The sequence below is a fragment of the Streptomyces sp. CB01635 genome, assembly GCF_002803065.1.
Lineage (GTDB): Bacteria > Actinomycetota > Actinomycetes > Streptomycetales > Streptomycetaceae > Streptomyces.
In genome coordinates, this window is the sequence record NZ_NNBL01000012.1 from 113,836 (window position 1) to 219,892 (window position 106,057).

General features: G+C 70.5%; 96 protein-coding genes, 4 tRNA genes and 1 pseudogene (1 of these 101 cut by a window edge). 56 read left to right on the forward strand and 45 right to left on the reverse strand.

The features are described from left to right. On the forward strand, positions 1-625 hold the 3' portion of the coding sequence (locus CG723_RS26940; RefSeq protein WP_100596084.1) for a DUF1259 domain-containing protein. Its footprint begins 374 nt before the window's first position; the window shows 625 of its 999 coding nt (coding positions 375-999); its start codon lies off the left edge, out of view; the stop codon is at positions 623-625. Between the two features lie 357 nt (positions 626-982). Here CG723_RS26940 and CG723_RS26945 read toward each other — a convergent pair whose 3' ends face one another. Further along, positions 983-1,555, reverse strand: a complete 573-nt coding sequence (locus CG723_RS26945; protein ID WP_100596085.1) for a TetR/AcrR family transcriptional regulator — start codon at positions 1,553-1,555, stop codon at positions 983-985. A gap of 124 nt (positions 1,556-1,679) precedes the next feature. On the opposite strand from CG723_RS26945, the gene CG723_RS26950 reads away from it, so the two are divergent. Next, the gene (locus CG723_RS26950) at positions 1,680-2,699 is read left to right on the forward strand and encodes a hypothetical protein (protein WP_100596086.1); all 1,020 of its coding nucleotides are present in this window, start codon (positions 1,680-1,682) and stop codon (positions 2,697-2,699) included. A gap of 450 nt (positions 2,700-3,149) precedes the next feature. Here the strand turns inward: CG723_RS26950 and CG723_RS26955 are convergent, their stop codons facing one another. The 5 genes from CG723_RS26955 to CG723_RS26975 all read right to left on the reverse strand — a co-directional run bounded on the left by CG723_RS26955 (position 3,150) and on the right by CG723_RS26975 (position 7,667). Further along, a complete protein-coding gene (locus tag CG723_RS26955; RefSeq protein ID WP_100596087.1) occupies positions 3,150-3,359 on the reverse strand; it encodes a hypothetical protein in 210 nt (69 codons plus the stop codon). Between the two features lie 241 nt (positions 3,360-3,600). Continuing rightward, positions 3,601-3,673, reverse strand: a tRNA-Arg gene (locus CG723_RS26960). Between the two features lie 251 nt (positions 3,674-3,924). Next, positions 3,925-6,153, reverse strand: a complete 2,229-nt coding sequence (locus CG723_RS26965) for a xanthine dehydrogenase family protein molybdopterin-binding subunit (protein WP_100596088.1) — start codon at positions 6,151-6,153, stop codon at positions 3,925-3,927. 9 nt (positions 6,154-6,162) lie between these two features. After that, on the reverse strand, positions 6,163-7,146 hold the full coding sequence (locus CG723_RS26970) for an FAD binding domain-containing protein (protein ID WP_100596089.1): 984 nt from the start codon (positions 7,144-7,146) through the stop codon (positions 6,163-6,165). Beyond that, entirely contained in the window at positions 7,143-7,667 is a 525-nt protein-coding gene (locus tag CG723_RS26975; RefSeq protein WP_100596090.1) for a 2Fe-2S iron-sulfur cluster-binding protein, read from the reverse strand. The genes CG723_RS26970 and CG723_RS26975 overlap by 4 nt, the downstream gene beginning before the upstream one ends. A 409-nt stretch (positions 7,668-8,076) precedes the next feature. On the opposite strand from CG723_RS26975, the gene CG723_RS26980 reads away from it, so the two are divergent. Next, positions 8,077-9,795: a class I adenylate-forming enzyme family protein gene (locus tag CG723_RS26980; protein ID WP_100596091.1), complete on the forward strand. Its 1,719-nt coding sequence runs from the start codon at positions 8,077-8,079 to the stop codon at positions 9,793-9,795. Positions 9,796-9,801: 6 nt separating this feature from the next. On the opposite strand, the gene CG723_RS26985 is transcribed toward CG723_RS26980, so the two are convergent. Next, positions 9,802-11,079 carry a M6 family metalloprotease domain-containing protein gene (locus CG723_RS26985; protein ID WP_100596183.1) on the reverse strand — a complete coding sequence of 426 codons (1,278 nt, stop codon included), beginning with the start codon at positions 11,077-11,079 and terminating at the stop codon, positions 9,802-9,804. 264 nt (positions 11,080-11,343) lie between these two features. Between CG723_RS26985 and CG723_RS26990 the strand changes: the two genes are divergently transcribed. Together CG723_RS26990 and CG723_RS26995 are read left to right on the forward strand one after the other, a co-directional pair. Continuing rightward, entirely contained in the window at positions 11,344-12,015 is a 672-nt protein-coding gene (locus CG723_RS26990) for a TetR/AcrR family transcriptional regulator (protein ID WP_100596092.1), read from the forward strand. Between the two features lie 153 nt (positions 12,016-12,168). Then, on the forward strand, positions 12,169-13,653 hold the full coding sequence (locus tag CG723_RS26995) for an MFS transporter (RefSeq protein WP_100596093.1): 1,485 nt from the start codon (positions 12,169-12,171) through the stop codon (positions 13,651-13,653). A 31-nt stretch (positions 13,654-13,684) separates the two neighbouring features. Here CG723_RS26995 and CG723_RS27000 read toward each other — a convergent pair whose 3' ends face one another. Next, positions 13,685-14,197: a MarR family winged helix-turn-helix transcriptional regulator gene (locus tag CG723_RS27000; RefSeq protein ID WP_199841909.1), complete on the reverse strand. Its 513-nt coding sequence runs from the start codon at positions 14,195-14,197 to the stop codon at positions 13,685-13,687. A gap of 107 nt (positions 14,198-14,304) precedes the next feature. Here CG723_RS27000 and CG723_RS27005 point away from each other — a divergent pair, with 107 nt between their 5' ends. Continuing rightward, complete coding sequence (locus CG723_RS27005) at positions 14,305-15,072, forward strand: dioxygenase family protein (protein ID WP_199841910.1); 768 nt, start codon at positions 14,305-14,307, stop codon at positions 15,070-15,072. An 11-nt stretch (positions 15,073-15,083) separates the two neighbouring features. On the opposite strand, the gene CG723_RS27010 is transcribed toward CG723_RS27005, so the two are convergent. Next, complete coding sequence (locus CG723_RS27010) at positions 15,084-15,659, reverse strand: GNAT family N-acetyltransferase (RefSeq protein ID WP_100596186.1); 576 nt, start codon at positions 15,657-15,659, stop codon at positions 15,084-15,086. A gap of 154 nt (positions 15,660-15,813) precedes the next feature. On the opposite strand from CG723_RS27010, the gene CG723_RS27015 reads away from it, so the two are divergent. Continuing rightward, positions 15,814-16,818 (forward strand): sigma-70 family RNA polymerase sigma factor, encoded by a 1,005-nt coding sequence (locus CG723_RS27015; protein ID WP_100596094.1) that lies wholly within the window; start codon positions 15,814-15,816, stop codon positions 16,816-16,818. A 41-nt stretch (positions 16,819-16,859) separates the two neighbouring features. On the opposite strand, the gene CG723_RS27020 is transcribed toward CG723_RS27015, so the two are convergent. Next, a complete protein-coding gene (locus tag CG723_RS27020) occupies positions 16,860-17,855 on the reverse strand; it encodes a helix-turn-helix transcriptional regulator (RefSeq protein WP_100596095.1) in 996 nt (331 codons plus the stop codon). 153 nt (positions 17,856-18,008) lie between these two features. Between CG723_RS27020 and CG723_RS27025 the strand changes: the two genes are divergently transcribed. Then, complete coding sequence (locus tag CG723_RS27025) at positions 18,009-19,511, forward strand: MFS transporter (protein ID WP_100596096.1); 1,503 nt, start codon at positions 18,009-18,011, stop codon at positions 19,509-19,511. A 64-nt stretch (positions 19,512-19,575) separates the two neighbouring features. Here CG723_RS27025 and CG723_RS27030 read toward each other — a convergent pair whose 3' ends face one another. Beyond that, complete coding sequence (locus tag CG723_RS27030) at positions 19,576-20,835, reverse strand: ABC transporter substrate-binding protein (RefSeq protein ID WP_234374536.1); 1,260 nt, start codon at positions 20,833-20,835, stop codon at positions 19,576-19,578. Between the two features lie 72 nt (positions 20,836-20,907). Between CG723_RS27030 and CG723_RS27035 the strand changes: the two genes are divergently transcribed. The 3 genes from CG723_RS27035 (at position 20,908) to CG723_RS27045 (ending at position 23,731) form a co-directional block, all read left to right on the forward strand. After that, the gene (locus CG723_RS27035; protein WP_100596098.1) at positions 20,908-21,651 is read left to right on the forward strand and encodes a TetR family transcriptional regulator; all 744 of its coding nucleotides are present in this window, start codon (positions 20,908-20,910) and stop codon (positions 21,649-21,651) included. Between the two features lie 64 nt (positions 21,652-21,715). Further along, positions 21,716-22,480: a glucose 1-dehydrogenase gene (locus CG723_RS27040; protein ID WP_100596099.1), complete on the forward strand. Its 765-nt coding sequence runs from the start codon at positions 21,716-21,718 to the stop codon at positions 22,478-22,480. A 1,017-nt stretch (positions 22,481-23,497) separates the two neighbouring features. After that, positions 23,498-23,731, forward strand: a complete 234-nt coding sequence (locus CG723_RS27045) for a hypothetical protein (protein ID WP_100596100.1) — start codon at positions 23,498-23,500, stop codon at positions 23,729-23,731. Positions 23,732-23,755: 24 nt separating this feature from the next. Here CG723_RS27045 and CG723_RS27050 read toward each other — a convergent pair whose 3' ends face one another. From CG723_RS27050 to CG723_RS27060, 3 genes are all read right to left on the reverse strand, one after another. Beyond that, positions 23,756-24,526 (reverse strand): DUF6227 family protein, encoded by a 771-nt coding sequence (locus CG723_RS27050; RefSeq protein WP_100596101.1) that lies wholly within the window; start codon positions 24,524-24,526, stop codon positions 23,756-23,758. Positions 24,527-24,725: 199 nt separating this feature from the next. Next, on the reverse strand, positions 24,726-26,009 hold the full coding sequence (locus tag CG723_RS27055) for a L,D-transpeptidase (RefSeq protein ID WP_100596102.1): 1,284 nt from the start codon (positions 26,007-26,009) through the stop codon (positions 24,726-24,728). A gap of 174 nt (positions 26,010-26,183) precedes the next feature. Beyond that, a complete protein-coding gene (locus tag CG723_RS27060; protein ID WP_100596103.1) occupies positions 26,184-27,281 on the reverse strand; it encodes a P1 family peptidase in 1,098 nt (365 codons plus the stop codon). Between the two features lie 160 nt (positions 27,282-27,441). On the opposite strand from CG723_RS27060, the gene CG723_RS27065 reads away from it, so the two are divergent. After that, on the forward strand, positions 27,442-27,834 hold the full coding sequence (locus CG723_RS27065; RefSeq protein WP_442802592.1) for a hypothetical protein: 393 nt from the start codon (positions 27,442-27,444) through the stop codon (positions 27,832-27,834). Positions 27,835-27,883: 49 nt separating this feature from the next. Next, the gene (locus tag CG723_RS27070) at positions 27,884-28,066 is read left to right on the forward strand and encodes a hypothetical protein (protein WP_100596104.1); all 183 of its coding nucleotides are present in this window, start codon (positions 27,884-27,886) and stop codon (positions 28,064-28,066) included. 7 nt (positions 28,067-28,073) lie between these two features. Here CG723_RS27070 and mscL read toward each other — a convergent pair whose 3' ends face one another. The 6 genes from mscL to CG723_RS27100 form a co-directional block, all read right to left on the reverse strand. Further along, positions 28,074-28,532, reverse strand: a complete 459-nt coding sequence (gene mscL / locus CG723_RS27075; RefSeq protein ID WP_100596105.1) for a large conductance mechanosensitive channel protein MscL — start codon at positions 28,530-28,532, stop codon at positions 28,074-28,076. A gap of 150 nt (positions 28,533-28,682) precedes the next feature. Continuing rightward, the gene (locus tag CG723_RS27080; protein ID WP_100596106.1) at positions 28,683-29,267 is read right to left on the reverse strand and encodes an RcpC/CpaB family pilus assembly protein; all 585 of its coding nucleotides are present in this window, start codon (positions 29,265-29,267) and stop codon (positions 28,683-28,685) included. A 181-nt stretch (positions 29,268-29,448) separates the two neighbouring features. Beyond that, positions 29,449-30,324 (reverse strand): S-methyl-5'-thioadenosine phosphorylase, encoded by an 876-nt coding sequence (locus tag CG723_RS27085; RefSeq protein ID WP_100596107.1) that lies wholly within the window; start codon positions 30,322-30,324, stop codon positions 29,449-29,451. A 93-nt stretch (positions 30,325-30,417) separates the two neighbouring features. Continuing rightward, the gene (locus CG723_RS27090; RefSeq protein WP_100596108.1) at positions 30,418-30,747 is read right to left on the reverse strand and encodes an FmdB family zinc ribbon protein; all 330 of its coding nucleotides are present in this window, start codon (positions 30,745-30,747) and stop codon (positions 30,418-30,420) included. A gap of 67 nt (positions 30,748-30,814) precedes the next feature. Next, positions 30,815-32,101, reverse strand: a complete 1,287-nt coding sequence (locus CG723_RS27095; protein ID WP_100596109.1) for an MFS transporter — start codon at positions 32,099-32,101, stop codon at positions 30,815-30,817. Positions 32,102-32,438: 337 nt separating this feature from the next. Next, on the reverse strand, positions 32,439-33,959 hold the full coding sequence (locus CG723_RS27100; RefSeq protein WP_199841912.1) for a potassium/proton antiporter: 1,521 nt from the start codon (positions 33,957-33,959) through the stop codon (positions 32,439-32,441). A gap of 268 nt (positions 33,960-34,227) precedes the next feature. Here CG723_RS27100 and CG723_RS27105 point away from each other — a divergent pair, with 268 nt between their 5' ends. Beyond that, complete coding sequence (locus tag CG723_RS27105; protein WP_100596111.1) at positions 34,228-37,041, forward strand: penicillin acylase family protein; 2,814 nt, start codon at positions 34,228-34,230, stop codon at positions 37,039-37,041. Positions 37,042-37,139: 98 nt separating this feature from the next. Here CG723_RS27105 and CG723_RS27110 read toward each other — a convergent pair whose 3' ends face one another. Further along, positions 37,140-37,742, reverse strand: coding sequence for a 5-formyltetrahydrofolate cyclo-ligase (locus tag CG723_RS27110; RefSeq protein ID WP_100596112.1), 603 nt, complete (start codon positions 37,740-37,742; stop codon positions 37,140-37,142). 84 nt (positions 37,743-37,826) lie between these two features. Between CG723_RS27110 and galU the strand changes: the two genes are divergently transcribed. The 7 genes from galU to CG723_RS27145 all read left to right on the forward strand — a co-directional run bounded on the left by galU (position 37,827) and on the right by CG723_RS27145 (position 43,558). Continuing rightward, a complete protein-coding gene (gene galU, locus CG723_RS27115; protein WP_100596113.1) occupies positions 37,827-38,729 on the forward strand; it encodes a UTP--glucose-1-phosphate uridylyltransferase GalU in 903 nt (300 codons plus the stop codon). Positions 38,730-38,733: 4 nt separating this feature from the next. Then, positions 38,734-40,083 (forward strand): molybdotransferase-like divisome protein Glp, encoded by a 1,350-nt coding sequence (gene glp / locus CG723_RS27120; RefSeq protein WP_100596114.1) that lies wholly within the window; start codon positions 38,734-38,736, stop codon positions 40,081-40,083. An 83-nt stretch (positions 40,084-40,166) separates the two neighbouring features. Then, positions 40,167-40,661, forward strand: coding sequence for a cyclic pyranopterin monophosphate synthase MoaC (gene moaC, locus CG723_RS27125; protein WP_100596115.1), 495 nt, complete (start codon positions 40,167-40,169; stop codon positions 40,659-40,661). After that, the gene (locus tag CG723_RS27130) at positions 40,658-41,158 is read left to right on the forward strand and encodes a MogA/MoaB family molybdenum cofactor biosynthesis protein (protein ID WP_100596116.1); all 501 of its coding nucleotides are present in this window, start codon (positions 40,658-40,660) and stop codon (positions 41,156-41,158) included. The genes moaC and CG723_RS27130 overlap by 4 nt, the downstream gene beginning before the upstream one ends. Beyond that, positions 41,155-41,817, forward strand: a complete 663-nt coding sequence (locus CG723_RS27135) for a GNAT family N-acetyltransferase (RefSeq protein ID WP_100596117.1) — start codon at positions 41,155-41,157, stop codon at positions 41,815-41,817. Before CG723_RS27130 ends, CG723_RS27135 begins: the two co-directional genes overlap by 4 nt. A 171-nt stretch (positions 41,818-41,988) precedes the next feature. Then, positions 41,989-43,398, forward strand: a complete 1,410-nt coding sequence (gene sepX / locus CG723_RS27140; protein WP_100596118.1) for a divisome protein SepX/GlpR — start codon at positions 41,989-41,991, stop codon at positions 43,396-43,398. Between the two features lie 86 nt (positions 43,399-43,484). Next, positions 43,485-43,558: transfer RNA gene (locus tag CG723_RS27145), tRNA-Ala, on the forward strand. A gap of 95 nt (positions 43,559-43,653) precedes the next feature. Here the strand turns inward: CG723_RS27145 and CG723_RS27150 are convergent. Continuing rightward, on the reverse strand, positions 43,654-44,151 hold the full coding sequence (locus CG723_RS27150) for a GNAT family N-acetyltransferase (protein ID WP_100596119.1): 498 nt from the start codon (positions 44,149-44,151) through the stop codon (positions 43,654-43,656). A gap of 47 nt (positions 44,152-44,198) precedes the next feature. Here CG723_RS27150 and CG723_RS27155 point away from each other — a divergent pair, with 47 nt between their 5' ends. Both CG723_RS27155 and CG723_RS27160 read left to right on the forward strand, forming a co-directional pair. After that, on the forward strand, positions 44,199-45,020 hold the full coding sequence (locus CG723_RS27155; RefSeq protein ID WP_100596120.1) for an exodeoxyribonuclease III: 822 nt from the start codon (positions 44,199-44,201) through the stop codon (positions 45,018-45,020). 164 nt (positions 45,021-45,184) lie between these two features. Then, positions 45,185-46,195, forward strand: a complete 1,011-nt coding sequence (locus CG723_RS27160) for a DUF6528 family protein (RefSeq protein WP_100596121.1) — start codon at positions 45,185-45,187, stop codon at positions 46,193-46,195. A 12-nt stretch (positions 46,196-46,207) separates the two neighbouring features. Here the strand turns inward: CG723_RS27160 and CG723_RS27165 are convergent, their stop codons facing one another. After that, on the reverse strand, positions 46,208-46,834 hold the full coding sequence (locus CG723_RS27165) for a MerR family transcriptional regulator (protein WP_100596187.1): 627 nt from the start codon (positions 46,832-46,834) through the stop codon (positions 46,208-46,210). A 209-nt stretch (positions 46,835-47,043) separates the two neighbouring features. Here CG723_RS27165 and CG723_RS27170 point away from each other — a divergent pair, with 209 nt between their 5' ends. The 4 genes from CG723_RS27170 (at position 47,044) to CG723_RS27185 (ending at position 50,759) form a co-directional block, all read left to right on the forward strand. Next, entirely contained in the window at positions 47,044-48,597 is a 1,554-nt protein-coding gene (locus CG723_RS27170) for a flavin-containing monooxygenase (protein WP_100596122.1), read from the forward strand. Next, positions 48,594-49,547 (forward strand): alpha/beta fold hydrolase, encoded by a 954-nt coding sequence (locus CG723_RS27175; protein ID WP_100596123.1) that lies wholly within the window; start codon positions 48,594-48,596, stop codon positions 49,545-49,547. Before CG723_RS27170 ends, CG723_RS27175 begins: the two co-directional genes overlap by 4 nt. Next, positions 49,544-50,419 carry an SDR family oxidoreductase gene (locus tag CG723_RS27180; protein WP_100596124.1) on the forward strand — a complete coding sequence of 292 codons (876 nt, stop codon included), beginning with the start codon at positions 49,544-49,546 and terminating at the stop codon, positions 50,417-50,419. The genes CG723_RS27175 and CG723_RS27180 overlap by 4 nt, the downstream gene beginning before the upstream one ends. A 133-nt stretch (positions 50,420-50,552) precedes the next feature. After that, entirely contained in the window at positions 50,553-50,759 is a 207-nt protein-coding gene (locus tag CG723_RS27185; protein ID WP_100596125.1) for a hypothetical protein, read from the forward strand. Between the two features lie 138 nt (positions 50,760-50,897). On the opposite strand, the gene CG723_RS27190 is transcribed toward CG723_RS27185, so the two are convergent. After that, entirely contained in the window at positions 50,898-54,167 is a 3,270-nt protein-coding gene (locus tag CG723_RS27190) for a S41 family peptidase (protein WP_100596126.1), read from the reverse strand. A 175-nt stretch (positions 54,168-54,342) separates the two neighbouring features. Between CG723_RS27190 and CG723_RS27195 the strand changes: the two genes are divergently transcribed. Next, positions 54,343-54,933 carry a TetR/AcrR family transcriptional regulator gene (locus CG723_RS27195; protein ID WP_100596127.1) on the forward strand — a complete coding sequence of 197 codons (591 nt, stop codon included), beginning with the start codon at positions 54,343-54,345 and terminating at the stop codon, positions 54,931-54,933. Between the two features lie 105 nt (positions 54,934-55,038). Continuing rightward, positions 55,039-57,246, forward strand: coding sequence for an MMPL family transporter (locus CG723_RS27200; RefSeq protein WP_100596128.1), 2,208 nt, complete (start codon positions 55,039-55,041; stop codon positions 57,244-57,246). A 36-nt stretch (positions 57,247-57,282) separates the two neighbouring features. Here CG723_RS27200 and CG723_RS27205 read toward each other — a convergent pair whose 3' ends face one another. Next, complete coding sequence (locus CG723_RS27205) at positions 57,283-57,612, reverse strand: SsgA family sporulation/cell division regulator (RefSeq protein WP_100596129.1); 330 nt, start codon at positions 57,610-57,612, stop codon at positions 57,283-57,285. 192 nt (positions 57,613-57,804) lie between these two features. On the opposite strand from CG723_RS27205, the gene CG723_RS27210 reads away from it, so the two are divergent. Genes CG723_RS27210 through CG723_RS27230 form a run of 5 tightly spaced genes read left to right on the forward strand, consistent with a single transcriptional unit; the run spans position 57,805 to position 62,422 of the window. Beyond that, positions 57,805-58,854, forward strand: a complete 1,050-nt coding sequence (locus tag CG723_RS27210; RefSeq protein WP_100596130.1) for an energy-coupling factor ABC transporter permease — start codon at positions 57,805-57,807, stop codon at positions 58,852-58,854. A gap of 1 nt (position 58,855) precedes the next feature. Further along, a complete protein-coding gene (cbiQ, locus tag CG723_RS27215; protein WP_100596131.1) occupies positions 58,856-59,617 on the forward strand; it encodes a cobalt ECF transporter T component CbiQ in 762 nt (253 codons plus the stop codon). Further along, positions 59,605-60,396: an energy-coupling factor ABC transporter ATP-binding protein gene (locus CG723_RS27220; RefSeq protein ID WP_100596132.1), complete on the forward strand. Its 792-nt coding sequence runs from the start codon at positions 59,605-59,607 to the stop codon at positions 60,394-60,396. The genes cbiQ and CG723_RS27220 overlap by 13 nt, the downstream gene beginning before the upstream one ends. A 51-nt stretch (positions 60,397-60,447) precedes the next feature. After that, entirely contained in the window at positions 60,448-61,608 is a 1,161-nt protein-coding gene (locus tag CG723_RS27225; protein ID WP_100596188.1) for a serine hydrolase domain-containing protein, read from the forward strand. A gap of 40 nt (positions 61,609-61,648) precedes the next feature. Continuing rightward, positions 61,649-62,422 (forward strand): SDR family NAD(P)-dependent oxidoreductase, encoded by a 774-nt coding sequence (locus tag CG723_RS27230; RefSeq protein ID WP_100596133.1) that lies wholly within the window; start codon positions 61,649-61,651, stop codon positions 62,420-62,422. Between the two features lie 8 nt (positions 62,423-62,430). Here CG723_RS27230 and CG723_RS27235 read toward each other — a convergent pair whose 3' ends face one another. The 5 genes from CG723_RS27235 to CG723_RS27255 form a co-directional block, all read right to left on the reverse strand. Further along, a complete protein-coding gene (locus CG723_RS27235) occupies positions 62,431-63,285 on the reverse strand; it encodes a DMT family transporter (RefSeq protein WP_100596134.1) in 855 nt (284 codons plus the stop codon). Continuing rightward, positions 63,282-63,788, reverse strand: a complete 507-nt coding sequence (locus tag CG723_RS27240; protein WP_100596135.1) for a YbaK/EbsC family protein — start codon at positions 63,786-63,788, stop codon at positions 63,282-63,284. The genes CG723_RS27235 and CG723_RS27240 overlap by 4 nt, the downstream gene beginning before the upstream one ends. Before the next feature lie 68 nt (positions 63,789-63,856). After that, entirely contained in the window at positions 63,857-65,521 is a 1,665-nt protein-coding gene (locus CG723_RS27245; protein WP_100596136.1) for a penicillin-binding transpeptidase domain-containing protein, read from the reverse strand. A gap of 92 nt (positions 65,522-65,613) precedes the next feature. After that, a complete protein-coding gene (locus CG723_RS27250) occupies positions 65,614-67,251 on the reverse strand; it encodes a penicillin-binding transpeptidase domain-containing protein (protein WP_100596137.1) in 1,638 nt (545 codons plus the stop codon). A 130-nt stretch (positions 67,252-67,381) separates the two neighbouring features. Further along, the gene (locus tag CG723_RS27255) at positions 67,382-69,145 is read right to left on the reverse strand and encodes a dolichyl-phosphate-mannose--protein mannosyltransferase (RefSeq protein ID WP_234374538.1); all 1,764 of its coding nucleotides are present in this window, start codon (positions 69,143-69,145) and stop codon (positions 67,382-67,384) included. Between the two features lie 86 nt (positions 69,146-69,231). On the opposite strand from CG723_RS27255, the gene rsmI reads away from it, so the two are divergent. The 12 genes from rsmI to CG723_RS27315 all read left to right on the forward strand — a co-directional run bounded on the left by rsmI (position 69,232) and on the right by CG723_RS27315 (position 82,343). After that, on the forward strand, positions 69,232-70,128 hold the full coding sequence (gene rsmI, locus CG723_RS27260) for a 16S rRNA (cytidine(1402)-2'-O)-methyltransferase (protein ID WP_100596189.1): 897 nt from the start codon (positions 69,232-69,234) through the stop codon (positions 70,126-70,128). A gap of 194 nt (positions 70,129-70,322) precedes the next feature. Further along, on the forward strand, positions 70,323-70,760 hold the full coding sequence (locus CG723_RS27265; RefSeq protein WP_100596139.1) for a hypothetical protein: 438 nt from the start codon (positions 70,323-70,325) through the stop codon (positions 70,758-70,760). A 64-nt stretch (positions 70,761-70,824) separates the two neighbouring features. After that, entirely contained in the window at positions 70,825-71,706 is an 882-nt protein-coding gene (locus tag CG723_RS27270; RefSeq protein WP_100596140.1) for a TatD family hydrolase, read from the forward strand. A gap of 134 nt (positions 71,707-71,840) precedes the next feature. Further along, entirely contained in the window at positions 71,841-73,169 is a 1,329-nt protein-coding gene (locus CG723_RS27275) for a ubiquitin-like domain-containing protein (protein WP_324904765.1), read from the forward strand. Positions 73,170-73,221: 52 nt separating this feature from the next. Next, positions 73,222-74,085 carry a 16S rRNA (adenine(1518)-N(6)/adenine(1519)-N(6))-dimethyltransferase RsmA gene (rsmA, locus tag CG723_RS27280; RefSeq protein WP_100596141.1) on the forward strand — a complete coding sequence of 288 codons (864 nt, stop codon included), beginning with the start codon at positions 73,222-73,224 and terminating at the stop codon, positions 74,083-74,085. Further along, positions 74,082-74,981, forward strand: coding sequence for a 4-(cytidine 5'-diphospho)-2-C-methyl-D-erythritol kinase (locus CG723_RS27285; RefSeq protein ID WP_100596142.1), 900 nt, complete (start codon positions 74,082-74,084; stop codon positions 74,979-74,981). Before rsmA ends, CG723_RS27285 begins: the two co-directional genes overlap by 4 nt. Before the next feature lie 78 nt (positions 74,982-75,059). After that, positions 75,060-75,317, forward strand: a complete 258-nt coding sequence (locus CG723_RS46420; protein WP_159032553.1) for a hypothetical protein — start codon at positions 75,060-75,062, stop codon at positions 75,315-75,317. 199 nt (positions 75,318-75,516) lie between these two features. Then, positions 75,517-77,337, forward strand: coding sequence for an ABC-F family ATP-binding cassette domain-containing protein (locus CG723_RS27295; RefSeq protein ID WP_100596144.1), 1,821 nt, complete (start codon positions 75,517-75,519; stop codon positions 77,335-77,337). 180 nt (positions 77,338-77,517) lie between these two features. Beyond that, entirely contained in the window at positions 77,518-79,296 is a 1,779-nt protein-coding gene (locus CG723_RS27300; protein ID WP_100596145.1) for an outer membrane protein assembly factor BamB family protein, read from the forward strand. 73 nt (positions 79,297-79,369) lie between these two features. Beyond that, positions 79,370-81,268 (forward strand): outer membrane protein assembly factor BamB family protein, encoded by a 1,899-nt coding sequence (locus CG723_RS27305; protein WP_100596146.1) that lies wholly within the window; start codon positions 79,370-79,372, stop codon positions 81,266-81,268. A gap of 247 nt (positions 81,269-81,515) precedes the next feature. Beyond that, positions 81,516-82,220 (forward strand): helix-turn-helix transcriptional regulator, encoded by a 705-nt coding sequence (locus CG723_RS27310; RefSeq protein WP_100596147.1) that lies wholly within the window; start codon positions 81,516-81,518, stop codon positions 82,218-82,220. A 50-nt stretch (positions 82,221-82,270) separates the two neighbouring features. After that, positions 82,271-82,343 (forward strand) — tRNA-Gly (locus CG723_RS27315). Between the two features lie 283 nt (positions 82,344-82,626). Here CG723_RS27315 and CG723_RS27325 read toward each other — a convergent pair. Then, a complete protein-coding gene (locus tag CG723_RS27325; RefSeq protein ID WP_100596148.1) occupies positions 82,627-82,908 on the reverse strand; it encodes a hypothetical protein in 282 nt (93 codons plus the stop codon). 18 nt (positions 82,909-82,926) lie between these two features. Next, on the reverse strand, positions 82,927-84,609 hold the full coding sequence (locus CG723_RS27330; protein WP_100596149.1) for a sodium:solute symporter family protein: 1,683 nt from the start codon (positions 84,607-84,609) through the stop codon (positions 82,927-82,929). Between the two features lie 211 nt (positions 84,610-84,820). On the opposite strand from CG723_RS27330, the gene galT reads away from it, so the two are divergent. Genes galT through galK form a run of 3 tightly spaced genes read left to right on the forward strand, consistent with a single transcriptional unit; the run spans position 84,821 to position 88,020 of the window. After that, the gene (gene galT / locus CG723_RS27335; RefSeq protein WP_100596150.1) at positions 84,821-85,882 is read left to right on the forward strand and encodes a galactose-1-phosphate uridylyltransferase; all 1,062 of its coding nucleotides are present in this window, start codon (positions 84,821-84,823) and stop codon (positions 85,880-85,882) included. Then, positions 85,879-86,844, forward strand: a complete 966-nt coding sequence (gene galE / locus CG723_RS27340; RefSeq protein WP_100596151.1) for a UDP-glucose 4-epimerase GalE — start codon at positions 85,879-85,881, stop codon at positions 86,842-86,844. The genes galT and galE overlap by 4 nt, the downstream gene beginning before the upstream one ends. Before the next feature lie 3 nt (positions 86,845-86,847). Further along, the gene (galK, locus tag CG723_RS27345) at positions 86,848-88,020 is read left to right on the forward strand and encodes a galactokinase (RefSeq protein ID WP_100596152.1); all 1,173 of its coding nucleotides are present in this window, start codon (positions 86,848-86,850) and stop codon (positions 88,018-88,020) included. A gap of 88 nt (positions 88,021-88,108) precedes the next feature. Here galK and CG723_RS27350 read toward each other — a convergent pair whose 3' ends face one another. Continuing rightward, positions 88,109-88,564 (reverse strand): GNAT family N-acetyltransferase, encoded by a 456-nt coding sequence (locus CG723_RS27350; protein WP_100596191.1) that lies wholly within the window; start codon positions 88,562-88,564, stop codon positions 88,109-88,111. Between the two features lie 267 nt (positions 88,565-88,831). Here CG723_RS27350 and CG723_RS27355 point away from each other — a divergent pair, with 267 nt between their 5' ends. Beyond that, positions 88,832-89,581, forward strand: a complete 750-nt coding sequence (locus tag CG723_RS27355) for a LuxR C-terminal-related transcriptional regulator (RefSeq protein ID WP_100596153.1) — start codon at positions 88,832-88,834, stop codon at positions 89,579-89,581. A 41-nt stretch (positions 89,582-89,622) separates the two neighbouring features. On the opposite strand, the gene CG723_RS27360 is transcribed toward CG723_RS27355, so the two are convergent. Beyond that, complete coding sequence (locus CG723_RS27360) at positions 89,623-90,120, reverse strand: MarR family winged helix-turn-helix transcriptional regulator (RefSeq protein WP_100596154.1); 498 nt, start codon at positions 90,118-90,120, stop codon at positions 89,623-89,625. A gap of 89 nt (positions 90,121-90,209) precedes the next feature. Between CG723_RS27360 and CG723_RS27365 the strand changes: the two genes are divergently transcribed. Continuing rightward, positions 90,210-91,001, forward strand: a complete 792-nt coding sequence (locus CG723_RS27365; protein ID WP_100596192.1) for a trans-aconitate 2-methyltransferase — start codon at positions 90,210-90,212, stop codon at positions 90,999-91,001. Then, on the forward strand, positions 91,001-91,405 hold the full coding sequence (locus CG723_RS27370; protein WP_100596155.1) for a VOC family protein: 405 nt from the start codon (positions 91,001-91,003) through the stop codon (positions 91,403-91,405). The genes CG723_RS27365 and CG723_RS27370 overlap by 1 nt, the downstream gene beginning before the upstream one ends. Here the strand turns inward: CG723_RS27370 and CG723_RS27375 are convergent. Together CG723_RS27375 and CG723_RS27380 are read right to left on the reverse strand one after the other, a co-directional pair. After that, positions 91,402-92,085 (reverse strand): TetR/AcrR family transcriptional regulator, encoded by a 684-nt coding sequence (locus tag CG723_RS27375; protein WP_100596156.1) that lies wholly within the window; start codon positions 92,083-92,085, stop codon positions 91,402-91,404. The genes CG723_RS27370 and CG723_RS27375 overlap by 4 nt on opposite strands. Then, positions 92,082-93,077: an acyl-CoA desaturase gene (locus CG723_RS27380; RefSeq protein WP_100596157.1), complete on the reverse strand. Its 996-nt coding sequence runs from the start codon at positions 93,075-93,077 to the stop codon at positions 92,082-92,084. The genes CG723_RS27375 and CG723_RS27380 overlap by 4 nt, the downstream gene beginning before the upstream one ends. A gap of 273 nt (positions 93,078-93,350) precedes the next feature. On the opposite strand from CG723_RS27380, the gene ppc reads away from it, so the two are divergent. Further along, a complete protein-coding gene (gene ppc, locus CG723_RS27385; protein WP_100596158.1) occupies positions 93,351-96,089 on the forward strand; it encodes a phosphoenolpyruvate carboxylase in 2,739 nt (912 codons plus the stop codon). Positions 96,090-96,115: 26 nt separating this feature from the next. Here the strand turns inward: ppc and CG723_RS27390 are convergent, their stop codons facing one another. The 7 genes from CG723_RS27390 to CG723_RS27420 all read right to left on the reverse strand — a co-directional run bounded on the left by CG723_RS27390 (position 96,116) and on the right by CG723_RS27420 (position 101,364). Continuing rightward, on the reverse strand, positions 96,116-96,571 hold the full coding sequence (locus CG723_RS27390; RefSeq protein WP_100596159.1) for a hypothetical protein: 456 nt from the start codon (positions 96,569-96,571) through the stop codon (positions 96,116-96,118). Between the two features lie 106 nt (positions 96,572-96,677). Then, positions 96,678-97,274 carry an aminoacyl-tRNA hydrolase gene (gene pth / locus CG723_RS27395; protein WP_100596160.1) on the reverse strand — a complete coding sequence of 199 codons (597 nt, stop codon included), beginning with the start codon at positions 97,272-97,274 and terminating at the stop codon, positions 96,678-96,680. A 100-nt stretch (positions 97,275-97,374) separates the two neighbouring features. Continuing rightward, positions 97,375-97,959: a 50S ribosomal protein L25/general stress protein Ctc gene (locus CG723_RS27400; protein ID WP_100596161.1), complete on the reverse strand. Its 585-nt coding sequence runs from the start codon at positions 97,957-97,959 to the stop codon at positions 97,375-97,377. Between the two features lie 189 nt (positions 97,960-98,148). Next, complete coding sequence (locus tag CG723_RS27405; protein ID WP_100596162.1) at positions 98,149-99,126, reverse strand: ribose-phosphate diphosphokinase; 978 nt, start codon at positions 99,124-99,126, stop codon at positions 98,149-98,151. A 119-nt stretch (positions 99,127-99,245) separates the two neighbouring features. Then, the gene (gene glmU / locus CG723_RS27410; RefSeq protein ID WP_100596163.1) at positions 99,246-100,700 is read right to left on the reverse strand and encodes a bifunctional UDP-N-acetylglucosamine diphosphorylase/glucosamine-1-phosphate N-acetyltransferase GlmU; all 1,455 of its coding nucleotides are present in this window, start codon (positions 100,698-100,700) and stop codon (positions 99,246-99,248) included. 118 nt (positions 100,701-100,818) lie between these two features. Then, positions 100,819-100,890 (reverse strand) — tRNA-Gln (locus tag CG723_RS27415). A gap of 27 nt (positions 100,891-100,917) precedes the next feature. Continuing rightward, positions 100,918-101,364, reverse strand: coding sequence for a hypothetical protein (locus CG723_RS27420; protein WP_100596164.1), 447 nt, complete (start codon positions 101,362-101,364; stop codon positions 100,918-100,920). Between the two features lie 167 nt (positions 101,365-101,531). Here CG723_RS27420 and CG723_RS27425 point away from each other — a divergent pair, with 167 nt between their 5' ends. Continuing rightward, positions 101,532-102,836: a sensor histidine kinase gene (locus CG723_RS27425; protein WP_100596165.1), complete on the forward strand. Its 1,305-nt coding sequence runs from the start codon at positions 101,532-101,534 to the stop codon at positions 102,834-102,836. A 28-nt stretch (positions 102,837-102,864) separates the two neighbouring features. Here the strand turns inward: CG723_RS27425 and CG723_RS27430 are convergent, their stop codons facing one another. Then, positions 102,865-103,350 carry an SUKH-3 domain-containing protein gene (locus CG723_RS27430; protein WP_100596166.1) on the reverse strand — a complete coding sequence of 162 codons (486 nt, stop codon included), beginning with the start codon at positions 103,348-103,350 and terminating at the stop codon, positions 102,865-102,867. A gap of 64 nt (positions 103,351-103,414) precedes the next feature. Beyond that, the gene (locus tag CG723_RS27435; protein WP_100596167.1) at positions 103,415-103,987 is read right to left on the reverse strand and encodes a YwqJ-related putative deaminase; all 573 of its coding nucleotides are present in this window, start codon (positions 103,985-103,987) and stop codon (positions 103,415-103,417) included. Positions 103,988-104,208: 221 nt separating this feature from the next. On the opposite strand from CG723_RS27435, the gene CG723_RS27440 reads away from it, so the two are divergent. Then, on the forward strand, positions 104,209-105,234 hold the full coding sequence (locus CG723_RS27440; RefSeq protein WP_100596168.1) for an SMI1/KNR4 family protein: 1,026 nt from the start codon (positions 104,209-104,211) through the stop codon (positions 105,232-105,234). A 7-nt stretch (positions 105,235-105,241) separates the two neighbouring features. Further along, a pseudogene (locus CG723_RS27445) lies at positions 105,242-106,057 on the forward strand (SUKH-4 family immunity protein); the annotation flags it as partial.

The following is a 106,057-nucleotide window of genomic DNA, read 5'->3' on the forward strand; positions in this document are numbered from 1 at the left end:
CGAGCGTGAACTGCAGGGTTTCTGTGACGTCCTGCAACAGCGGGGAATCATGCTGACCGCCATCCACAAGCATCTGCTGGCACATGATCCGGATGTCTGGTGGGTTCACCTGCATGCTCACGGCCGCGATCCGGTCGCCGTTGCGCGCGGTGTACGCGCGGCATTGAACCGCACCAGCACCCCGCCTGCCGAACCCGTCACCCTCTCGCCGCCCGTCGACCTGGACACTGCCTCGATCGATGCCGCCATGGGCGTCAAGGGGGCAGTCAGCGGCGAGATCTACACGTGCACCTATATCCGCCGTGAGACCATCGCCGACGGCAATTTGGCCCTGCCTCCAGGACTGGGCGCCACCACCTCCGTCAACTTTCAGCCGCTCGGCGGCGGAAAGGCCGCGGTCAGCGGCGATCTGGTCATGATCGCCAAGGAGGTCCAGCCCGTCCTCGTGGCCCTGCGGCGCGGCGGGGTCGAACTCGTCGAGGTGCATCACCACCACCTCAACGACAACCCTCACCTGTTCTTTGTCCACTACTGGGCTGTCGGCGATGCCGTCAGGCTCACCGAGGCCATTCGCCGGGCCGTGGACGTCACCAACGTCGTACCGATGGCTGGAGTCGCCGGCTAGGAGCGCGTCCCAGTAACAGGAGTGTCCAGCCAACCTTGCGCAGTCCCCCCACTGCGGCCCTTCGCCCGCCTTCCACGAGACGTCGATACAGATGCAGCCGGCCGCGCTCAAGGCGGACTCGTAGACGTAGTGGCACGCGTGTGGCACGGCCGTGATCACGGCAAAGGGCCAGTTCGAGGGGATCAAGCCCCTGAACTGGCCCTCTGTGTTGTGCCCCCCGCAGGATTCGAACCTGCGACACCCGCTTCAAGGAGTTCGGTCCGAGCGCGGTCCAGCTGCTGCCGGGGACTGATGCGATGCCCGGACACAGACGCTGGTGTACGCCCCGTCCGGTGTCGTTGATGTCCGCAGCGGACGTCAGACACGTGCTTGCGGGGCGGGTGACAGTGCGGTGCGGGCGGCGGAGAGGACCTGCTCGGACAGCGGGGAGTCCTTGGTGGCACGGGCCAGGAGAAGGGCGCCGAGCATGGTGCACAGCCGGGCGATGCCGTCCTCGTCGTCGGTGGCGAGCCACTGGGTGAAGTCCTGTACCCCTTCGGTGTAGGCGCGGTGCGCTCCGCGGTCGCCACTGGTCCGGGCCATGTCGGTGGCGAGCGCGGCGACGGGGCAGCCCGAGGCGGGGTTGTCCCGGTGCCGGACGGACAGGTATCCGTCGATCAGGGCCTGCTGGGCCTCGACGCGGTGCCCCTCGTGCTCCTCGAGCGTGGTGGCGTGGCGCTCGGCCAGTTCGCCGACCGCGTGGACGACCGCCTCGTCGATCAGAGCCTCCTTGGAGGCGAACTGCTTGTAGAAGCCGCCGTGCGTCAGGCCGGCCGCCTTCATCAGATCCGCGACGCTCACGCCCGTGCCCTGCTCGCGGAACAGCTGCGAGGCCTGCTCCACGACCCGCTGGCGGTTCGCCTGTGCCTGTGCATGTGAGACGCGACCCATAGGGCACCTCCTTTTTGGATGTCGGAAGACATCTATCGTACGCTGCTATTTAGATCATCCACATAATCTATTTTGGGCGCCCCTCCCCTCATCCAAGGGCGCGCCCCTTCACAGGAGACATTTCATGGCCACTCGCCTCGGCCCGGCCGCCGAAGCCGACCTGACCACCACCGCCTCCTCCTCGACCGCGCCACCGGTCCGGCTCTGGCTCCAGCCGGCCGTGATCGCCCTGGTCGTCGTGGCGGCCTTCGTCGGCTGCTACGTCGGTCTGCAGCGCAACCCGCAGCCGCACCGGGTGCCGGTGGCTGTCGCCGGGCAGGAGCTTTCGGGCGAGATACGCCAGGTCCTCGGTGACAGCGTCGATGTCCATCCTGTCGCCGACGCCGCCACGGGACGCGCTGAGCTGGAGCGTCGCGATGTCGTGGCCGCGGTCAGCGGCCGCGCGGACTCCGACCGGCTGCGCCTGGAGGTCGGCGGGGCCAACGGGCAGTCGACGACGACGGCCGTCAAGAGCCTGATCGGCGCCTATGCCCACGGGTCGAGCCAGCGCCTGACCACGGTGGACGTCGTCCCGTTCGCCCGTTTCGACTCCCGTGGACTGGCCGGGTTCTACATGGCGTTCGGCGTCACGCTGGCCGGCTTCGTCCTCGCCCAGAACGCCCTCGGGCTCGCGAACCGTCTGCACCTGCGCCACCGGTTCTGGCTGCTGTCCGGCGTCTCCGTGGCCATCGGCATCGTCGCCACCGTCATCGCCGGACCCATCCTCGGGGCGGTGCCCGCGCCGGTGGTTCCGCTGGCCTTCGGCTTGACCCTGCTGGCCGCGGCAGCCGCGTTCACCACCAAGCTGCTGGGCACCTACCTCGGCCCGGTCGGCGTGCCGGTCGCCACCCTGTTGCTGCTCACGGTCGGCAACTCCACCAGCGGAGCCACCATCGGCCCGGACCTCCTGCCCTCCGCCGCTCGCGCCGTCTCCGCCCTGCTGCCGCCGGGCGCGGCCGTCCGCGCCGTGACCGACCTGAGCTACTTCCACGGCGCGCAGGCGGTGCAGCCATTGGCCACCCTCGCGCTGTGGGCGGTGATCGCCGCGGTCCTGGTGAGCCTGCGCCCCCACCTGAGGCGACGGCCCGCTCGGGTGACCACCTGACCCGCGGTCAGGGTGAAGGCCGTGTCGCAGACATACCACTGCGGGCCCGCAGGGTCCTTCTCGAACGCCGAAAGGCCGGCCCGGGAGAAACCCCGGAGAAACCCCTCCTGAGCCGGCCATCGTCGCTGTGCCCCCGGCAGGATTCGAACCTGCGACACCCGCTTCGAGGAGTTCGACCATCTGGACGGCTCGCCTGCCTGCCGAGCCGACGGCAAGGCGCGGTACGTGCTCCGGGAAGCGGCCGAGCCCCCCTGCAGTGTGCAGACGTCGCCGTCAGAAACTGCCGTCACCACAGCTTGTGGAGGGCCTACGGGCCGGCAGGAGGGCAGGCCCGAGTTGTGCCGTCTCGCCGGAGGTCGAGCAGTGCGCGCTCGTCACGCTCTGCGCAGGGAGCCCCGGCGGATCTGTGATGGCAGGGCCGCCATGCCCTGTCCATCCGGTCCGGCGCGCTCAGGTAATGCTTTCCGAGTGCCCGTCGGGGAAGCTGCACGTGGGGCCGCGGTAGGGGCCGCCCTGGTTGACCGTTCCGCCCTGGGCCGTGCACTGGTCGGCCGAGATGGCCGGATACGTCGCTGCCTGAGCGGTGGCGACGCCGACGGCGCTCGCGCCGGCGAGGGTTGCTGTGGCGAGGGCGAGGCCTAGCAGTCGTCGCATACGCATGGCTTTCTCCTCTCGAGCATCCCTGGTGCGGTGCTTCGGGATGACCGGGCTCATGTCAGGGACGCCCTATTACTCAGAATGGGTGACGGCGAGCAGACCTGCGAGTCGTGGCCGGGGAGCTGGAGCCCCTGGTAGTCGGCCGCCCCAGCGCGGACGTGAAGGCGAGAAATACGTACTGCCCCCCGGGATGATCCCGGGGGGAGCCTCGCAATATGATCCGTGACCTGCACGAACCTGTCTGTGCCCCCGGCAGGATTCGAACCTGCGACACCCGCTTTAGGAGAGCGGTGCTCTATCCCCTGAGCTACGAAGGCGGGGATCTGTCGGAAAACGACCCTGAAAGTCTGCCGAGGTGGGCGGACTGCTCAGGCGTGCTTGGCGACAGGTCGCGGTGGCAGCCCGTGAGGGCGCAGCCACCGCGATCAGTGTAGCGGGTGGTGCCTGATCCGAGGGCGGAGAGATGTGCGTACCGGCTCAGGCTGCGAGCGCGTGGGTGATCTTGGCTCGGGTGACGGAGTTGCTCAGCCAGGCGCAGTCGATGTGGATCAGCAGGGGACTCACGGATTCAGGCATCCATCAGTGGCAGACCGGGCAGCACCTTCTCGATGGTGATGGGGAAGTCGCGCACACGCACGCCGGTGGCGTTGAACACCGCGTTCGCGATCGACGCACCGGCCCCGCAGATGCCCAGCTCGCCGACGCCCTTCGCGCCCAGGACATTGGCCTTGTCGTCGTACCCGTCAAGGACGACCGCGTCGACGTCGGGGACGTCGGCGTGCACCGGCACCAGGTATTGCGCGAAGTCCCGGTTGACGAAGGCGCCGGATCGCAGGTCGACCACGGCCTCCTCTTCGAGGGCCGCGCCGGCTCCCCAGATCATGCCGCCGATCAGCTGCGAGCGAGCCGTCTTCGCGTTGAGCACGCGGCCCACCGAGAACACGCCGAGCATCCGCCGCAGACGGATCTCGGCGGTGTCCGCGTCGACCCCCACTTCAGCGAAATGGGCCCCGTAGGTGTTGATCGAGTAGTCCGTGTAGTTCGGATCATCGCCCATGAAGCGGGTACCGCCCTCCGCCTCGAACCCTTCCGGACGGTTGCGTGCGACGATCTCGCTCAGCGCCTCGGACGCGCCGCCGATGGCCACGTTGCCGTCGGAGAACACGGCGTCCGCCGGGTCCAGGCCGTGCAGCGGAGAGCGGGTGTCGCCGCGCGCCGCGGCCAGGAGCTGCTCGCGCAGGGTCATACACGCCCCATGCACCGCATTGCACGAGCTGGCGGCGCCCCACGAGCCGCCGGACCCCCAACTGGTGGGAAAGTCGGAACGCCCGAGCTCGATCCGCACCCGATCGGGCGGCAGTCCGAGACCCTCGGCCGCGACCTGGGTCAGGACGGTGTACGTGCCCGTGCCGAGGTCGGTCATGTCTGTCTGGACGACGGCGGTGCCGTCGGCCTCCAACCGCACGCGCACCGCTGTCGGCCCTTGGAAGTGCCCGCGGATGGCGGCCGACATGCCGTAGCCGACCAGCCAGCGCCCGTCGCGCACGCTCGCCGGGGTGGCGGGGCGGTGCTCCCAGCCGAACCGGCGCGCGCCTTCGCGCAGGCACTCGACCAGGTGCCGGTCGCTGTACGGCACGTCTCGCTCGGGATCGACGGTGGGCTCGTTGAGGATCCGCAGCTCGACCGGGTTCATCCCGAGCGCATGGGCCAGCTCGTCCATCGCCGACTCGACCGCCAGCATGCCCGGCGCTTCGCCCGGTGCGCGTACGTCCGTCCCGGGCGGCAGATCGAGCGGCGCAAGCCGGTGGCTGGTCAACCGGTGGGGCGCGGCGTAGAGGCTGCGGGTCGTGGCGGCGGTCTGCTCGGCGTACTCCACGTCGGGGTTGGTGTGCATGGTGACGTCATGGGCGATCGCGGTCAGCCGTCCGTCCCGCTCCGCGCCCAGTCGAACCCGCTGGCTGGTTGTGGGGCGGTTGCCGACGAGCTGGAAGATCTGCTGCCTGGTCATCGCGGCCTTGACCGGTCGGCGCAACTCGCGAGCGGCGAGCGCCGCCAGGATCGTCTCGGAATGGATGCCCAGCTTGGAGCCGAATCCCCCGCCGACGAAGGGGGTGACGATGTGGACCCGCTCCGGGTCGAGCCGAAGCGTGGCGGCGACGGAGGCCCGCGCCGCGTCGACGATCTGGCAGCTGACGTAGACGACCAGGTCCTCGTCGCGCGGTTCCGCCAGACACGCGTGCGGTTCCATCGGCATCGAGAGCTCGTACGGCGTCGTGTACTCCTGGTCGAGCTTGACCGCCGCGCTGTCGAAACCGGCATCGAAATCGCCGACCGCAGTGTCGGTCGGGAGACCGGCGTTGACCACTTTCGGGATGTACACCTCGTCTTCCTGCTCGGCGAAGTTGAAACGTCCGTGTGCGTCGGCGTATTCGACTTCGACCAGACCGGCGGCCGCTCGGGCCTGTTCGAGGGCCGTGGCGACGACGAATGCCACCGGCTCGCCGTAATAGTGGATGTCGGGGCCGGTCAGCACCGGCTGGGCGCGCCAGTATTCGAACGGAATGGACTCGTCACGGATGCCCTGCGCGGGGGCATTGTGATAGGTCATCACCATCTTTACGCCGGGTGCGCGTTCGGCGCTCTCGGTGTCGATCCGGGTGATGCGGCCTTTGCCGATCGTCGCGCCGACGATGAACCCGTAGAGAGGTTGGCCGGCCCCCCACTGCTCGTAGGCGTAGGTGGCCTGGCCGGCGACCTTCAACGGGCCGTCGACGCGGTTCAGAGCTTGTCCGATCATCTCGTCTCCTCAGCTCGCCCGGGCCGCTTGCGCCAGCGTGCGGCACAGCGTGCGCCTGGCCAGCTCGATCTTGAAGTCGTTGTGCCCCTGCCCCACGGCGTCGCGCATCGCGGCCTCGGCGGCGGTGCGATAGGTGGCCATCGTGGCGGGACGGCCGGTCAACGCGGCCTCCGCCTCGACGGACCGCCAGGGCTTGTGCGCCACACCGCCGAAAGCCACCCGCGCCTCATTGATCGCTCCCTGATCGGTCGAGACGACAGCCGCCACGGAGACCAGCGCGAACTCGTACGACGCCCGGTCCCGCACCTTGCGGTAGATCTGCCGGCCCGCCGGGGGCGGGGGCAGGAGCGCGCTCGTGATCATCTCGCCAGGACGCAGCACGGTCTCGATGTGCGGCGTTTGGCCCGGCAGCCGGTAGAAGTCTGCGATGCCGACGCGGCGTACCGACCCGTCGGCGTCGAGCAGCTCGATCTCCGCCTCCAGCACGGTCATCGCGACGGCCATGTCGGAGGGGTGGGTGGCGATGCAGGAGTCGCCGGCGCCGAGGACGGCGTGAATCCGGTTGAACCCGCCGATCGCCGAGCATCCGGAACCGGGATCCCGTTTGTTGCAGCCCGCAGCCGTGTCGTAGAAGTAGGGGCAGCGAGTGCGCTGCAGCAGATTTCCCCCGGTGGACGCCTTGTTGCGCAGCTGGCCCGAGGCGCCGGCCACCAGTGCCTCCGACAGCACCGGGTAGCGGGTACGCACTCGGGAATCGGCGGCCACATCGGAATTCGCCGCCTGGGCCCCGATACGCAGTCCGCCGTCCGGGAGCTCCTCGATATCCCGCAACGGAAGCCGACTGATGTCGACCAGATGGCTGGGCTTCTCGATGTCGAGCTTCATCAGGTCGAGCAGATTGGTGCCGCCGCTGATGAACTTCGCGCCGGCCCTGGACACCGCTGCGACGGCGGCCTGTGCGTCCGTCGCTCGCTCGTACGTGAAGGATCTCATTCCGGGTCTCCCACAGCGATGCCACGGATGGCCGCGACGATGTTCGGATAGGCGGCGCACCGACAGATGTTGCCGCTCATCCGCTCGCGGATCTCCTCATCGGTCAACGCGATCCGCGTCGAGGCCACGTCAGCGGTGGCGTGGCTGGGCCAGCCCGCCTCCACCTCGGCGATCATGCCGACGGCCGAACAGATCTGGCCGGGAGTGCAGTAGCCGCATTGGAAGCCGTCACGCTCGACGAAGGCACGTTGCATGGGGTGCAGGGCATCGGGATCGCCCAGGCCTTCGATCGTCACGATCTCGTCGTCGTCATGCATCACGGCGAGCGTCAAACAGGAGTTGACGCGTCGGCCGTTGATCAACACCGTGCAGGCGCCGCACTGCCCGTGATCACACCCCTTCTTGGTCCCGCTCAGGCGCAGGTGCTCGCGCAGCGCGTCGAGCAGCGAGGTCCGTGGATCCACCTCGAGCCGTCGCACCTGATCGTTGACGTTCAACTCGATCGCCGAGAGCTGGGCCATCTCGCCCTGGCTCCGCCCTGCGGCGCCCGTATCCGAATCACTCACCACAGCCCGCCTTCCTCGCTGAGTGCGGGTGTCACCCTGGATATGCGTCGCCGCTGTGGCGCGCACTCCTCCTCAAGATCTCGCAGAAACCGATGCGCCGCTCGCCGGAGGGCGCTCGACCGCGCCCGCCTCACTCGACCGGGCGCTTCTGCGCGGCAGCCCGGCGCGCATCCCGCGCAGCCACCCCGCGAACCGGCGCCGGGTGACGGACACGGGCCGGCGTCGTGTCTGTGCAGGAGGTCTCGGGGAAATCTTGAGGAAGCCCCTGTGACACGCGTCATCGGCGACGTAGCGTCCGTAAGGCCTGTAGATCGTGAACGAAGGCCTGTAGATCGTGTTCGGCCAGTGGGAAGGGGCCTTGTCCATGGAGCCGCAATCAGCCGACCCCGTCGTCGACCTGCTCACCTCGCCCGGCGCCCCCTTCGCCGTCGTGCGGAGCGAGAGCGGTGGGCTCGAGTACGCCGACGGGCCGCGGACCCTGCGTGAGTTCGTCGAGACGACCTGGGCCTTCGGGGACACGCCCTTTCTGATCGCCGGGAGTGGGCGGCTCAGCTACGGGGAGTTCTTCGCCGAGGCCTGCGCGCTCGCCCGTCGGTTCGTCGATGTGTACGGGCTGCGGCCCGGTGACCGTGCCGTGGTCGCCATGCGCAACCACCCCGAGTGGCAGATCGCCTTCTGGGCCGCCCAGTTGGCGGGCCTCGTCGCCGTTCCGCTCAATGCCTGGTGGGCCGCCGACGAGTTCGCCTACGCCCTCGACGACTGTGAGCCGGGCGTGCTCCTCGTCGACGGCGAGCGGCTGGAGCGCGTCGAGCCGTGGCTGGCCCGGAAGGGTGGGCCGCGGCCGTGGACCCTTGTCTTTCACCATGACGGCGACCTCCCCGGCGACCGCTGCGAGCGGTACGAGGACCTGCCCGCCGCCGATCCCTCGCTCGGGCCGCCCGATGCCGACGTTCAGCCCGACGACGACGCCACCATCATTTACACCTCCGGGACCACCGGGCGGCCCAAGGGCGCCGTCGCCACGCACCGCGCGCATGTCGGGGCGATCGCCAACCCCCGTTATTTCGCGGCCGTTTCGGCCTTGCGGCGCGGGCAGATTCCCGGGCAGGGGCCCACGCCCGTCGCGCTGCTCACCTTCCCCTTCTTCCATGTCGCCGCGTTCACCGGCTTCTACGCGGCGATGGCGGCCGGCGGCACCCTCGTCCTGCTGCGCAAGTGGGACGCGGACAAGGCGCTCCAGGCGATCGGGGAGCACGGGATCACCAACTACGGCGGTGTGCCGGCGACCGCGCTGCAACTGCTCGACGCCGCCGAGGCCGCGGGTGACGACATGCCGACGCTCGCCATGTTCAACACCGGAGGCGCCGCCGCGCCGCCCGACCTCGTGGCCCGGCTCACCGCCCGGTTCGGGGAGCGCGTGGAGCCCCGTAACGGATACGGGCTGACCGAGACGCTCGGCGGTGTCACCGCCAACTTCGGCGCGGAGTACCGGGCCCACCCGGAGAGCGTGGGCAGGCCCGCGCCCGCCGTGGAGGTGCGGATCGCCGGGCCCGGCGGGGAGGCTGTCGCCGACGGTGAGGTGGGGGAGCTGTGGCTGCGCGGGCAGTCGGTGATCCGCGGTTACTGGCGTGACGAGGCGGCGACGGCCGCGGCGTTCGCTCCGGGCGGCTGGTTCAGGACCGGGGATCTGGCGACGCTGCGGGACGGGCGGGTCAGCGTGGTCGACCGGATCAAGGACATGGTGATCCGGGGCGGCGAGAACGTGTACTGCGTGGAGGTGGAGGCCGTCCTGCACGACCATCCGGACGTCCTCGACGCGGCGGTGCTCGGCGTGCCGCACCCGGTGCTCGGCGAGGAGGTCGCCGCGGTCGTGCAGGTGCGGCCCGGGTCGGAGCTGGACGCCGACGCGGTCAGGGCCCACGTCGCCAAGTCGCTCGCCGCGTTCAAGGTGCCGGCGCACGTGCTCCTGCGGGATGCCCCGCTCCCGCGCAACGCGACCGGCAAGCTCCTGAAGCGGGAGCTGCGCGGACCGGTGGGGGAGGCCGTCCACCCGGCGGGCACTACCCCGGCCGGCTCTGCCTAGGCAACGTCACTTCCGTGTGACCAGCACCCGATAGTCCCCCTTCTGGTCCGCCGCCGCGACCTTGATCTTCACCCCTGTCTTGGGGTCCTTGAAGGTCTCGCCCGAGGTGAACGCGGCGTCGGAGAGTTCCGCGTGGACGTTCGGGCTGCGGGTGCAGCCGCCGCTGTCCTTGGTGGCGTCCTCGACGGTGATCGGGCCGAGGCCGGTGTCGACGTCGGCGTTGACCCGGTAGATGAGGACGCCGGGCCGGCACACCGCCTCGTCGTTGCCCTCGCGCGTGCGGACCTCGATCGCGAACCCCGTCTTCGCGGTGAGCGGTACGAAGATGAGCTTCGGGCCGCCCTTGACGCCGAGCGGGGACAGGGTGTGCTCGCTGGTGCCGTGCGCCGACGCGCAGCTGACCTGGTTGTCGCCGAGCCAGCCCAGCTTCCACTTGTGCCAGCCGAGGAGGTCGTTGCCGGCGCCCCAGTCCTCGCTCATGATGTCCCAGTGGCCGACGGCGCCGCCGCCGTCCTGGGTGTAGAGGTCGGGCAGGCCGAAGGTGTGGCCGTTCTCGTGGGGCAGTACGCGGTAGCCGGTCTCGGCGTACGAGCCCGAGCCGTCGTCCTGGCGGCTGTACACGAACGACGCGTTGGCGACGTGGACGCCGTCGGCGACCGGCGCCTCGTGGTTGCCGGCGAACGTCACGGACAGCACGGTGTCCAGGGCGGAGGGGCCCGCGTTCGGGGTGACGAGGATGTTGATCAGGTCGTAGTCGCGGAAGTCCACGTCCGGGTCTGCCTTGGCCACGATGTCGTCGACCAGGTCGCGGTAGCCGGGGTCGAAAGGGGCGCCCCGTGCTATCCCGTATTCGGCGAACGTCCTCGGCATGCGCAGCCAGTGCCTGATCGGCGCCTCCGGGCGGTAGTCGAGCTTCCCGTACGAGCCGGTGCGGAACCAGTCCTTGGTCTGCGGGAAGAACTCGCCGAGGCGGTCGAGCGCGGTGCCCTGGCCGGGGGCGTCGGAGAAGTCGACCATGAGGTTCAGGGCGTGGACGGTGCCCGTGGAGCGGGCGTAACCCGGCTGTGTGGGCATGCCTTCCGACATCTGTACGCCCAGTGCGCCCTGGATCATGCAGGGGTTCAGCGCGGCCGGCCGGGACAGGGACGCGGAGCCCGAACCGGACGGGGACGGGGACTGTTCTATGAGGCGGCCCGTACTCGCAGACGTGGTGACGGCGAGGACCACTGCGGTGAGCCCCGCGAGCCCCGCGCTGCGCCGGGCCCTGCGTATGCGCTGCCGCAATGAGATCGCCTCACCCTCGGTCCCCGGCAGTCCCGGGAGCGGGCTGCGTCCTTCGATCACCCTGTGACGGGGTGTGCCGGGCCGCTCGCTGAGTGCGCCGATCGTGGGTTTTTCGGAAGTGTGGCCCAGGTCACACGAATGGCGGGAAATAACCGGGGAGGCCTTCCCCGTTTAGGCCTGTGTCCGCAAGAAACGGGGACTCACTCCCCGGAACGAGCAGACAACGGAGAATGACCGCAACGTCCGCCGGAAGGAGCCAGAACCGTGAGTGCCGCAGCCACCACCACCGCACCCGCGACGGGGAAGCGCGTGCCCAAGCCGCGCGCCGACGCCCTGCGCAACCGGGAGCGGATCGTCGCTGCCGCTCGCGAGATGGTCGTCGAGTTCGGCGCCGAGGTGCCGATCGACGAGATCGCCCGCCGCGCGGGCGTCGGAAACGCCACGGTCTACCGGCACTTCGCGGACCGCGCCGACCTGCTCCGGCACGTCGTCCTCTCCGTCATGGACAGCGTCACCGAACACGCCGAACGGGCGCTCGCCGTCGCGGACGCCGACCCGGACGACTCCTTCGGAGCGCTGCGCACGTTCGTGCACGCGGCCGCGGAAGAGCGGATCGGCGCCCTGTGCCCGATGCTCACGGCCGGCTTCGACAAGGACCATCCCGATCTGCTGGCCGCCCGCGACCGGCTCGAGGCCGGCACCGAGGGCCTCATGGAGCGGGCCCGCGCGGCCGGGCAGCTGCGCACCGACATCGCCGTCGGAGATCTGATGGTCGCCCTCTCCCAGCTCACCAGGCCCCTGCCCGGCATCGCCTGCCTGGACATCGACCGCTTCGTCCACCGCCATCTGCAGCTGTTCCTCGACGGCCTGATGGCACCGGCCCGCTCGGAGCTTCCGGGTGCGCCCGCGACTCTGGAGGACCTCCGGCAGGCCTGATCCACCCACGCCCCGCCGCCGCCGGCTCGCCGGCGGAGTTCACAGACATCTTCAGCAGCTTCCGTAACACCCGATATTTCACGCTTATTCGAGACTTGGAGTGCCGTCGTGGCTACCCCTTTGCCGAAAATAGATCTGCCCAAGGCAGACCCCATGCGCTGGAAGGCACTCGTCTTCATCGCACTCGCCCAGCTGATGGTCGTGCTCGACGCGACCATCGTGAACATCGCCCTGCCGTGGGCCCAGCAGGACCTCGGCATCTCCGACGGAAACAAGCAGTGGGTCATCACGGCCTACGCGCTCGCCTTCGGCGGACTGCTCCTGTTCGGCGGCCGCATCGCCGACATGTGGGGCCGTAAGCGGACCTTCGTCACCGGCCTGCTCGGCTTCGCCTTCGCGTCCGCGCTCGGCGGTGCGGCCCAGGGCGAGGCCATGATGCTCGGCGCCCGCGCCCTCCAGGGCGTGTTCGGCGCGCTGCTCGCGCCCGCCGCGCTCTCCCTGCTCGCGGTGATGTTCACCGACGCCAAGGAGCGCGCCAAGGCGTTCGGCATCTACGGTGCGATCGCCGGTGGCGGTGGCGCCGTCGGCCTGATCCTCGGCGGTTTCCTCACCGAGTACCTGGACTGGCGCTGGACGTTCTTCGTCAACATCCCGTTCGCGATCATCGCGGCCGCGGGTGCCTACTTCGTCATCCGTGAGCCGGCCGGTTCCCGTAACCGCTCGTCGCTCGACATCCCGGGCGTCGTCCTGTCGACCCTCGGCCTGGTCTCCCTGGTCTACGGCTTCACGCGCGCCGAGTCCAACGGCTGGTCCGACGCCATGACGGTCGGCCTGTTCGTGGCCTCCGCCGTGCTGCTGCTCGGGTTCGTCTTCACCGAGTCCAAGGTCCGCTCGCCGCTGCTGCCGCTGCGCGTCCTGCTCGACCGCAACCGCGGCGGCGTCTACATGTCGCTCGGTCTCGCCGTCATCTCGATGTTCGGCCTGTTCCTCTTCCTGACGTACTACCTCCAGGTCGTCCGCGGCTACTCGCCGGTGACCACCGGCTTCGCGTTCCTGCCGATGATCGTCGGCATGATCACGGGCTCCACGCAGATCGGCGCCCGGCTGATGACGCGGGTCCCCCCGCGGCTGCTCATGGGCCCCGGCTTCCTGGTCGCGGCGCTCGGCATGCTGCTCCTGACGCAGCTGGAGATCGACTCCTCGTACCCGTTCCTGATCCTGCCGGCGCAGCTGCTGCTGGGCCTCGGCATGGGTACGGCGTTCATGCCCGCCATGTCCCTGGCCACGCACGGTGTCGAGCCGCGTGACGCCGGTGTCGCCTCCGCGATGGTCAACACCTCGCAGCAGGTCGGCGGCGCGATCGGCACGGCCCTGCTGAACACGATCGCCGCGTCGGCGACCACCGCCTACGTCGCCTCGCACGCGGCCGGAGCCACCAACGCCAAGCTCCTCCAGGCGCAGGCCATGGTGAACGGCTACACCCACGCCATCTGGTGGGCCGTCGGGATCCTGGCCGTGGCGGCCACGATCGCCGTCACCCTCATCAACACGGGTGTCCCGGGCAGCGCCGCCCCGAAGGCCTCCGGTTCCACGGAGGACGCGCAGGACGAGGTGCAGATCCCGGTGATCGCGCACTGACCCGTATCAAGCCCGAAGCAGATTCAGGGCACTACCGGAGCCAGGGGAGATCCGCCCCCGCCTCCTTCGGCTGAAGTCCCTCGGCGACGATCCTCATGATCTCGCCGAGGGACTTCTGCTGTTCCGGGGAGAGCCGGTCGAAGAGCGCCTGCCGCACAGCGGTGACATGACCGGGCGCCGTCCGCGACAGGACCTCGTACCCGGCGTCCGTGAGGCACGCCAGCTGGCCGCGCTTGTCGGACGGGCAGTCCTCGCGGCGCACCCAGCCGTTCTTCTCCAGGCGCGCGATGGCGTGCGAGAGGCGGGAGCGGGTGATCTTCGCGTTCATGGCCAGCTCGGTCATGCGCAGGCGGCGGCGCGGCGCCTCGGAGAGCTGGACGAGCAGCCCGTAGTAGATGTGCGGCATGCCCGCGTCCCGCTGGAGCTGGCGGTCGAGGTGGTCCTCCAGCAGCGTGGTCGCATGGAGATACGCCTGCCAGGTGCGCTGCTCCTCGTCCGTGAGCCAGCGAGGGGTTTGGGTGGGTGCCGTCGTCATGGGGTCCACTGTACGTACCTCCTTCTTGAAGATTAAACAATCGGGTACTACTCTGTTGGTACAGCTTGAGACTTCAAGTAATTCGTTCCGGGGTCCCGTCGTCCAGGAGTGTCGCCATGCGTATGCCCGCTCTCTACCTCAGCCACGGCGCGCCGCCGCTCGCCGACGACGACCTGTGGACCGGTCAGCTCGCCGCGTGGTCGGCCGAACTGCCGCGCCCCAGGGCCGTCCTGATGGTCTCCGCACACTGGGAGGAGGCCCCGCTCGCCCTCGGCGCCACCGAGACCGTGCCGCTCGTCTACGACTTCTGGGGCTTCCCCGAGCACTACTACCAGGTGCGGTACGAGGCCCCTGGGGCACCCGAACTGGCCGATTCCGTACGGAAATTGCTGCACGGCCCCGGCACCCCGGTCCAGGACATCCCGGACCGTGGCCTCGACCACGGGGCGTACGTCCCGCTCGTCGAGATGTACCCCGGAGCCGACATCCCGGTCCTACAGATCTCCATGCCGACGCTCGACCCGCAGAAGCTGATGGGCATCGGGCGCAAGCTCGCGCCGCTGCGGGACGAGGGGGTCCTGATCGTCGGCTCGGGTTTCTTCACGCACAACCTCGCCGCGCTGCGGCAGGGCGGGATCCCCGCCTGGTCCGCCGAGTTCGACGACTGGGGGCACCGAGCCCTGGAGAGCGGCGACGTGGACGCCCTGCTCGACTTCACCCACAAGTCCCCGGCCGGGCAGCTCGCCCACCCGCGCACGGAGCACTTCGCTCCGCTGTTCGTGGCGATGGGGGCGGCCGACGCCTCCGGCGGGCTGGATGGGCAGCGGAGCGTCATTGACGGGTTCTGGATGGGGCTGGCCAAGCGGTCGGTGCAGTTCGGCTAGGTGCCGCTCGGTCAGGTGTCGCTGTTGACCGGGCGCTCGTACCAGGCCACGTCCCAGTAGCGGCCGAACTTGCGGCCGACCTCGCGGTACGTGCCCACGTAGGTGAAGCCGAAGCGGGTGTGCAGGCGGTCCGAGGCCTCGTTCGGCTGGGTGATGCCCGCGTACGCGCGGTGGACGTCCTCGCCCGCGAGCGCCTCGAAGAGCGCCTTGTAGAGCAGGGTGCCGATGCCGCGACCGCCCGCGTCGGGCGCGCAGTAGACGCTGACCTCCACCGAGGTGTCGTACGCCGCCTTCGCGCGGAAGGGTCCCGAGGTCGCGTAGCCGAGGACGCGGCCGGAATCGCGCTCCTGGGCAACCAGCAGCAGGTGCCGGCCGTCTTCAAGGTGGGAGAGCAGCCAAGGACGGCGCTCCTGCGGGGTGAAGACAGCCGTGTCAAAGGTGATCGGCGTCTCACGCACATAGTGGTTGTAGAGGGCGGTGAGAGCGTCGAGATCGGTTTCGGCGCCGGGCCTGACCAGCACTTCTGTGGACTCCGTCACGCTGAGGACCTCCCCGTATCCGGCCGATCGCGGCACAGGGTACTGCATGATCACGAAAATCGATGGGCACCTTGGGAATTCTGTCCGGATTCCAGTCGTTGTTTCCATCGGATGCAGGGCACCCGGGAGGGTGTGCCTGGCACCACAGGACCACAGGACCTGTCCACCGCAGGCCCCCGCCCACCATCGCAAGGGAGCACGCATGGCAACCCGTGCCGTCGCCCGTCGTAAGTCCGCCGCCTCCGGCGAGACCGACGGCGCACGCAGTGTTCGCGCCGTAGGCGGCGAGATCGCCGACCGCGACCTGGTCGGCATGTACCTCGACGAGATCGCGCGTACGCCGCTGCTGGACGCCGCCAAGGAAGTCGAACTTTCCCAGACGATCGAGGCGGGCGTCTACGCCCGGCAGATCCTCGACGGCGAGGCGGAGAGCGAAGCCGCGGGCAAGGCGTCCCGCGAGGAGCTCGAAGCGCTCGTCGCCGCGGGTGAGCGGGCCAAGGACGTCTTCATCAAGTCCAATCTGCGCCTGGTCGTGGCCGTCGCGCGCCGCTACCCGAGGAGCGGTCTCCCGCTCCTCGACCTCATCCAGGAGGGGAACGCGGGCCTGGTGCGCGCGGTCGAGAAGTTCGACTACCGCAAGGGCTTCAAGTTCTCCACGTACGCGACGTGGTGGATCCGGCAGGCCATCACGCGCTCGATAGCCGACCAGTCGCGCACGATCCGGCTCCCCGTCCACCTGGTGGAGGAGCTGGGCCGCATCCGGCGCGTGCAGCGCGAGTTCAACCGGAAGAACGGGCGGGACCCCGAGCCCGAGGAGATCGCCGCCGAGCTCGACTCCAAGCCCGCTCGCGTCGTCGACGTCCTGGACTGGGCCCGCGACCCGGTCTCGCTGAACATGCCGGTGGACGACGAGGGCGATACGCAGTTCGGTGACCTTCTGGAGGACACGTCCGCCGTGTCGCCCGAGCAGTCCGTCCTCACGCTGCTGCGCAGCGAGGAGCTGGACGACCTCATCGGCCGCCTCGACCAGCGCACGGCGTCCATCATCAAGATGCGGTACGGGATCGACGACGGCCGTGAGCGCACGCTCACGGAGGTCGGCAAGGAGCACGGGCTGACGCGCGAGCGGATCCGGCAGATCGAGAAGCACGCGCTTCTTGAGCTGAAGAAGCTGGCTCGGGACACCGGGTTCGATGCCGCCGCGTGAGGTTCCGGGGGCGCTGCCCCCGGCCCCCGCGCTCCTTGTCCTCAAGCGCCGGACGGGCTGGATCTCACCGGCCCGTCCGTAGCGCGGGCGAGACGACTGCTCAACTCCCTGAGATAGTCCGCCAGTTGGTCCGGCCCGTGCACCGTGAACTCGCAGTCCACCAGCGCGAGCCGCAGCGCCAGCCACTCCACAGAGTCGGTCGCCGTCGCGCGCAGCCGGCACGTTCCGTCGGGCTGCGCCTCGGGCGCGCCGAGCGCCGAGGGCAGCCGCGCCACCACGAAGTCCGCCGGCGCTTCGAACGTCACATCGATGTCGTACGAGGGCCGGCCGCGCCCCGACATGGAGCGCCGCAGATACTCCGCCGCGTCCCCCGTCGGCAGCTCCCGCGGAGCGAACCGCGCACCCGTGGCGAACGGCTCCGCGACCCGGTCCACGCGGAAGGTGCGCCAGTCGTCCCGGTCTATGTCGTACGCCACCAGATACCAGCGCCGCCCCGTCGACACCATCCGGTACGGCTCCGTCAGACGGCGTGACTCGGTGCCGTCGCCCGAGCGGTAGCGGAACCGCAGCCGCTCCTGCCCCGCCGTCGCCGACGCGAGGACCGTGAGCGTCTCCGTCGCGATGGACGCCCCGTCCCCGCCGGTCAGCGGCATCGTGGCGGCCTGGAGCGTGGAGACCCGGTGCCGCAGGCGCGAGGGCAGCACCTGCTCCAGCTTGGCGAGGGCCCGTACGGACGCCTCCTCCACGCCCTCGACGGCGTGCCCCGCCCCGGCCCGCAGACCGACCGCGATCGCCACGGCCTCCTCGTCGTCCAGGACCAGCGGCGGCAGCGCCTTGCCCGCGACCAGGCGGTAACCGCCCTCCGCGCCCATCGACGCCTGCACGGGATAGCCGAGATCACGCAGCCGGTCCACGTCACGGCGCACCGTGCGCCGCGAGACGCTCAGGCGCGCGGCGAGCTCGCCGCCGGGCCACTCGCGCGGGGTCTGGAGCAGGGAGAGCAGTTGAAGCAGCCGGGCCGGGGTGTCGGTGGTCATGGTGCGTCCCCTCTCGTTCGCGTCCCGTTGTCGTGTCCGTCCCGCTCGCGGCGCCCTCGCTTGTGGCTTTCGCGGCGCATTCGTTATCGGGAGATTCCAGGGTGCGCGCCATCTAGGACACAGTGTGACCTACATGCCTCCTAGTCTCCCCGTATGACTTCACCCGTGACCACCCCCGACAGGCGACGCTGGTTCGCCCTGGCCATCGTGATGACCGCCGCCTTCATGGACCTGGTCGACGTCACGATCGTCAACATCGCGATCCCGTCCATCCAGCGCGACGCGGGCGCCACCGTGAGCCAGATCCAGTGGATCACCGCCGGATACGCGCTGGCGTTCGCCGCGGGCCTGATCACCGGCGGGCGGCTCGGCGACATCTACGGCCGCAAGCGGCTCTTCCTGATAGGGATCGCCGGCTTCACGCTCGCCTCGGCGCTCTGCGGCTTCGCCGCGAACCCCGAGATGCTGGTCGCCTCGCGCATCCTCCAGGGCGGCATGGCCGCGATGATGGTGCCGCAGGTCCTGTCGATCGTGCACGCCACGTTCCCTGCGGAGGAGCGCGGCAAGGTCTTCGGCCTCTTCGGCATGATCGTCGGCCTGGGCGCGGTCTCGGGCCCACTGCTCGGCGCGCTGCTCACCGAGTGGAACCTGTTCGGTCTCGAATGGCGCCCGATCTTCCTGATCAACCTGCCGGTCGGCATCGCCGGACTGCTCCTCGGCCGCAAGTTCATCAGCGAGTCCAAGGCGCCCCGCGCCCTCAAGCTCGACCTCGTCGGCGTCGTGCTGGTCACGCTCGGCCTGCTCATGCTGATCTACCCGCTGACGCGTGGCCGCGAGCTTGGCTGGCCCGTGTGGGGCCACGTCGTGATGGGCTCCAGCGTCCTCGTCTTCGGCGCGCTCGTCGCGTACGAGAAGTACAAGACGCGGCGCGACGGTTCGCCGCTGATCGAGCTGTCGCTGTTCAAGGTGAAGAGCTTCGCCGCCGGTATCGCCGTGCAGGTCGTCTTCGGTGTCGCGCTCGGCGTGTTCTTCCTGGTGTGGACGATGTACATGCAGGTCGGCCTCGGGTGGACGGCGCTGCACGCGGGCCTGACCGGCGTGCCGTTCTCCATCGCCGTGTCGGCGGCGGCCGGAATCTCCGTACAGAAGCTCGTGCCGAAGTTCGGGCGCAAGGTGCTCCAGACCGGCGCGCTGGCGATGATGACCGGGGTGCTCATCTACATCTGGGAGGCCGGGCGTTACGGCGCCGGGATCACGTCCTGGCAGATGGCGCTGCCGCTCGTCGTGATGGGCGTCGGCATGGGCCTCATCGTCGCCCCGCTGACCGACGCGGTGCTCTCCGACGTGCCGCGCGAGCACGCCGGTTCGGCGTCCGGGCTGATCAACACCACGCAGCAGATGGGTACGGCACTCGGGCTCGGCCTCGTCTCCGTGGTGTTCTTCGGGACGATCGGCGACCACCTCGCGCCGACCGAGGTCGGGCCGGCGTTCACCGACGCGTTCAGCAACTCGCTGTGGTACGTCGTCGGCGTGCTCGCCGTGATCTTCCTGCTGATGTTCGCGCTGCCGGGGCGGCCCGCGCAGCACGTCGAGGGGGGCGCGCAGGACGCGGACCCGACGGCCGGACCGGTGGAGAAGGCGCCGGAACTGGTCTAGTTCCCGCGGGACTTCGAGCGGGCGGGCCCTCGCGCTGCGGCGCGGGGGCCCGCCCGTCTGCCGTTCAGTTCGCCGAGCGGATCTCCGCGCGGCTCGCCGTCGTGTCCAGGGTCTGGAGCACCTCGCGCGGATCGCCGCCCCGGACGACCGCCGAGCCGATGTCCTCGCGGATCGCGGCCCGCACGTCGGGCCAGGACGCCTGGTTCACCGGCTGGAACTCCGCCCGCGGCATCTGGTCGATGAACTTCCACAGGGGGCGCTGCGCGGAGTCGGAGCGCAGGGAGTCCGACGCGGAGGCCGTCACGGGCAGCGCCGCCTGGCCGCCCCCGTACGTCCTGGCCGACTTACGGCTGTAGAGGTACGTCAGGAACTCGCCGCACTCGGCCTTGTGGCCGTTCTGGTTGAACGCGAGCAGCCAGTCGCTCAGCCCGACCGGCGCCGCCGCGCCCCCGTCCCGCTGCGGGAACGCCGCGTGCGCGTAGGGGACCTTCGCCCGGTCGGCGGCGCCCATCAGGACCGGGTGGGCGATCATCATGCCGATCTGCCCGCGCAGGAACTGCTCGTAGGCGGCCGTCCGGTCGAGGAGCTGCGGCGCGGAGCCCGCCAGGCCCTCGCCGACGAGGCGGTCGCGCAGCCAGGTCAGCGTCTCGATGTTGCCGGTGGTCGCGAAGTCGTAGCCGGTGACGCCCGCGTAGGTGCCGCCGCCGGCCAGCAGCCAGGCGAGTGCCTCGTCCTCGGCGGCCTCGGGGCCGAGCTGGAGCCCGTACGGAGTCTTCACGCCGATCACCCTCAACGCCTTTGCCGCGGCGTGCAGTTCGTCCCACGAGGTGGGCGCCGAGACGCCCGCCCGCTCGAACAGCTTCGTGTTGTAGAAGAGGCGCGGCGTGCTCGCCATGAACGGGATGCCGTACTGGACATAGTGGGCCGTGCCCGCCTGCGTGAACGACTGCGTGAAGTCGGCCTGCGTGGGGATGTCGAAGAGCTCGGACACCGGGTAGAGCCTGCGCTGGTCGGCGAACGTCGCGAAGACGTTGGACTGCGCGATGTCCGGCGCCTCGCTGTCCTTCACCCGCTGGGCGAGGGTCCGGTCCAGCTTGGCGAACGGGATCCGCTCCACATGGACCGTGACGTCCGGCTTCACCTTCTTGTACGCCTTGACGACCTGGTCCCACTGGTCGCCGATCGAGGATCCGACGCTCTGGTCGTAGCTCGCCACCATCAGCTTGAGGGAGGCCTTCGACGAGCCGGAACCGCAGCCGCTGAGCCCGTAGGCCGCGGCGCCGGTGAGCCCGGCCGCCTGAAGAAGGAAACGTCGCCGCCGCACTGCTCTTCGCCCACCCCTTGGTTGCACGCCAGGTCGGTGGCAGATTCTGCCACATAGGCATACCATGACTTCATGCCCGGTAGCTCTACGACTGAGACGCTGACGGAACGACGCAAGGCCGCCACGCGCCTCGACATCGCCCGCACGGCGGCGGCGCTCTTCGTGGAGGACGGCCTGCGCGCCACCCGCGCCGAGGACATCGCCCGCGCGGCGGGGGTCGCCCCGCGCACCTTCTACCGCTACTTCGCGACCAAGGAGGAAGCGGTTGCCCCGCTCTTCGCCGCGGGAGCCCAGCGGTGGGCGGAGGCCGTTCGCGACGCCCCGGCCGCACTGTCCGTGCCCGAGGCGCTGCGGCACGCGGTCGCTCAATCGCTCACCGCGGACGACGCGGCGAACGTGGAATCCCTCGAGTGGGTCAGGTCCCTGCTGCGTATGGCGGCGGAGAGCCCGGCGCTGCAGGCGGTGTGGGGCACCGCCTGCCACGCGTCGGAGGCGACGCTGCTCGCGGTGCTTGCGGAGCGGGTGGGGGCGATCACTTCGGGTGGCTCGGGTGGCTCGGGTGACTTGGGTCGCTCGGGTGGCGCTGGTGGTGCCAGTGATTCCGGTGGTGTCGGTGCTCACGATGGCTCTGGCGCTTCTCAGGCCCCCGCCTCGCTCGCCCTGCGCATGGCCGCCGGGGTCGCCTGCACGGCCATTCGCGTAGGCGTGGAGACCTGGGCCGCGAGCGACGCCCCGGTGGACGGCGAGCTCGGGCCCGCGGCGCTCGCCGCGCGCTGCCTCGCGTCGCTGGGCGACTTCCCGTGGGCCCCCGCCTGACCCACCGTGCACGTCCGCACCCTCGAACTCCCTTGTTCCACCCCCGACTTCTTCTGGAGCAACGATGAACAACCTCACCGGCAAGACCGTCCTTGTCACCGGCGGAGCCCGCGGCATCGGCGCCGAGATCGCGCGCCGCGCCGTCGAGGCCGGTGCCAACGTCGTCGTCACCGATGTCCTGGAGGCCGAGGGCAAGGCCCTCGCCGCCGAGCTCGGCGACCGCGCCCGCTTCATGCGGCACGACGTGACGTCGGAGGAGGACTGGACGGCCGCCGCCGCGTTCGCCACCGCCGAGTTCGGCGGGATCGACGGCCTGGTCAACAACGCGGGCATCTCCACCGGCCAGCCTCTGGAGACGGAGACCGTCGAGCACTTCCGCAAGGTCCTCGACATCAACCTCACCGGCGTCTTCATCGGCATGAAGACGGCCATCAACGCGATGAAGGACAACGGCGGCGGCTCCATCGTCAACATCTCCTCCGCCGCCGGCCTCATGGGCCTCGCCCTCACCGGCTCCTACGGCGCCTCCAAGTGGGGCGTGCGCGGCCTGACCAAGCTCGCCGCGGTGGAGCAGGGCACGGCGAAGATCCGCGTGAACTCCGTCCACCCCGGCATGATCTACACCCCGATGACGGCCCAGCTCGGCATCCAGCAGGGCGACGGGGGCTACCCGAACACCCCGATGGGCCGCGTCGGCGAGGCGGACGAGATCGCCAAGGCGACCGTGTTCCTGCTCTCGGACGACTCCTCGTACGTCACCGGCGCCGAGCTCGCCGTGGACGGCGGCTGGACCACGGGCCCGACGGTCAAGTACGTGATGGGTCAGTAGGCGCCCCAGGCACCCCGAAGGGCCCGTTTCTCCGCGGGGAGGCCGGGCCCTTTTGCCTACCGGTTTGCCTACCGGTTTGCCTACCGGGTGGGACGTCGGAGGCAACGGAGATGTACGCACCAGAGCGTCATCGGGAGATTCTCCGCGCTCGCCGAATCCGCCACATACGGGCAGCGTCACTTCACCCGAACCGTGTTACCCGGGCCGAATGTCGTTCAGACTGTCGACGATAATTACGGACGGCGGCTGCGCGGGCGCAGGCACCTGAATAAGAATGGGGACATAGGCTATATCGCCGTGCCTGAACTCGGCCTTCGCTGAAAATCGGTAGCATACGATCGCGTTCGGACTGCTGCGTGTCGCATAGCACTGAAGCGTCGACTTCGTTGGCGCAGCCTGCGATTTCTGTGGCAGGGAGCCTGATTCACCCGCTGCTGCGCCCCATTCCCCGAGCGCCAAACAGCAGGTGGCTGCAGCGACAATGCTGAAACTCCGCAATGCTGCCTTCTTCATCCTCATCACCCCGAAAGCTGCGAGTGAACTGAGTCGTTCTATCGTCGCATGCCGGCAAGAGACGCGCGAGGCGCTTCGGGTCCGTCGCGCGCGTAAAGGCAGTCAAGGATTTCGACTTGATTCTGGTCCCGCTGCACGGCGCTCCCGGAAACCGTCGACGTCGGATGCCGACAGTCACGGCATCCGTCACAGGCTGCACGACCTGCAGTCAGGATCTTCAGCATGCGCACCGGTCGGGTGACGGCCGTGGGCAGGTGTTGCAGGCGAGGCCTTCGGGCAGTGGTTCAAGATGCCTGAGATCTCAACTGCTGCAGCGGGAGGCCTCGTTGGCTGTCTGTCCTTCCGCAGCCGAGTGCGCGGCGCGCGGGTCGGGTGACGCGTCCGCGGTGAAGGGAAGACGAGCCGAAGGCGCCGGTAGCCGCCTGACAGTTCGGAACTGTCCGCTCATGCGAGATACGTCACGGTCCGGGACCAAAGTCCCGGACCGTGGTGTTGACTGGGCCCATGCCTGAGCACGTGTCGTTCCTCCAGCAGATAGGCGTGGCGTTCCTCGCGGCCGCCACCGTGGTGTGGGTGGTCGGTCTCGTCCGGCTGGTCCGCCATGTGGGCTGGGGCACCGAGCGGCCCCTGGCCTCCCTGCCGGGGCAGGGCGGGCCGCCCGCTCTGGAGTCCGCGCCGCTGACGCCGGACGAGCGCGACGCGTTCGCGGGACTGGTACGGCAGTTCAGCCGTCGTTAGCTGCCGGCCGGGGGCTGTACGCGGCTAGCCGCAGCTGGGGCGGGAGCGGTCGGTGGCACGGCGCTTCATCGCCGCGCGGGCCTCGTCCTGCGTGGCGTACACCTCGCACATGTGACGGCCGTCCGGCGTCGCCGTGTGCTCGATCTCCCAGAGGCTGATCTCGCTGCCGTCGTGCAGCAGGAACGCGTGCTCGTACAGCGTGAATCCGAGGCGCGGGCGGCCGAACGCCTGCGTGATCTGGTGCGCGCACGCGGTGTGCAGGAGCCCCGCAGTGCCAGGTCCCGGGCGGTCCTCGTTCTCCGCACGGCGCAGCAGGCGGCGGGCGTGGTCCGCCGAGTCGTCGGCCGCGTAACTGCGGCGCGGCTCGGGGATCGACGGGAGCTGGAGCGGGAGCGGCAGCTCGAAGTCGGGGGCGGCCTCGCGGGGCAGCGGGAGGCGGTCCGTCGCCAGGTGCAGGTCGTCCTCCGAGGTGTACACCTCGTGCTGGGTCCCCCGGCCGGGCGTCGTGTTGTGGACGAGCTCCCACAGGGTGAGCGCGCTGCCGTCCGCGAGCAGCCACGTGTGCCGGTACGTCTCGCGGTGCAGGCCCGCGCTGTGGTGCGCGGAGTGCAGCGAACTGTCGTACGCGAGCGCGCAGTCGAGACGGGCGAGCGCCTCGTCGGGCAGCTCGAAGGAGTTCAGGGCCCGGCCCAGCAGGCGTCCGAGGTGCTCATCCGGCTGGTGCGTGCCGTCCGGCTGATGCGACTCGTGCGACTCGGGTGGCTCGTACGCTGCGGTGTCGTACGGAACGCTCAAGGCATCTCCCGGCGTTGCTACATGTCACCTTGTGGGTGCATACCGTAGCCCCTAGGTCGGACATCATGTCCTCGAAATCGGAAACGAGCGGGCCGCGCGGGGAAGTTCCCGCGCGGCCCGCTCTTGTGTCTGCTTTTTTCGGCGGCCCGCTGTTCGGGTGCCGGCCTTTCGGCGGGCGTCCGTGGGGCTCAGGGTGGGCTCAGGCCGCGCTGCCCGCCGTCCACTGGCTCCACGACATGTTCCAGCCGTTGAGGCCGTTGTCGGGCGCGATGGTGGTGTCGGGGGAGTGCTTGACGGTCACCACGTCACCGACGAGCGAGTTGTCGTAGAACCACTTGGCGATCGTCGCGCCGCCCGCGCCCTGGACGTCCGCGAGGCCGATGCAGCCGTGGCTGGTGCCGGAGCGGCCGAAGGGCGGATTGCCCTTCGGGTACCAGTAGTTGCCGTGGATGAAGGTCCCGGACGAGGACAGGCGCATCGCGTGCGGGACATCGGGGATGTCGTACTCGCCGCCGAAGCCGACCGTCGAGCCGTTCATCCGGGTCTGCACGAACTTCTCGGAGATCACCATCTGCCCGTTGTACGTGGTGTGCTGGGCGCTGCCGGCCGAGATCGGGATCGACTTGATGGTCTCGCCGTCCCGCACGACCGTCATCGTCTGGGTGTTCACGTCGACTGTGGAGACCTGGGAACGGCCCACGGTGAAACTGACCGTCTTGTTCTGGACGCCCGTCACGCCGTTCGCGCCCTCCACGCCGTCCAGGTCGATCTTCATCGTGACCTTGGAGCCGGCCTTCCAGTACTCCTGTGGGCGGAAGTCGAGCCGCTGCGCGCCGAACCAGTGGCCCACGATCTGCTGGCCGCTGCTGGAGGAGACCGTGATGTGCGACTGCACGGCCTTCTTGTCCGTGATCGCCTTGTCGAACGTGAATGAGACCGGCATGCCGACGCCGACCGTGGTGCCGCCGTCCGGCGTGTACGTGCCGATGAAACTGCCCGACGTGGTGACTGTCGTGAAGATCGAGTTGGCGGCGGCGGGGCGGCCCTCGGAGTCCTTTGCGGTGGCCGAGATGCGGTACTTCGTCCCTCGCTCCAGCTGTTCCTTGGGCTTCCATACCGAGCCGTTGGCGGTGAGCGAGCCGGGCACGGTCTTGCCGCTGTCGGGCTCCGTCATCGTCACGTCGGTGAGCTTGCCGGACTTGACCTTCACGCCCGTCGCGTTGATGGACGCGCCCGTCGAACCGTCCTTGGCCGAGATCGTGATCTGAGCGGCGGACGAGCCCTTGCCCTTGCTGTCGCCGTTCTTGCCGTCTGTGTTCTCCCCGTCGGCGTTGCCGCCGCAGGCGGTGAGGGCGAGCGCGCCGACGGCGAGCGCGGCCGTAGCCACCAGGAACCGCCGCGCGGTGCGCCTGCGGCCCCGCTCGGGCTGCCGGGGGTGCTGCTGGTGCGCGGCTCTGTCCGGGGTTGTCACGAGATGCTCCATGATTCGTCAGTTACTCCAGTGTGGGTAGAGAGGGCGAACTGACCGGAAAGGTTCCTTCGGGGCGATGTGAACGGAGACACAGGTCACGTCAGGAACCGGGCGGGCCGCCCGCTACGTGAGCCCTGGGTTCCGTAAGTCATGGGCCGCCCTGGGCGTCTTGGTGCGCCCCGTGCCTCAACTCCCGTACAGATCCCGGTACGAGAGGAACGTCCCGCCCGGCCCCCGCACCGAATCCGCCGTCATCACCGCCCGCACGATCGCCCGCGTCACCATGTCCGCGCCCGCCGCGAGGATGTCGTTCAGCGCGAGGGGATTGGCCTCGTCGAGCGGGCGGGTGCCGGTCGCGACGGCGAAGACGGTGTCCCCGTCGTTGAGGAGATGCACCGGACGGACGGCGCGCGCGATGCCGTCGTGCGAGGTGCCCGCGAGCTTGTGCGCCTCGGAACGGGTGAGCACCGCGTCCGTGGCGACGACGGCGAGCGTGGTGTTCATCGGCGGCGGCGCCTGTCCGGCGGCCTCCTCCTTGGCCCGTGCGATCCGTTCCTGCGCCGCCGCGTGCGCCTCGGGCGAGGGGTACGGATATGGGTGCGGGTGCGGTTCGCCGTTCCGCGCGGAGGCGGGGGCGGAGGCGGAGTCCGGGTCGAAGAGCTGCCCGTAGAGCGCGCCCGTCGCCGGATCGACCGCGGAGCCCACCGCGTTGGCCACGACCAACGCCGCGACCGTGATGCCCGAGTCGAGCACCGTGCTCGCCGTGCCCACGCCGCCCTTGAGCCCGCCGATCACCGCGCCCGTGCCCGCGCCCACCGAACCCTCCATAACGTGCGAGCCCGGCGCGGAAGCGGCCGCCGCCTCCACCGCCGCGCGGCCCGTCGCCGCGTCAGGCCTGGCCCCGAACTTCCCGCCGCGCCCCAGGTCGAAGACGCACGCGGCGGGGACGACCGGCACCACCTCGCGCGGCCCGGCCCCCACCCGTACGCCCCGGCCCTGCTCCTCCAGCCACGCCATGACACCCGAAGCGGCGTCCAGGCCGTAAGCACTGCCGCCCGTCAGGGTCACGGCGTCGATGCGCCGGACCACGTTGCGCGGGTCGAGCGCGTCCGTCTCCTTCGTGCCCGGGCCGCCGCCGCGCACGTCCACGGCAGCGGTCATCCCGCCCTCGGGCGCGAGCACCACCGTCGTCCCGGTCAGCCAGCCGCCCTCGCCCGTGCGGGTGGCATGACCGACCCGCAGGCCGGCGACATCGGTCAGGGCATTGCGCGTGGGCGTCGTCATACGGCATGCGTATCACGTGAGTTGGGCCCCGGGGCCGCCTCCGCGCGGACCCCGGCGCAGGGTGCCGGGCCGCGTGCGCGGCCGTGATCCCCGCCGCCGTCGGCTCGCGCACAGCACGAGCTCGGCCTGCACACCGCCGTCGACATCTCGGGCTTCCTCGGTGGGCGCCACCGACGCGCTGCTGCGGGACGTCGGCCTCGTCCTGCTCGACATCAAGTCCTGGGACCCCGAGACCTACCGGGTCACCGGACGCCCCCTGCGCCCGACCCTCGACTTCGCGCATCGCCTCGCCGACCTCGGCGAGAACGTCTGCGTGCGCTTCGTCCTCGTGCCCGGCCTGACCGACGAACCGGAGAACATCGAGGGCGTCGCTTTCGCGGGCTCCCTCGGCAACGTCTGCCGCGTCGACGTCCGGCCCTTCCACAAGCCGGGAGAGCCCAAGTGGCAGGGCCTCGGCAAGCCCTTCCCGCTGCACGACACCCCGACGCCCACCCTCGAGCAGCTGGCCACGCCCAGGAACATCTTCACGGCGCACGGCCTCACCACGGTCTGAACGGGCCGCACCCCGGCAGCCGGCCCTCCGACGGACGTACGCTGGAGGCATGAGCACCGCCCCCGCCCCCGAACCGCGCGATCCGAAGAACGCGCTGGTCTTCGACGATCCGCTGAGCACGCAGTCCTCGGACGACACGGACCGAGGGTGGGGCGAGCGGCCCACCACCGGCGGCGACAGCGCCGCCGACCTGGCACGCTTCCTCGACGAGAAGCCGCCCCACCACCTCTGAGCCGCGGCTACTGCTCGCTGTGCCCAGAGCCGCGCTGCGCCACCAGAGCGTCGCGGATCTCCTTCAGGACCTCCAGCTCGGACAGCTCGACGACCTCCGCGGCGCCTTCCTTCGCGGCATCCCGGGCCGCCTTCTTGGCCAGGTACTTGGCCATCGGCAGCACCATCAGGAAGTACACGACCGCGGCGGTGATCAGGAACGTGAGAGTGGCGCTGAGCACCGTGCCCCACAGGATCTCGATGCCGTCGTCGCCCGGGCACGTGCCCTTCAGGCACGACTTGTAGCCGTCCAGGTCCTTCGTGCCGAACGCGCCGACCAGCGGGTTGATGACGCCCTTCACGACGGCGTTCACGATGTTGGTGAACGCGGCTCCGATGACCACCGCGACCGCAAGGTCGATCACGTTCCCGCGCATCAAGAAGGCCTTGAAGCCCTCCCACACGCTCGGCTTCTTCTTCTCGCTCACCAGAAGGCCTCTCTTCACTTGTGCAGGACGTGGAGCAAACAGCTCCGCAACCTACGACAGCGCCTGGCGGGCCTGTCCAATGCGCCAACTCGAACGAGGGACGTGACTTCGAAACCGTGCGGACCGGCCCGTCCGGGGGCCCGAAAATGATCACCACAGCGTCACCGCCAGCCGCGAGGCGGCCCCGGCCCCGGCGAGCCGCGCCGCCGTCGCCCGAGGCACGGACAGCACGACCAGCGCACCACCCTCCGCGACAGCATCGCCGGCCGACTCGGGCGACTCCGGTACGGAGCTGACCCGCGCCCCCGCCGCCACGACCCTGCCCCCTTGGCCACCGGAGCCCTGCCCATCACCGGCGCCGACGCCGGCTCCCGCGCCCGCCGCCACGACGTCGACCCGGTCGCCCGGCCGCAGCAGCCGCACCGCCGCCGCGTCCGCGATCCGCACCGGCGCGGACACCATCACGACCGACCGCCGCACCCGCTCCCGCCCGGACGCGGACTCCGAGGAGCCCGACCCGGCACCGGACGCCCCGGCGCCGGACGAACCAGCCCCAGACGACCCAGCCCCTGAAGGCCCCGCCGCCACGAGCACCGCCGCCGTCACGGCGAGCCCCGCTGCGACCGCCCGCCGCCGGTGCCGGCCCGCACGGCGCGCCCGCCACCGCCCGCCGCGCACCCGCAGCGGCGCGAAATGCGGGACCTCGCACGTCGGGGGAGTGCTGAACGGGGACATGGGCGACCACCACCTGGATCGAGAGGCAACGAAAGTCTCGGAACGCGACGCGAGCTCGGAAGCTCGCCTCGCGCTCCACGATCCAGGCCCGCGTCGATTCCCGCTGAGCCCCGTGTACTACTCGCCGGTTGTGGACAACTCCCTCACCCGAAGGTGAAGTTCAGCCACCCTCCCTGCCGGATTACGGCAGCACGATCCCCGGATCCATCCCCCCGAGCGCCCCCCTGCACAAGCAGTCCCGCTCGCCCTCCGCCGGCAGCTCCGCCACCGCGTCGAAGAGCACCGCCCGCAGCCGGTCCACATTGGCGGCGAAGACCTGGAGGACCTCGTCGTGCGAGACGCCCTCGCCCGAATCGGCGCCCGCGTCGAGGTCGGTGACCAGGGTCAACGACGTGTAGCAGAGCTCGAGTTCACGCGCGAGCATCGCCTCGGGGTGGCCGGTCATGCCGACCACCGACCAGCCCTGGGAGGCGTGCCAGCGGGACTCGGCGCGGGTCGAGAACCGCGGCCCCTCGACCACGACGAGCGTCCCGCCGTCCACCGGCTCCCAGTCGCGTCCCCGCGCCGCCTTCACGGCGACCCGGCGCCCGGCCGGGCAGTACGGGTCGGCGGGCGACACGTGCACGACGTTCGGCACACTCCCGTCCGCCAGCGGCTCCCCGTCGAAGTACGTCTGCGCGCGGGCCTTCGTCCTGTCCACGAACTGGTCGGGCACCAGGAGCGTCCCCGGTCCGAACTCGGGCCGGAGCCCGCCCACGGCGCACGGGCCGAGAACCTGCCGGACGCCCACGGAGCGCAGGGCCCAGAGGTTGGCGCGGTAGTTGATGCGGTGCGGCGGCAGATGGTGGCCGCGGCCGTGGCGGGGCAGAAAGGCGACCTTCCGGCCCGCGATCTCGCCGAGGAAGAGCGAGTCGCTCGGCGCTCCGTAAGGGGTGTCGACCTGGACCTCGGTCACGTCGTCCAGGAACGAGTAGAAGCCGGAGCCGCCGATGACTCCGATCTCGGCCGTGACCTGTGTGTTCGCCTTGTTCGCCGTGCCGGGAACTGTATTCGCCATGTCCGGCACAGTATCCGCCCGGGAACGCCGAAAACCCTGTCGTCGAAGGACGACAGGGTTCCGTAAGAACTTGGCCGAAGCGGCCGTGCGGCCTTAGGCGGCGGAAGAGCTCGAGGACGAGCCCGAAGAAGAAGACGAAGCGGAGGCCGAGGACGTCGACGCGGAGGACGACTTGGAGTCCGAGGACGAAGGCTTCGTGTCCGAGGTGGTCGACTTCGCGGGCGCCGGCGAGCTGCTCGACGAGGAGCCGCGGCTGTCGTTGCGGTAGAAGCCCGATCCCTTGAAGACGATGCCGACCGCCGAGAACACCTTCTTGAGGCGTCCGTCGCAGCTGGGGCACACGGTCAGGGCGTCATCGGTGAACTTCTGCACCGCCTCGAGGCCCTCGCCACACTCGGTGCACTGGTACTGGTACGTCGGCACTTGCTTCCTCCTGGCACTCTCACTCGATGAGTGCTAACGACAATCCATAGTGACGTATTCCGCGAGATCAGTCCACTGACACGGGCACTCGGTGACCGATACCACGTGCCACGGTCCTGCCGGTCGACGGCGGGACGAGGTGGGACCGCAGGGTCGCGAGGAGCAGTACGGCGAGCACCGTGCCGCCCATCGGGACGAGGAATCCGGCGCCGTCCCAGAGGCGGTCCTCCAGCTGGCCGGCGACCGTGACGGCCGCTGCCTGGCCGAGCGCGACCGCGCCCGTGAGCCACGTGAAGGCCTCGGTGCGGGCGGTCGGCGGGACCAGCTTCTCGACGAGCGTGTAGCCCGTGATCAGGGCCGGGGCGATGCACGTGCCCACCAGCAGGCCGATACCGGCGAGCAGCAGCACCGACTGCGCGGCCCAGAGGCCGGAGGCGGTCACGGCGAGCGCGGTGTAGGCGAGCAGGAGGCGGCGCTGCGGCGCGATCTTCCAGGCGACGGCTCCGCAGACGATGCCGGAGAGCATGTTGCCCGCGGCGAACGTCCCGTAGAGGACACCGTTCAGGCCGGGCTCGCCGATCGACTCGGTGAAGGCGGCCAGGGCGACCTGCATGCCGCCGAAGACGGAGCCGATGCCGAGGAACGCCACGATCAGGACGCGCACTCCCGGGATCCGCAGCGCGGAAACGTGCTCCACGCTTGCGTGGACCTCGTCGGCGGTGCGGGAGGGCTGGGGCTGCGTGCCGCGCTGCGCGGCGAACAGGAGGCCGCCCACGAGCGTCAGGGCCGCCTCGGTGACGAGACCGGCGGCGGGGTGCACGCCGGTGCACAGAGCGGTCGCGAACAGCGGGCCGAGGACGAACGTGAACTCGTCCGTGACCGACTCGAAGGCGGCGGCCGTGGTCATGAGGGGCGAGCCCTGGAGCTTGACGCCCCAGCGGGCCCGCACCATGGGACCGATCTGTGGGGTGGAGGCGCCGGTCGGGACCGCCGCGACGAACAGGGCCCACAGGGGGGCGTCGGTGAGCGCGAGCACCGTCAGCAGGAGCACGGACGCCGTGTGCAGCAGGACGCCGGGCACGAGCACGGCGCGCTGCCCGAAGCGGTCGGCGAGCTTGCCCGTGAAGGGGGCGAACAGCGCCATGGAGACGCCGGTGGCGGCGGAGACGGCGCCGGCGGTGCCGTACGAGCCGGTGGTGTGCTGCACGAGCAGGACCGTCGAGATGGTGAGCATCGCGAACGGCTGCCGGGCGGCGAAGCCGGGGAGCAGGAACGTCCAGGCGCCGCGGGTGCGCAGCAGCCGGCCGTATCCGGGGCGCTTGTCGGTGACCGTGGCCGTGTAATTCTCTGGCACGGCCCTTGCCTTTCTGCCGCCTGGTAGCGCTGCCCCGGTAGGGGTGTGCGCCGAGAGCCGTCCTCATGCGCCGGGAACCGAGTGATACCGGGGTCCGCGCCAGGAGGGCCTGGGCCATGCAGGGTATGCAAGGGAACCGCGGCCGCTTTGCGGTCGCGCCGGCTCTACATCAGGCAGAGTCGGTGGAACTTCAAGTGTGTACCAACCATGCTAACGGCCGGACGGGCCGCTTTCTTCCGCGTGGCGGAACTTCATCCACCGGTCATCGACCCGCCATCCACCCGCCGGCTCCGTCCCCGAGCCCCGGCGCCCCGCTCTCCGCGTACGAGCTACGGCGCTACTGCGCCCGCCCTGCGCGTCCCGGGCCGCCGTTTCCCGCCAGCCATCCGGCGAGCTTGCCGCCCTGCGCCACGGCCCGCAGCCGGGCCTCGGCCGCGTCCCGCACCTGGTCCGTCGCGACCACGAGCAGTTCGTCGCCGTGCCGCAGGACGGTCGTCGGCAGCGGCACGAAGGACTGCTTCTCGCGCACGACGAGCGTGACGGCGGCACCCGGGGGCATCCGCAGCTCGCTGACCTCGACGCCGTGCATCCGGGACTCCTTGGGGATCGTCACGGACAGCAGATGTCCGCGCAGTCGCTCCAGGGGCGCCGATTCGATACCGAGGTCGGCGGCGGAAGCAGAGTCGCTGCCGAGCCGCAGTTTCCGGGCGAGCCAGGGCAGCGTGGGCCCCTGGACGAGTGTGTAGACGACGACGAGTACGAAGACGATGTTGAAGATCCGGGTGCTGTCCTCGACGCCGTTCACCATGGGGATGGTCGCCAGGATGATGGGCACCGCGCCGCGCAGCCCGGCCCAGGACATGAGGGCCTTCTCCTGCCAGGGCATCCGGAACGGCAGAAGACTCAAGACGACACTGAGGGGGCGCGCCACCATCGTCAGGACGAGGCCGATGACGATCGCGGGCCAGAAGTCGTCCACGAGGTCGTGCGGGGTGACGAGCAGGCCGAGCAGGACGAACATGCCGATCTGCGCGATCCAGCCGAGCCCTTCGGCGAAGCCGCGCGTGGCGGGCCAGTGCGGCAGCTTCGCGTTGCCGAGGACCATCGAGGCTAGGTAGACGGCGAGGAATCCGCTGCCGTGGGCCATGGCGCCGGCGGCGTACGCGGTGACGGCGATGGCCATGACGGCGATCGGGTAGAGGCCGGAGGCGGGCAGCGCGACGTGCCGCAGGCCGAAGGAGCCGAGCCAGCCCACCGCGATCCCGATCGCGGCGCCGATCGCGAGTTCGAGCGTGATCTCGCCGATGAGGGCGTACCAGTGCTCGATGGGTCCCGCCGTGGAGAAGGCCACCACCAGGATCACCACAGGGGCGTCGTTGAAGCCGGACTCGGCCTCCAGGACGCCCGTCACGCGGGACGGCAGCGGCACCTTGCGCAGCACGGAGAAGACGGCCGCGGCGTCCGTCGATGACACCACCGCGCCGATGATGAGCGCATGCCGCCACTCGAGCCCCACGACGTAGTGCGCTCCGGCGGCCGTCACACCCACGCTGATGGCGACGCCGACCGTTGACAGCATGACGGCGGCCGGCAGCGCCGGTCTGATGTCTTTCCACTTCGTGCCGAGGCCGCCCTCGGCCAGGATCACGACGAGGGCCGCGTAGCCGATGACCTGCGTCAGCTCGGCGTTGCTGAACGACACGTTGCCGATGCCGTCCTGACCCATCGCCACCCCGATACCGAGGTAGAGGAGCAGGCTTGGCAGACCGCTGCGCGAGGAGATGCGCACGGCTGCGACGGCGATCAGCAGGACCAGCGAACAGACGAGCAGGAGCTGGTTGAGGTGGTGGACAGTCAGGGGCTGTTTCCTTCCTCCGAAGGTCGTACGGGATGGCCCGTACGGGTGTACGGGACGCTGCGGAACGACCAGGTACTTCGTTACCTTACCTAATCGTTAACGCTTTCTTGACGCTCTCCAGGGTGACCTCGGGCGGGTTGGGGCCCCGGGTTCTTGACACCGCGTCCGAGGCCGCCGTGCCCTGCGCCTATGGTTGCTCCAGCGCTCCGTGACCCCACAGCCCGCCAGCAGCCCGCTCTGCCGCTCGCGAAGGACAGCAAGGACAGCGATGCCCTCGAACACCAACGCCTCTTCCGGCCATTCGTCCGGCAAGAAGAAGAAGGGGCGCAGAGCCCGACTGATCGTGATCGTGCTGGTCCTGGCCATTGTCGCGGGCATCGGCTACGGCACGTACTGGAGCATCAGTACCGTGCGTGCCTCCTTCCCGCAGACAAAGGGCTCGATCAAGCTCGACGGGCTCTCCGGTCCCGTGGACGTCAAGCGGGACTCCTACGGGATCCCTCAGGTCTATGCCTCGTCCGACGAGGACCTGTTCATGGCCCAGGGCTATGTGCAGGCACAGGACCGCTTCTGGGAGATGGACGTCCGCCGCCATATGACCTCCGGCCGGCTCTCCGAGATGTTCGGCAAGAGCCAGGTCAAGACCGATGAGTTCCTGCGGACGCTCGGCTGGCACCGGGTGGCGCAGAAGGAGTACGACTCCAAGCTCTCGCCCGAGACGAAGAAGTACCTCCAGGCGTACGCCAAGGGAGTCAACGCCTACCTCGCCGGCAAGGACGGCGGGGACATCTCCGTCGAGTACGCGGCGCTCGGGTTCACCAACGACTACGCGCCCCAGAAGTGGACGCCGGCCGACTCCGTGGCCTGGCTCAAGGCGATGGCGTGGGACCTGCGCGGCAACATGCAGGAAGAGATCGACCGCTCCCTGATGACGAGCCGCCTCGGCCCGCAGCAGATCGCGGACCTGTACCCGGACTACCCGTACGACCGGAACAAGGCGATCGTCCAGTCCGGCTCCTACGACAGCGCGACCGGCTCCTACGGGGAGGGCTCCGGCCGGTCCGGAAATCAAACCGGCACGGGTACGGGCACCTCCACAGGCACCGGAACCGGCACTTCCACCGGCACTGGCACACAAGGCGCCACCGGCACCGGTCTCGCGGGCAACACCGAGGCTCCCAACGGCCTCCAGAGCCAGCTGACCGGGCTCTCCGACGCCCTGGACCAGGTCCCCGCGGCCGTCGGCCCGAACGGCAACGGCATCGGCTCCAACTCGTGGGTGGTCTCCGGGGCGCACACGATCACCGGGAAGCCGCTGCTCGCCAACGACCCGCACCTGTCGCCGCAGCTCCCGTCGGTCTGGTACCAGATGGGCCTGCACTGCCGGAGCCTGTCGGCCTCGTGCCAGTACGACGTCACGGGCTACACGTTCTCCGGGATGCCCGGCGTGGTCATCGGCCACAACCAGAACATCTCCTGGGGCATGACGAACCTGGGCGCCGACGTCACCGACCTGTACCTGGAGAAGCTGAACAGCGGCGGCGGGTACCAGTACGACGGCAAGACGGTCCCGTTCAAGACCCGCAAGGAGACCATCAAGGTCGCCGGCGGTGACGACAAGACCATCACCGTCCGCGAGACCAACAACGGTCCGCTGATCTCGGACCGGGACGACGAGCTGGTCAAGGTCGGCAAGAAGGCGAAGGTCGACGCCGCTGCCCCCGACCGGGGCGACGGCTACGGAGTCTCGCTGCGCTGGACCGCGCTGACCCCCGGCAAGTCCATGGACGCCGTCTTCGAGCTGAACAAGGCGAAGGACTGGACCCAGTTCCGCAAGGCCGCCGCCGACTTCGAGGTGCCCTCGCAGAACCTGATCTACGCCGACACCAAGGGCAACATCGGCTACCAGGCACCCGGCAAGATCCCGGTCCGGGGCAAGGGCGACGGTTCGCTGCCCGCGCCCGGCTGGGACTCCGAGTACCGCTGGAAGAGCTACATCCCGCAGTCCGCGCTGCCGTACGAGTACAACCCCAAGCGCGGCTACATCGTGACCGCCAACCAGGCCGTCATCGACAAGGACAAGTACCCGTACCACCTCACCTCCGACTGGGGCTACGGCACGCGCAGCCAGCGCATCACCGATCTGATCGAGTCGAAGATCGCCGGCGGCGGCAAGATCTCCACCGACGACATGCGCACCATGCAGATGGACAACAGCAGCGAGATCGCCAAGCTGCTCGTACCCAAGCTGCTCAAGATCGACGTCTCGGACAAGTACGTCCGCGAGGCGCAGAAGCTCCTGGAGAACTGGGACTACACCCAGAACCCGGACTCGGCCGCGGCCGCGTACTTCAACTCGGTCTGGCGCAACATCCTCAAGCTGTCCTTCGGCAACAAGCTCCCCAAGGAGCTGCGGGTCAAGGGCCAGTGCCTGAGCGTGGAGCCTGCCGGTGACACCGGCCCGGCGGACGAGGACCGGCGGGTGCGCGAGTGCGGAGAGCGCGACGCGGACTCGGCGCAGCCGGACGGCGGAGACCGCTGGTTCGAGGTCGTCCGCAAGATCATCAACGATGAGAACAACGACTGGTGGAAGGCCCCGGCCACCCGCACCGACGCCGAGACCAAGACCCGTGACCAGCTGTTCGCGCGGGCCATGGAGGACGCGCGCTGGGACGTCACGGCCAAGCTCGGCAAGGACATCGACACCTGGAGCTGGGGCCGGCTGCACCAGCTGAGCCTGAAGAACCAGACCCTCGGCACGGACGGGCCCGGCTGGCTCCAGTACGTGCTCAACCGCGGCCCGTGGAAGCTCGGCGGCGGCGAGGCGGCCGTGGACGCGACCGGCTGGAACGCGGCCGGCGGCTACGGCGTCATCTGGGTCCCGTCGATGCGCATGGTGGTCAACCTCGCGGACCTCGACAAGTCCAAGTGGATCAACCTCACCGGCGCCTCGGGGCACGCGTTCAGCGCGCACTACACCGACCAGACGGAGAAGTGGTCCAAGGGCGAACTCGTTCCGTGGGTCTCTTCGGAGAAGGCGGTCGGCAAGAACACGAAGGACACCCTGGTGCTGCGGCCCTGACAACGGGCGACACCTTCTGAAAGGGCCCTCCACGCATGCGTGGAGGGCCCTTTCACGTTCCTGAGGAGAGGTCGCTCACCGGTCGCTCACCGAGCCCCTCACCGGAAGCGGCGCACTCCCGAAGGCGTCACCACGGCGTGCACGGGACGGTCGTGCGGCTCCTCGGGGACGCGCTCGACGACCTCACCGTCGTACAGGAGCACCACGAGCGCCGGATCCGCGTCCGCGCGCTCGAGCCGTGCGAGGACCCGGTCGTACGAGCCGCCGCCGCGGCCGAGCCGCATGCCGCGCCCGTCGACGGCGAGGCCCGGCAGCAGCACCGCGTCGGCCTCCACGACGGCCTCCGCGCCGAGCGGCTCCCCGGAGGGCTCCAACAGGGCCATCTTTCCCGCATGTTGCACGCGCGCGAGGGACCCCTGTCCGTCGTAGGCGCCCCAGTCGAGGTCGTTGTCGTCGAGGAGTACGGGGAGCAGGACGCGCACCCCGCGCGCGTGGAGCGCGTCGAGCAGCGCGCGGGTGCCCGGTTCACGGCCTACGGAGACGTACGCGGCGACGGTCCGTGCCCCGGCCAGCTCCGGAAGTTCAAGGGCCCGAAGGGCGAGCGCCCCGGCCGCCGTCTCGACGTCATCGGCGGGCAACCCGGATCTCACCTGGAGGAGTTCTGCCCGCAACGCGTTCTTGCCAGCCTTTGACAAACACATAGCCAGCTCACAAACCCCTCATATAGGCACCAAGTTAACTGGAAGCAAATCTTCCGCCCAGACGCTACGGATATGGTTCACCGCATGACTGAGTCGCACCCCAGGATCAGCAAGGCTGTCATCCCCGCCGCGGGCCTCGGCACCCGGTTCCTGCCGGCCACCAAGGCAACGCCCAAGGAGATGCTGCCGGTCGTCGACAAGCCGGCGATCCAGTACGTCGTCGAGGAGGCCGCGGCTGCCGGTCTCGACGACGTACTCATGATCACGGGCCGCAACAAGCGGCCCCTGGAGGACCATTTCGACCGCAACTACGAGCTCGAGTCGGCTCTCCAGAAGAAGGGTGACGCCGGCCGCCTCGCCAAGGTCCAGGAGTCCAGCGACCTCGCGACCATGCACTACGTCCGCCAGGGCGACCCCAGGGGCCTCGGCCACGCCGTCCTGTGCGCGGCCCCGCACGTCGGCCAGGAGCCCTTCGCGGTCCTCCTCGGCGACGACCTGATCGACCCGCGCGACCCCCTGCTCGCCCGCATGGTCGAGGTCCAGGAGCAGCGCGGCGGCAGCGTCATCGCACTCATGGAGGTCGAGCCCTCGCAGATCCACCTCTACGGCTGCGCCGCCGTCGAGGCGACCGTGGACAGCGACGTCGTCAAGATCACCGGCCTGGTCGAGAAGCCCGACCCCGCGGACGCCCCGTCGAACTACGCGATCATCGGCCGCTACGTCCTCGACCCCGCGATCTTCGACATACTCCGCCGGACCGAGCCGGGCCGCGGTGGCGAGATCCAGCTCACCGACGCCCTCCAGCAGCTCGCCGACGACGAGAAGGCCGGCGGCCCCGTCCACGGCGTCGTCTTCAAGGGCCGCCGGTATGACACCGGGGACCGCGGCGACTATCTGCGTGCCATTGTCAGACTCGCGTGCGAACGTGAGGACCTGGGCCCGGACTTCCGGACCTGGCTTCGCAGTTACGTCACCGAGGAGATGTAGCACCTTGAGCAGCACGACCACGCACGTCACCGGTCAGGAGCACGTCTGGTCGGTGGCGGAGCACCTGGAGGACATCCTCGCCACGGTCCGCCCGCTGGAGCCCATCGAGCTCCAGCTCCTCGACGCACAGGGCTGCGTCCTCGTCGAGGACATCTCGGTGCCCGTCTCGCTGCCCCCCTTCGACAACAGCTCGATGGACGGGTACGCGGTCAGGGCCGCCGACGTGGCGGGCGCGAGCGAGGACTTCCCCGCGGTGCTCATGGTCGTGGGGGACGTCGCCGCGGGCCAGGCCGGGCTGCTCCACGTGGGGCCCGGCCAGGCCGCCCGCATCATGACCGGCGCCCCGCTCCCGCCCGGAGCCGAGGCCGTCGTCCCCGTCGAGTGGACCGACGGCGGCCTGGGCGAGGGCCCGGTCTCCGGGATGCGCGCCCACAGCGCCGCCCCCGAGGGCGCCTCCGGCGAGGTCCGCGTGCACCGCCCCGCCGAGGCACGCGCGCACGTGCGCGCCAAGGGCAGCGACGTGAGGGCGGGCGACCGCGCCCTGGAGGCCGGCACCGTCCTCGGCCCGCCCCAGATCGCCCTCCTCGCCGCGATCGGCCGCGGCACCGTACGCGTGCGCCCGCGCCCGCGCGTGGTCGTCATGTCCACCGGCAGCGAACTGATCCAGCCGGGCGAGGAGTTGGCCGAGGGCCAGATCTACGACTCCAACAGCTTCGCCCTCACCGCCGCCGCCCGCGACGCCGGAGCGATCTCCTACCGCGTCGGCGCGGTCGCCGACGACGCGGAGACACTGCGTTCCACCATCGAGGACCAGCTGATCCGCGCCGACCTCATCGTCACCACGGGCGGCGTCAGTGTCGGCGCGTACGACGTCGTGAAGGAGGCGCTGACCTCCGTCGGCGACTCCGAGGACGAGACCGGCATCGGCGCCGGCAGCGGCGTCGAGTTCCGCAAGCTCGCCATGCAGCCGGGCAAGCCCCAGGGCTTCGGCACCATCGGCCCCGAGCACACCCCGCTCCTCGCCCTGCCGGGCAACCCCGTCTCCTCGTACGTCTCCTTCGAGCTGTTCGTACGCCCCGCGGTGCGCACCCTCATGGGCCTGCCAGCCGCCGACGTCCACCGACCGTCGGCCCGCGCGGTCCTGAAGTCGGCCAAGGCCCTCAGCTCGCCCGCCGGACGACGCCAGTTCCTGCGCGGGACGTACGACGCCGAGGCCGGGACCGTCACCCCTGTGGGGGGCGCCGGATCCCACCTCGTCGCGGCGCTCGCCCACGCGGACGCGCTGATCGTCCTGCCCGAGAAGACCACGTCGGCCGAGCCCGGTGCGGAAGTGGACGTGGTCCTCCTCGGCTGAGCGCGCCGTCCGCGCGATACCGTGTCGCGCACAACAGGCCGCGCGCCGCACCGCGGCCCACGGACCGGGAGCGCCAGAGCACCATGAGCAGTTCGCAGGACCGACTGACGCACATCGACGAGGCGGGCGCGGCCCGCATGGTCGACGTGTCCGCCAAGGACGTGACCGCGCGCACCGCCCGTGCCAGCGGCCGCGTCCTCGTATCGCCCCGCGTGGTGGAGCTGCTGCGTGGCGGGGGAGTGCCCAAGGGCGACGCCCTCGCCACGGCGCGCATCGCCGGGATCATGGGTGCCAAGCGCACCCCCGACCTCATCCCGCTCTGCCACCCGCTGTCGGTGTCCGGGGTGAAACTGGACCTGTCCGTCGCCGACGACGCGGTCGAGATCCTCGCCACGGTGAAGACCACGGACCGCACGGGCGTCGAGATGGAGGCCCTGACGGCCGTCTCGGTGGCCGCGCTCACGGTGATCGACATGGTGAAGGCCGTCGACAAGGGCGCCGTCATCACGGACGTACGCGTGGAGGAGAAGACGGGCGGCAAGTCGGGCCACTGGACCCGTCCGGAGGCCGGGGAATGAGCCCCTACCGCGCCCTCGTCGTCACCGCCTCCAACCGCGCCGCCGCCGGGGTCTACGCCGACACCGGCGGCCCCCGGATCGCGAAGGGCCTCGAAGCCCTGGGCTTCCAGGTCGACGGGCCGCAGGTCGTGCCCGACGGAGACCCGGTGGCCGAGGCGCTGCGGGCCGGCGTCGACGCCGGATACGACGTCATCCTCACCACCGGCGGCACCGGCATCTCGCCCACCGACCGGACCCCCGAGGCCACCCGCAGCGTGCTCGACCACGAGGTGCCGGGCATCCCCGAGGCCATTCGCGCGTTCGGACGGGAGAAGGTGCCCACGGCCGCGCTCTCCCGAGGCCTCGCCGGCGTCGCGGGACGCACGCTGATCGTGAACCTGCCGGGGTCGTCCGGCGGCGTCAAGGACGGCCTCGCCGTACTGGGTCCCCTGCTGACCCACGCCGTCGACCAGCTGCGCGGCGGCGACCACCCCAGACCCGACGGGGGTGCGAGCTGAACACCCCATCCTGGCCGGTCGAGCTGACGGACGGTGACGTCTGCCTGCGCCCGATAAAGCTGCGCGACCAGCGGGCCTGGCGCGAGGTCAACCGCCGCAACCGCGACTGGCTGCGCCCCTGGGAAGCGACCATCCCGCCGCCCACGCCCAGCGGCCCGATCGCCCACCGTCCGACGTACCGTCAGATGGTCCGCCATCTGCGCGCCGAGGCGAGCGCGGGGCGCATGCTGCCCTTCGTCATCGAGTACCAGGGGCGCCTGGTCGGGCAGTTGACGGTGGCCGGGATCACCTGGGGCTCGATGTGCTCGGGCCATGTCGGCTACTGGGTCGACGAGTCGGTGGCCGGGCGCGGAGTGATGCCGACTGCGGTGGCGCTCGCGGTCGACCACTGCTTCCGCACCGTGGGCCTGCACCGCATCGAGGTCTGTATTCGCCCGGAGAACGTGCCGAGCCGCCGGGTCGTCGAAAAACTCGGATTCCGCGAGGAAGGGCTGCGGCCCCGCTATCTCCACATCGACGGCGGCTGGCGTGACCATCTCGTCTTCGCGCTCACCGCTGAGGAGGTCCCGGAAGGCCTCCTGAGCCGCTGGCGTCACAAGCGTGGCGGCAACACCGCTGGTCCGAGCGCCGCGAAGCGGCCGGGCACTTCGCCAAAATAAAATAAGTGTTCGAAATCGATCGGAGATCGTCCGCCGCAGGCATTAAATTCGCTCGACGGGCGGCGCGTTGATGCCTCAGTCGGAAAAAAAGTTCGAAATATCAGCCAGATCGTGCGACACACCGGCGCAATTGGCGGATGGCCTCACGCAAACCCCTCTACCGTGTGAGGCGTGAGCAGCAGCGGCCTCATCTACGCAGTCATCGTCGGGGCCTGGGCCGCCTACTTGGTGCCGATGTGGCTCCGTAGGCAGGACGAGCTGAACGAGGCCCGTCCGACGGAACGCTTCAGCACCGCCATCCGGCTGCTGTCCGGACGGGCGGGCATGGAGCGCCGATACGCCAAGGACCTGCAGGCGCGCTCGCCCGAAGGGGAGGAGCAGCGCAGCGACCCGTCCGTCCCGGACGCGGCCACCGACTCGGTGGACGTCCGGGCCTTCGCCGCGCCTCCGGTCCGCGGCGAGCGCAGGAGCGAGAACCGGGAGGCCCGCCACGAGCGGCACCCCGGATCCGCACCCCGCCCCGAGCCCCGGCCCAGGACCTCGCCCGCCCGGCAGACCCCCGACCGTCAGGTCTCCGCCCGGACCGCCCACGGTGAGCCGACGCACGACCGGCCGAACCGTGACCGGCCCGCCGGCGACCCGCACACGAACGGCAGGTCGGCAACCGGACGCGGCCCCGACCGCCAGCCGTCGGACCGCCAGCCGTCGGACCGCCAGCCGTCGGACCGCCAGCCGTCGGACCGCCAGGCGTCCGACCGTCCGCAGTCCGAGCGCTCCGCGTCCGAGCGGCAGGCCGCCTCGGCCGACGCCGCCGCCCGTGCCCGCCGCTCCAAGGTGCTCGCACGCAGGCGCCGTACGACCGTCATGCTCTTCCTCGCCTTCACGGCCGGCGCGGTCGTCGCCGCCGTCGGTGGGCTCGCGTTCCTGTGGGCGCCCGCGGTGCCCGCCGTGCTGCTCAGCTCGTACATCTTCTATCTGCGGGCCCAGGAGCGACGTCGCTTCGCGTACACGATGGACCGGCGCCAGGCCGAGGTCGCGGCGCAGCGGCTGCGCGAGCGGCAGCCTCGCAGGCGGCAGCCCGCCGCGGGCCGGGCCGCCGCGGAGGAGGCCGAAGAGGGGCCTGCGCCAGAGGTGGCGACCGACCCCGGTCTCGAGGCGCTCGCGGCCGACCGGCGTGCGCTCGTCGAGCAGACCGACCACGCCGAGTGGGTCGACCAGCAGCGCGAGCGCCAGCGCGGCCCCGGTCACGGCGACAGCTGGGATCCGGTCCCGGTGCCCCTGCCGACGTATGTGACCGCCCCGGTCGCCCCGCGCGCCACGGGCAGCGTCGACCTCGGCGCCCCCGACGCGTGGAGCTCGGCCCGCTCCAGCACGGCGGGTGCGGCGCAGCAGGAGCCGGACGGACACACCGGCGAGGAGCCGGGAGCGGCGTCCGGGGACTGCGACGGCGCGGACGAGACGGGGGGCGAGCGCTGTGACGCCCGCCGGGCCGCCTCCGCGCGCCGGTCGCGCGAGCGCGGCCGCACCCCGCTCTTCGACCAGTACGACGACGGCGGCCGTCCCCGCGCGGCCAACGAGTGAGACCCGTTCGGGACCACCCCGGCTGACCAGCCAGGACCGGATTTCCGAGCACCCGGATCGGGATGCTAGAGTTTCACTCGTTGCAAGGGCCTGTGGCGCAGTCTGGTAGCGCACCTCGTTCGCATCGAGGGGGTCTGGGGTTCAAATCCCCACAGGTCCACCGCAATTAAGAGCCCCACCGGATCCGTCCGGTGGGGCTCTTGCCTTGCCTGCTTGCTCCCTCCCCTTGGCACCCTTTCCGCGATGTCGCGCGCGTCACAGTGCCTTGGCGAAGCAGCGGCTCAGTTCCTCGAAGCGGTAGTGGCCGAACTTGGTGCAGGGCGTGTAGCCGCTCGACGCGTAGAGGGCGATGGCCTCCGGCTGCTTGAGGCCCGTCTCCAGGACCATGCGGGAACGGCCGGCTGTGCGGGCGTCGTCCTCCAGGGCTGCGAGTATGCGCCGGGCCAGACCCAGCCCTCGCGCCTCCGGTGTGACGTACATCCTCTTCAGCTCGGCGTCGCCGTCCGAATATCCCTCGTCGTTCTGGTCCTGCGTGCGCCAGCCGCCGGTGGCGAGCGGGGTGCCCCCGTCGTCGTACGCGATCAGGTAGAGGCCGCGCGGGGCGTCGAACATCGTCGGGTCGAGTGGGGTGACATCGCCTTCGTCGCCGTAGCGCTCGGCGTATTCGAGCTGGACGCGGTCGTTCAGCTTGATCGCATCGGGGTGTCCGAAGGAGACGCGCTGGAGGGTGGGTGCCATGGGCTGGATAGTCATGCTGAGTATCGTATCTCTATGCTGACGGATGCGGCTGTTCGTTTTCAGTGTGCCGGTATCGTGCCCTGGTGCTGACTGTGACGAGTGTCAACGTGAACGGGCTGCGGGCCGCCGCCAAGAAGGGCTTCGTGGAGTGGCTGGCCGGGACCTCCGCGGATGTCCTGTGCCTCCAGGAGGTGCGGGCCGAGCCGGCGCAGCTGCCCGAAGAGGTGCGCGAGCCCGAGGGGTGGCACGTCGTGCACGCCCCCGCCGGCGCGAAGGGGCGGGCCGGTGTGTCCCTCTACACGCGCCGCCGGCCGGAGCGCGTGCAGATCGGCTTCGGGTCCGAGGAGTTCGACGGGAGCGGGCGGTACGTGGAGGTGGACCTCCCCGGTGTCGTCGTCGCCAGCCTCTATCTGCCCTCCGGTGAGGTCGGGACCGAGAGGCAGGACGAGAAGATCCGCTTCATGGGCGAGTTCCTGGCCTATCTGAAGGGGCTGCGGGAGCGGGCCGCCGCCGAGGGCCGCGAGGTGCTCGTGTGCGGCGACTGGAACATCGCCCACCGCGAGGCCGACCTCAAGAACTGGAAGTCCAACAAGAAGAACTCCGGCTTCCTCCCCGAGGAGCGCGACTGGCTCGGACAGGTCCTCGACGAGGCCGACGGCGGCTACGTCGACGTGGTGCGCTCCCTGCACCCCGACGAGGAGGGTCCGTACTCGTGGTGGTCGTACCGGGGGCGGGCCTTTGACAACGATTCAGGGTGGAGGATCGACTACCACCTTTCGACGCCCGGGCTCGCCGGACGGGCGGTCAAGGGGTTCGTCGAGCGGGCCGCCACGCATGACGAGCGCTGGTCGGACCACGCGCCGGTGACCGTCGTCTACGAGTAGGCACTTGAGGCGCGAGCAGGCCCTTGGGCCACGAGTGGGCCCGCGTCACAAAGTCCGGCAGAAGGCTGTCCCCGCGCCCGGGTGCCGTGGCAGATTTTGGGCGCGTGCATGGCAAGTCGGCAGGTCGTCCGAGTGATCAACTGTCAACCGTGCGGGGGGACTTCATGTCCGCGCTTCCTTCCAGACGTGGTGTGCTGCTCGGGGCTGCCGGGGCCGGGCTTGCGGCGGTGGTGTCGCCGGGGGTGGCCTACGCGGCGCCCGCGGGGACTCCCGCGGTCATGGTCACCGAGCAGGCGAGCAAGCGGATCCTTGTGCTCGATCCGCAGGTCGCCACCTGGGATCCGGCCGTCGATCCGTCCTGTGTGCGATGGCAGTTCTCGCCGGTCGGTGATCCGCGCTACCGGGATCTCGTGCCGGTCGAGAGCTGGGTGTACCCCGCCGAGGCCAAGGTGCGGGTGCATCGCGGGCGGACGTATCTGCTGACCACGGCGTCGTTCGGGTTCGCGGCCGTCGTCTCGTATCCGACGGGCCGGCGGTACTGGGGTGCGACGCTCGGGCCCGGCGACGATCTCTTCAACCCGCACAGCATCGAGATCCTGCCGGACGGGAACGTGGCCGTCGCGTGCAGTACGGGGGCGCTCGTAAGGCTCTACGCCGCGTCGCTCGGCCCGCACTCGGAGCGGTTTGCCGAGGTGACGCTGAAGGGCGCGCACGGGCTGCACTGGGACGCCCGGAGCGAGGTGCTGTGGGCGCTCGGGGATGACGAGCTGGTCGCGTATCGGGTGGGTGGTAGTCGGGTGCGGCCCGCGCTGACGCGGCTGTCGTCGGTGGGGCTGCCGGTCGCCAAGCCGGGGAAGTCGCCCGGCGGGCACGACCTGTTCCCGGTGGCGGGGCGCCCGGGGCGGCTGTGGGTGACGACGAGCGCTTCCGTGTTCCAGTACGACATCGCGGGCAGGGCCTTCGTGCAGGACTTCGCCGGTGCGGCCGAGATCGCGCGGCCCGGGGTGAAGGCGATCGGCAACGATCCGCGGACCGGGCAGGCGCTCAGCACCGTGCCGGAGAGCGGCCTGGGTGAGACGTGGTGGACCACGAAGGTGAGCGTGCACCGGCCGCCGGCCGCGCACACCCTCGTCAACGGCGGGATCTACAAGGCGCGTTGGTGGTTGCCGAGGTAGGCGGACGGCCGCCTACTCTTCCGGTTTTCTGGCCAGGGTGCGGTCCAGGGCCAGGGACAGTTCCGCCTCGACCACGTTCTTGGCGAGCGGGCGCAGGCGCTGGAGGTCCTGTTCCGATGCGTGGGAGAGGACCAGGTCCGTGAAGAGTTCGGCCAGATCCTCCGCGTGCGCGCGGACGCGTTTGGCGGCCGCGAGAACGTCGGCGAGCGGGACGCCCTCGCGGACCAGGGCGGCCGATACGTCGAGCAGGCGCCGGCTGACGTGCACGATCTCCTCGCCGTCGACGCCGACATAGCCGAGGTCCATCGCGGCTTCGAGGTTGTCCGGGGTGACCTGGCCCGCGAAGTAGTCGGCCAGTTCCTCGGGGGTGAGGCGGACCGGGGTCTCCTCGGACGGTTCGCCGAGGCCGAGCAGTTCGCCGACGTCACGGCCGCGGTCGAAGGCCTCGGAGAGTTCGGCGATGCCGCTGAGGGTGTGGCCGCGTTCCAGGAGGGCGGCGATGGTGCGCAGCCGGGCCAGGTGGCTCTCGTCGTACCAGGCGATGCGGCCCTCGCGGCGCGGGGGCGGGATCAGCTTGCGTTCGCGGTAGAAGCGCAGGGTGCGCACGGTGATGCCGGCCTCCCGCGCGAGCTCCTCCATGCGGAACTCCCGGGTGCCGGGGTCTTTCGCCGTCGCCTTCGCCGCTTCCTTCGCCACGTGAGAACCCTATGTTGTGCCGCCGGTACCCGCGGCGGAGCCGCTGATGTCACATTCGTGGTCCCGACCCCTACCCATCAGTACGCACCTGCTCTACGCTCCCCATTGCGCCAGTGTTCACTGGCAGGGTCGCGCGGCAGGGAGGCGCCGGGATGACTGAGCACGAGCATGAGCACGTACGGGTGGTGGTGATCGGGTCCGGGTTCGGCGGCCTCGGGGCCGCGGTCCGGCTGCGGCGCGAAGGCGTCACCGACTTCGTGGTCCTGGAGCGGGCGGACGCCGTCGGCGGCACCTGGCGCGACAACAGCTACCCGGGGTGCGCGTGCGACGTGCCCTCCCATCTGTACTCCTTCTCCTTCGCGCCCAACCCGGACTGGCCGCGCACCTTCTCCGGCCAGGAGCGCATCCGGGAGTACCTGGAGGGCGTCGCCGACACCTTCCGGCTGCGCCCGCACATCCGCTTCGACCACGAGGTGAAGCAGGCGCGCTGGGACACCGAGAAGCTGTGGTGGGTGGTCGAGACCTCGCAGGGGACGCTCACCGCCGACGTCGTCGTCTCGGCGACCGGCCCGCTGTCCGACCCGAAGATGCCGGACATCAAGGGCCTCGACGCCTTCCCCGGCAAGGTCTTCCACTCGGCGCGCTGGGACCACGACTACGACCTGCGCGGCAAGCGCGTCGCCGTGATCGGCACCGGCGCCTCCGCCATCCAGATCGTGCCGGCCATCCAGCGGGACGTGGCGAAGCTGACGCTGTTCCAGCGCACCCCGCCGTGGGTCATGCCGCGCGCCGACCGCGCCATCACCGGTGCCGAGCGCTGGCTGCACCGCCGGCTGCCGTTCACCACGCAGGCCCGCCGCGGACTGCTGTGGGGCATCCGTGAGCTCCAGGTGCAGGCGTTCACGAAGCGGCCCAACGAGCTGGGCCTCGTCGAGCAGCTGGCCAAGCGCAACATCCACCGGTCCATCAAGGACCCGGCCCTGCGCGCCAAGCTCACGCCGAACTACCGCATCGGCTGCAAGCGCATCCTGCTGTCCAACGCCTACTACCCGGCCCTCGCGCAGCCGAATGTCGATGTCGTGGCCTCCGGGCTCAGCGAGATCCGCGGCTCCACCCTGGTCGCCACCGACGGCAGCGAGGTCGAGGTCGACGCGATCGTCTTCAGCACCGGCTTCCACGTCACGGACATGCCGATCGCCGACCGGGTCGTGGGCGCCGAGGGGCACACGCTCATGGAGTCCTGGAAGGACGGCATGAAGGCGCTGCGCGGCGCGACGGCGGCCGGGTTCCCGAACTTCATGACCGTCATCGGGCCCAACACCGGCCTCGGGAACTCTTCGATGATCCTGATGATCGAGTCCCAGCTGAACTATCTGGCCGACTACGTACGCCAGTTGGACGTGCTCGGCGGCCGCGTCGCGCTCGACCCGCGTGCGTCAGCCGTGAACGCGTGGAACCGCCGCGTGCAGGACCGGATGGAGCGCACGGTGTGGAGCTCCGGCGGCTGCAGCAGCTGGTACCTCGACGAGAGCGGCGTGAACACCACGCTGTGGCCGGGTACGACGACCGAGTTCCGGTCCGCCACGCGCCGGGTCGACCTCGGCGAGTACGAGGTGGTCAGGGCGCCGGCGGCCAAACCGGCGGCGGTACCCGCAGCACGTACGAAGAAGGGCCGGGGCGGCAAGGTGGAGGCGGGAGCGGCATGAGCAGGCTGATGCATGTGGTGAGCGGACCCTACGCGCCGCCGGCGGCCGCGCGTGAGCTGACGGCGGTCTCCGCCGACGGCGCCCGGCTGCACGTCGAGGTGCACGGAGCCGTCGACAATGCCGCGGCGCCCACGGTGGTGCTCGCCCACGGGTGGACGTGCTCGACCGCGTTCTGGGCCGCGCAGATACGTTCCCTTGCCGCCGACCACCGGGTCGTCGCATACGACCAGCGTGGCCATGGGCGCAGTCCGGCGGCGCAGGCCCCGTACTCGACACAGATGCTCGCCGACGACCTGGAGGCCGTGCTCGGCGCGACGCTCGCGCCGGGTGAGAAGGCCGTGCTCGTCGGGCACTCCATGGGCGGCATGACGATGATGGCCGCGTCGCAGCGGGCGAAGTTCCGCGAGCACGCGGCCGCGGTCCTGCTGTGCAGCACGGGCAGTTCGCGCCTGGTGGCCGAGTCGGCCGTGCTGCCGCTGCGGCCCGGGCGGCTGCGGACCCGGATCACGACGGCCGTGCTCGGTGCGCGGGCGCCGCTCGGGCCCGTCACGCCGCTCGGCAAGAAGGTCCTGCGCTACGCGACCATGGGCCCGGGGTCGTCGCCGGACAAGGTCGAGGCCTGCGCCCGCATCGTGCACGCCTGCCCCACCAAGGTGCGCTACCACTGGTCGCACGTCCTCGCCGAGCTCGAACTCGACGAGGGAGTAGCCGAGTTGCGGGTGCCGACGGCGGTCATCGCGGGTACGGCCGACCGCCTCACACCCGTCGTGCACGCACGTCGCCTGGCGGCGACGCTGCCGGAGTGCGTGGGGCTCACCGAACTCACCGGTCTCGGGCACATGACGCCCGTCGAGGCACCCGACCTGGTCACCGAGCGCATCCGCGAACTGGCCGAGTACGTCACGAACGGCGAGACGAACGACGAGTTGAAGGGAGCGGCATCCGCATGAGCAGGGTCAGTCTCGAAGGACAGGTAGCGGTCGTCACGGGTGCCGCGCGCGGCGTGGGCGAGCTGCTCGCGCGCAAGCTGGCGGCGCGCGGCGCCAAAATCGCGCTGGTCGGCCTGGAGCCGGACGAGCTGAAGGCGGTGTCCGAACGCCTCGACACCGACAGCGACTTCTGGCACGCCGATGTCACCGACCATGTGGCGATGGCGCAGGTCGCCGAGGAGGTCAAGCAGCGCTTCGGCAAGGTCGACATCGTCGTCGCGAACGCGGGCGTCGCCAACGGCGGCCCGTTCCTCGACTCCGACCCGGTCGCCTGGCGCCGCGTCATCGAGGTCAACCTGATCGGGTCCGCGGTCACGGCGCGGGCGTTCCTGCCGGTGCTCATGGAGAGCCGCGGGTATCTGCTCCAGATAGCGTCGCTCGCCGCGATCACGCCGGCGCCCATGATGACCGCGTACTGCGCGTCGAAGTCGGGCGTCGAGGCGTACGCGCACAGCCTGCGCGCCGAGGTCGGCTACAAGGGCGTACGGGTCGGGGTCGGGTACCTGTCGTGGACCGACACCGACATGGTGCGCGGCGCCGATCAGGACGACGTGATGCGCGAGCTGCGGCAGCGGCTGCCGTGGCCGTCGAACAAGACGTATCCGCTGGGCCCGGCCGTGGACCGGATCGTCGCGGGCATCGAGCGGCGGTCCTCGCACGTGTACGCGCAGTGGTGGCTGCGGGGCATGCAGGGCATCCGCGGCTATCTGCCCGGGGTCATCGGGGCGGTCGGGCAGCGCGAGATGCGGCGGTTCGAGCCGCGCCTGAAGAGCGTCTCGACGGGGCTCGTCGGGGCGGGGGGCGCCGCGGACGAGTCCGTACGGGGGAGTTGACGCTTCCTGATGCGCTGACCTGCGGTTTTTGGGGTCGGACACGGTCCGTTACTGATCGAAATGCGTGCTCTGTCCGGGCGTGTAACTCTGGTCGAGGCCCGACCCCCTCACCCAAAAACGGGAGTGAAATCGCATGGGCATGAAGGACCAGTTCCAGGACAAGGCAGAGCAGCTCGCCAACCAGGCCAAGAAGCGGTCCGGTCACGGCAGGGACGAGGCGAGCGAGCGCTCGACGCGGACTCAGGACGACCTGCGACGTGAGCGTGGCTCGCAGTCCGAGGACTCCGAGCGGCGGCGCCAGGAAGCGCAGGACAGGATCGATCAGGGCTATGACGCCTGACGCTCCGCTTCGCTGAGCCAGTGGGACGAGGGCCACCCGGGACGCCGGGTGGCCCTCGTTCTTCGGTGTGTGGGCCGGCGCCCGAACGACGTTGCCCGGCGCACGGGCTGTGCCCACCCTCCCCCCGTGGGGTCGGGGTCAGCGCGGCGGCAGTTCGGGGCGGGCGTGGTTCGGCGTGTTCGTGTAGTCCGGGGGAGTCTTCGCCGGGCCGGCGACCAGGAGGTCCAGTGCCAGGTAGACCGCGTCGTCGAGTTGGGCGTGGCGGCCCTCCGCCCAGTCCAGGGGGGTGCGCAGGACCTCGAAGTCCGGTTCCACGCCCTTGTTCTCGATCGACCAGCCGTACTCGGGGAACCAGGCCGCGTTCATAGGGACCGTGATGACCGTCCCGTCGCCGAGTGTGTGGCGGCCCGTCATGCCGACGACGCCGCCCCAGGTGCGCTGGCCCACGACGGGGCCGAGCCCGAGGAGTTTGAACGCCGCGGTGATCATGTCGCCGTCGGACGAGGTCGCCTCGTCGGCCAGGGCGACGACCGGACCGCGCGGGGCGTTCGACGCGTACGAGACGGGCTGGGCGTTGCGGGTCAGGTCCCAGCCGAGGATCTTGCGGGTGAGCTTCTCGATGACGAGCTCGCTGATGTGGCCGCCCGCGTTGCCGCGCACGTCGACGATGAGGGCGGGCCGGGAGACCTCCATGCGCACGTCACGGTTGAACTGCGCCCAGCCGGAGCCGCCCATGTCGGGGATGTGCAGATAGCCGCAATGGCCGCCGCTCAGCTCCCGTACCACCGCGCGGCGCTTGGCCACCCAGTCCTGGTAGCGCAGCGGGCGCTCGTCGATGAGGGGGACGACCGCGACGCGGCGGGGACGGCCATCTCCCTCCGCGGGCCGGAACGTCAGCTCGACCGTCGTGCCGCCCGAGCCCGCGAGCAGGGGAAACGGGCCGGTGACCGGGTCGACCGGACGCCCGTCGACATGCGTGAGGACGGCGCCCTCGCGGATGCCGCTGCCGGCCAGCGGGGAGCGCGCCTTGGAGTCCGACGAGTCGCCGGGCAGGATACGGACGAGCTGCCAGCCCTCGTCGCGGTGCACGAAGTTGGCGCCGAGGAGGCCCTGGGCGCGCTGGTAGTGGGGCGGGCCCTCGTTGCGGCGGGCGGCGGCGACGTAGGCGTGCGAGGTGCAGAGTTCGCCGAGCACCTCGCGCAGCAGGTCGGCGAACTCGTCGGGGGACGCGACCCGTTCGACGAGGGGCCGGTACTGGTCGAGCACCGCGTCCCAGTCGACGTGGCACATCTTCGGTTCCCAGTAGTAGGCGCGGATGATCCGGCCTGCCTCGTCGTACGCCTGGCGCCACTCGGCGGCCGGGTCGACCTCGTGCAGGATGCGGCGCAGGTCGATCCAGACGGTGGTGTCGCTGTCGCCGGCCTCGGTGGAGGGGACGGCCCGCAGGTCGCCCTCGTCGACGACGACGAGGCGGGTGCCGTCGCCGCTGACCGCGAACCAGTCGAGGTGGGTGACGAGTTCGGTCTTCTTGCCCTTGCTGAGGTTGAAGTACTCCAGGGTGGGGCGGCCCGAGGTGTCGGCCGGGTTCACGAACGTCTCGCCGAGCGCGCCGGAGATCGGCCAGCGCAGCCAGACGAGGCCGCCGCCCGAGACCGGGTACAGCGCCGAGTACTTGGAGGCCGAGACGGGGAACGGCACGACGCGGTTCGCGAGGCCCTCGATCTCCACGCTCGGCGTCCCGTCGGCCCCCGAGTCCTCGGTCGGGTCGAGCCCGCCGGCGGCCGTGCGCCCGTGGGGGGACAGGGCGAACGGGGAGGGTGTCGCGGACGACAGCGGCACGAGATACGGGCGGCAGCCGAGCGGGAAGGACAGGTCGCCCGTGTGCACGTCGTAGACCGGGTCGAAGCCGCGCCAGGAGAGGAAGGCGAGATAGCGGCCGTCGCGCGTGAAGACCGGATTCTCGTCCTCGAAACGGCCGTTGGTGACGTCGACGATCGTCCGGTCCTTGATCCGGGCCATCTTGATCTGCCGCAGGGAGCGCCCGATGCCCGGGTGGGACCAGGTGAGCCAGGCGCCGTCAGGCGAGAAGGCCAGGTCGCGCACGGGCCCGTTGATCGACCGGATCAGCTCGATGACCCCGTCCCCGGTCTGTTCCCCTCCCCCTTCTTCTTCCTCCTCGGCCGTGTCGATGAGCAGCAGTCGGCCGTCGTTCGACGCGATGGCGAGGCGCTCGCCGTCCGGGTCGCCGACCATTTCGAGGACCCGTCCGAGCTCCCCGGACGCGAGGCGGCGCGGCTCGCGCTCACCGCTCGCGCGCGGCAGGTACGAGATCTCGATCGCGTCCTCGCCCTCCGCGTCGGTGACGTACGCGACCTGCCCGCCGGAGCCGAGCATCTCGGGCTGCCTGACCCGCACGCCCGGGGTGTCCGCGATCGTCCGGGCGGGGCCGTCGCGGTGGGTGAGCCAGTACAGGCTGCCTCGGACGACGACGGCGCTGGCCCGGCCCGTCTCGTCGACGGAGAGCCCGTCGACGTGATGGGCGGCCGGCACCTGGTAAGGGCGGCGCCCGACGCGCGGGCCGCCGAGGCGTACCTCCAGTTTGCGCGGCACGGAGCCGGCGGAGAGGTCGTCGATGATCCAGAGGTCGCCGGCGCACTGGTAGACGATCCGGGTCCCGTCGCTGGAGGCGTTGCGGGCGTAGAACGCGTCGTGGTCGGAGTGGCGCCGCAGGTCGGAGCCGTCGGGCAGGCAGGAGTACACATTGCCGATGCCCTGGTGGTCGGAGAGGAACGCGATGCGTCCCGCCACGAACATCGGTGCCTCCAGATGCCCGTCCAGGTCGGCGACGAGCTGCTCGCCGTGCAGCCACAGGCGGCCCTGGGCGCCGCCCCGGTACCGCTTCCAGGCGGCCGGCTCGTGCGGGGGAGTGCCGGTCAGGAGCAGGGTCTTGCGCTCGCCGTCGATCTCGGCGACCGCGATGTCGGAGACGGGGCCCCAGGGCAGCCTGCCGCCGGGGGAGCCGTCGGTGGGGACGTCGTAGGCCCAGGTGAAGTACGAGAAGGGCTGGCTGTGCGAGGCCACCGCGAGGATGACGGTCCGTCCGTCCTTGTCGGGCGGTGTCCAGCCGCGGACCTGGGTGTCCGTACTGCCCCAGTAGGTGAGCCGCCGGGCGGGCCCGCCGTCCACCGGCGCAAGATGGATCTCGGGGTCCAGGCTGCGCCAGGTCGTGTACGCGATGTGGCGGCCGTCCGGCGAGAACCGTGGACTGCTCACCTTGGTCCGGTCGACCGTGACCCGCCAGGCCCGGCCCGGCCGGTCGAGCGGGGCGACCCAGAGGTCGTCCTCGGTCTCGAAGCAGAGCCGGTCCTCGTGCAGATGCGGAAACCGCAGGTACGCGTTGTCGCTCACCTACCCATGCTTTTCCGCTCAACGGCCCCCGGCAACTCGTGGTTCGCCCGCTTGCGGGTGCGGCTTGTGGCGCAGGACACGTACGAAACGGTTTCGTTTCGTTAAGCGCGGTCGTACAGTACTTCTGTACGAAACGGTTTCGTACACGCTGTCTGGACCGGAACAGGAGTGACCCATGGCTGAAGCCGCGACGACGCGCCGCAGCCGGATCACGCCCGAGCGCGAGGCCGAGCTGTACGGCGCCGTGCTCGAACTGCTCCGCGAGGTCGGTTACGACGCCCTGACCATGGACGCCGTGGCCGCCCGCACCCGGTCGAGCAAGGCCACGCTCTACCGCCAGTGGGGCAGCAAGGCCGAGCTGGTCGTGAAGGCGCTGCGGCACCAGAAGCCGTCACGCCTGAGCGAGATCGACACCGGGTCGCTGCGGGGCGACTTCCACGCACTGGTCCTCCGTGAGGACGACTGCGAGATGGCCCAGGGGTCCGCGCTGATGCGGGGCCTGGCCATGGCGGTCCACGAGAACCCGGATCTCCTGCGCGCCTTCCGCGAGCTGCTGATCGAACCCGAGATGGAGGAGCTCCGGCATGTGCTGGCGCGCGCCGTCGACCGGGGCGAGATCCGTGCGGACAACCCGGCGCTCGACTACGTCCTCCACATGATCGTCGGTGCCTTCACGGCCCGGACCCTCATCGACGAACAGCCGCCCACCCAGGCCTTCGTCGCCTCCTACATCGACGCCGTGGTCCTCCCCGCTCTCGGCGCCTGACCCCTCTCCGCCCAAGACCCGTCACACCCAAGCTCCTGACGCGACCGCTCACGTCGTCGGGCTGATCCCTCCTGCCCCCATACGACTGACCGGGAGTACGCCCTCGTGGCCACGTTCCTCTACAAACTCGGCAAGCTCGCCTTCCGCCGAAGGCACTTCGTCGCCCTGATCTGGGTGGCGCTGCTCACCCTCGCGGGGGTGGGCGCCGCCTCCGCGCCCACGGCGGCGTCCAGTTCCTTCTCCATCCCGGGGACGGAGGCCCAGAAGGCCTTCGACCTGCTCGACCAGCGCTTCCCGGGCTCCAGCGCCGACGGCGCCACCGCGCGCGTCGTCTTCCAGGCGCCCGACGGCGAGAAGATCACGTCCGCGGCCAACAAGGCCGAGGTCAGCAAGACCGTCGCGGACCTCGGGTCCGGTTCGAAGGAGGTCGCCGCGGCGGCCGACCCGTTCGTCGCGAAGACCGTCAGCAAGGACGGCACGATCGCGTACTCCTCGGTCTCCTACAAGGTCTCCTCGATGGAGCTGACGGACGCCGACCGCGACGCGCTCCAGAAGACCGTCGACGAGGCGCGCGACTCAGGGCTGACCGTCGAGGTCGGCGGTGACGCGCTTCAGGCCATGCCGGAGACCGGCGCCACCGAGATCATCGGTGTGGCGATCGCCGCCGTCGTCCTCGTGATCACCTTCGGCTCGCTCGTCGCGGCAGGGCTTCCGCTGCTCACCGCGCTCATCGGCGTCGGCATCGGCGTCTCGTCGATCACCGCGCTGGCCAACGCGCTCGACCTCGGCACCACCACCTCGACGCTGGCCATGATGATCGGCCTCGCGGTCGGCATCGACTACGCGCTGTTCATCGTCTCCCGCTTCCGCGCCGAGCTGGCCGAGGGCCGCGACCGCGAGGAGGCGGCCGGACGGGCCGTCGGCACCGCCGGATCCGCCGTGGTCTTCGCCGGTCTGACCGTCGTCATCGCCCTCGTCGGGCTCGCCGTCGTCAACATCCCGATGCTGACGAAGATGGGCATCGCCGCCGCCGGCACGGTCGCCATCGCCGTCCTCATCGCGCTCACCCTCATCCCGGCGCTGCTCGGCTACGCCGGCAAGCGGGTCCACGGCCGCAAGGCCCGTAAGGCCCAGGCCGCCGAGAAGAAGCCCGAGCCGAAGACGAACATGGGCACCCGCTGGGCGCGCTTCGTGCTGCGCCGGCCGGTGGCCGTGCTGCTCACCGCGGTGGTCGGGCTCGGCGTGATGGCCGTGCCGGTGTCCTCGCTGGAGCTGGGCCTGCCCGACGACGGGGTCCAGCCCACCGACACCACGCAGCGCAAGGCGTACGACCTGCTCTCCGAGGGCTTCGGGCCCGGCTTCAACGGTCCGCTGGTGGCGGTCGTCGACGTGAAGCACTCGCAGGACCCGAAGGACGCGGTCGCCCGCGTCTCCAAGGACATCGCGGCGACCGACGGCGTCAAGACGGTCACCCCGCCCGCGTTCAACAAGGCCGGTGACACGGCGACGATCACCGTCGTGCCGTCGTTCAAGCCCAGCTCCACGCAGACCGAGGGCGTCGTCCACACGATCCGCGACAAGGGTGCGGACATCAAGGCGGACACCCGCGCAGAGGTCCTGGTCACCGGCACCACGGCCATGAACATCGACGTGTCGCAGAAGCTGAACGACGCGCTCGTGCCGTACCTGGCGCTCGTCGTGGGCCTGGCGTTCCTGCTCCTGATGGTGGTCTTCCGGTCGGTCCTGGTCCCGCTGAAGGCGGCGCTCGGCTTCCTGCTCTCGGTGGTCGCCGCGCTCGGCGCCGTCGTCGCGGTCTACCAGTGGGGCTGGCTCGGCTCGCTGTTCGGCGTGGAGCAGACCGGGCCGATCATGTCGATGATGCCGATCTTCATGGTGGGCGTGGTCTTCGGCCTCGCCATGGACTACGAGGTCTTCCTCGTGACGCGCATGCGGGAGGCGTACGTCCATGGGGAGCGGCCCGCGCAGGCCATCGTCACCGGCTTCCGGCACGGGGCCCGGGTGGTCACGGCGGCGGCCGTCATCATGATCGCCGTCTTCGCGGGCTTCATCGGCTCCAGCGAGCAGATGGTCAAGATGATCGGCTTCGGGCTCGCGATCGCGGTCTTCTTCGACGCGTTCCTGGTGCGCATGACGATCGTGCCGGCCGTCCTCGCGCTGCTCGGCAAGCGGGCGTGGTGGCTGCCGAAGTGGCTCGACCGGATCCTGCCGAACGTGGACGTCGAGGGCGAGGGCCTGAAGACGGTCTCCGGCGACGACTCCGCCCAGGAGGACCGGGAACTGGTCCGCGTGTGACCGGGTCCCAGCCTTGACCGGCAGTTAGACCGGCTCTCAGTGAGCCACCGGGGTGGCGGTCGTGTACGTCCGGCGAAGGAAGCGCACCAGCGCCTTCTTCTCGAACTGCACGACCGCCACCCCTTTCGGCGAGTGGAACTCCATGACGGCCTGGACGCGGCCGCACGGCCAGATGTGGACGTCGCCCACGGTGGTCGGGGCGCGCAGCCCCTGTTCCAGGAGTTCGCGGGTGAAGTACCAGTCACCCTCTTCGGGGACGGTGACGTGGACGCGTCCGTCGTAGCTCAGGACTGCGGGGACAGCCGACGTCTCGTCGGGGGAGTCCGTGACGATGTGGGCGGGTGCGTACTGCTCGACGTCAGACATCGGAGACTCCTCATCGTCTTTTTTGCGTACTGCCATCCAATGTCCCATATAAGCCATATGTCCGGCTATGCGTCCAGGGTTTGATTCGGTCTTAATCGTGCTGTCGGCGCTCTTGCAACCAGTTCGCAACAAGGCACTATCATCGAACGGTCAACCAAGCCTGTCGTGTGCCCCGAAGCGGAGCTTTCACCCATGCATGTCCCCGACGGATTCATCAACGCCCCCGTGTCGGCGGCCGCAGGTGTCGTCGCCGCGGGCGCCGTGGCCGTCAGCCTCCGAGGCGCGCGGCGCGAGCTCGACGAGCGGACGGCCCCCCTCGCGGGCCTCGTCGCCGCGTTCATCTTCGCCGTGCAGATGCTGAACTTCCCCGTCGCGGCGGGCACCAGCGGCCACCTCCTGGGCGGCGCACTGGCCGCGATACTCGTCGGCCCCTATACCGGCGTCCTCTGTGTGTCCGTGGTGCTCCTGATGCAGGGCGTCCTCTTCGCCGACGGCGGCCTGACCGCGCTCGGCGTGAACATCACCGACATGGCGATCACCACGACGGTCGTCGCCTACCTCGTCTTCCGCGGCCTGGTGAAGGTGCTGCCCAGGGGGCGCCGCTCCATCACCGTCGCCTCCTTCGTCGCGGCGCTCCTGTCCGTACCGGCCGCGGCCGTCGTCTTCACCCTGATCTACGCGATCGGCGGCACCACCGACGTCTCGATCGGCAAGGTCGCCACCGCCATGGTCGGCGTGCACGTCCTCATCGGGATCGGCGAGGCCGTCATCACCGCGCTGACCGTCGGCGCGGTCGTCGCCGTCCGCCCCGACCTCGTGTACGGCGCCCGCGGCCTGCACCGGCCGCTCAAGCTCCGCGTCGGCGGCGAACTCGTCGACGCGGCGGACACCGTGCCCGCTCCCGTCGCCGCACGCTCCCACCGCAAGGTCTGGATCACCGGCCTCGTGACCTCCCTCGTCCTCGCCGGCTTCGTCTCCTTCTACGCCTCCGCCAACCCGGACGGCCTGGAGAAGGTCGCCCACGACAAGGGAATCGACACGAAGACCGAGAAGCACGCCTCCGACGGCTCCCCGCTCGCCGGTTACGGCGTCAAGGACGTCGGCGACGCCCGGCTCTCCGGCGGCCTCGCCGGCGTGATCGGCGTCGGCGTCACCGTCGTCGCGGGCAGCGGCATCTTCTGGGTGCTGCGCAGGCGCCGCAACGCGGGCACCTCCCCGAGCGAGATCACGGAGACCGTCTGACATGGGTGCGGGGCACGCGCACAAGCTCTACCGGCACGGGCACTCGCCCGTGCACGGCCTGCCGCCGCACACCAAGCTCGCCGCCGTCTTCTGCTTCGTGATCGTGGTCGTCTCCACGCCCCGCGAGGCGATGTGGGCGTTCGCCCTGTACGCGGTGCTGCTCGCGGCCGTCGCGTACGCGGCCAGAGTCCCGGCCGCCTTCCTCCTCAAGCGGCTCCTCATCGAGATCCCCTTCGTCGCCTTCGCGGTCCTCATGCCGTTCGTGGCGCAGGGCGAGCGCGTCGACGTCCTCGGGATGTCCCTCAGCGTCAACGGCCTGTGGGGCGCCTGGAACGTCCTCGCCAAGGGCACCCTCGGCGTCGCCGCGTCCGTCCTGCTCGCCTCCACGACGGAGCTGCGCGAACTGCTGCTCGGCCTGCAACGGCTCAAGCTGCCGCCGCTCCTCGTCCAGATCGCGTCGTTCATGATCCGCTACGGCGATGTGATCACTGACGAGATGCGCCGCATGAAGATCGCCCGGGAGTCGCGCGGCTTCGAGGCGAGCGGCGTGAAGCACTGGGGCGTCCTCGCCAAGTCCGCGGGCGCCCTCTTCATCCGCTCCTACGAGCGCGGCGAGCGCGTGCATCTGGCCATGGTCAGCCGCGGGTACGCCGGATCGATGCCGGTCATCGACGACGTGAGCGCGTCCCGCACGCAGTGGTCGTACGCCCTCACCCTCCCCTGTGCCGCTCTTGTCGTCTGTCTGCTGGGATGGCTGCTGTGACTGTTTCCCCCGCCTCGCTCTCCCGCTCGTCGGCTTCGCCCGCATCGCTTGAGGTCAGCGGCCTCGCCTACGCCTACCCCGACGGGCACCAGGCCCTCTTCGGCGTCGACCTGACCATCGGCCGCGGTGAGCGCGTCGCCCTGCTCGGGCCCAACGGCGCTGGCAAGACGACCCTCGTGCTGCATCTCAACGGCATCCTCACCGGTGGCGCCGGCACCGTGACCGTCGCCGGTCTGCCCGTCGGCAAGCGGCACATGGCCGAGATCCGGCGCAAGGTCGGCATCGTCTTCCAGGACCCCGACGACCAGCTCTTCATGCCGACCGTCCGAGAGGACGTGGCCTTCGGGCCCGCCGCGGCCGGGGTGAAGGGGCCCGAACTCGAGGCCCGCGTGCACAAGGCCCTGGCCCAGGTCGGTATGGCCGACTTCGCCGACCGGCCGCCGCACCACCTCTCCTTCGGGCAGCGCCGCCGCGTCGCGGTCGCCACCGTCCTCGTCATGGAGCCCGAGATCCTCGTCCTGGACGAGCCCTCGTCGAACCTCGACCCGGCCTCGCGCCGCGAACTCGCCGACATCCTCCGATCGTTGGACGTCACCGTCCTGATGGTCACGCACGACCTGCCGTACGCGCTCGAACTCTGCCCGCGCTCGGTGATCCTCAGCGAGGGCGTGATCGCGGCCGACGGGACGACCGGCGACCTCCTCGCCGACGAGGACCTCATGCGCGCACACCGCCTCGAGCTCCCCTTCGGCTTCGACCCGAAGTCCGTGAAGGTCTGAGCGCCGAGGAATCCTCAGCGATCCATGGCTGTTGCACCCGATGTGAGTGACATGAACGGCACAGTGGCCGCCGGGTTCGAACCGGTCAGGGACGCCTTCGCGCACAACTTCGACGCGCTCGGCGAGCGCGGCGCGGGCGTGGTCGTCTACCGCGACGGACACAAGGTCGTCGACCTGTGGGCCGGCACCCGCGACGTGAGCGGCGGCGCCCCCTGGGAGCGCGGCACAGCCCAGATCATGCGCTCCGCCACGAAGGGCGTGGCCGCCGCCGCGCTGCTCCTCCTGCACCAGCGGGGAGAGCTCGACCTGGACGCGCCGGTCGGCGCCTACTGGCCCGAGTTCAAGGAGCACGGCAAGGAGCACGTCCTCGTCCGTGACGTCCTCGCGCACCGCGCCGGGGTGCCCGCGCTCGACCGCCCGCTGACCCCCGCCGAGGCCGCCGACCCCGACACCGGCGCCGCGGCCGTCGCCGCCCAGGCCCCCGCCTGGGAACCCGGCACGGACCACGGCTACCACGCACAGACCTACAGCTGGCTCACCGGCGAGCTCGTGCGCCGCGTCACCGGCCGCACCGTCGGCGCCTGGATCGCCGAGCACATAGCCGCCCCCGTCGGCGCCGACCTCTGGGTCGGGCTGCCCGACGCCGAGGCGCACCGCGCCGGTCTCATCGGCCCCGTCGAACCCCCGGCAGTGCCCGGCGGCGGCCTGCGCATCCGCCCCAGGAAGAACGTCGCCGACGCGTACTCCGACCCCGGCTCCCTCACCCGCCGCGCCTTCGGCGCCATCGCCCCCGCGCCCGACGAGAACGACCCGGCCTACCGCGCGGCCGGGCTCCCCGCCTCGAACGGCGTCGGCACGGCGGAGGGGCTCGCCCGTTTCTACGCGTCCCTGATCGGCGAAGTCGACGGCGGTACCCGCCTGTTCACGCCGGACACGGCTCAGGCGGCCCGCACGGAGGCGTCCGAGGGAGCCGACCGGGTCCTCGTCGTCCCGACCCGCTTCGGACTCGGCTACATGCTCCACGGGGTCGCCTCCCCCCTCCTCGGCCCCGGCTCCTTCGGCCACCCCGGACGGGGCGGCCCGCTCGGCTTCGCGGACCCCGAGTCCGGGATCGCCTTCGGGTACGTCACGAACGGCATGCAGAAGGGCGTCACCGCCGACCCGCGCGCCCAGGCGCTGGTGCGGGCCGTGCGCGCCTCGCTCGCCGGATAACCGCCGTGTGCCCCGGCCGCGCGCCGGGTAGCGTCGGCCCATGAGGCGCTTCGAGGGGTACGGGGTCATGATCACCGGTGCGGCGCGCGGCATCGGCGCCGCCACCGCGCACAGGTTCGCCGCCGAGGGGGCGCAGGTCGCCGTCACCGATGTGGATGCGCAGGCAGCGGAGAAGACGGCCGCCGGAATCCGTGAACAGGGCGGCGTGGCAAGGGCGTTCACCTGCGACGTCGGGTCACGTGAATCGGTGGAGGCGGCGGTCGCGGCCGCCGTGGAGGAGTTCGGCCGCCTCGACGTGCTCGTCAACAACGCCTACGCGTGCGCCCCGGACGCCGCCCGCTTCGAGGACGAGCCGGACGACGTGTGGACCCGCGACCTCGACATCACGCTGACCGGCGCGTACCGCTGCTGCCGTGCCGCGCTGCCCCATCTGGTGGCGTCGGGCCGCGGCGCGATCGTGAGCATAGGATCCGTCAACGGCCTTCAGGACTACGGCAATCACGCGTACAGCGCCGCGAAGGCGGGGCTCGGCTCCCTCACCCGCACTCTCGCCGGGCACGCGGGCCCGCGCGGCGTCCGCGTCAACCTCGTCGCGCCGGGCACGGTGCGCACCCCCGCCTGGTCGGGCCGGGGTGCCGCCCTGGACGCCGTCAGCGGCCTCTACCCGCTGGGGCGGGTCGGTGAGCCGGAGGACATCGCGGCGGCCGTCACGTTCCTCGCCTCGCCGGACGCGGCATGGATCACCGGGGTCACACTCCCGGTCGACGGCGGCCTGACCTCGGCGAACCTGGGATTCCGCACCCAGCTCACGTAACGCCCCGCTCAGCCGGCGGTGTGCAGCATCAGCCCGATCCCCGCCACCATCAGCCCCGCCGCCACCATTCGCGGCGTACCGAACCGTTCCTTGAAGAACACCGTCCCGATCGCCGCGCCCACGATGATCGACGACTCGCGCAGCGCCGAGATCGGGGCGAGGTCCGCCCGCGTCTGCGCCCACAGGACGAGCCCGTACGCGGATACGGACAGCGCCGCGCCGAGCAGCCCGACCACCGCGAACGGCCGCAGGCGCGCGGTCAGTTCGCCGCGCCACGTCCAGGCCGCGTACACCGGGACGCCGAGGCAGCCGAGCATCATCAGCCACGCGATGTAGCCGAGCGAGTTCCCGGAGGCCCGCACACCGAGGCCGTCCACCACCGTGTACGCGGCGATGGACACGCCCGTCGCGACGGCCGCCCCCACGGCCGCCCAGTCGGGCCTGCGCCCCGAGCCCCGTATGCCCCACAGGGCGAGCCCGGTCAGGCCCGCGCACGAGACCGCGACGCCCGCCGCCTGCCAGCCGTCGGGGATCTCGCCCGCGAACACCGCGGCGAGCACGGTCACCACGAGTGGTGCCGTGCCGCGCGCGATCGGGTACGCCTGGCCGAAGTCGCCGAGCCTGAACGACCGCATGAGCAGGGCGTAGTAGGCGACGTGGAGGAGCGCGGAGCCGATCAGATACGGCCAGGCCGCGGCGTGCGGGAACGGCACGAAGGGCGCGCACGCGAGCCCGATGAGCGCGCCGCCGCCCGAGATCAGCGTGAAGCCGACCAGCTTGTCGGTGATGTGGTGGGCGATCGCGTTCCAGCTCGCGTGCGTGACGGCCGCGAGAAGCACGGCCGCCGCGACGAGTGGGGTCACTGAGCGCTCTCGCGCACGTCGACGAGGTTCGCGCCGGCGTGTGCGATCAGCGACTTGGGGTCCATGGGGAACACGGCGTACGGGGTGCCGGCGGCGGCCCACACGGTGTCGTGGTCCAGGAGCGAGCGGTCGGCGAGGACCCGGGTCCTGGTGAGGTGTCCGAAGGGCGGGATGCCGCCGATCGCGTATCCGGTCGTCGCGCGCACGACGTCCGCCTTGGCGCGGGTGACCTTCTCGGCGCCCAGCTCGCGCCGGACCAGCTCCACGTCCACCCGCGACGCACCGTCCATCAGGACAAGCACCGGCACCCCGTCCGCCGCGAAGATCAGCGACTTGCAGATCTGGCTGAGTTCGCAGTCGATCGCGGCCGCCGCCTCCTGCGCGGTCCTGGTCGCCTCCGGGAAGCGGCGGACGAGCGGGAGTACGTCGGCCAGGCCCAGCTCGGCGAGGGCTTCGGCGAAACGGGGGTGCGCGGCGGATGCAGCGGGTTCCGGGGTGCTCATAGCCGCACCGTAGCGCTCCGTGTACCCGCCACGCGACCAGGTATCGGCCCCGCTGCCAGCCTCCGCCGTCAGTCCCCCGCCAGCAGCATCTGCCGCACCACGGGACCCGCCGAGTCACCGCCGTGGCCGCCCTGCTGGACGACCGCCGCCGAGGCCAGGTCGCCGCGCCAGGCCGTGAACCAGCCGTTCGGCTCCTTCTGCCCGTCGACCTCCGCCGAGCCGGTCTTCGCGCCCATGTCGGTGCCGAGACCCGACATCGGCTCGACCGCCGTACCGGCGACCGCCGTGTAGTGCAGCAGGTCGCGCAGGGCGCCCACGGTCGACGGGGACAGCTTGCGGGACGCCGTGGCGAGCGTGCGGTGGTCGAATTCGGGCGAGACGAGGTAGGGCTGCTTGAACTCGCCCGTCTTGGCGGTGGCGACGACCGACGCCATGTTGAGCGGGTTCATCCGCACCCCGCCCTGCCCGATCAGCGAGGCCGCCATCTGCGCCTGCGACTGCACCGGGACCGCGCCGTCGAAGCTGGGCACGCCGATCGACCAGTTGTCGCGGCCGAGCCCGAAGACCTCCTGCGCCTGCTTCGTCAGGTCGCCGTCCTCCAGCTCCTTGGCCTGGCTGATGAAGGCGGTGTTGCACGAGCGCGCGAAGCTGGCCCGGAACGTGCCGTCCTTGATCTCGAACTTGTCGTCGTTCTGGAACTTCCAGCCGCCGTACGTCACGTACTTGGGGCACGGGTGCTTCTTGTCGACGCCCGCGAGGTTCTTCTCCAGGAGCATCGACGACGTCACGATCTTCATCGTGGAGCCGGGCGCGAGGGAGCCCTGGAAGGCCGTGTTGAAGCCTTCGGGGCGGGAGTTGGCGACCGCGAGGATCTCCCCGGTCGACGGCTTGATGGTGACCACCGCGGCCTTCTCCCGCTTGGCGACCTCGCGTTCGGCGACGGCCTGCGACGTCGGGCTGATCGTCGTACGCAGCGTGCCGGGCGTGCCCTTGGAGAGCGTGACGAGCGTCTTGTCGGGCGTGTGCTCGCTCTCCTTGCCGCTGTCCTTGTGGACGACGCGCAGCTCGATGCCCGCCGTGCCGCCGGCCTTCTTGCCGTACTTCTCGCGCAGCCCGTCGATGACGGTGCCGAGCGAGGGGTACTTGGCCGTGGTCAGCTCGTTCCCGGAGCGGTCCGTCGCCTTGATCGGCGGGTCACCGGCCGCACCCGTGACGAGCCGGTCACCGTCCTTGAGGTCCGGGTGCACGACGGACGCCTGCCACCCGACGAGCGGCTTGCCGTCCTTCACCCGCCGCACGACGGTCAGTTCGGAGCCGTACGCGAACGGCTTCGACTTTCCCCCGTACGAGAGCGTCGCCGACACCGCGAACGGCATCTTCGCCCCGGCACGCTTCCCGGGCACCAGCTTCACCCCGGACAGATGGGCGTCCTTGCCGTACGAGGTGAGGGCGGCCGTCGCCGCGGTGGCGTCGTCCGTGGCGGCCGCCGCCTTCGCGGTGTCGCCCGCGGCCCACGCGGTCAGGAACCGGTCGGCCGCGGTGCGGACCTCGGCCGCGGTGACGGGACCCGTCTTGACGTGGGGCTTGTCGTCGGCCGCGGCCGTCCGGTCCGAGTCGCTGCTGAAGAGGGCGTAGGCGCTGACTCCGGCGCCGAGCACCACGACGGCGACCACGCCGCCGATCACGGCCGCGGTCGCCTTCTTGCGCTCGGGTTGCCTGCCTCTGCTGCCCACCGGTCCTCCGTCGTTGCCTGTCTGCCCGGTCCACTGGGTTCCTCGCGGACGGCTCAGACTAAGGCGTCTTGATAAGTGCCCCCGACGTCGGCTCAGCTACCCGCCCGTAGCACCGCCGCCACGATCGGGCCCGCGGCGTCGCCGCCGTGGCCGCCCTCCTCGGTGACCGCGGCCGCCGCGACGTCCCCGCGGTAGGCGGTGAACCAGCTGTTCGACTTGGTCTGGCCGGTGACCTCCGCCGAGCCGGTCTTGGCGCCGATCTCCGGGCCGAGACCCGCCATGACCTGCGCGGCGGTGCCCACCGTCGCGGTGCGGTACATCATCTGCCGCAGCTGAGCGGCGGTGCTGGGGGCGAGGCCGCGGGCGGGGGCGAGCTGCCGGTCGTCGAGGGAGCGCGGCACGATCACCGGCTGCCGGAAGACACCCGTCTTCGCGGTCGCCGTGACGGACGCCATGTTCAGCGGGTTCATCTGGATCTGGCCCTGCCCGATCGCGTTGGCCGCGCGGTCGGGGCCGCCGGACGGAGGGATCTTGCCGTCCGCCGACGCGATGCCGGTCTTCCAGTTGTCCTGGCCGAGACCGAAGCGGTCCTGCGCCTCACGCGTCAACGACTCGTCCGTCAGCGGCTTCTCGTCGATGAGCTTCACGAACGCGGTGTTGCAGGACCGCGCGAAGCTGTCCGCGAGGTTGGCGCCCTCGTTGGCCTTCATGCCCGGAAGGTTGTGGAACGTCTGGCTCTGCCAGGTCGCCGTGTCCGGGCAGGGCGCCGGGCTGCTGACCGAGGCGACACCGTTGTCGATGAGCATCGCCGTCGTGATGATCTTCATCGTGGAGCCGGGGGCCTGCTCGCCCTGGAAGGCGGCGTTGAAGCCGTCCTGGCGGTGGTTGGCGACCGCGAGGACCTGGCCCGTGCTCGGCTGCACGGCCACCACGGACGACTCGTCGAAGCTCTTCACGGCCTTCTCCGCCGCCGCCTGCGCGGTCGCGCTGAGCGTCGTGTGCAGCTCGCCGGCCTTGCCCTTCACCAGCGTGAGCAGCGTCTTGGTCCCGGCGTCCTCGTTCTCGGGCTGGATGTACGTCTCCACACCCGCTCGGCCGCCGGCCGTGTCACCGTACTTCTCGCGCAGCTGGTCCAGGATCGGCCCGAGCGAGGGGTACTTCTCCTTCGTCAGGACGGCGCCCGAGCGGTCCACGGCCTCGATGGGCGGCGCCGAGGCCTCGCCCGTGACGAGGGTGTCGCCCCTGCGCATGTCCGGGTGTACGACGGACGCCTGCCAGTCGACCAGCGCCCTGCCGGTGTTGAGGCCCCGCACGATCTTCAGCGAGGAGTCGTACGAGAGGGTCTTCTTCTTCCCCTCGAACGACACCGTGGCCTTCACCTTGAACGGCACCTGCGCCCCCGAGGGCGCCCCCGCCGTCAGCGTGGTCTGCGTGATGTGCGCGTCGTCGTGCCAGCCGGTCAGCGCCGAGAGCGCAGACTCCGCGTTGTTCGTGTACGTCGACGCGGAGTCCGGGTCGGACTTCGCCCAGGCCGCGAGGAACTTCTGCGACACGTCCTTGATCTCGTCCGCCGTCGGCGGCCCGGTCCTGCGCGGCGAGGGTGCCCCCGCCGTACTCGATCCGCCCGAACCGGTCACGGCTGTCACCACGTTGTACGCGCCGTATCCCGCGCCCCCGACCATGATGGCGAACACCCCGCCGATCACAGCCGCCTTGGCCCCCTTGCGCATGCTGCGTCCCCTCCCCAGGTTCCGGTGGGGAACTTTAGGCGGCAGCCGTGCCCGGTGTGACGAGAGTGCGCAGATGTTGTCCGAACTTGTCCGAACGGAGACCGCTTGCGCGGGGTCGGGTCGTCCGAGGTCAGACCCAGGAGTCCAGCCACATCCGGGACTGCCAGGAGTGGAACGGGATCGCCTGGCCGGTGTAGATCGGCCAGAAGTAGACGAAGTTCCACACGATCAGCAGGACGAGCACGCCCGCGCCCGCCGCGCCCACGACTCTGCGCCGCTCCCCGGAGCCCGGTGGCCCGAGGATCGCGCCGACCAGCATCGCGACGGCGAGACAGAGGAAGGGCACGAAGACGACCGCGTAGAAGAAGAAGATCGTGCGTTCCTGGTAGTTGAACCAGGGCAGATAGCCCGCGGCGATGGCGCACGCGATGGCTCCCGCCCGCCAGTCGCGGCGGAAGAACCAGCGCCACAGCAGATACAGCACGGCGAACGCCGCGGCCCACCACAGCAGCGGGGTGCCGAGCGCGAGGACCTCGCGGGCGCACTTGTCGCCCGCGCCGGCCGGGCAGCCGTCCTTGCCGGGCAGCGGGGACTCGTAGAAGTACGAGACCGGCCTGCCGTCGACGAGCCAGCTCCACGGGTTCGACTGGTAGATGTGCGGGGAGCTGAGCCCCACGTTGAACTTGTAGACCTCGTGCTCGTAGTGCCACAGGCTGCGCACCCAGTCGGGGAACAGCCAGGTCCAGGAGCCGCCCCGGCCGTCGGTCGCCGCCCAGTTGCGGAAGTAGCCGCCGGTCCCGTCGGCAGGAGAAAGGATCCAGCCGAGCCAGGACAGGACGTAGGTGCCGACCGCGACCGGCACCGTCGACAGGAACGCCCAGCCGAGGTCCCGCTTGAGCACGGTGACGTACGGCCGGCCGGCCCCGGCGACGCGGCGCGCGCCGACGTCCCACAGGACCGTGAGGATGCCGAACGCGGCCACGTAGATGAAGCCGTTCCACTTCGTGCCCGCGGCGAGACCCAGGCACAGGCCGGCCAGCAGCCGCCACGGGCGCAGGCCCAGGCGCAGCGTCTCGGCGATGTGCGCGTCGGGGCGTGGCACGCCGTCCTCGCCCCTCGGGAGCGCGGCGGCGAGCTTCCCGCGCGCCTTGTCGCGGTCCACGACCAGGCAGCCGAACGCGGCAACGACGAAGAACACGAGGATCGAGTCGAGGAGCGCCGTGCGGCTCATGACGAACGCGAGGCCGTCCACGGCGAGCAGCAGACCGGCCAGGCAGCCGAGGAACGTCGAGCGGAACAGCCGCCGCCCGATGCGGCACACCAGCAGCACGCACAGCGTGCCGAGCACCGCCGTCATGAACCGCCAGCCGAACGGGTTGAATCCGAACAGCCACTCACCGATCCCGATGACGTACTTGCCGACCGGCGGATGCACGACGTACGCGGCGTCGTGCGGGATCGGCACATGGCCGTCGGTCTTGAGGATCAGGTCGTTGGCGTTCTTGTCCCAGTTGACCTCGAAGCCGCGGTGGATCAGCGCCCACGCGTCCTTCGCGTAGTACGTCTCGTCGAATATCACGGCCTTCGGGCTGCCGAGATGCCAGAACCGCATCAGGCCCGCGACCAGCGTCACGAGCAGCGGACCGAGCCAGCCCGACCAGCGCGTCATGCCCCGCGCGACCCCGTCGGAGAGGCCGAGCGTCGCCCACAGCCGCGACGACGGCGGCGCGTACGGCGGCACGAGCCGCGTGCCCACGTCGCCTCTGGGCCGCGCCACGTGACCGAACCGCCGCAGCCGGCGCTCCCACGTCGACGGCTGCCGCCCCTCGCCGGGGCTTCGGCCCGGCGGGGCGCTGGTCGAGGGCGAGTGCGGCGAGGACGCAGTACTGGTCACCGCGCCATCGTAGGGAACGTCACTGTGCGAGTCCCGTGTGCGGCCCGACCGAGTCGGCCGGTCCCCGCCCCTGCGAGGATGGATCCGTGACATCAAGCCCAGAATCCCCCGGAACGCTCGTGCTCGCGGGCACGCCCATCGGAGACGTGTCGGACGCGCCGCCCCGGCTCAGCAAGGAGCTGGCCGGCGCCGACGTCATCGCCGCCGAGGACACCCGCAGGCTGCGGCGCCTGACGCAGGCGCTCGGGGTGACCCCGGGCGGGCGCGTCGTGTCGTACTTCGAGGGGAACGAGTCCGCCCGCACGCCCGAGCTGGTCGAGGCGCTCGCGGGCGGGGCCCGGGTGCTGCTCGTGACCGACGCGGGGATGCCGTCCGTGTCCGACCCCGGGTACCGGCTCGTCGCCGCCGCCGTCGAGCGGGACATCAAGGTCACCGCCGTGCCCGGTCCGTCCGCCGTGCTGACCGCGCTCGCGCTGTCCGGGCTGCCCGTCGACCGGTTCTGCTTCGAGGGCTTCCTGCCCCGCAAGGCAGGCGAGCGCATGGGCCGGCTCAAGGAAGTGGCGGAGGAACGCCGCACTCTCGTCTATTTCGAGGCCCCGCACCGCCTCGACGACACCCTTGCCGCGATGGCGGAGGCATTCGGCGCCGACCGCAGGGCGGCCGTGTGCCGCGAGCTCACCAAGACGTACGAGGAAGTGAAGCGGGGCCCGCTCGGGGAACTCGCGAAATGGGCCGCTGAAGGCGTACGCGGCGAAATCACCGTCGTCGTCGAGGGCGCCCCGGAGAAGGGCGCGGAGTCACTGGACGCCTCCGAGCTGGTGCGCAGGGTGCAGGTGCGCGAGGAGGCGGGGGAGCGGCGCAAGGAAGCAATCGCCGCGGTGGCCGCCGAAGCGGGGCTACCCAAGCGCGAGGTCTTCGATGCCGTGGTGGCGGCAAAGAATGCCGCTCGGGGCGCCCCATCGGAGGGCAAAGGACTATCGTGAAAAGCAAAGCGCAGGCCGAGCATCGGGCCTCTTCCGATAAGGAAAGGCCAAATCGGATCCAATAGTCGACAGGCCTGATGCGATCGCGCCGGGAGAAGCGTCCACTGGTTGAAGGGACGCACCCGTCCCTCGCTTCAGGGTGGATGTAATGCCCCGCCCTGAGGTGCCTTGTCCAGCGGACAAGAGGAGCAGGCATGAGTGAGATCGCAGGCGCCGTACCGACCCCGACCGGTGCTGCCGCACCCCAGATACCCAACCGGAGCGCGGCCACAGCCATCGCCCACGAGTCGTACGCCTTCGCCTGCATGCGGTGCGGTCACGGCTGGGAACAGAGTTACGAGATCGAGCACCACATCGACGGCGACGGCGCTGAGTTCGTGATGTACGTGGTGGGCGGCGAGCGGGTCCCGTCGCCGCTGACCCGGCCCACGTGCCTCAACTGCGGCGGCCATGTCGTACGGATCATGAGGGCGGGGCGGGTCTCGTCGATCCTCGGCATGATGCACCGCGAGGAGGCGGAGCCCGCGCGACGGCACGAGACCGGCGCGGAGGCGGGGGAGCACCCCGCGAAGGACCACCACTGGCACCTCTCCGACCTGCTGCATCCCTTCCAGAACCGCAAAACAGACTGAGCGCCGACCGAGCGGCAACCGCACCCCGACGACCCCGGTGACCCCGGCTTCGTAAAATCGGGGCATGAGCTCTGACCGTTCGAAGGACGTCACCCCGCCGCCGCTGCCCGCGCCCCTCGCGGTGCCGGTCGCCGACTCGCACACCCACCTCGACATGCAGTCGGGCACGGTGGAGGAGGGCCTCGCCAAGGCCGCGTCGGTGGGTGTGACGACCGTCGTCCAGGTCGGCTGCGACGTGAACGGGTCCCGCTGGGCCGCCGACACCGCGGCCGCGCACCCGAGCGTGCACGCCACCGTCGCCCTGCACCCGAACGAAGCGCCCCGTATCGTCCTCGGCGACCCCGACGGCTGGTCGCGGCAGGGGGAGCGGCCGGCCGGCGGCGACGCGGCCCTCGACGAGGCGCTCGCGGAGATCGACCGGCTCGCGGCCCTCCCGCACGTCAAGGGCGTCGGCGAGACCGGACTCGACCACTTCCGTACGGGACCTGAAGGCATCGCCGCGCAGGAGCGCTCGTTCCGGGCCCACATCGAGATCGCCAAGCGGCACGGCAAGGCGCTCGTGATTCACGACCGCGACGCCCACGACGACGTGCTGCGGATCCTCAAGGAGGAGGGCGCTCCCGAGCGCACCGTCTTCCACTGCTACTCCGGAGACGCGGAGATGGCCCGGATCTGCGCGGAGAACGGCTACTTCATGTCGTTCGCCGGGAACATCACCTTCAAGAACGCGCAGCCCCTGCGCGACGCGCTCGCCGTCGCCCCGCGCGAACTCGTTCTGGTCGAGACCGACGCGCCCTTCCTGACCCCCGCGCCCTACCGCGGACGGCCTAATGCCCCGTATCTCATTCCGGTCACGCTGCGCGCGATGGCCGCGGTGAAGGGCCTCGACGAGGACACCCTCGCAGCGGCCGTCTCCGCCAACACGGCCCGCGCCTTCGACTACTGAACGACCACGCTCCCGGGACGGCGCCCGGCGGGTGAGGCCGGCAACGAGGCGCGACACAGCGTAGTCGTGATGCTTTGGAGAGTGACGATGCTCCGCTAGGTTCTCCTCGCCGATCCGGACCCAGGAGCGTCGTCGTGAGCAATTCGCCGTACGGGACGTATGAGCCGCAGGAAACGCTCGACGCGCTCGGGACATACGACCCACCGCCCGGCCCGCAGCCCTACGGGGGCACCTACCGCCCCGGCTACGAGTCGATGGAGACCCAGCCGGCCTGGCAGGTGCCCGAAGCGCTGCTGCCGCGCCAGTCCGCCCCGGCCGCGGGGCGCGCCGAGGCCCGCAGGGCGGCCCGGCGCAGGAAACGGCCCGAGCGCCCCGAGACCCTCAGACGCCTGCTTCCGCAGGCCCTCGTCGTCGTGTTCCTGGCCGGCGGCACCACCGCGTTCGTCGCCGCCGACAAGGCGGTCCAGCTCAGCGTCGAAGGCAGGCCGCGCACCCTGCACACCTTCGCGGACGACGTCGGCGAGCTGCTCGCCGACGAGGGGGTCGACGTCGGCCCGCACGACGTCGTCGCGCCCGCCCCCGGCACCGCCCTGGCCAGCGGGGACGAGGTCACCGTGCGCTACGGCAGGCTCGTCCACCTCACCATTGACGGGCAGCGCCGCCAGGTGTGGACCACCGCGGGCACCGTCGACGGCGCGCTGCACCAGCTGGGCGTGCGCGCCGAGGGCGCCTACGTCTCCGCGTCCCGCTCCCGCCGCATCGCCCGCGACGGCCTCGAGTTCGACGTCCGCACGGAACGCAGCGTCATGGTCATGGCCGACGGGCGCGAGCGCACCATCCGTACCAACGCCGCCACCGTCCGGGACGCCGTGGACGAGGCGGGCATCTCGCTGCACGGCCAGGACACCACGTCCGTGCCGCAGGACAGCTTCCCGCGCGACGGGCAGACGATCACCGTCATGCGGATCAAGGGCAGCAAGGAGGTGCGCGAGGAAGTCATCGAGTACGCCGTGGAGCGCACCCAGGACCCGACGCTGTTCCGCGGCACCGAGGTCGTCGAACGGGCGGGCCGCCAGGGCGCCCGCCGTGTCACCTACGCCCTGCGCACCGTCAACGGCGTCAAGCAGAAGCCGCGCCGCATGAGCGCCGAGGTCGTGCGCGAGCCGCGCAGCCAGGTCGTGAAGGTCGGCACCAAGCCGCTGCCGCCCTCCGTCGCAGGCGCCGACGGCCTGAACTGGAGCGAGCTCGCCCGGTGCGAGTCCGGCGGGCGCCCCTCCGCGACCGACGCCACCGGCACCTACGGCGGCCTCTACCAGTTCGACGTACAGACCTGGCGCAGCCTGGGCGGCGGCGGCCGGCCCCAGGACGCGTCCGCCTCCGAGCAGACGTACCGGGCGAAGAAGCTCTACGTGCGGCGCGGGGCGAGCCCCTGGCCGCACTGCGGGGGCCGCCTGCACGGGTAGGGCTCCCGCAGTGCGGTCGGGACCCGGTCGTGGCGCCCCGTACCCTGAGACCGTGAGCACCACTGACCCCCAGGGCCCCCTGCTTGGCCCCGCCGACATCCGCGAACTGGCGGCAGCCCTGGGCGTGCGGCCCACGAAACAGCGCGGCCAGAACTTCGTCATCGACGCCAACACGGTCCGCCGCATCGTCCGCACCGCGCAGGTCACCCCCGAGGACAACGTCGTCGAGGTCGGCCCCGGCCTCGGCTCGCTGACCCTGGCGCTCCTGGAGGCGGCGGCCCACGTCACCGCCGTCGAGATCGACGACGTGCTCGCCGCCGCGCTGCCCGCGACGATCGAGGCCCGCCTCCCGCAGAAGAAGGACGCCTTCGCGCTCGTCCACTCCGACGCGATGCAGGTACGCGAACTGCCGGGCCCCGCGCCCACGGCGCTCGTCGCGAACCTGCCGTACAACGTCGCCGTGCCGGTCCTGCTCCACATGCTCGACACCTTCCCCACCATCGAGCGCACGCTCGTCATGGTGCAGGCCGAGGTCGCCGACCGCCTCGCGGCCGCCCCCGGCTCGAAGGTCTACGGCGTCCCGTCGGTCAAGGCCAACTGGTACGCGGACGTGAAGCGCGCCGGCTCCATCGGGCGGAACGTCTTCTGGCCCGCGCCGAACGTCGACAGTGGCCTCGTCGCCCTGGTCAAGCGCGCCGAACCCGTGGCGACCACCGCCTCCAAGCGCGAGGTCTTCGCCGTGGTCGACGCGGCCTTCGCCCAGCGCCGCAAGACCCTGCGCGCCGCCCTGTCCGGCTGGGCCGGATCGGCCGCCGCCGCCGAGGCCGCCCTGGTCGCGGCCGGTGTCTCCCCGCAGGCGCGCGGCGAGGCCATCACGGTCGAGGAGTTCGCAAGGATCGCGGAGAACAAGCAGTGAGCGTGACCGTACGGGTCCCCGCCAAGGTCAACGTCCAGCTCGCGGTGGGCGCCGCCCGCCCCGACGGCTTCCACGACCTCGCCAACGTCTTCCTCGCCGTCGGCCTGCACGACGACGTCACGGCGACCGCGGCCGACGAACTGACCCTCACCTGCGAGGGCCCCGGCGCGGACCAGGTCCCCCTCGACCGCACGAACCTCGCGGCCCGCGCCGCGATCGCGCTCGGTGAGCGGTACGGGATCGAGCCCCGCGTCCACCTCCACATCGACAAGGACATCCCCGTCGCCGGCGGCATGGCGGGCGGCTCCGCGGACGCGGCCGGCGCGCTCGTGGCCTGCGACGCGCTGTGGGGCACCGGCGCCACTCGGGACGAACTCCTGGAGATCTGCGCCGAGTTGGGCAGCGATGTGCCGTTCAGTCTGGTCGGCGGGGCGGCGCTCGGCACCGGACGCGGCGAGAAGCTTCAACTCCTGGACGTGGGCGGGAAGTTCTGGTGGGTGTTCGCGGCCGCCGACGGAGGGCTCTCGACGCCCGCCGTGTACGGCGAGTTCGACCGTCTCGCCGAAGGCCGCGCCGTCCCCGAGCCGGAGGCCTCGCCCGCGCTGCTCGACGCCCTGCGCTCCGGCGACGCGACGGCGCTGGCCGCGACGCTCACGAACGACCTCCAGCCCGCCGCGCTCTCCCTCTTCCCCGCGCTGAAGGACACCCTCCACGCGGGCACGGCGGCGGGCGCCCTCGCGGCGCTGGTCTCCGGCTCGGGCCCGACCACGGCGTACCTCTGCGCGGACGAGACGTCGGCGCACACGGTCGCCGCCGCCCTCACGGCGTCCGGCACCTGCCGCTCCGTACGGGTCACGACGTCACCGGCGCCGGGCGCGACGGTCGTCCGGGGCTGACACAGCGGGACGTACTCACGGGTAACTGAGTACGTCCGCGCTGTCGGCCACCGCGGGTGCCGCGGCACCGTGGTCGCCATGACCACCGACACCACGAGCGCCCGGCACCGGCGCCGCAGACGCCGCATCGGCAGCGCTGTCGTCCCGCTCGGCGCGCTCGCCCTCGTCGGGCTGCACTCCGCGCTCGCCACCCGCGGCCACCTCCTGCCCCCGCCCGCCGGGGGCGGCTGGCAGGGCAGGGTCGTACGGCCGCGCGAGGTCGCCGCGGTCCTCAGCCGGGCCGGCGCAGGTCCCCGCAGCCGGGCCGCTCGGCGGCGCGCTGCACGAAGGCCCTGAACGCGGCCGTCGCGAACTTCCCGTCGTGGGGCGTGGCGTGGTACGGCGCGACCGCGAACCGGGCGCCGCAGCACCCGCACCCCGTCCCCCGCTCCCTCGCCCCCGCCCGTGTCCGGGCCGTCACAGCGAAGGCGCAGGCTGTCGGACCCCTCGCGGCGACTACGCTGGAAGACTGATCCATCCCCTTGTCAGGAGCGAAATGGCAGTCAACCTGGTCAATGTCGAGGCAGTCAGCAAGGTGTACGGCACCCGTGCCCTGCTCGACGGCGTATCGCTCGGCGTGTCCGAGGGGGACAGGATCGGTGTCGTCGGGCGTAACGGCGACGGCAAGACCACCCTCATCCGGATGCTCGCCAAGCTGGAGGAGGCCGACACCGGCCGCGTCACCCACAGCGGCGGCCTGCGCCTCGGCGTCCTCACGCAGCACGACTCCCTCGACCCCGAGGCGACCGTCCGGCACGAGGTCATCGGTGACCTCGCCGACCACGAGTGGGCGGGCAACGCCAAGATCCGCGACGTGCTCACCGGCCTCTTCGGCGGACTCGACCTGCCCGGCTTCCCGCAGGGCCTCGACACGGTCATCGCCCCGCTGTCCGGCGGCGAGCGCCGCCGCATCGCGCTCGCGAAACTCCTCATCGGCGAGCCCGACCTGATCGTCCTCGACGAGCCCACCAACCACCTCGACGTCGAGGGCATCTCCTGGCTGGCGGGCCACCTCCGGGCCCGCCGCTCCGCCCTCGTCTGCGTGACCCACGACCGCTGGTTCCTCGACCAGGTCTGCACCCGCATGTGGGACGTGCAGAAGGGCGACGTCTTCGAGTACGAGGGCGGCTACAGCGACTACGTCTTCGCGCGCGCCGAGCGCGAGCGCATCGCGGCGACCGAGGAGACCAAGCGGCAGAACCTGATGCGCAAGGAGCTGGCCTGGCTGCGCCGCGGCGCCCCGGCCCGCACCTCCAAGCCCCGCTACCGCATCGAGGCGGCGAACGAGCTCATCGCCGATGTGCCGGAGCCGCGCGACAAGAGCGAGCTGATGAAGTTCGCCAGCTCCCGGCTCGGCAAGACCGTCTTCGACCTCGAGGACGTCACCGTGCAGGCCGGGCCCAAGGTCCTCCTCAAGCATCTGACCTGGCAGCTCGGCCCCGGCGACCGCATCGGCCTCGTCGGTGTGAACGGCGCCGGCAAGACCTCCCTCCTGCGGGCCATGGCACAGGCCGCCCGCACCGGCGGCGAGGAGCAGCCCGCGGCGGGCCGCGTCGCCGTCGGCAAGACCGTGAAGCTCGCCTACCTCTCGCAGGAGGTCGCCGAGCTCAACCCCGAACTGCGCGTCATCCAGGCCGTGCAGCAGGTCCGCGACCGCGTCGACCTCGGCAAGGGCCGCGAGATGACCGCGGGCCAGCTCTGCGAGACGTTCGGCTTCAACAAGGAGAAGCAGTGGACGCCCGTCGGCGACCTCTCCGGCGGTGAGCGCCGCCGCCTCCAGATCCTGCGCCTCCTCATGGACGAGCCGAACGTCCTCTTCCTCGACGAGCCGACGAACGACCTCGACATCGAGACCCTCACGCAGCTGGAGGATCTCCTCGACGGCTGGCCCGGCTCCATGGTCGTGATCTCCCACGACCGGTTCTTCATCGAGCGCACCACGGACCGGGTGTTCGCGCTGCTCGGCGACGCCACGCTGCGGATGCTGCCGCGCGGTATCGACGAGTACCTGGAGCGCCGCCGCCGCATGGAGGAGGCCGTCGCCGCCTCGATGACGGCCGCCGCCGCGACCCCCGCCACGGGCACGCCGGAGAAGGCGGTGTCCGCCGCGGACGCCCGCGCCGCGAAGAAGGAACTCCAGAAGATCGAGCGGCAGCTGGACAAGATGTCCGAGAAGGAGACCAAGCTGCACGCGCAGATCGCCGATAACGCCACGGACTTCGCGAAGGTGGCCAAGCTGGACGGCGAGCTGCGCGAACTGATCGGGGAGCGCGAAGAGTTGGAGATGCGCTGGCTCGAGCTCGCGGAGGACGCGTGAAGCTCCCGTAACAGACCCATCACGGGCCGGTGCTCCCTTGGGAACAGGGGAGCGACCGGCCCGATGTGCTACTGCACAGGGTGATAGAAAGGGCGCTCTGGGTTTGCCTGAGAACGACCAGAGAACGTCCTGAAATCGACCAGGCGAGCAGACACATCAGTGAAGACGGGGGGAGCGCTGATGACTCAGCCGCCCAATCAGCCGCCGCAAGGCGGCTTCGGAGCACCACAGGATCCGCAGCAGCCACCGGGTCAGCCGCCGCAGCCTCCGGGCCAGCCGCCGCAGACGCCGCCGGCACCGCAGCCCGGATACGGCTACCCGCAGCAGCCGGGCCCGTACGGCCAGCCCCCGCAGGGCGGCCCCTACGGTCAGCCCCAGCAGCCGGGTCCTTACGGACAGCCGCAGCAGCAGCCGGGACCGTACGGCCAGCAGCCCCAGTACGGCTATCCGCAACAGCAGCCCCAGTACGGCTACCCGCAGCAGCAGCCCCCGTTCCCCGGTGGCCCCGCGGGCCCGGGCGGCGGCAAGAACCCCTTCAAGGGCCGGACCGGGATCATCGTGGCCGCCGCCGTGGCCGTCGTCGTGATCGCCGGCGGCGTGGTGTGGGCGGTCGTGGGCGGCGGTGACGACAAGAAGAAGGACCCCGTCGCCGACAAGAGCCAGGACCCCAAGCCCACCGGCTCCGCGCCGGTCGACCCGGGTGACGGCTCCGGTGACGGACGCGACGGCAAGGAGGACCTCAACGCGGGCCGCCAGGCCGGTGAGTCGAAGGTCCTCTGGTACAAGACGGCCCCCAAGGCCCCCGGCGACGGCGCGGACGCGCCCGGCATGTGGGTCACCGACACGCTCGCCGCGAAGGCGGTCTACAACGAGCTCGTCGCGTACAACATCTCGGACGGCAAGCCGAGTTGGCCGACCATCAAGCTCCCGCAGAAGATCTGCGGCGCCAGCGTGCAGAAGTCGGACGACGACAAGGTCGCCATCGCGTACATGAGCGGTGTCACCGACCGCGCCAAGTGCAACCAGGTCCAGCAGATCGACCTGAAGACCGGCAAGAAGGACTGGGAGAAGAAGATCCCCGAGGGGGACCTCTTCGACGGCACCGGCAGCGGCGTCGAACTCACCTACGCGGGCAGCACGTTGATGGTCGGCCGCCAGATGTCCGGCCTCGGTCTGAGCGTCAGCGACGGCAAGCAGCTGTTCGAGAAGAAGAAGTACGGCGCGGCCTGCTTCCCCGGCGCCTTCGCAGGCGGCGAGCGCCTCCTGGCCGTCTCCTCCTGCGGTGCCTCCACGGACAAGGAGCACGACGAGATCCAGGAGCTGGACCCGGCGACGGGCAAGGCGAAGTGGACCAAGCCGTTCCCCAAGGGCTGGAAGGTCGCCCGCGCCTACTCCGTCTCGCCGGTCGTCCTCTACCTCACCAACGAGGACAAGAAGCAGTGGAACATCACCACGCTGAAGAACGGCAGCAGCGCGGTGCGTTCCGAGGTCTCGGTCGACGAGGACTTCGCGCCCGAGTGCGGCTGGGCCATCCTCGACCGTGACCTCCAGGGCTGCACGGGCGTCGCCGCCGACACCAACACGCTGTACCTGCCGACCAAGGCGACCAGCGGCAGCGCCAACGAGGTCGTCGCGATCAGCCTGGAGAACGGCAAGGAGCGCTGGCGCGCGAAGTCGCCGGTGGCGCAGAACATGCTGCCGCTGAAGACCGAGGGCGGCGCCGTGATCGCCTATGTCAACGCCTCGTACGACGCCGGTGGCAGGGTCGTATCGATCGCGACGGCGGGCTCGCACACGCCGAAGACCCTGCTGCAGAACCCGGCGGGAACCGCGCAGATCGAGAACGGCTTCTACTCCAAGGCGGTCGACTACGTCGACGGGCGCTTCTACATCTCCACGACGCGCCTGTCCGGCACGGCCAAGGGCGAGGAGAAGCTGATGCTGGCGTACGGCAAGTGATCGCCGCAGCCCCAGTGACCGCCCACCGCACCGCTGCCCGCTCCTTCTCCCCGTCACCCGAGGTACAGACGTCATGACGCAGCCGCCCCAGCCGCCCAACGAGCCGCCGCAGGGCCCGCCCCAGAGCCCGCCGCAGGGCCCCCCGCCGGTGGGCTTCGGCAAGCCGCAGGATCCGCCGTCCGGAGGGTTCGGCGCACCGCAGGATCCCCCGCCCGGAGGGTTCGGCGCGCCCACACCGCCGCCCCCGCCCGCGCAGCAGCCCGGCTACGGCTACCCGCAGGCGCCCCAGACCCCGCCCCCGGCGCAGCCGCCCGCCCAGCCGCCGACGCCGCCGCAGGGCCAGCCCGGGGGCTACGGCCACCCGCAGCCCCCTGCCCCCAACTACGGCTACCCGCAGGCCCCTCAGGGCCAGCCGCCGACGCCCCCGCAGGGCTACGGCTACCCGGGCCAGCAGCCGCCGCAGTACGGCGCCTACCCGCCGCCGGGCACCGTGCCCATGCAGGCGGCGGGCGGCGGCGCCGGCAAGAAGATCAGCTCCCAGATGATGATCATCATCGGCGCTGTCGTCGCGGTCGCCCTGATCATCGGCGGCGGCGTCTGGTACTCGGCGTCGTCCGGTGACGACAAGACCGACACCAGCACCGCGGGCACGACCGGTGGCACCGGCGGCACGGGCGGCGACGAGAACAAGGGCGGCTCCGGCGGCACCACCACCGGAGGCGCGAGCAAGGAGAAGGTCCCGGGGAACACCAGCTCCCAGGTCCTCTTCCAGCTGCCCCAGCACGAGGTGCCCAAGGACGAGGTGTTCAGCACCAAGGGCTCCTGGCTCACGGACACGACGTACGCCAAGGCGGGTCTCGGCGAGATCAACGGCTACGCCGCGGACACCGGCAAGAAGTCCTGGACTCTCCCGCTGCCCGGCCAGACGTGCGGCGGGGCCCCCGAGGTCACCCAGGACGGCCTGAGCGCGGTCATCAGCGAGGCGGCCCCGCGCAAGCCCAAGGAGTACGACTACCAGCCCTGCACCAAGATCACGGTCTTCAACGTCGACACGGGCAAGAAGCTGTGGACGAAGAGCGTCGGCACCGGCGGGCGTGACATCCCGTTCAAGGAACTGTCGATCACCGGCTCCACGCTGGCGGCCGGCGGCGGCTACGACGGTGGCGCGGCCCTCGACATCAAGTCGGGCAAGATCCTGTGGCAGCCGCAGGCCGGCTCCTGCGAGGACGTCGGCTACCGCGGCGGCGAGCAGCTGGTCGCGGTGCGCAAGTGCGGTGACTACGGCGACGAGAAGCACCAGGTGCAGCTCCTCGACCCGGCGACGGGCAAGCCGAAGTGGACCTACAAGATCCCGGCCGACGTGAACGTCATCTCCGTCGTCTCCAGCAAGCCGGTCACCTTCGTGATCGCCACCGGCGAGGAGGTCGAGATGTCGGACCTGTTCTCCCTCGACGACACCGGCAAGCTGCGCGCCAAGGTCTCGCTGGAGAAGGACCGTTACGACTTCGACTGCGACGTCAGCGAGATTCACGGCTGCCGTGGCATCACGGTCGGCAACGACCGCGTCTACATGCCGACCCGCGAGCACGACGGCGGCGGCACGTCCGGCCAGACCAACGAGATCGTGTCGTTCTCCCTGGCGAACGGCCGGCTCACCGGTGACCGCGTCGACGGCGGCGAGTACACGCTCTTCCCGGTCCGCATGGACGGCGGGAACGTCCTGGCGTACAAGGACGGCCCCTACGACAAGGGCGCCGAGATCGTCACGATCGACCCGAAGACGCTGAAGCAGAAGACGCTCCTGGTCACTCCGGCGACGGAGACCGTGACCAGCGTCATCAGCAGCATGACTCCCACCCAGTCCGAACTGCTCTACACCAACGGCAGGCTGGCCATGGGCAAGGAACTCATCTCCAAGCCGTATTCGGCGGACGAGAAGGAGTACGAGGCCGTGGTATTCGCGGCGAAGTAACTCCGGAGCCGTTCACCGCGGACTCACGACGGCCCCGCACCCTCACAGGGTGCGGGGCCGTCGGCATAGGCGCCCGCCGCCGGGAGATTCCGGCATTCCGGGTCACTTCTCACCAGTAGGGGAAGCGCAACGCCGAACGAGCGTGTAGCTTCCGGGAGATGGAGGAGGTCGGGGAGTCGGGGGGCTTTCCGCACCGAGGGGGTTCTGGGGGTCCCACGGGATCCCGGGGGATGTGGGGGATGGCTCTATGGGTGTGCGGCTCATGGTGGTCGACGACCACCGACTGCTCGCCGAGGCGCTCGCCTCGGCTCTCAAGCTGCGCGGGCACCGGGTGCTCGCGGCGGCCGCGCCGGCCGCGGGAGCGGCCGAGCTGGTGATCCAGCGGGCGCCCGAGGTCTGTCTCATCGGTACGGCGACGCCCGCGGAGCCGGGCATCTTCGACCCGATCGTGCGCATCAAGCGGGAGCGCCCGCAGGTGGCGGTGGTCGTCCTCGGGCCCGTGCCGTCACCGCGCGGGATCGCGGCGGCGTTCGCGGCCGGCGCCTGTGGCTACGTACGGCACGACGAGCGGATCGAGGGGGTCGAGCGCGCCCTGATGAAGGCGCGGGCGGGCGAGGCGGCCGTGGCGCCGCAGCTCCTGCAGGGAGCCTTCAGCGAGCTGCTCAACCCGGCCGCGCAGCCCGACGACGAGGGGCAGCGGCTCCTGCAGATGCTGACGCCGCGCGAGGTCGAGGTCCTGGTCCGGGTCGCGGACGGCGAGGACACCCGGCTCATCGCGGCCGGAATGGGCATCGCCCCGAGCACGGCCCGTACGCATGTGCAGCGGGTCCTGATGAAGCTGGGCGTCGGCTCGCGCCTGGAGGCGGCGGCGCTGGCCGCGCGCACGGGGCTCCTCGACCGGGCGGGGCCGGTGGTCCCGGCGGCTCCGGGCGTGCCGGATCCGGAGTCCTGAGCTAGAGTCGATCCCGTGCTCGTCACCGCCACTCGTGGTGTGCGGGCAGTGCGTCGGTGGTCCAAGGAAAGGCGCCCCGCTTCCTGCGGGGAGATGCAGGTGCAAGGCCTGCTCGGCGCTCCACACCAGGTCCCGTCCCGCTTCGGCGGGGCGGGACCTGTTTCGTTCACGGGGTGGGGCCCGGCTTGAATTCGCGAAGCAGGTACGCCAACGACTGTGCACCGGTGACCAGTTCGACGGCGGGGGTGTCACTCTCGCGGAGGCGGATCTGGTTGCCGGGTGCGGTGGCGAGTTCGACTCGGTCGTTGCCTTCGCCGCCGCAGACGAAATGAGAGGCGAGCCTTCGGAGCTCGAAAGGCCGGAGGCCATCACCCGTAGGTGATGGCCTCCGGCCGGGGCAAAGGGCTTACGCCTCGCCGTCCTGCGGTACCGGCGGAGCCGTCGGCCGCAGCTTCAGCCACACCAGGAAGAACAGCCCGAGGGCGAGCATGCCGAGGCCCGTCCACAGGTTGATGTTGATGTTCTCGGCCTTTTTCAGGTCGGCGTCGGACGCCGTGATGCCGGCGATCGTGACGATGACCCCGTACACCACGAACAGTCCGCCGATGATGCGCCGGATGTCGAAGAGCCGCGCCGCCGTCGCCGACTTGCGCTCCAACTCGGAGACTTCGTTCTGGAGTTCAGACATGAGGGTTCGCGCCTCCGATCAGAGGGAGAAGGGGACGTAGCACAGCGCGGCGAGGACGATCGCGCCCCACCCGAGCAGCGCGGGCTTGCGGTACCAGGCGTCGTCGCCCTCGGCGGGCAGCTCCTCCAGGCCCGGCGCCGCCGTCCCGTACACGAGGCCCGCGAGCTCGGCCTCGGGCTTGGGCGCCGTGAACAGGGTGACGACGACCATGACGACCGCGCCTGCGACGAAGCCGACGATCGCCGAGACGAAGTTGGCGCCCTGGTCGGTCGGGATGTCGATGACGCCCTGCTTGTAGATCCAGAAGTAGTTGACCATCGCGGCGGTCGTGCCCGCGAGCAGGCCCCACACGCCGGACTTCATCGAGGCGCGCTTCCAGAACATGCCGATGATGAAGACGACGAACATCGGGACGTTGAAGAAGGAGAACAGCGTCTGCAGGTAGCCCATGATGTTCGAGAACGACGAGGCGATGAACGCCGTGCCGATCGACGCGAGGACGCCGACCGCCGTGATGAGGCGGCCGAACTTCAGGTAGTAACCGTCGGGCTTGCCGGTCTTCACGTACTTGGCCCAGATGTCGTACGTGAACACGGTGTTGAAGGACGACACGTTCGCCGCCATGCCCGCCATGAACGCGGCGAGCAGACCGGTCACCGCGATGCCGAGTACGCCGTTGGGCAGCAGCTCCTGCATCAGGTAGGGGATCGCGTCGTTGTACGTCAGGTCCGAACCGGTCATGCCGATCTTCGGCACCAGCACCGCGGCGACCATGCCAGGGATCATCACCAGGAAGACGATGAAGATCTTCGGGAACGCGGCGATGAGCGGGGTGCGCTGGGCGGCCGAGAGGTTCTTCGCGGACAGGGCGCGCTGCACCTCGGCGAAGTTCGTCGTCCAGTAGCCGAAGGAGAGCACGAAGCCCAGGCCGAGGATGATCGTCAGCCAGTTCGCGCCGAGCGGGTTGGCCTCACCGATGCCCGTACCGCCCCAGGCCGAGAGGAAGTTGTCGCCGTGCGCGCTCTTCAGGGAGTCGGTCATGCCGCCCCAGCCGCCGACCCGCTTGAGGCCGATGATGCAGAGGGGGATGAGCGCCGCGAGGATCACGAAGAACTGGAGGACCTCGTTGTAGATCGCCGAGGAGAGTCCGCCGATGGTGATGTACGCGAGCACGAACAGGCCGGCGACGACGATGGCCAGCCACTGCGGCCAGCCGAGCAGCGCCTCCACGACGATCGACAGGGCGTACAGGTTCACGCCCGCGATCAGGATCGCCGCGAAGGCGAAGAGTATGGAACTCAGCAGGTGCGCGCTCTTGTCGAACCTCTGGAGCAGGTACTCGGGGACCGAGCGCACCTTGGAGCGGTAGTAGAAGGGCATCATCACGAGGCCCAGGAAGACCATCGCCGGGATGGCGCCGATCCAGTACCAGTGGACGACCGAGACGCCGTACTGCGCGCCGGTCGCCGCCATGCCGAGGATCTCGGTGGCGCCCAGGTTGGCTGCGACGAACGCCAGACCGGTGACCCAGGCGGGCAGGGAGCGGCCCGAGAGGAAGAAGTCGAGGCTGGTCTTCACGGACCGCCGGGCGGCGAAGCCGATGCCGAGGACCACGACGAAGTAGATCGCCAGGATCGCGTAGTCGAGGCCGTTGGTGGGCAGCCGGAGCCCCGCGGCCAGGGTTTGTGTGGGGGACAGCATGGAGAACTCGCTTCGTTGCGCGAACTGATCAGACCGGAACCTACGCGTCTATGTTCAATAAATGAACACTTCTGCTGAGGTTCTTTGTTTGATTGTGATGCGAGTGACACGCCACGCACCAAACGATGCGTCCACGGCCTTGACCATCCCGTTGAAGCGTGCTTTGTTATGTTTGATTATGTTGAGTTGATGCGAATGAGGAGCATCGGACGTGAAGAAGACGTCGACCTGGCTCGCCGACGGTCGCGAGCTCATCTACTACGACTCGCGTGACGACGTCGTGCGGGACGCGGTGGACCGGCGTCCGCTGGACCCCGTCGCCTCCTCCTCGCAGATCCGTCGCGACCCCCTCCTCGGGGACAGCGTCGCCATCGCCTCGCACCGCCAGGCCCGCACCTACCACCCGCCGGCCGACGAGTGCCCCCTGTGCCCGTCCGAGGGCGACCGGCTCAGCGAGATCCCCGACTCCTCGTACGACGTGGCGGTCTTCGAGAACCGCTTCCCCTCGCTCGCCGGGGACGCCGGGCGCTGCGAGGTCGTCTGCTTCACCTCCGACCACACGTCGTCCTTCGCCGACCTCACCGAGGAACAGGCCGGACTCGTCCTGGAGGCCTGGACCGACCGCACCGCCGAGCTGTCCCACCTGCCCTCCGTGGAGCAGGTGTTCTGCTTCGAGAACCGCGGCGCCGAGATCGGCGTCACCCTCGGCCACCCGCACGGCCAGATCTACGGTTACCCCTTCACCACCCCGCGCACCGCACTGATGCTGCGCTCGGTCGCCGAGCACAAGGAGCAGACCGGCGGCCGCAACCTCTTCGACGACGTGCTCGCCGAGGAGCGCACCGGCGAGCGCGTCGTCCTCGAGGGCGACCACTGGGTGGCGTTCGTCCCGTACGCGGCCCACTGGCCGTACGAGGTGCACCTCTACCCCAAGCGCCGCGTGCCCGACCTGCTCGCCCTCGACGACGGCGCGCGCACAGAGTTCCCTCAGATTTATCTGGAACTCTTGAGGCGCTTCGACCGGCTCTTCGGAACGGGGGAGTCCCCGACGCCGTACATCGCCGCCTGGCACCAGGCGCCGTTCGGCACCCTGGACGACTTCCCCGGCGTCCAGCGGGAGGACTTCGCGCTTCACCTCGAGCTTTTCACTATCCGCCGCACTTCCGGCAAGCTGAAGTTTCTCGCGGGTTCCGAATCCGGCATGAGCGTGTTCATCAACGACGTGCCGCCGGAGACCGCGGCCGAGCGACTGCGAGAGGTAGCGAGTACATGAGCGGGAAGTACCTGGTCACCGGCGGTGCGGGATATGTGGGCAGCGTGGTCGCGCAGCACCTGGTCGAGGCGGGGCACGACGTCACCGTCCTCGACAACCTCTCGACCGGCTTCCGCGAGGGCGTGCCCGCCGGGGTGACGTTCATCGAGGGCGACATCCGCGACGCCGCCAAGTGGCTCGACCCGTCCTTCGACGCCGTCCTCCACTTCGCCGCGTTCTCCCAGGTCGGCGAGTCCGTCGTGAAGCCCGAGAAGTACTGGGACAACAACGTCGGCGGCACCATGGCGCTCCTCGCCGCGATGCGCTCGGCGGACGTGCGCAAGCTCGTCTTCTCCTCCACGGCGGCGACGTACGGGGAGCCCGTCAGCACCCCCATCACGGAGTCCGACCCCACCGCCCCCACCTCCCCCTACGGCGCCTCCAAGCTCGCCGTCGACCACATGATCACCGGGGAGGCGGCCGCGCACGGCCTGGCCGCCGTGTCGCTGCGCTACTTCAACGTCGCGGGCGCCTACGGCAGCTGCGGCGAGCGCCACGACCCCGAGTCGCACCTCATCCCGCTCGTCCTCCAGGTCGCCCAGGGCCGGCGCGACGCGATCTCCGTCTTCGGCGACGACTACCCGACGCCCGACGGCACCTGCGTGCGCGACTACATCCACGTCGCCGACCTCGCCGAGGCCCACCTGCTCGCCCTCGACGCCGCCCGCCCTGCCGAGCACCTCATCTGCAACCTCGGCAACGGCAACGGCTTCTCCGTGCGCGAGGTCATCGAGACCGTCCGCCAGGTGACCGGCCACCCGATCCCCGAGGTCACCGCCCCGCGCCGCGGCGGCGACCCGGCCGTCCTCGTCGCCTCCGCCGCCACCGCGCGCGAGCGCCTCGGCTGGAACCCGTCCCGCGCGGACCTCGCGGGAATCGTCGCCGACGCCTGGGCCTTCGCCCAGGCACGCCAGGAGGGGTAAGTCATGTCCGTCGCCTCGCAGTTCAGCGATCTGTACGGATACGAGCCCGAGGGGGTCTGGGCCGCGCCCGGACGCGTGAACCTCATCGGCGAGTACACCGACTTCAACGAGGGCTTCGTGATGCCGCTCGCGCTGCCGCACACCGCGGTGGCCGCCGTCGCGCGCCGCGCCGACGGCGTCCTGCGGCTGCACTCCGCGGACATCGACGCGCCGATCGCCGAACTGCGGGCCGACGAACTGACCCCGCTCTCCGAGTTCGGGCAGGGCGGCTGGGCCGCGTACCTGGCGGGCGTCGTATGGGCGCTGCGCGAGGCCGGGCACACCGTCACCGGGGCCGACATCCACCTCGCGTCTACCGTGCCGACCGGCGCGGGCCTGTCCTCGTCGGCCGCACTCGAAGTCGTCACCGCGCTCGCGCTCAACGACCTCTTCGAACTGGGGCTCACCGGGCCCGAATTGGCGCGGATCGCGCAGCGTGCCGAGAACGACTTCGTGCGCGTGCCCTGCGGGATCATGGACCAGATGGCGTCGGCGTGCGCCACCGAGGGCCACGTCCTGCACCTGGACTGCCGCGACCTGTCCACCCGCCAGGTCCCCTTCGACCTGGCCGCGCAGGGCCTCCAGCTGCTCGTCGTCGACACCCGCGTCAAGCACGAGCTGGGCGACGGCGCGTACGCGGAGCGCCGAGCGGGCTGTGAAGAGGGCGCCCGCGCGCTCGGCGTCTCGCACCTGCGCGACGTGTCGTACGCCGAACTGCCCGAAACCCTGGCCAAGTTGGCGGACCTCACCGATGAACGGGTCGTGCGCTACGTCCGCCACATCGTCTGCGACGACCACCGCGTCGAGCGGGTCATCGAGCTTCTCGACGCCGGTGACGTACGGGCGATCGGCCCGGTCCTCACCGAGGGCCACGTCTCGCTCCGCGACGACCTGCGCATCTCCTGCGCCGAGCTGGACCTGGTCGTGGACACCGCGAACGCGTCGGGCGCGCTCGGCGCCCGGATGACGGGCGGTGGCTTCGGCGGCTCCGCGATCGTCCTGGTGGAGGAGCCGGACGCGGACGCGGTGACGAAGTCGATCACGGAGGCGTTCGCTTCGGCGGGCTACACGGCCCCGCGCGTCTTCCCTGCGGTCCCGTCGGCGGGCGCCCACAAACTCACCCCAGGCGCTTCGTAGGAGTGAACTCCTTGATCCCCGGGCGGGTGGTCGGGGCTGTGCCCGATGGTGCGCTCCGCGCATGATTTGCCGCGTGGGCGGGGCGTGCTCATCCCAGGCGCTTGGTGAGCGTGAACTCCTTGATCCCGGGCGGGTAGTCGGGGATCACGCACACCAGCTCGTAGCCGTGCTGGCGGTAGAAGCCCGGCGCCTGGAAGTCCCAGGTTTCCACTCGGGCTCCGTGGCAGGCGCGGTCCTCGTGGGCGATGCGTTCCGCCTCCGCGAGGAGGCGGGAGCCGAGGCCTTTCGCGCGGTGGTGGTCGTCCACCCAGAGCAGGTTCACGTGGAGCCAGGTCGCCCAGGTGTGCCCGTCCAGGCCGCCGGCGATCTCGCCGCTCTCGTCCAACGCCCAGACCTGGAGCGGCACTTCACGTTCCTCGGGCGTCCCCCGCAGCGACCTGAGCTCCGCCGACGCCGCGGTATTCGCCTCCCGCAGCCGGAAGTGAAGAAGATCGCGCCGCTGTTTGTCGACTTCTGTCTCAATACGAAACATACGCCTCACCATAAACGCGCAGGCCAACCAGTTCTGCAAATTGCCTTCCGCTCCTGGCCCGCGGCCCTACTCTGAGCACAGCACCGGTGGGGGCCGGTGCTGATCAGGGGGCGAGACAGCCGGGTACGACGCCCGGAGCGGGGGTGGCGGTACGAGCACGGCGGCGGCCGTGCGACTGCGACGACCTGCCTCTTCGGGCGCCGTACCTGTGCCGGACAGCCTCCCGGCGCCGGGGAATCCCCTGCTCCGCGAGGAGCTGTGGGGGAGGGGGTTATACACGTGGTTCGCATCCGAGTCTTGGTCGTCGACGACCACCGCATCTTCGCCGAGTCGCTCGCCGCGGCTCTCGCCGCCGAGCCCGACGTGGACGTGTCCGCGGCCGGCAGCGGCCCCGCCGCACTGCGCTGCATGGACCGCGCGGCGGCGGAAGGGCGCCGGTTCGACGTCCTCCTCGTCGACGCCGATCTGGGAGCGGCCCTGCACGGCCCGCGCCCTGCGACGGCAGTGCCCGACACGGCGCCCGGCCAGGACGGCCTGGTCGACGGGATCTCCCTGGTGGCGGGCGTCCGTTCGGGCCAGCCCACCGTGCGGACCGTGGTGCTCGCCGAGAAGGACGACCCGCGCCGCGCGGCCCTCGCGCTCCAGGCGGGCGCCTCCGGCTGGGTCGCCAAGGACTGCTCGCTCTCGCGGCTGCTCACGGTCATCCGGGGCGTCCTGCGCGACGAGACACATCTGCCGCCCGCCCTGCTCACGAGCGTTCTGCGGGAGCTGACCGCGGCCCGCAAGCACCGCACCGACTCCGAGCGGCTGGTGGAGTCCCTGACGCCGCGTGAGCGCGAGGTGTTGCGCTGCATGGTCGCGGGCCTCGGCCGCAAGGCGGTCGCCGAGCGCCTCTTCCTGTCCCCGCACACGGTCCGTACACACATGCAGAACGTGCTGGGCAAGCTCGGGGTCCACTCCACGCTCGCGGCGGTGGCGCTGGCGCGCAGGGCCGGGGTCGGGCCCGCGGACCTGGAAGCGGCGTCCTAGGAACAAGAACCCGTACGACCGGGGCCCAGGGTCTGACGGTCCTAGCCGGGGATGTTGTCGAACGGCGCGGTCAACTGCCGCAGCAGTCCCGCCAGTTCGCCGCGCTGGGTGCGGGACAGCTCCGCGAGGATCGCCCGCTCCTGCGCGAGGAGGCCGGCGAGCGCCTGGTCGGCGCGGTCCTGCCCCTCGGTGGTCAGCCGCACCAGGACGCCGCGTCGGTCGCTCGGGTCGGGGAGGCGCTCCACGAGACCCTTCTTGGCGAGCCGGTCGATACGGTTCGTCATCGTGCCGGAGGTGACGAGGGTCTGTGTGAGGAGCTGTCCGGGGGAGAGCTGATAGGGGGCGCCGGCCCGCCGAAGGGACGTCAGTACGTCGAACTCCCACGGCTCCAGCTGGTGCTCGGCGAACGCCAGGCGCCGGGCCCGGTCAAGATGACGCGCCAGCCTGCTGACCCGACTGAGCACCTCTAGGGGCTCCACGTCGAGGTCAGGGCGCTCTCGGCGCCACGCTGCGACCAGCCGGTCGACCTCGTCCTCCATGACGATCAGTCTAGTGGGTCCCTCGACATGAAGTCTCTTGAATTCAACTATCTTGACATCGAGATAAATCCGGGAGGATGCTGGCCGCCATGAGCGCACCCACCTGGGACCCCCAGCAGTATCTCCGCCACGCGGACCACCGCACCCGCCCCTTCGCCGACCTCCTCGCCCGCGTCAAGGGCGACCCGGCGAGGATCGCCGACCTCGGCTGCGGCGCGGGCAACGTCACCGCCCTGCTCGCCCAGCGCTGGCCGAAGGCGAGGATCACCGGCTACGACAACTCCCCGCAGATGCTGGAGAAGGCAGCGGCCCACGCTACCGACCTCCTCGACTTCGCCCCCGCCGACGCGGCCACCTGGACCCCCGCCGAGCCCTTCGACCTGATCGTCTCCAACGCCCTGCTCCAATGGGTCCCAGGCCACACCGACCGCTTCCCCGACTGGCTGGCCGGCATCGCCCCCGGCGGCACGTTCGCCTTCCAGGTCCCCGGCAACTTCGACGCTCCCAGCCACGTACTGATGCGCGAACTCGCCCGGTCGGCGCGGTGGCGGGACCGGCTCGGCGACACACTGCGCCACGCGGACGCCGTCCACACCCCCGAGCAGTACCTGAACAAGCTCACCGCGCTCGGCTGCGACGCGGACGTCTGGGAGACGACGTATCTGCATCTCCTCCAGGGCGAGGACCCGGTCCTCGACTGGGTCAAGGGCACGGGCCTGCGCCCCGTCCTGACCGCCCTCGCGGACGACCCGCAGGCCACGGACGAATTCCTGACCGACTACCGCGCCCAGCTCCGCACCGCCTACCCCGCGACACCGCAGGGCACGGTCTTCCCCTTCCGCCGCCTGTTCGCGGTGGCCCGCAAACCGGCGGACACCTGATGCTCCGTGCCCTGGACCACGTACAGCTCGCCGCCCCCGCGGGATCCGAGGACGCGCTGCGCCGGTTCTACGGGGACGCGCTCGGCATGACGGAGACGCCGAAGCCCCCGGCGCTCGTGGCGCGCGGGGGCTGCTGGTTCGAAGCGGGCCAGGTGCGGCTGCACCTGGGAATCGAGCGGGCCCCCGCCGGAGACGGAAGCCGAAAATGTCGCAGTCGGCCGGCCAGCAAGGCCCACCTGGGACTACGGGTCGCGGGGATCGAGACGTACGCGGCGCGGCTCGCGGCGCACGGCGTGAGGATCACCTGGGACGGGGACCTGCCGGGCCACCGCCGCTTCTACGCCGACGACCCCGTGGGCAACCGGCTCGAATTCCTCGAACCGGTCACCCCCGACGCTCCCTAGCTCTTGCGGTGCCCTATCAGCCGCGGCTTCGGCTCCAGACCGTCCAGGCCGTGCCACGCCAGGTTCACCAGGTGCGCGGCGACCTCGGCCTTCTTCGGCTTACGGGCGTCCAGCCACCACTGGCCCGTGAGGGCGACCATGCCGACCAGCGCCTGCGCGTACAGCGGCGCCAGCTTCGGGTCGAAGCCGCGGTTCTTGAACTCGCGGCCCAGGATGTCCTCGACCTGCGTCGCGATGTCGGAGATCAGCGAGGCGAACGAGCCCGTGGACTGCGGGATCGGGGAGTCGCGGACCAGGATGCGGAAGCCGTCCGTGTACTCCTCGATGTAGTCGAGGAGCGCGAAGGCGGCCTGCTCGCACAGTTCGCGCGGGTGCCCGGCCGTCAGGGAGCCGGTCACCATGTCGAGGAGCTGGCGCATCTCACGGTCCACGACGACCGCGTACAGGCCCTCCTTGCCGCCGAAGTGCTCGTACACCACCGGCTTGGAGACTCCGGCCTTCGCCGCGATCTCCTCCACCGACGTGCCCTCGAAGCCCTTCGCGGCGAAGAGGGTGCGACCGATCTCGAGCAGCTGCTGGCGGCGTTCCGCACCGGTCATCCGGGTGCGGCGCGCGCGCCGGGGCTTGTCGTTGCCGGCTGGGCTCGCAGAGTTCGGATCGGTCGCCACGGGTTCCATCATGCCGCGTCAGCGGCCTGCGGCTTGCGGCGGGAGTCGATCCGCTCCTTCGACGGCCAGCGCACGTCACGCGCCCAGCCCAGCTGCTCGAACCAGCGGATCAGCCGCGCGGACGAGTCCACCTGGCCGCGCATCACACCGTGCCGCGCCGACGTCGGGTCCGCGTGGTGCAGGTTGTGCCACGACTCGCCGCACGACAGGACGGCCAGCCACCACACGTTGCCGGACTTGTCACGCGACTTGAAGGGCCGCTTGCCGACGGCGTGACAGATCGAGTTGATCGACCACGTGACGTGGTGCAGCAGCGCCACCCGCACCAGCGAGCCCCAGAAGAAGCCCGTGAACGCGCCCCACCACGACATCGTCGCCAGGCCGCCGATCAGCGCCGGCAGAGCCAGCGAGAGCATCGTCCAGAAAATGAACTGACGCGAGATCGCCCTTATGGCCGGATCGTTCACCAGATCGGGTGCGTACTTCTCCTGCGAAGTCTGCTCCTCGTCGAACATCCAGCCGATATGCGCCCACCACAGGCCCTTCATCAGGGCGGGCAGCGTCTCGCCGAACCTCCACGGCGAATGCGGGTCGCCCTCCGCGTCGGAGAACTTGTGGTGCTTGCGGTGATCCGCCACCCAGCGCACGAGAGGACCTTCGACCGCCATCGAGCCGGCGACCGCCAGAGCGATCCGCAGCGGCCGATTCGCCTTGAAGGAACCATGCGTGAAATACCGGTGGAAGCCGATCGTGATGCCGTGGCAGCCCAGGTAGTAGAAGAACACCAGGAGGCCGAGGTCGAGCCAGCTCACACCCCAGCCCCAGGCCAGCGGCACCGCCGCGACCAGCGCCAGGAACGGAACGGTGATGAAGAGCAGCAGCGCGAGCTGCTCCAGCGAACGCTTCTGCTCACCGCCGAGCGTGGCGGAGGGCAGCGAAGCGCCGGTCGAATCGCCCGACGACGCCTCCGGGACGTCATCGATCAGATCGGGGCTTGGTGTCATGGGGCGTCCCCTGTGGGGTCGAGGGTTGAGACAGGTTTGAGAACGGGGATGTGATGCTGAGAACTTTTACTACGCGTCCGTAACCTACGGCGTCGTAAGTATGGCAGCGCGCAGGCGAGCGGCAAGAGGCCCGGAAACGGCCCTCACCGGCGGACACCTATCCTTGGAAACGGTCGGACAGCGCGGTCCGCTCTGTATCTCCACCCGGGACTCATACCCGGTTCCCGGGGTTTCCCTCCCAGACGTGCTTCAACACTGCAAGGAGCCGCACCTGTGAGCAGTGCCGACGACCAGAGCCGTGAGGCCACATCCAGCGCCGAGCTGCGCGCCGACATCCGCCGACTCGGCGACCTCCTCGGCGAGACGCTCGTACGCCAGGAGGGCCCCGAGCTCCTCGAACTGGTCGAAAAGGTCCGCCGCCTCACCCGAGAGGACGGCGAGGCCGCCGCCCGCCTGCTCGGCGACACGGAACTGGAGACCGCGGCCAAGCTGGTCCGCGCCTTCTCGACGTACTTCCATCTGGCGAACGTGACCGAGCAGGTACACCGAGGCCGCGAGCTGCGCGCCCGCCGCGCCGCCGAGGGCAGCCTCCTCGCCCGCACCGCCGACCGGCTCAAGGACGCCGACGCGGAGCACCTGCGCGAAACGGTCCAGCACCTGAACGTACGGCCGGTGTTCACCGCCCACCCGACCGAGGCCGCCCGGCGCTCCGTCCTCAACAAGCTGCGCCGCGTCGCCGAGCTCCTCGAGACCCCCGTCATCGAGGCCGACCGCCGCCGCTACGACACCCGCCTCGCCGAGAACATCGACCTGGTGTGGCAGACCGACGAGCTGCGCGTCGTACGCCCCGAGCCCACCGACGAGGCGCGCAACGCGATCTACTACCTGGACGAGCTGCACGCCGGCGCCGTCGGTGACGTCCTCGAGGACCTCACCGCCGAGCTGCAGCGCGTCGGCGTCACCCTGCCCGACGCCACCCGCCCCCTCACCTTCGGCACCTGGATCGGCGGCGACCGCGACGGCAACCCGAACGTCACCCCCGCCGTCACCTGGGACGTCCTGATCCTCCAGCACGAGCACGGCATCAACGACGCCCTGGAGCTCATCGACGAGCTGCGCGGCTTCCTGTCGAACTCGATCCGCTACACCGGCGCCACCGAGGAACTCCTCACCTCCCTCCAGAACGACCTGGAGCGCCTCCCGGAGATCAGCCCCCGCTACAAGCGCCTCAACTCGGAGGAGCCCTACCGGCTCAAGGCCACCTGCATCCGGCAGAAGCTGGAGAACACCAAGGAGCGCCTCGCCAAGGGCACCGCCCACGACGACGGCCGCGACTACCTCGGCACCGGCGAACTCCTCCACGACCTCACGCTCATCCAGACGTCCCTGCGCGAGCACCGCGGCGCCCTGTTCGCCGACGGCCGGATGAACCGCACCATCCGCACGCTCGCCGCGTTCGGCCTCCAGCTCGCCACCATGGACGTACGCGAGCACGCCGACGCCCACCACCACGCGCTCGGCCAGCTCTTCGACCGGCTCGGCGAGGAGTCCTGGCGCTACGCCGACATGCCCCGCGAGTACCGCCAGAAGCTCCTCGCCAAGGAGCTCAGGTCCCGCCGGCCGCTCGCCCCCTCGCCCGCACCCCTCGACGCCGCCGGCGAGAAGACCCTCGGCGTCTTCCACACCGTCAAGCGCGCCCTCGACGTCTTCGGACCCGAGGTCATCGAGTCGTACATCATCTCGATGTGCCAGGGCGCCGACGACGTGTTCGCCGCCGCCGTCCTCGCCCGCGAGGCCGGACTCATCGACCTGCACGGCGGCTGGGCCAAGATCGGCATCGTGCCGCTCCTGGAGACCACCGACGAGCTGCGCGCCGCCGACGTCATCCTCGACGAGATGCTCGCCGACCCGTCCTACCGGCGCCTCGTCGCCCTGCGCGGCGACGTCCAGGAAGTCATGCTCGGCTACTCGGACTCCTCCAAGTTCGGCGGCATCACCACCTCCCAGTGGGAGATCCACCGCGCCCAGCGCCGGCTGCGCGACGTCGCCCACCGCTACGGCGTGCGCCTGCGCCTCTTCCACGGCCGCGGCGGCACCGTCGGCCGCGGCGGCGGCCCCTCGCACGACGCGATCCTCGCCCAGCCGTGGGGCACCCTCGAGGGCGAGATCAAGGTGACCGAACAGGGCGAGGTCATCTCCGACAAGTACCTCGTGCCGTCCCTGGCCCGCGAGAACCTCGAACTGACCGTCGCCGCCACCCTCCAGGCGTCCGCGCTGCACACCGCGCCCCGCCAGTCCGACGAGTCCCTCGCCCGCTGGGACGCGGCCATGGACGTCGTCTCCGACGCCGCGCACGCCGCGTACCGCAAGCTGGTCGAGGACCCGGACCTGCCGACGTACTTCCTCGCCTCCACCCCGGTGGACCAGCTCGCCGACCTGCACCTGGGCTCGCGGCCCTCCCGCCGCCCCGGCTCGGGCGTCTCGCTCGACGGCCTGCGCGCCATCCCGTGGGTGTTCGGCTGGACCCAGTCGCGGCAGATCGTGCCCGGCTGGTTCGGCGTCGGCTCCGGCCTCAAGGCACTGCGCGAGGCCGGCCTCGGCACCGTGCTCGACGAGATGAGCGAGCACTGGCACTTCTTCCGCAACTTCCTGTCGAACGTCGAGATGACCCTCGCGAAGACGGACCTGCGGATCGCCCGGCACTACGTCGACACACTCGTCCCCGACGAGCTGAAGCACGTCTTCGCCGACATCGAGGCCGAGCACGAGCTGACCGTACGAGAGGTACTGCGCATCACCGGCGGCCAGGAACTCCTGGACACACAGCCGGTGCTCCAGCAGACCTTCTCGATCCGCGACGCCTACCTGGACCCGATCTCGTACCTCCAGGTGGCCCTGCTCAAGCGCCAGCGCGACGAGGCGGCTGCCGGCAACGAGCCGGACCCGCTGCTCGGACGGGCACTCCTGCTCACCGTCAACGGCGTCGCGGCGGGCCTGCGCAACACCGGCTGATCAACCAGTGGGGACATGACGGCAGTTCACCAGGTGAGCGTCGCGAACGCGGCACTCAGCAACGCGACCCCGGTGGCTGCCGTCACCCATGCCCAGCGCGTCAGACGCAGCCCGCCCGCGATCACCACCGCGGCCAGCAGCAGCGCGCCGCCCAGCGGGACCCACGCGTGGAAGAAACCCGCAGCCCCCGAGCGCACCACCTCATCCGAGCCGGGCTTCACCACCACCGGGATACGCGCGCCCTTCTTCTCCGCGATCGACCGGTCGATGACGACACGGGCGCGGGGCTGCGAACCCGGCGACAGAGGCGCGTAAGGGCCGGCGCACGTGCCGTCGGTGCACCGCGTCACCGTCATCGTGCCCCGCTCACGGCCCTTGGTGAGCATCACGTGCTGCGCCGACGCCCAGGACGCCCGGACGCCCGCGGTCAGGATCAGCAGGGCCACGACCGCCATCGCGGCCCGCCGGGTGTACGAGAGCATGGCGGCGATCCTTGGCCATGGCCCCGCGAAGAGTCAAGAAAAGCGGGCAGGTCCCGGTCGAGATGCCCGTGACCTGCCGAGATGCCCGGTCAACTCACTCGAGAGATCAGGAGTTGTACGCGCTCTGCGCCCGCTCCAGACCCTCCGTGACCAGACACTCCACCGCGTCCGCCGCCCGGTCCACCAGGTAGTCCAGCTCCTTGCGCTCCGTCGACGAGAAGTCCTTCAGAACGAAGTCCGCCACCTGCATACGCCCCGGCGGACGCCCGATCCCGAACCGCACCCGGTGATAGTCCGCACCCATCGACTTCGTGATCGACTTCAGACCGTTGTGCCCGTTGTCGCCACCACCCAGCTTCAACCGCATCGTCCCGTAGTCGATGTCCAGCTCGTCATGGATCGCCACGGTGTTGCCGACCGGCACCTTGTAGAAATCCCGCAGACCCGTCACCGGACCACCCGACACGTTCATGAACGACATCGGCTTCGCCAGAATCACCCGGCGGTTCTGCGGACCCGGCGCACCGATCCGCCCCTCGAGCACCTGCGCCTGAGCCTTGCCGGCCCGCTTGAACTTGCCACCGATCCGCTCCGCGAGCAGATCGGCCACCATGAAGCCCACGTTGTGCCGGTTCATCGCGTACTCGGGCCCGGGATTCCCGAGACCCACGATGAGCCAGGGGGCAGTGGCATCGGTCGTCATCGGGACCGCGTCTCCTCACGTACAACAGACGGACACGAACATGAAAAAACGGGGTGGCGGGCCGCAGTGGCCCGCCACCCCGTCAAGCAGAGCGTACGGCTCAGGCCTCGGCGCCCTCGGCCTCGGTCTCGGCAGCCGGCTCCTCGGCCTGCGCGGCCAGGATCTGGATGACGACCGCGTCGGGGTCCGTGACCAGGGTCGTGCCCGTCGGCAGCGCGATGTCCTTGGCGTGGATGGCGTCGCCGCCCTCCAGGCCCGCGATCGACACGGTGACGGAGGTCGGGATGTGCGTGGCCTCGGTCTCGACGGACAGCGTGTTCAGCACGTTCTCGACGAGGAAGCTGCCCGGAGCCAGGTCGCCCTCGGTCTCGACCGCAACCTCGACCGTGACCTTCTCGCCCCGCTTGACGGTCAGCAGGTCGACGTGGACCAGGTAACCCTTGATGGCGTCACGCTGGACAGCCTTCGGGATCGCCAGCTCGGTCTTGCCGTCGACGTCCAGGGACAGCAGGACGTTCGCGGTACGCAGGGCGAGCAGCAGCTCGTGGCCCGGCAGCGTCACGTGAACCGGCTCGGCGCCGTGACCGTAGATGACACCGGGAACCTTGTTCTCACGGCGGACGGCGCGGGCAGCACCCTTGCCGAACTCGGTACGGATCTCGGCGGCAAGCTTGATCTCAGCCATGTGCACTCCTCGTAGAAAAAAGGGGAAGGTGGTCACCCGGCCACGAACGGGCCTGCTACGAAGAGCGCGTCGATAACGGACCGCCGCACAAAACAGTGCGGCCTCCCTCGCCGAGCAACTCCGTGAGTCTACCCGGCGGGAAGGCCGCCCCAAAATCGATCTAGAAGAGCCCCAGAGCCCTCAGAGCGACTACGCCTGCTCCTCGAACAGGCTCGTCACCGAACCGTCCTCGAAGACCTCACGCACCGCACGCGCGATCGTCGGCGCGATCGACAGCACCGTGATCTTGTCCAGCTCCAGCTCGCCCGGCGTCGGCAGCGTGTCCGTGAACACGAACTCGCTCACCTTCGAGTTCTTCAGACGATCCGCCGCCGGACCCGAAAGCACACCGTGCGTCGCCGTCACGATGACATCCTCCGCACCGTGCGCGAACAGCGCGTCCGCCGCGGCACAGATCGTGCCACCCGTGTCGATCATGTCGTCGACCAGGACACACACACGGCCCTTCACGTCACCGACGACCTCGTGCACGGTGACCTGGTTCGCCACGTCCTTGTCACGACGCTTGTGCACGATCGCCAGCGGCGCGCCGAGGCGGTCGCACCAGCGGTCCGCCACACGCACACGGCCGGCGTCCGGAGACACCACCGTGAGCTTGGCGCGGTCGACCTTCGCCCCCACGTAGTCCGCCAGGATCGGCAGCGCGAACAGGTGGTCCACCGGGCCGTCGAAGAAGCCCTGGATCTGGTCCGTGTGCAGATCCACCGTCAGAATGCGATCCGCACCCGCCGTCTTCATCAGGTCAGCCACCAGACGCGCCGAAATCGGTTCACGTCCACGGTGCTTCTTGTCCTGACGGGCGTAACCGTAGAACGGCACGATCACCGTGATGGAGCGGGCCGACGCACGCTTCAGCGCATCGATCATGATGAGCTGCTCCATGATCCACTTATTGATCGGAGCCGTGTGGCTCTGAATCAGGAAGCAGTCAGCACCGCGAGCGGACTCCTGATAGCGGACATAGATCTCGCCATTGGCGAAGTCGAATGCCTTGGTCGGAACGATCCCGACACCGAGAGCGTGCGCGACCTCCTCGGCAAGCTCGGGGTGGGCGCGGCCGGAGAAGAGCATCAGTTTCTTCTCGCCGGTCGTCTTGATCCCGCTCACAGCACTTGTCTCCTCAGACGCGTTCTTCCGCCGCTGCGCCCGCTCGTCCCATTAGCAGCGAGGCAGCCGAATCGTGTGCACCTATCACGGTACGCCGTGTCGGACGCACCTGTTTCCGGTCAGCCGTTGCTGCCGGCCTCCCGGGACGCCTCCTCAGCCGCCTTCGCAGCCGCACTCCCCGGACGCTTACGGGCCACCCAACCCTCGATATTCCGCTGCTGGCCACGGGCCACGGCCAGCGAACCCGCCGGCACATCCTTCGTGATCACCGACCCCGCAGCGGTGTACGCACCGTCCCCGACCGTGACAGGCGCCACAAACATGTTGTCCGAACCCGTCTTGCAATGCGACCCGACAGTCGTGTGGTGCTTGGCCTCGCCGTCGTAGTTCACAAACACGCTCGCAGCACCGATGTTCGTGTAGTCACCGATCGTCGCGTCACCGACGTAGGAAAGGTGCGGCACCTTCGTGCCCTCGCCGATCGTCGAGTTCTTCGTCTCCACGTACGTACCGATCTTGGCCCTGAGACCCAGACGGGTACCAGGACGCAGATACGCGAACGGACCCACCGACGCGCCCTCGCCCACCTCCGCACCGTCCGCCACCGTGTTGTCGACCCGCGCCCCCGCACCGACCCGCGTGTCCCTCAGCCGCGTGTTCGGACCCACCTCGGCACCCTCACCCAGCCACGACGCACCCAGCAGCTGCGTACCCGGATGCACGATCGCATCCCGCTCGAAGCCCACCGTCACATCGACCCACGTCGACGCCGGATCCACGATCGTCACACCCGCGAGCATCGCCCGCTCCAGGAGCCGGTCGTTCAGCGTGCGACGCGCCTCGGCCAGCTGCACACGGTTGTTGATACCCGCGATCTCACGGTGGTCGGCAGCGACCGACGCGCCGACACGATGACCCGCCTCCCGCAGGATGCCGAGCACGTCCGTGAGGTACTCCTCACCCTGACTGTTGTCCGTACGCACCTTGCCCAGCGCATCCGCCAGCAACGCACCGTCGAACGCGAACACACCCGAGTTGATCTCACGAATCGCATGCTGCGACTCGCTCGCGTCCTTGTGCTCGACGATCGCCGTCACCGCACCCGACGCCCCGTCCCGCACGATCCGGCCGTAACCGGTCGCATCCGGAACCTCGGCCGTCAGCACCGTCACCGCATTGCCGTCACCGGTGTGCGTCGCCGACAGGTGCGTCAGCGTCTCGCCCGTCAGCAGCGGAGTGTCACCGCACACGACGATCACCGTGCCCTCGACAACCCCACCGAGCTCCTCGAGCCCCATCCGCACGGCATGCCCCGTGCCGTTCTGCTGCTCCTGCACGGCGGTACGGGCGTCCGGATCGATCCCGGCGAGGTGCTCACGCACCCGGTCCCGCTCGTGACCCACGACGACGACCAGGTTCTCGGGGCTCAACTCCCGCGCGGCGGCGAGCACATGCCCGACGAGCGAGCGACCACTGATCTCGTGCAGGACTTTGGGCGTGGCCGACTTCATACGGGTGCCCTCACCCGCTGCAAGAACGACGACGGCGGCCGGGCGGGGGCTGTTGGCGCTCACGGGTGTGCCCTTCGGCTTCGGATGCTTCGTTGGGGGGACATCCGCAGGATACCGGGGCGTTGTGGGCGCGAAATGGGGGCGGGCCTTGCCGACCCGCCGGGTCGCGCGACGCCGTGAGCTCCCCCGCCAGGACTTGAACCCGGACAGATGGCACCAAAAGCCACAGTGCTGCCAATTACACCACGGGGGATGGAAACGGCCTAAGTCGGACATTTCGTCAGGCTGTCGGCCGGGCTCCCAACACTATGCCGTACCAAGCGCCTTCCATGCGACGGTACAACTCGGCGCTTTGTCGGACATAGATCACGAGGCAGCCGTGGTAGTTCTCGCCGGTGTTCTTCCGGACGGTTCGCGGGTTGTGTTTCTTGATCGTGGGCTTGCTGAATACGGAAGCGTCGACGCCGACAACCTCTGGATCGCTGTTGATGAACTGAAGGACCTCGGAGCGGCGATAGGGCTTGCTCTTGGCGCCTTCGGCCCAGTAGAGGGCCACGCCGGTCAGGAAGAGTTCGCGATCGGACAGAGGGCCGACTGCTTCAGCGGCCTCGCTGCGTACCCCCAGTTCGTCGGCGATCTGCCGAAGGCTGAGACCCTCCCGCCGCAGCGCGACCGCCCGCTCCCGCAGTCCCTCGAAGTCTGTGTATTTGCCTGTGGTCTGTGTCATAGGCACAGGCTCGTTCCGGATGCGGGTGGGTGGGGTCGTATTTGCATATGGACCAACAGTTCGAGGGATACCGGCTGGTTTCGCTTCTGTTCGAAGGCGGTCTGTGATGAAGGGCGGCGCGGAAACTCACCGGAAATCGGGCAGCTTGCGCCCGTAGGCTGGACGGCATGACCACGACGGGGGAAATGCACCGGACGGCCGGGGGGCCGTGGTGGTGGGAGCGGCGGCGTAGTGCCGTGCTCGATGTCGGGCTGGCCGTCGCGTCGGCGGTGGAGTGCGGGGTGGAGGGGGTCGGGTTCGCGCGGGACGCCGGGGTGCCGGCGGCCGTGGGTGTTGTTTTCGGGGTGCTTGCCGGGTCGATGCTGGTGCTGCGCCGGCGGTGGCCGATCGCGGTGGTGCTGATCGGGGTCGCGGTGACTCCGGCCCGGATGGGTGTGCTGCTGAGCGTGGTGGGTCTGTACACGCTGGCCGCGTCCGAGATGCCGCGGCGGATCATCGGTGCTCTGGCGGGGATGTCGTTCGTCGGGACGTTGATCGTGTCGGTGGTGCGGGCGCAGCAGGACGTGGGGCACGGGAATCTCGTGCGGGTGGGGGACTGGTTCGTTCCGTTCGTCGCCATCACGACGTCGTTGGGGGTGACCGCTCCGCCGTTGCTGCTGGGGCTTTATGTCGGTGCGCGGCGGCGTCTGATGGAGAGTCTGCGGGAGCGGGCGGATTCGCTGGAGCGGGAGCTTCAGTTGCTTGCTGAGCGTGCGGAGGAGCGGGCTGAGTGGGCGCGGGGTGAGGAGCGGACGCGGATCGCTCGGGAGATGCATGACGTGGTGGCGCACCGGGTGAGTCTGATGGTGGTGCATGCGGCGGCGTTGCAGGCGGTGGCCCGTAAGGATCCGGAGAAGGCCGTGAAGAACGCGGCGCTGGTGGGGGACATGGGCCGGCAGGCGTTGACCGAGTTGCGGGAGATGCTCGGGGTGATGCGGTCGGGTGGCGGTGGGCGTGAGCCTGGTGCGGGGGTGCCGCTGGCGGCGGTGGGTGTGGCGGCTGCGGCTGCGGCGTCGCGGGCCGTTGATGAGGAGGACGGGCCGTGTCTGGGTGATCTGGATGAGCTGGTGGGTCAGTCGCGGGCAGCGGGCATGGTGGTGGAGCTGCTGGTCGAGGGTGATTCGCGGTCGTATGTCGCGGTGGTGGAGCAGACGGCGTATCGGGTGGTGCAGGAGGCGCTGACGAACGTGCACAAGCACGCGGCGGGTGCGAAGACGTATGTGCGTCTTGCTCACCGGGTGTCGGAGTTCGCGATGCAGGTGGAGAACGAGCCGCCGCCGGACGTGGATTCGGCGGGGGGTGTGCGGCTGCCGAGCGGGGGGAACGGGCTGGTCGGCATGAGGGAGCGGGTGACGGGCCTGGGTGGCGTGTTCGTGTGCGGGCCGACGGATGCGGGCGGGTACCGGGTGTCGGCGGTGTTGCCGGCGACGTAGGTCGTGGGTCCGGTGGGGGTGTGGCGCGCTATGCCGCTGTCAGGCGGGTGGGCCGGGTGCCGTTGATGAGGGCTTCCAGGGCGTGGTCGATGTCCGGGCCGAGGTACCAGTCGCCGCTGTGGTCGAGGGCGTAGACGCGGCCTTCGGTGTCGATGGCGAGGAGGGCTTCGGAGCCGGATTCGGCGCCGAGGGGGCAGACCTCGGTGTCGAGGGCGCGGCCGAGGTCGCCGAGGGTGCGGGCCATGTGGAGGCCGTGGAGTGGGTCGAGGTGGGGCTGGGCGGGTGCTATCTGGCGGCCGGGGCCCTGTGGGGTGAGGTGGAGTCCGCCGAATTCGGCCCAGGCCTCGACGGCGGCGGGGAAGACGGTGTGGCGGTGGCCTGCGGGGGACACGTGGGTGCGCAGGGCGTCGGCCCAGAATTCGGCCTGTTTGATGTCCCAGCGGCCGGGTTGCCAGCCGGCGGCGCGCAGTGCGGCGTCGACGGGTGCGGTGAAGCGGGTGCGGTCGGCGGTCATGTGGGGTGGCCTCGTCCTGTTCTGCTGCTGCCTGCGGTGGTGCGTGGGTGTTCTGGTGTGCCGGTCAGCCGGTGGTGTCCGTGGCCGGGTCCACGACGTGGACGCCGAAGTGGGCGGTGAGTGCGGCGCAGGCGCGGCAGGGGCGGGCGAAGCCGCCGTGCAGGGGGTCGCCGTCCTCGCGGATGCGGCGGGTGGTGAGTTTGGCGTGTTTGAGGGCTTTGCGGGCTTCGCCGTTGGTCATGGGTTTGCGGCGGGCGCGTTTGGAGCGTTCCTCGTCGGCGGCCGTGAGGTGGCGGGAGATGAGGATCGTTTCGGCGCAGCGTCCGGTGAAGCGGTCGCGCTGGGCGCTGGTGAGGGTGTCGAGGAAGTCCTGGACGAGCGGGTGCAGGGCGGGGGCGTGTTCGCCGCGGGCGGCGGTGCTGGTCAGTGTGGTGCCGCGGACGGAGAGGGCGGCGGCGACGGTGGGCAGGATGCCGTCGCGGCGCTGGCGCAGGGCCGGGGCGGGCGCGTCGTCGGTGCTGCTCCAGCCGACGCGTGGGTCGCCGGAGGTGCCGTCGGCGGTGGCCGGGTGCCCGGTGTCGGGTTCCTGGGCCGGTGCGACGGCTGTGTCGGATGACGGTGCGGTGCTGCTCTGCATGTGGTGCTTCCCCTCCTGCAATCCCCCGGGTTGCGTGCACAGACTGCCAAATGCGGCCGGTGGTGCGGAAGCTGGGGCGCGGCGACACGCGGGAGCGTGGGCTCATCGTCACGGTGGGGTGACTGCTGGTCATGGAACCGGAGGGCCGGTGACCGGTGTCGTACAACCGCATAGGCTGTCGCTATCCGCGATCCATAACAGTGCCGCAGGGGGCAACCGCCATGACGACAGGTCGGCTCGGGCAGCAAGCCGCGCCGCCGAACGCGGCCTACGCCGGGCAGGTCGTGCACTTCCCGGACCCGGTCCGTGCTGCGCGCCATCCCAGGGGCGTACGGATCGACGGGAACGGCTATCCGGATTTTTCGGCCTACGCGCGTGCCGCGGCGGAGATCGCCGAGCCCCCGGAGGGGTTCGGGGTCGATGAGCTGCGGTTGACGGACTATGTGTCGGCGAATGCGGCGCTGGCCGCGGCCGGGCATGACTTGTGGGACACGATCGTGCCGGTGGCGACGCCGCACGGCTGGACCTGGCATCACGTGCCGGGCAGTCGTCGCATGGAGTTGGTGCCGGTCGAGGTGAAGGCGCTGCTGCGGCATCACGGTGGTCTCGCGACGGCTGCGGTGGATCACGGCAAGCGGGGGACGCGTCCGTTGCAGGAGACGCGGCCGGCGCATTTCGGGCTGCCGAAGTCGTCGGTGGCGGTTTCCGAGCAGCAGGTCCTGGGTGCCGAGGAGGACTTGGGGTACCGGTTGCCGGGTGCGTACCGGGCGTTCTTGAAGGCGGCGGGCGGGTGTGCTCCGGTGGGGGCGGCGCTGGATGCCGAGCTGGGGCTTCTGGTGGACCAGCCGTTCTTCACGGTGCGGGACGAGGCCGCGGTGAACGATCTGGTGTATGTGAACAAGTGCCTGCGTGATCACCTGACCAAGGACTATCTGGGTGTGGGGTTCGTGCAGGGCGGCATTCTCGCCGTGAAGGTCAAGGGTGATCGGGCGGGTTCGGTGTGGTTCTGCGCGTATGACGACGCGCGGGACAGCGGGGACACGGCCGGGTGGTCGGTCGCCGAGCGGGTGGAGCGTCTGCTGCTGCCGTGCGGTGACGACTTCGATGCGTTCCTGGCCCGGCTCGCGGGCAATCCGCCGGAGCTGGAGACGGTGGCGAACCTGATGGTGGACGGCGGTTTCGCGAGTGCGGTGGACGCCTCTGGCGCCGCCGTGCCGGCTGCTTCGACTGTCCCGGACGAGGGGTGAGTGTCCGATGGTGACGTTCGCGCAGGCGCAGGAGCGCGCCGAAGAGTGGATCAACGGGGATGTGCCCGGTTATCAGCACCGTGAGGTGCGGGTGCGGGAGTTCGAGCTGGGGTTCGTGGTGTGGGCGGAGGACCGCGACGGTGGTCCGGTGTCCGACGGCGGGCGTCAGCGGCTCGTCATCGCGCGTGACAGCGGGGACGCTTCGCTGTGGCCGGGGCTGCCGGTGGGTGAGGTGATCCGGCGGTACGAGGAGGAGTACGGGCTGCCGGAGGCTTCGCCGGAGCCGTCGGACGCGCCGCCGGAGCGGGTGGATCTGAATCAGACGTCGTTCCTGTTGAGCCCTCCGGAGTGGCTCCAGGAGGCGGCGGACAAGCTAGGCATTCCGGACCGGCGGGGGGATGCGTCTTCGGCCGGCGGGTCTGGCGCGTCTTCTGGTGCTGGTACGGGTGCCGTCTCCGGTACGGGTACGGGTACGGGTTCGGGTGCGTCCGTGCCTGGGCCGGCCGCCCCGGCGCCGGTGGCCGCCGACGCGGGCAGTGGCGCGACGCCGTGGCCTGCCTCGCCCGCGACGCCTTCCGGGGCGACTCCGTGGGCCGGTACGGACACGAACGCGGACGAGGAGGAGGACCGCTCGGTCGCGCCTCCGGCGACGGTGTTCGCGCCGCCGCTGGTGGACGAGGGCGACGTGCCTGCGCCGACCGCCGCTCCTGAGGCCAGGACGGCGCTGATGTCGGGCGGCAGTCAGCTCCCGCGCACGGCGGTGGCCCCGGCGCTCGACGGGTCGGCTCCCGCCGCTCCGGGCGCCCCGACGCCGGGTGCTCCT

Excerpts from the sequence above, each read along its gene's own strand:
- CG723_RS26945 (WP_100596085.1), bottom strand. The coding sequence starts at position 1,555 with ATGGGTCGCGTCTCACATGCACAGGCACAGGCGAACCGCCAGCGGGTC.
- CG723_RS26950 (WP_100596086.1), top strand. The coding sequence starts at position 1,680 with ATGGCCACTCGCCTCGGCCCGGCCGCCGAAGCCGACCTGACCACCACC.
- CG723_RS26955 (WP_100596087.1), bottom strand. The coding sequence starts at position 3,359 with ATGCGTATGCGACGACTGCTAGGCCTCGCCCTCGCCACAGCAACCCTC.
- CG723_RS26965 (WP_100596088.1), bottom strand. The coding sequence starts at position 6,153 with ATGATCGGACAAGCTCTGAACCGCGTCGACGGCCCGTTGAAGGTCGCC.
- CG723_RS26970 (WP_100596089.1), bottom strand. The coding sequence starts at position 7,146 with ATGAGATCCTTCACGTACGAGCGAGCGACGGACGCACAGGCCGCCGTC.
- CG723_RS26975 (WP_100596090.1), bottom strand. The coding sequence starts at position 7,667 with ATGGCCCAGCTCTCGGCGATCGAGTTGAACGTCAACGATCAGGTGCGA.
- CG723_RS26980 (WP_100596091.1), top strand. The coding sequence starts at position 8,077 with ATGGAGCCGCAATCAGCCGACCCCGTCGTCGACCTGCTCACCTCGCCC.
- CG723_RS26995 (WP_100596093.1), top strand. The coding sequence starts at position 12,169 with ATGCGCTGGAAGGCACTCGTCTTCATCGCACTCGCCCAGCTGATGGTC.
- CG723_RS27005 (WP_199841910.1), top strand. The coding sequence starts at position 14,305 with ATGCGTATGCCCGCTCTCTACCTCAGCCACGGCGCGCCGCCGCTCGCC.
- CG723_RS27010 (WP_100596186.1), bottom strand. The coding sequence starts at position 15,659 with ATGCAGTACCCTGTGCCGCGATCGGCCGGATACGGGGAGGTCCTCAGC.
- CG723_RS27015 (WP_100596094.1), top strand. The coding sequence starts at position 15,814 with ATGGCAACCCGTGCCGTCGCCCGTCGTAAGTCCGCCGCCTCCGGCGAG.
- CG723_RS27020 (WP_100596095.1), bottom strand. The coding sequence starts at position 17,855 with ATGACCACCGACACCCCGGCCCGGCTGCTTCAACTGCTCTCCCTGCTC.
- CG723_RS27025 (WP_100596096.1), top strand. The coding sequence starts at position 18,009 with ATGACTTCACCCGTGACCACCCCCGACAGGCGACGCTGGTTCGCCCTG.
- CG723_RS27035 (WP_100596098.1), top strand. The coding sequence starts at position 20,908 with ATGCCCGGTAGCTCTACGACTGAGACGCTGACGGAACGACGCAAGGCC.
- CG723_RS27040 (WP_100596099.1), top strand. The coding sequence starts at position 21,716 with ATGAACAACCTCACCGGCAAGACCGTCCTTGTCACCGGCGGAGCCCGC.
- CG723_RS27045 (WP_100596100.1), top strand. The coding sequence starts at position 23,498 with ATGCCTGAGCACGTGTCGTTCCTCCAGCAGATAGGCGTGGCGTTCCTC.
- CG723_RS27055 (WP_100596102.1), bottom strand. The coding sequence starts at position 26,009 with ATGGAGCATCTCGTGACAACCCCGGACAGAGCCGCGCACCAGCAGCAC.
- CG723_RS27060 (WP_100596103.1), bottom strand. The coding sequence starts at position 27,281 with ATGACGACGCCCACGCGCAATGCCCTGACCGATGTCGCCGGCCTGCGG.
- CG723_RS27070 (WP_100596104.1), top strand. The coding sequence starts at position 27,884 with ATGAGCACCGCCCCCGCCCCCGAACCGCGCGATCCGAAGAACGCGCTG.
- CG723_RS27080 (WP_100596106.1), bottom strand. The coding sequence starts at position 29,267 with ATGTCCCCGTTCAGCACTCCCCCGACGTGCGAGGTCCCGCATTTCGCG.
- CG723_RS27085 (WP_100596107.1), bottom strand. The coding sequence starts at position 30,324 with ATGGCGAATACAGTTCCCGGCACGGCGAACAAGGCGAACACACAGGTC.
- CG723_RS27105 (WP_100596111.1), top strand. The coding sequence starts at position 34,228 with ATGCCCTCGAACACCAACGCCTCTTCCGGCCATTCGTCCGGCAAGAAG.
- CG723_RS27110 (WP_100596112.1), bottom strand. The coding sequence starts at position 37,742 with ATGTGTTTGTCAAAGGCTGGCAAGAACGCGTTGCGGGCAGAACTCCTC.
- galU (WP_100596113.1), top strand. The coding sequence starts at position 37,827 with ATGACTGAGTCGCACCCCAGGATCAGCAAGGCTGTCATCCCCGCCGCG.
- moaC (WP_100596115.1), top strand. The coding sequence starts at position 40,167 with ATGAGCAGTTCGCAGGACCGACTGACGCACATCGACGAGGCGGGCGCG.
- CG723_RS27130 (WP_100596116.1), top strand. The coding sequence starts at position 40,658 with ATGAGCCCCTACCGCGCCCTCGTCGTCACCGCCTCCAACCGCGCCGCC.
- CG723_RS27150 (WP_100596119.1), bottom strand. The coding sequence starts at position 44,151 with ATGACTATCCAGCCCATGGCACCCACCCTCCAGCGCGTCTCCTTCGGA.
- CG723_RS27160 (WP_100596121.1), top strand. The coding sequence starts at position 45,185 with ATGTCCGCGCTTCCTTCCAGACGTGGTGTGCTGCTCGGGGCTGCCGGG.
- CG723_RS27165 (WP_100596187.1), bottom strand. The coding sequence starts at position 46,834 with ATGGAGGAGCTCGCGCGGGAGGCCGGCATCACCGTGCGCACCCTGCGC.
- CG723_RS27170 (WP_100596122.1), top strand. The coding sequence starts at position 47,044 with ATGACTGAGCACGAGCATGAGCACGTACGGGTGGTGGTGATCGGGTCC.
- CG723_RS27175 (WP_100596123.1), top strand. The coding sequence starts at position 48,594 with ATGAGCAGGCTGATGCATGTGGTGAGCGGACCCTACGCGCCGCCGGCG.
- CG723_RS27180 (WP_100596124.1), top strand. The coding sequence starts at position 49,544 with ATGAGCAGGGTCAGTCTCGAAGGACAGGTAGCGGTCGTCACGGGTGCC.
- CG723_RS27185 (WP_100596125.1), top strand. The coding sequence starts at position 50,553 with ATGGGCATGAAGGACCAGTTCCAGGACAAGGCAGAGCAGCTCGCCAAC.
- CG723_RS27195 (WP_100596127.1), top strand. The coding sequence starts at position 54,343 with ATGGCTGAAGCCGCGACGACGCGCCGCAGCCGGATCACGCCCGAGCGC.
- CG723_RS27205 (WP_100596129.1), bottom strand. The coding sequence starts at position 57,612 with ATGTCTGACGTCGAGCAGTACGCACCCGCCCACATCGTCACGGACTCC.
- CG723_RS27210 (WP_100596130.1), top strand. The coding sequence starts at position 57,805 with ATGCATGTCCCCGACGGATTCATCAACGCCCCCGTGTCGGCGGCCGCA.
- cbiQ (WP_100596131.1), top strand. The coding sequence starts at position 58,856 with ATGGGTGCGGGGCACGCGCACAAGCTCTACCGGCACGGGCACTCGCCC.
- CG723_RS27220 (WP_100596132.1), top strand. The coding sequence starts at position 59,605 with ATGGCTGCTGTGACTGTTTCCCCCGCCTCGCTCTCCCGCTCGTCGGCT.
- CG723_RS27225 (WP_100596188.1), top strand. The coding sequence starts at position 60,448 with ATGAACGGCACAGTGGCCGCCGGGTTCGAACCGGTCAGGGACGCCTTC.
- CG723_RS27230 (WP_100596133.1), top strand. The coding sequence starts at position 61,649 with ATGAGGCGCTTCGAGGGGTACGGGGTCATGATCACCGGTGCGGCGCGC.
- CG723_RS27240 (WP_100596135.1), bottom strand. The coding sequence starts at position 63,788 with ATGAGCACCCCGGAACCCGCTGCATCCGCCGCGCACCCCCGTTTCGCC.
- CG723_RS27250 (WP_100596137.1), bottom strand. The coding sequence starts at position 67,251 with ATGCGCAAGGGGGCCAAGGCGGCTGTGATCGGCGGGGTGTTCGCCATC.
- CG723_RS27265 (WP_100596139.1), top strand. The coding sequence starts at position 70,323 with ATGAGTGAGATCGCAGGCGCCGTACCGACCCCGACCGGTGCTGCCGCA.
- CG723_RS27270 (WP_100596140.1), top strand. The coding sequence starts at position 70,825 with ATGAGCTCTGACCGTTCGAAGGACGTCACCCCGCCGCCGCTGCCCGCG.
- CG723_RS46420 (WP_159032553.1), top strand. The coding sequence starts at position 75,060 with ATGACCACCGACACCACGAGCGCCCGGCACCGGCGCCGCAGACGCCGC.
- CG723_RS27295 (WP_100596144.1), top strand. The coding sequence starts at position 75,517 with ATGGCAGTCAACCTGGTCAATGTCGAGGCAGTCAGCAAGGTGTACGGC.
- CG723_RS27300 (WP_100596145.1), top strand. The coding sequence starts at position 77,518 with ATGACTCAGCCGCCCAATCAGCCGCCGCAAGGCGGCTTCGGAGCACCA.
- CG723_RS27305 (WP_100596146.1), top strand. The coding sequence starts at position 79,370 with ATGACGCAGCCGCCCCAGCCGCCCAACGAGCCGCCGCAGGGCCCGCCC.
- CG723_RS27310 (WP_100596147.1), top strand. The coding sequence starts at position 81,516 with ATGGGTGTGCGGCTCATGGTGGTCGACGACCACCGACTGCTCGCCGAG.
- CG723_RS27325 (WP_100596148.1), bottom strand. The coding sequence starts at position 82,908 with ATGTCTGAACTCCAGAACGAAGTCTCCGAGTTGGAGCGCAAGTCGGCG.
- CG723_RS27330 (WP_100596149.1), bottom strand. The coding sequence starts at position 84,609 with ATGCTGTCCCCCACACAAACCCTGGCCGCGGGGCTCCGGCTGCCCACC.
- galE (WP_100596151.1), top strand. The coding sequence starts at position 85,879 with ATGAGCGGGAAGTACCTGGTCACCGGCGGTGCGGGATATGTGGGCAGC.
- galK (WP_100596152.1), top strand. The coding sequence starts at position 86,848 with ATGTCCGTCGCCTCGCAGTTCAGCGATCTGTACGGATACGAGCCCGAG.
- CG723_RS27350 (WP_100596191.1), bottom strand. The coding sequence starts at position 88,564 with ATGGTGAGGCGTATGTTTCGTATTGAGACAGAAGTCGACAAACAGCGG.
- CG723_RS27360 (WP_100596154.1), bottom strand. The coding sequence starts at position 90,120 with ATGGAGGACGAGGTCGACCGGCTGGTCGCAGCGTGGCGCCGAGAGCGC.
- CG723_RS27365 (WP_100596192.1), top strand. The coding sequence starts at position 90,210 with ATGAGCGCACCCACCTGGGACCCCCAGCAGTATCTCCGCCACGCGGAC.
- CG723_RS27370 (WP_100596155.1), top strand. The coding sequence starts at position 91,001 with ATGCTCCGTGCCCTGGACCACGTACAGCTCGCCGCCCCCGCGGGATCC.
- CG723_RS27375 (WP_100596156.1), bottom strand. The coding sequence starts at position 92,085 with ATGATGGAACCCGTGGCGACCGATCCGAACTCTGCGAGCCCAGCCGGC.
- CG723_RS27380 (WP_100596157.1), bottom strand. The coding sequence starts at position 93,077 with ATGACACCAAGCCCCGATCTGATCGATGACGTCCCGGAGGCGTCGTCG.
- CG723_RS27390 (WP_100596159.1), bottom strand. The coding sequence starts at position 96,571 with ATGCTCTCGTACACCCGGCGGGCCGCGATGGCGGTCGTGGCCCTGCTG.
- pth (WP_100596160.1), bottom strand. The coding sequence starts at position 97,274 with ATGACGACCGATGCCACTGCCCCCTGGCTCATCGTGGGTCTCGGGAAT.
- CG723_RS27400 (WP_100596161.1), bottom strand. The coding sequence starts at position 97,959 with ATGGCTGAGATCAAGCTTGCCGCCGAGATCCGTACCGAGTTCGGCAAG.
- CG723_RS27420 (WP_100596164.1), bottom strand. The coding sequence starts at position 101,364 with ATGACACAGACCACAGGCAAATACACAGACTTCGAGGGACTGCGGGAG.
- CG723_RS27425 (WP_100596165.1), top strand. The coding sequence starts at position 101,532 with ATGACCACGACGGGGGAAATGCACCGGACGGCCGGGGGGCCGTGGTGG.
- CG723_RS27430 (WP_100596166.1), bottom strand. The coding sequence starts at position 103,350 with ATGACCGCCGACCGCACCCGCTTCACCGCACCCGTCGACGCCGCACTG.
- CG723_RS27435 (WP_100596167.1), bottom strand. The coding sequence starts at position 103,987 with ATGCAGAGCAGCACCGCACCGTCATCCGACACAGCCGTCGCACCGGCC.
- CG723_RS27440 (WP_100596168.1), top strand. The coding sequence starts at position 104,209 with ATGACGACAGGTCGGCTCGGGCAGCAAGCCGCGCCGCCGAACGCGGCC.